This is a genomic window from Pseudomonas sp. LAIL14HWK12:I7 (assembly GCF_000483465.1).
Lineage (GTDB): Bacteria > Pseudomonadota > Gammaproteobacteria > Pseudomonadales > Pseudomonadaceae > Aquipseudomonas > Aquipseudomonas kermanshahensis.
On record NZ_AXYZ01000009.1, the window covers coordinates 56,086 to 169,429 of the forward strand.

Genomic DNA, 113,344 nt, shown 5'->3' on the forward strand with positions numbered 1-113,344 from the left:
TTGCAGCCCATTCGCAGCACAAGGCTGCTCCTACAGGTGCCACGCAGCCTTGTGTGAGCATTGGGGCTGCTTTGTAGCCCATTCGCAGCACAAGGCTGCTCCTACAGGTTGCTTTTTGTGGGAGCAGCCTTGTGCTGCGAATGGGCCGCGCAGCGGCCCCTCACTCAGGCGACACTGGCCTCTACAGCAGGCGCCTCAACCCGCCTGCGCCGGTACAGCACCAGGTAATACGACCCCAACCCGATCAACCAGCAGAACACCGCCGTCCACACGTTGTGCGACAAGAAGTGCGCCCCTTGCATCATCCGCCCGACCGACAGCACCGAACCGGCGACCAGCGCTACCCCCAACGCCACCCGTGCCAGGCGCGGGCGTCGGTCACGCAGCGCAAAGAACAACGCGAACAGGCAGAAGCCGGTCGCAGCATGCCCGCCCGGCCAGCACAGCCCCGGCTTGTCGGTGGCGGGGCGTGCCTCCAGCAGTTTGCTGTAGCTTTCCTTGCCGCCGAACTGGGTCAGGCTCCAGGGGCACTGCACCTGGGTGACCTTCTTCAGCGGTGTCACAAACGCCGTGGACAAGCCCAGCGCCAACACCAGGCAACCCAGCTCCCGGCGCCAACCGAACAAACGCTTCCAGAAGAAACTCACGGCAAAGGTCAGCAAGGCCAGCAGCCCCAGCAGGATCACCACCTGCTTGACCCCATCATGCAGTACGTTCTCCAGCAAATAGCTGTGCCGGCCGATGAATTGACCGGCAGCCGGGTCGAAGAACAGGTTGGCCACGTCCATGTCGACCGAGGTCAGCTCAAGCAGGATCAAGGCCACTGCCGTCACCAGAGGAATGCCCAGGTACAGCCAGAGATTGATCGGGCGAGGGCGGGTACGTTCGTGCATGACGACTCCAGGGCGCAAAAAAGATCGGGCATTATCGAGTGGGCGCTATCCTGTGTCCGTGAAGGATCGGTGAAAAAACTGTCAACTCCGGTGAATTTACCCCAGGGGTGGCACAGTGCAGGCATTGGCCTTAAGCTGCGCCTGCCGCGCACCACAGCGAAGCGCCGCACAGGAGAACCCGATGCGCATTCTATTGGTTGAAGACAACCGCGATATTCTTGCCAACCTGGCCGATTACCTCGGCATGAAAGGCTACACCGTCGATTGCGCCCAGGACGGCTTGTCGGGCTTGCACCTGGCGGCCACCGAGCACTACGACCTGATCGTCCTCGACATCATGCTGCCCGGCATCGATGGCTACACCCTGTGCAAACGCCTGCGCGAAGACGCCCGGCGTGACACCCCGGTGATCATGCTCACCGCCCGCGATCAGTTGGACGACCGCCTGCAAGGCTTCCGCTCGGGTGCCGACGATTACCTGCTCAAGCCGTTTGCGCTGTCGGAGCTGGCCGCGCGCATCGAAGCGGTGCTGCGCCGTGCCCAGGGGGGTGGGCGTCGCACCTTGCAGGTCGCCGACCTGAGCTACGACCTCGACACCTTGGAAGTCACGCGCCAAGGCCGCCTGCTCAAACTCAACCCGGTCGGCCTCAAGCTGCTTGCCGTGTTGATGCAGAAAAGCCCACACGTGCTGCGACGCGAAGTGCTGGAAGAAGCCCTGTGGGGCGACGACTGCCCTGACAGCGACAGCCTGCGCAGCCATGTGCACCAGTTGCGCCAGGTGATCGACAAACCGTTCGAAAAACCGCTGCTGCATACCGTCCATGGCGTCGGCTATCGCCTCGCCGAGGGCCGCGATGGAGTTTAAGCAAAGCCTTGCCCAGCGCATCATCATCGCCTTTGCGTTGATGAGCGCGTTGGTGGCCGGCGCCTTCGCCTTTGGCATCGTCGCCACGGTGCACCTGGTTGAAGAGCGGCTGATTTCCACCGTGCTGGGCGGCGACCTGCAACGCCTGTTGCGCATGGACAGCGTCAGTGACTGGAGCCATCGGCCGCGTCCGGACCAACTGTTCTACTTCAGTGGCGGGCGTGACGATTTCGAGTTGCCCAAAGATTTGCGCCACCTCAACAGCGGCTTCCACGAGGTGTTTCGCGACCAGCTGTCGTACCACGCGATGGTCGAGATCGTCGATGGCCGTCGCTACGTACTGCTGCAAGACCAGAGCGACTTCGAAGAGCGCGAGCGTGTGTTGTTCGCTGTTGTGGTCGTCGGCTTCGTGCTCAGCCTGGTGCTGGCGGTGATCCTGGGCTGGCTGGTGGCGCGCCGGGTGATGGCGCCGGTGATCCGCCTGGCGCGTCAAGTGCGCCACCGCGACCAGCTACTCGGCCTGGCACCGCCACTGGCACCCGATTACGCGGCCGACGAAGTGGGCCAATTGGCCGTGGCCTTCGACGACACGCTGGGCCGCTTGCGCGACGCCTTGACCCGCGAGCGGCTGTTCACCAGCGACGTCAGCCACGAGCTGCGAACCCCGCTGATGGTGCTGGCCACATCGTGTGAACTGCTGCTGGAAAACCAGGCACTGGACCCGCGTGCACGTAGCCAGGTCGAGCGGGTGGCGCGGGCGACCGAAGAAATGCGCGAACTGGTCAAGACCTTCCTGATGCTTGCCCGTGCCCAACGCGATGAGGGTGCCGTGGCCTCCCAAGCGACCTTGCGCGAGGTTGCGGATGAACTCACTGGGGTTTGGCGCGAAACGATCGAGCAGAAGGGGCTCACGCTGTATTTCGACGGCCGCGTCAGCGCAAGCCCGGTGCTGTACAACGCCACCTTCCTGCAATCGGTGATGGGCAACCTGCTGCGCAACGCCGCGCACTACACCGACAGCGGTTACATTCGCCTGAGCCTGGACGCGAACGGGTTCAGCGTCGAGGACAGTGGCGTGGGCATCCCCGAGGAGCAGCGCGAGGCGATGTTCAAACCCTTCGTGCGCGGCGCTGAGCGGCGTGGCGAAGGGCTGGGCTTGGGCCTGTCGCTGGTGCAGCGGATCTGTGACGACCAGGGGTGGCGCGTCACCCTGACCTCGACCTTGCCGCACGGCTGCCGTTTTCAGGTGGACCTGAGCCAAAGCGTGGAGAAGGGCAGCCCTTCGGGGTTGGTCGGGTAATTTTTGGTAATACCTCTCCAAAGAACTAACACTTTTTTCACATTGGCATAACCTGATTCCAACGCTTGCTTACCTAAGGTGAGCGCACTGGAGTCAGGAGATGCCCAATGCGTAGCCCCATCAAGCTTGAATTTTCCGAGAAATACGACAAAGACCACGCGCGCGAGTATTTCCTCAAGCATCAGGATGGTCTGGCCCGACGCCTTTCCCACAAGCGTGACGAGCAGTTGGCACGTCGCGCCTTGGCGTTGGCCGGTGAGCCGGGCCTGGTACTTGACCTGCCCTGCGGTGCCGGGCGTTTCTGGCCGTTGCTGGCGGAAAAACCCAACCGAGTCATCATCGGCGCCGACAACTCCGAGGCGATGATCGAGACAGCCTGTGCCGCGCAACCGCCAGAGGTGGTTGCCCGGGTACGCCCCTTGCAGACTTCTGCGTTCGCCATTGACCTTCCTGACAATTCGGTCGACAGCATTTTCTGCATGCGGCTGTTCCATCACATCGGCGAAGCGGCCCACAGAAAGACAATTCTTTCGGAATTTCAACGAGTTAGCCGTGATAGTGTGATTCTGTCGCTGTGGGTGGACGGCAACTTCAAAGCTTGGCGCCGGAAAAAGCTCGAGCAGCGTCGTAGCGCCAAAGCCGAGCAGGACAATTACCAGAATCGTTTCGTGTTACCAGCGGACACGGTCGAAGAAGAATTTGAGGCAGCCGGTTTCAGAATCCAGGAACGCTTGGACTTCCTGCCGTTCTATGCCATGTGGCGAGTCTATGTATTGCGTAAGGGGTAGTGTTTGATGGCTGTAGCCCAGAGTGGGGAGTCGCGGTTCGATTTTTACTGGCGCCAGCAGGGCGAATGGGTCGAGGAACCCAACCAGCGGCGTGGTGGCGAAAGTGGCGTGCAACGCCTCAACGATGCCAACGGCAAACTGCTGTATGCCAAGCGCCAGGTCGGGCACATCTACCGCAGCCTGTTGCACCCCTTTGGCCGGCCGACCGTTTTGCGTGAACTCGACGCCATCAACAGCTTCGAGCAATTGGGTGTACGTGTTCCGCACATCGTCTTTTGTGGTGCCGAGCGCGATGCCGATCATCAATGGCGCGCGCTGCTGGTCAGCGAAGCGCTGGATGGCTTTGTCGAGCTCGACACCTGGCATGCCGAAGGTGCCCGCGAGCGTTACCCTCAGGCGGTGCAAGAGCGCATGCTCAAGGACCTGGCGGATAACCTGGCGCGTATGCACCTGGGGCACTGGCAGCACGGCTGCCTGTACGGCAAGCATGTGTTCGTCAAGGTGATCGGCGAGGGCGAACAGGCCCGGGTCGAAGTCGCTTTGCTGGACCTTGAGAAGTGCCGGCGGCGCATCAGCTGCCAACGTGCGGCGGCGAATGACCTGCGTCAGCTGCGCCGCCACTCGTCGTTCACTGATGCGGAATGGCAGACATTGCTCTATTTTTACCAAATGGCGTTTGGCAGCGTTGTCAAAGGGTTAGGGCAATGAAACTAGAAATCGCTCGAGCTTTGTTCCTGGTGGCTGGATTGGCCGTGACCACTGTGGCGGTGGCTGCCTGGGAAGAGCCGAAGCCGACGGTGTTCAGCAAGGCCGAGATGGCTGACCAGTGCGCTTTGCCACGTGTGGCAAAGCCGCAGGAACAGGCCAAGCCGGACCAAGACCTGTTGCTGTTCCTGTTCGGTATGCGTCAGGGATTGCGGCCGTTCGGCTGAACCTGGGTGGTGCTTGAAAACCAGAGGCCCTGCATAGCGGGGCCTCTGGTTTTTTTGTTTGTGAGTGGCGTCGGCCAACTACGATTCCGGTAGGAGCATCCTTGTGCTGCGAAGAGGCCGGTGAAAGCACCCTGAATCTTCGCTGCTGCCACCGGCCTCTTCGCAGCACAAGGCTGCTCCTACCGGGCAATGTCAGCTGGCACAGGTGCCTTGGCCACCGTCTTGTGCGCCAGCAAGGTGTATATGCAAGGCAGCACAAACAAGGTAAACAACGTCCCGATCGACATCCCGGTCGCAATCACCGTGCCGATATCGAACCGGCTCACTGCCCCTGCGCCGGTCGCCAGAATCAACGGCACCATGCCAAACACCATCGCCGCCGTGGTCATCAGTACCGGCCGCAGGCGGATGGCGGCCGCTTCCTCGATTGCCTCACGCACGCTCAGGCCTTTTTCTTCGCGCAACTGGTTGGCAAATTCGACGATCAGAATACCGTGCTTGGTGATCAGCCCGATCAGTGTCACCAGCCCGACCTGGGTATAGATGTTCATGCTGGAAATACCCAGGAACAGCGGCAACAGCGCCCCGCAGATCGACAACGGTACGGTCACCAGAATCACCAGCGGATCGCGGAAGCTTTCGAACTGCGCCGCCAGCACCAGGAAGATGATCGCCAGCGCCAGGCCGAAGGTTACCCACAGCGCGCTGCCTTCCTGAACATACTGGCGCGCCACCCCGGCATAGTCGAAGGCGAAGCCTTCCGGGGCTTCTTCGCGGGCGATGGCCTGTACGGTCTGCAGCGCTTCGCCCAGGCTGACCATGGGCACGCCTTGGATGATGGCCGAGTTCAACTGCTGGAACTGGTTGAGCTGGCGCGGGCGGGCGCGGTCGCTGAGGGTGATGAGGGTCGACAGTGGCAGCAACTGGCCCTGGTCGTTCTTCACGTAGTAGTTGTTGAGCCAGCCGGGGTTGTTGCGGTATGGGCGCTCGACCTGGGCAATCACCTTGTAGCTGCGGCCCTCCAGGGTGAAACGGTTGATTTCCCCCTCGCCCAGCAGGGTGGCCAAGGTGCCGCCCAGGGCGTCCATCGAGACGCCCATCTGCGCCGCTTTGGCCCGGTCGATGTCGACCACCACTTCCGGTTTGTCGAAGGCCAGGTCGATGTCGAGGAAGGCGAACTTGCCCGATGCCTGGGCGCGTGCCTTGATGCGTTGGGCCACGTCCAGCAGGGCCGGGTAGTCCCCCGCGGTGTTGATCACGAACTGGAACGGCAGGCCCTCACCGGTACCGGGCAGCGACGGCAGGTTGAAGCCGAAGATCTGCAGGCCGCCGATTTCTTCAAGTTTGGCCTGCACCAGCGGCAGCAGCTCCATCTGTGTGCGCTCGCGCTCGTTCCAAGGCTTTAACAGGAAGCCGCCAATGCCGCTCTGCACACCGTTGAAACCGTTGATCTGAAACGACGAGTAATACTCGGGGAAGGCTTTGAACAGCGGCGTGAACTGGTCGGTGTAGGCGTTGAGGTAGTCGAGGTTGGCTGGCTGCGGCGAACTGCTGATCATGAAGATCACCCCTTGGTCCTCGTTGGGCGCCAGCTCGTTCTGGGTGAATTTGAGCAGTACCGGGATCAGGCACAGGACAATCACGGCGAACACCAGCACCACCGGCCGGCTGTCCAGGGTGGCGTGCAGCAGGCGCTGGTAGCGCACCTTGAGGCGCTCGAACAGCAGGTCAAGGCGATGGGCAAGGCCCGAGGGGTTCTGTTCCTGGCGCAGCAACAACGCACACATCATCGGTGACAGGGTCAGGGCGACGACGCCGGAGATGATCACTGCACCGGCCAAGGTCAGGGCGAACTCTTTGAATAACGCGCCTGTGAGCCCGGTCAGGAAGCCGATGGGGGCATACACCGCGGCCAGGGTGATGGTCATCGACACCACCGGCATGGCGATTTCCCGTGCACCTTCCAGCGCCGCGTCGAACGGCGTCTTGCCTTCTTCCATGTGCCGGTGGATGTTCTCCACCACGACAATGGCATCGTCCACCACCAGGCCGATGGCCAGCACCATCGCCAACAGGGTCAGCAGGTTGAGCGAGTAGCCCATCATCTGCATGAAGAACAGCACGCCGATCATCGACAGCGGGATGGTCACCACCGGGATCAGCACCGAGCGCAACGCGCCGAGGAACAGGAATACCACGACGATGACGATCAGCACCGCTTCGCCGAGGGTCTTGATCACCTCGTCGATGGAGGCCTGGATGAACAACGTGGCGTCGTAGGCAATCGACACCTTCAGCGCCGAGGGCAATTGGCTTTCGAGTTCCGGCATGATGCGTCGGACTTCCTTGATCACCTCCAGCGGGTTGGCGGCCGGTGTGGCCTTGATGCCGATGTAGACCGAAGGGATGCCGTCGAACGAACTGACCGTGTCGTAGTTTTCTGCACCCATTTCGACCCGTGCCACATCGCCCAGCAGCACCCGGCTGTCGCCGCTGGTCTTGACCGGCAGGGCAGCGAACGCTTCGGCAGACTTGAGCTCGGTGCTGGCATTGATGCTGGTGACCACGTACTCGCCTTTTACCTCACCGGCGGCCGAGAGGAAGTTGTAACGGCGCACGGCGTTGGTCACGTCGGTGGCCGAGAGGCCGTAGCCGGCCAGTTTCACCGGGTCGATCCAGATGCGCATGGCGAACACCTGGTTGCCGAGGATCTCCGCCTCGGCCATGCCCGGCAGGGTGGCCAGTTTGGGTTGGATCACTCGGGACAGGTAGTCGGTGATCTGTGGGTTGCTCATTTCCTTGCTGTAGAAGCTGATGTACATCAGCGCCGAGGCGTCGGCGGCCTCTTTGCTCAACACCGGGTCTTCGGCGTCTTGCGGCAGCTTGTTGCGCACCTCGTTGGCCTTGGCCAGCAGTTCGGTGAACAAACGGTCACTGTCGGCGCCGACGCGCGCATAGATGGAGATGATCGAGAAGTTCTGCCGACTCACCGAGGTCATGTAGTCGATACCTTCGGCGCTGGCCAGGCTCTGTTGCAGCGGCTGGGTGATGTAGCCCTGGATGGTCTCGGCGTTGGCGCCGGGGTACGCGGTGGTCACCGTGATCAGGGCGTTTTCCATCTGCGGGTACTGGCGAATCTGCAGTTTGCTCCAGGCCTGAAAGCCCAGCAGCAGAATCAGCAGGCTGACGACGCTGGCCAGGACCGGGCGACGGATGAACGGGTCGGTGAACGCCATGCCTGCCTCCTGTCAGTCGTTGTGCGGGGTGCCTGGATCAGCCTTGCCTGGGTCAGGAGCACCTTGCTCAGGTGTGAGCGCCTTGTCCTGGCCGATGCGGATCGCCGCGCCGGGTGTGAGCTTGAGTTGCCCAGCGGTGACCACCTGCTCGCCGGCCTGCAGGCCCTTGCTGACCACCACCACGCCGTCGCGGCGCTCGCCGGTCTGCACGGTGCGCTGCTCGGCGATGAGCGGGGGTTGGCCGTCGTCGGTTTTTTCCGGGTTGCCGTCCTTGTCCTTTTTCGGGGTGGCGACATACACCGAATTGCCATACAGGGTGTAGGTGATGGCGCTTTCCGGCACCACCACCCGCGGCTGTGGTGCGGGCAGCAAGATCAGCAGGTTGGCGAACATGCCAGGCAGCAGCTTGCCGTCAGAGTTGGCCAAGGTTGCGCGGACCAGCAGGTTGCGGGTGCTTTCCTCGACCTTGGGGTTGATGGCGCTGAGGCTGGCGGTGAAGGTCTGGCCCGGGTAGGCGGCGACCTGCACCAGCACCGCTTGGCCCAGGCTTAGGTGCGGCAGGGCCTGCTCGGGCACGTTGAAGTCGACGTAGAGGCTGGACAGGTCTTGCAGGGTGGCGATCACCGTGCCAGCGGCGAGGTAGTCGCCGACATCCACCTGGCGAATGCCGATGGTGCCGCTGAAGGGCGCACTGATGCTTTTTTTGGTCTTCGAGGCCTTGAGCTGATCGACCACGGCCTGGTTGCGCCGGTACTGGGCAGTGAGGCGATCGTACTCGCCCCGGGAGATGGCCGAGTCGCCGACCAGCTGGCTGCCGCGGCCGAAATCGACCTTGGCCAGCCCCAGGTCGGCCTGGGCGGTGCCGAGCAGGGCGGTTTCCTGTTCGTCATTGAGTTGCAGCAACAGTTGCCCGGCCTTGACCTTCTGCCCGGAGTCGAAGTGCAGGCTTTTGACGATGCCTTCCACCTCAAGGCTCAGCTCGACGCCTTGCAGGGCCTTGAGGCTGCCGACGGCGGGCAGGCGTTCTTGCCACTGGCGTTCTTCGGCCAGCGCTGCCGCCACGGTGATCGGCGGCTTGGGGGCTGTGAACACCTGGATCTGCTGGTAGATCGAGAAGGCCTTGTAGCCCCCCAGGGCCAACACGATCAGCAGAACGACGGCCAACATGATGAGCATGCGGCGGCGAAGCATAGGTCCGGTTCCTTGGAAGCGTGGTTGTTATTCGTTTTGACACGACAACGGGCGATCCTGCCCACGTGTGGATGGGGGAAGTATTGACTGTTTTTGGCAGGTGGGGAAGGGCGGGTGCAACGGGATTATTCAAACATTGGCGCGTGCACTGCCGTGTAGGAGCAGCCTTGCGCTGCGAAGAGGCCCGAGCAAACACTGGAGATTTACAGTGCGGGCTCGGGCCTCTTCGCAGCACGAGGCTGCTCCTACATGGGCCGCGATTTGCCTGGGGGCGGGGCAATCAGGCCAGGTGCAGGTGGTTGTCCCAGAACCCGGAAGGCAGGTCCATCGGTTGCCCGATCAGCTCAGCCTTGCGGCAATCGTAGAACCGGCAACGCCCCTGCCCGGAGGTGACGACAAAGCCATCCTTCACCGCGCCAACCCCGGCGCAATCTGGCATCGGCGCATCCAGCTTCACCGCGCCGCTGTCCAGGTCCCAGACAAACAACCGGTTGGCCCGCGGCGCCGTCAGCGCCACCAGCCGCAGGTCGCTGTGAATCGCCACGCTGGCGGTGTACTGGGCCATGGCCTGCAACTGCCGCTCCGGCACGGGGAAGGCCTTGAACGGCTCGCCCGGGCGCTTGATCGCCAGCAGCTCGGCGGTTTCGTCGGCGTCGCCCATGAATTGCTGGCAGGCGGCAATGGTGCCGTCGTCGCCAATTGCCAAGTGACGCACGCTGTTCATTTGCTGGGCGAGGGTTTCTTTGCTCAGCAGGGTGCCGTCGCGCTGCATCAGGACCAGGCTTGGTTGCATGGCGTCGAGGTTCATCTCTACGCGGCTTTCGGCCTCGGTGCGGATGCCGCCGTTGGCCACCACCAGGGTTTCCCCGTCCGGCAGCCAGGCCACTTCATGCGGGCCGATACCGTGGGTCGACAGCTCGCCGCTGTGCACCAGGCGTTCGCCTTCGAAACGGTACACACCGAGCACGCCGCGACCCGGGTCGGTAGTGTCGTTCTCTGTGGTGTACAGCCATTCCCCGCCCTTGTGGATGACCGCATGGCCGTAGAAGTGGCGGTTGGGCTGCGAGGCCACGGTTTGCAGCAGCCGCCCATCGCGCAGGTCGACCAGGTAGCTTTCGGTACCTGGGCGGCGGGCGACGAACAGGGCGATCGGCAGCGTGGGGTGGTTGATGATGGCATGGCAACGCTGGGCAACCTGGGTGCTGAACACCTGGGTGCCGTCCAGGCGGAACCCGACGGCGTAATGCTTGCCATCGCCGTCGTCGCGCGCCGAGAGCAGCAGGGGTTCGCTGCCTTTGTTGCGGAACAGGCTCCAGCCGCCCAGGGTGAGGGCGCTGAGCAGTACGCTACCGAGTTTGAGGGCCTGGCGTCGCAGCATGATCAGTCACCGTCGTTGGCATTGAAGCCCAGCTGGATGTTCAACGCCTTGGCCAGCTCGCCTTCGTGCAGGCGGTGGACAACGTTGAGGCTGTCGTAGATCTGGTTGAGGGTCTGCTTGCCAGCGTCGTCGGCCAGCAGCTCGCCGAGGGTTTTCTGATTGTCGGCCAGCTGTTTGAGCGCAGTCGCGTAGGCGTCGTCGATCTTGTCTGCCAAGGCTTTCTGGTCGCTGCCCAACAGGCCACGCAGGCCTTTGTTGTCGACCCCGACCCAGACCGCCTGGGCGGCCTTGAGGCTGGCCTCCAGGCTTTTGAGCGAAGCGTGGCTGCGCCAGGCTTCGGCCTGCAGCGGCTGGGCAATGCCCTTGCTCTGGCGGCCCATGGGGGCGCCAAGCTTCTTCTTCAGGGTGTCCAGGGCGGTGACCTGGGCGCGCAGCAGGTCGGCGATGGCCTCGTGGGAATCGGCGTAGCGCTGGTTGGGGAACTTGGTCATCTGCGAGAGCATGCCGTCGGTGCTGTTCCAGCCCTTGAGGATCTCTTCGGCCAAGGCCTTCTGGTGCTCGGCGATGGCCACCAGCAGTGGGCAGTAGCGGGCTTTCTGCTCTGCCGTGGCAACGTCTGGCTTGCTGTCGAAGAGGATGTACTCGTAAGCCGACAGGCCGCGCACCACGACGCTGGCCTTGCCCAGGGTAGCGGCGTCGACGGGTTTGTCACCGTTGACCAACTGCTCGACCTGGCGGCCGACCAGGTTCTTCTTGTCGGGCCAGAACTGCACTTGCCAGGCGCGGTTGCCTTCGGCCAACGGGCCGACCAGCAACGGTTGCAGCTCGGCCCAGGCTTTTTGCGCAGTGAGGAAGTCGGCGCGGGCGGTGTCCAGGTTCGCCTTGCCTTCGCAATAGGCCAGGGCGCTGACGGCCAGCTGGCGGTCGGCTTCGACCCAACGGCTGTAGGTCGGCAGGATCACCTGCTTGGCGATGGCGGCGGAGGTCACGGCTTGCGGGTCCTGCGGCGAGCAGGCACCGAGGGCGAGTGCGGCGAGGCTGGTGAACAACAGTTTGGGTCGGAACATGCCCGGCTCCTTGCGCGTTTTAAAGTGAGTTCAGGAAAGCCAGCAGCGCAGCACGCTGCTCGGCATTGAAGGTGAGGACGAAATTACGTGCCGCTTCGGCTTCGCCACCGTGCCAGAGCACGGCTTCGAGCAAGTTGCGAGCGCGGCCGTCGTGCAGGAACTGGCTGTGGCCACTGACCGTTTCACTCAGGCCGATGCCCCACAGCGGCGGGGTGCGCCAGTCCTGGCCATTGGCCGCGAATTCGGTGCGTTCATCGGCCAGGCCCGGCCCCATGTCATGCAACAGCAGGTCGCTGTAGGGGCGGATCACCTGGCCAGCCAGCTCAGGTTCGGCCGCGTTTGTGGCGGTGGTGAACTGCGGGGTGTGACAGCCCTGGCAACCGGCCTGGAAGAACAGGTTCTTGCCTGCCAGCACCTGCGGCGCACCCACGTCACGACGGGCAGGCACGCCCAGGTTGCGGGTATAGAAGGTGACCAGGCGCAGGATGTTGTCGCTGACTTCCTTTTCGCCCCCCATGCCATCGCCATTGGGCGCGGCCAGGCAGTCGACTTGCGCTGCGGTGCAGTCGTCCTTGGGCTGCAGGGTGGAGGTCAGGCCCATGTCGCCGGCAAACGCATGGACGTTCTGCTGGTTGACGTTGGGTTGCCCGGCTTTCCAGCCGAAGCGGCCCACCACGGTCTTGCCCTGGGCGTCATCCCAGACCCGGTTGGCTCGGCCGCGGATGCCGTCGCGGTTGCGGTCGTCCGGGTCTTCGTTGGCGAGGATGTCGGCTTCAGGGATGGCTTCGAGCAGGCCGAGGCCGATCATCGGCGGCGCAACGCGGGCCGAGAAACGGGTGTCAGGGTGCATTGCTCCGTAGCCCAGCTGGGTGATCTGCAAGCTGGGGCGACGCAGTTCGACCTGGTGGCCGTCCTTGAACGTGACGGCCTGGTTGGCGTAGGTCACGCGGACCTTGCCCTCCGGCGCCACGCCGGGGATTGCCATGTCCTGCAACTGGGTGCCGTACACGGGCTCGGGGACCACGCCCAGGCGCTCGACCACCTTGGCCAGGTAAGGCTGGTCGGGGATCGACAGGCGCACCAGCATCGACACCGCGTTGCTGTCATCGAGCTCGGGTGGGTGACCGCGGCCATCGCGCACGTGGCAGTTCTGGCAGGCATTGGTGTTGAACAGCGGGCCGAGGCCATCACGCGCGGTGGTGGTGGACGGGGCGATCACCCAGGGGTTGCGGAAAAAACTGTTGCCGACGGCGAAGTCCAGGCGCCGCTCGGGCGAAAGGTTGGCCGAGGGCAGGGAATAGGCATTGCGATCGCTGCGCTGCACCGTCGCCTTGCCACCCGACAGCGCTTCGCCGGGCTCTGCCTGGGTGAAACGCGGGGCGTCGTCACAGGCGGCGAGGGCAAAGGCCAGCAGCAGGGGAGAGAGTCTGAACAGCGACGAGGACATCAAGGATCCTGGGCGTGAGCGAAAAACCGGCGTGCAAGCTTAGCAAAGTGGGGATGTTTGAATAAGAGCAATTTGCAATTGCTGGATGAAATCAGTGTCAGCTACATCTGTTGCCTGTGCCGGCCTCTTCGCGGGTAAACCCGCTCCCACACAGATCTCAGGAATTACGCCGTCCTAGTGGGAGCGGGTTTACCCGCGAAAGGGCCAGAAGCAAAAAAGGCGACCCGAAGGTCGCCTTTATCAGAACCGCTACAGCCGAATCAGAACTCGTGATCCGCAGTGTCCGGGTTCAGGTTGGCAATGCCCAGCTTGCCTGCAGCCTGTTCGATCGCGCCGGTCTGCTTGACCAGCGAGGCGATGGCGTCACGCACGACTTGGTTGCCAGCGGCGTTGTCGGCAGCGATCAGTTGGTCGTAGTGCTCGCCTTTCAGGGCGTGGTCGACGATCACCTGGATCTTCGCTTCGGTGGCTTCCAGGTCGGCCTTCAGGGTGGCGTCGGTAGCCGGGTCAACCTTGGCCACCAGCGACGACAGGCTCGGGCCGGTCAGTTTGGTGCCATCCGGGCGGGTGTACTCGCCCAGGTAGACGTTGCGGATACCCTTGGCGTCGTAGAAGTGCGAGTAGTGGGTGTTGTCGCTGAAGCAGTCTTGCTCGTCTTCAGGCGAGTTGGCTTCCAGCGAGACCTTCATGCGCTCGCCCGCCAGTTCGCCCAGCGACAGGCTGCCCATGCCGAACAGCATCTTGCGCAGGCCGTCGTTGACCGGCTCGGCTTCCAGGGTGGCGCGGTAGTTGTCGGCAACGTTCGGTGCCCAGTTGCCGACCATCTCTTCGAGGTCCTTGACCAGCAGGTCGGTGGCCGCCTTCAGGTAGGCACGACGGCGGTCGTTGTGGCCGCCAGTGGCACCGTTGCCTTCCAGGTAGTCGGAAGCAGGGCGGTTGCCGGCACCTGGGCCGGTGCCGTTCAGGTCCTGGCCCCAGAGCAGGAATTCGATGGCGTGGTAGCCGGTGGCGACGTTGGCTTCGGAACCGCCCAGCTCGTTCAGGCTGGCCAGCTTCTCTGGGGTGATGTCCTTGACGTCGACCTTCTCTTCGCCGACCTGGATCTCGGTGTTGGCGATGATGTTGGCGCTGGCCGCCGGGTTGCCCAGGGCGTGCTCGTAGCTCTTGTCGACGTAGTCGATCAGGCCTTCGTCCAGGGGCCAGGCGTTAACTTGGCCTTCCCAGTCGTCGATGATGGTGTTGCCAAAGCGGAAGGCTTCGCTCTGCAGGTAAGGTACGCGCGAGGCGGCCCAGGCGTCCTTGGCGGCTTTCAGGGTTTCGTCGTTGGGCTTGGCCAGGAACGCGTCGACAGCCGTCTGCAGGGCCTTGGCGGTGCTCAGCGAGTCGCTGTACACGGCGAAGACCATGTCGGCGTAATGCTTGACCACGGCCTTGCCGGCCGCTTCATCGACAGCCCCAGGCGCGGCGGCGGTGGTGCTGGCGGCAGCAGGCGCTTGAGCTTGCGGAGCAGCGGCCTTGTCATCCTTTTCGCCACATCCGGCGAGCGCGATGGCGATGGCCAGCAGACTGGCGGAGGCCAGAGGCATTCGAATCATTGTTGGTTTCCCTGCGTCGTGTGGTTGGACCGTGCGCCATGGCACGCGAAACCGCAACATCATGCGAAAGATTTGCATTTGCTGTAAAGAGGCGAGCGCGCAATTCATGTAAATGCCCGTCACGGCCTGTAACCGGGGCCGCCAGGGCTACAGCATGGACACCTGATTGCGCTGTGCCTGCTTGAGGTAACTGGTCAGCTCGCGGGCCGACAGTGGCTTGCTGTAGTGGTAGCCCTGACCCTCGTGGCAACCCTGGGCGATGATGTAGGTCTCCTGCTCGGCGGTTTCCACGCCTTCAGCGATAACCTGCATGCCCAGGCTTTTGCCCAGCTGGATGATGGCGCGCACGATGGTGGCGTCGTCATCGTCGTCGAGCAGGTCCTGGACGAAGCTCTTGTCGATCTTGATCTTGTCCAGCGGCAACGACTTCAGGTAGCTGAGCGAAGAGTAGCCGGTACCGAAGTCGTCAATGGCGATCAGTGCCCCGGAGCGGCGCAGGCTGAGCAGGTGCTGGGCGGCGGTGCTGATGTCTTCCATCAGGCCGGTCTCGGTCACTTCCAGCTCCAGGCTGCGCGGCGGCAGGCGGTAGGCCTGCAGCAGGTTGTTGACCACGCGTGGCAGTTCGCTGTGGTGCAACTGCACGGTCGACAGGTTGACCGCCATGCGCAGGTCGCTGAAGCCCAGGTCGTGCCATTCGCGCAGCTGCCGGCAGGCCTGGTCGAGTACCCATTCGCCGATGGTGATGATGTTGCCGTTCTGCTCGGCCAGCGGGATGAACTGGTCGGGCGGGACCATGCCCAGCTCCGGGTGTTGCCAGCGCAGCAGGGCCTCGACGCCAACCACGCGGTGGTCGCGGTAGCTGATCTGCGGCTGATACACCAGGTACAGCTGATTGCGCGGCAGGGCTTCGCGCAGATCTTTTTCCAGCTCGCGGCGGCGGCGCATTTCACTGTCGACGCTGGCGATGTAGAACTGATAACGATTGCGTGAGCGGGCCTTGGCCAGGGTCATGGTCTGTTCGGCTTTTTGCAGCAGCTTCTCGGTGCTGTCGCCGTCTTCTGGGAACAGGGTGATGCCGATGGTGGCACGCAGGCGGATCTGCTGATGGTCGAGGTCGAAGGGCACCTCCAGGTCATCGAGGATGCTCTGGGCCAGCTCGGCAGCCTCATACGGCTGCTCGATGTTGGCCTGAACCAGGGCGAACTGGTCGCCACCCAACCGCGCCAGCGCCCCCAGGCGGCCACTGTGGGCGCGCAGGCGGTCGGCCAGGGCCAGCAGCAACTGGTCACCGACCTGGTAGCTGAACTGCTCGTTGATGCCCTTGAAATCGTCCAGGCCTACGCACAGCACTGCGACGCGATGCTGCAGGCGGCCGCCATCGACAAGGATCTTGTCCAGCTGTTGCTGCAGTTGCTGGCGGTTGGGCAGGCCGGTGAGGAAGTCGTATTGGGCCATGCGTTGCAGGCTGTTCTCGGCCTCGTGGCGCAGGTGGGTATTGCGCTCGATGGAGGCGAGCAGCTGGTTGGCCGTGTTCACCCACAGGCCCAGTTCGTTTTTCTCGTGGCCCTTGAGCAGCGGGATCTGGTGCTGGCTGGGGCGATCGGGGTTGATCTGGGTAAGGTGCTCGATGATTTTCGACAGTGGCTTGGTCAGCAGCCAGTGGTAGACCAGGTACAACACCAGGCCCATGGCCAGGGCGCGCAGCACGCCGGAGATGAAGATGATCACAGCGTTGATCAAAAAATCTTCGCCGTACGACGAGGTGTCGAGGGTGATGCTCAGGTCGCCGTAGTATTCGCTGTAGGGGCCGCGGCCGACCAGTTGGGTGGTGTAGGTGCGTTCCTGGCCGAGGATCAGGTCGGTCAGCCAGCGCATGGACATGTCCTGCAGCGGGCGGGACTTTTCGGCCAGCATGGTTTCATTGGGGTGGCCGATGGACGCCATGCGCACCGATTCGTCCTGGAACAGGCCTTCCATCACCTGCATGCCCATCTCCCGGTCAAGGCTGTACACCGCCTGGGTAGAGGGGTCACGGAACATGTCGAGGATGCGCTGGGCATCGTTGTCGACAGCCTGGCGGGTCTTGTAGGTGTCGTAGACGATTTGCGCACAACTGAGCACGACGCCCACTGCGAGCGCCGACAGCAGCACGACCCTGAGCAACTTGACCGACAAGCTGTTCCGCAATTCCAGCTTCAATGGGGTTTCCTTAATCATGCGCATGGCATCATTTTGCCATCAATGAAACCAATACACTATCGGCCGGTGTGCCACGGACACAGCGCGAGAAGCGGGGTTGTCCTGGGCAGTATATCGGTCGCCTGGCCCTGCAACTTGAGTGCGCTGTATCAAGTTTCCAGAGGTTTGATGTTAGCGTGCAATCCGTGCTGAGCAAGAGGCTGTTACAGGCCCATAAAAAAACCCGGCACCAAGGCCGGGTTCTTCGTTCAAGGCTGGATATGCATCAGGCCTTGAAGGTCTTGCCTTCGAACTGTTCGGCAACGAAAGCCCAGTTGACCAGGTTCCAGAACGCCTCGACATACTTCGGACGCACGTTGCGGTAGTCGATGTAGTAGGCGTGTTCCCAGACGTCGCAGGTCAGCAGCGGGGTGTCGCCATTGGTCAGCGGGTTGCCGGCGCCGATGGTGCTGGCCAGGGCCAGGGAACCGTCAGCTTTCTTCACCAGCCAGCCCCAGCCGGAGCCGAAGGTGCCGACGGAAGTCTTGGTGAACTCTTCCTTGAACTTGTCGAAGGAACCGAAAGCGGCGTTGATGGCTTCGGCCAGGGCACCGGTCGGTTGACCACCGGCGTTAGGCGCCAGGCAGTTCCAGTAGAAGGTGTGGTTCCAGACTTGAGCGGCGTTGTTGAAGATACCGCCCGAAGAGGTCTTGACGATCTCTTCCAGGGTCTTGCCTTCGAATTCGGTGCCTGGGACCAGGTTGTTCAGGTTCACGACATAGGTGTTGTGGTGCTTGTCGTGGTGATACTCCAGGGTTTCCTTGGAGATGTGCGGCTGCAGGGCATCGTGGGCGTACGGCAGCGGCGGCAATTCAAAAGCCATGGTGGATCTCCTGATTCAGGTCTATTTGCGGTTTGCGCAAGGCCGATCACGGGCGGCCCGATCAACGTCGGCGAGTTTGTACTCTTTGCGACGCGAGGGCTGGATCATAGCACCGGGCCCGGCGCATAACCACGCAACAAAGATAGGGAATAGAGGTTCCAGAGCGGTTGGCCGGTGCCGACCAGTGGTGTTTGCCGCGGCGTTTGTATCGCCTGTGAGATCGAGCGCCGCCCGCGCGGCGCTTCGCAGCACAAGGCTGCTCCCACATTTGTTTCGGTCCAGTGAGGCCTGTGGCATTTGCGCGCGTTAGCCCCAGGAATAATTGGCCCGAAAAAATGTAGGAGCAGCCTTGTGCTGCGAAGCGCCGCGCGGGCGGCGCTCGATCTCCCAGGCGCTGAAACTGCTGTGCCAAGCACTTGCGCATTCAGCTAAAAATCAGCTGCGCCGCCACCGCGAACATCATCACCGCCACCATCAGGTCGAGCATCCGCCAGGTCGCTGGCCGCGCCAGCCACGGTGCCAGCCAGGCCGCACCGATCGCCAAGGTCGAGAACCACAGCAGCGAAGCACTGGCCGCCCCCGCCACATAGGCCCCGGGCACTGTCTGCTGGGCACCGAGCGAGCCGATCAGCAGCACGGTGTCGAGGTACACATGGGGGTTGAGCAGGGTCACCGCCAGCGCACTGAGCAACACCGCGCGGCGCGAGCGCATGCCCTGGCCTTGCTGGTGCTGCAGGCTCTGCTTGGAGCAGGCGCTGCGCAGCGCCTTGGCGCCGTACCAGAGCAGGAACACCGCGCCGCCCCAACGGGCGATGGCCAGCAGGGTCGGGTTGTGCGCCAGTACCGTGGCCAGGCCGAACACCCCGGCAGCGACCAGCAGGGCGTCGCAGACGATGCACAGGGCCGCCACCGGCAGGTGGTGCTCGCGGCGCAGGCTTTGCGCGAGGACGAAGGCGTTCTGCGCGCCGATGGCCATGATCAGGCCGAAGGCCACCAGCATGCCGTTCAAATAGCTTTGCCACATGGCGGTGTACTCCAGAAAATGAGCCATAAACGATGCTGGCTATTGTGGTGATTGGCGCTGTATAAGAAAAACAAATAAAGCTGATCAGGCATTAGGAATATCGATGTTCGACTACAAGCTGCTGGCCGCCCTTGCGGCGGTGATCGAGCAAGGCGGCTTCGAGCGTGCGGCGCAGGTGCTGGGGCTCTCGCAATCGGCCATTTCCCAGCGCATCAAGCTGCTCGAAGCACGGGTTGGCCAGCCGGTGCTGGTGCGGGCCACGCCACCGAGCCCCACCGAGGTCGGGCGCCAGCTGCTCAACCATGTGCAGCAGGTGCGTCTGCTAGAGCGCGACCTGCAACGCCAGGTGCCTGCGCTGGACGAGGAGGGCATGCCGGAGCGTTTGCGGATTGCCCTTAACGCCGACAGCCTGGCCACCTGGTGGGCGGGCGCGGTCGGCCGGTTCTGTGCCGAACAGAACGTGCTCACCGATCTGGTGGTGGAGGATCAGGAAGTCGGCCTTAAGCGCATGCGTGCCGGTGAAGTGGCGGCCTGCCTGTGTGGCAGCGAGCGGCCAGTGGCTGGCGCGCGCAGCCTGCCGCTGGGCGCGATGCGCTACCGTGCACTGGCCAGCCCGGTGTTCATGGCGCGGCATTTCCCCCGTGGGTTCGAGGTCAAGCGCTTGGCACGCACGCCCGCGATCGTGTACGGCCCGGACGACTTCCTGCAACACCGCTACCTGGCATCGCTGGGCATCGAGGACGGCTTCCTGCACCACTTGTGCCCTTCGTCCGAAGGGTTCCTGCGCATGACCGAGGCGGGGTTGGGCTGGGGGCTGGTGCCTGAATTGCAGGCGCGCGAGCAGCTGTCCAGCGGGCAATTGGTGGAAATATGCGCCGATACTCCCATCGATGTGCCGCTGTACTGGCATCATTGGCGCAATGGCGGGCAACTGCTCGCGCAACTGACCGATCACCTGCGGCACACGGCACGGCAATGGCTGGTGCCCTTGTAGCCACGGCCGGCGTCAGTTGCATCTGAAATCTGGCAAGGCGGAGTCTTACATGCGAATTCTGGTCACCGGCGCGAGCGGCTTCATCGGCGGGCGCTTTGCGCGCGTTGCCCTGGAGCAGGGCTTGGACGTGCGGGTCAGCGGCCGACGTGCCGAAGGTGTCGAGCACCTGGTCAAGCGCGGCGCGCAGTTCATCCCCGGCGACCTGGGCGATGCCGAGCTGGCCCGGCGCCTGTGCCAGGGCGTTGAAGCGGTGGTGCACTGCGCAGGCGCGGTGGGCAACTGGGGGCGCTACCAGGATTTTTACCAGGGCAACGTGGTGGTCACCGAAAACGTGGTCGAGGGTTGCCTGAAGGAGCATGTGCGGCGCCTGGTGCATTTGTCGTCGCCGTCGATCTACTTCAATGGCCGTTCGCGCCTGGACATCCGTGAGGACCAGGTGCCGCGCCGCTTCCACGATCACTATGCGCTGACCAAGCACCTGGCCGAGCAGAAGGTGTTCGGTGCCCAGGAGTTCGGCCTGGAGGTGCTGGCGCTGCGTCCGCGCTTCGTCACTGGGGCTGGCGATGCCAGTATTTTCCCGCGGCTGATGCAGATGCAACGCAAGGGCCGCGTGGCGATCATCGGCAACGGCCTGAACAAGGTCGACTTCACCAGCGTGCACAACCTCAACGAGGCGTTGCTCAGTGCCCTGTTCGCCGACGACCGCGCCCTGGGCCAAGCCTACAACATCAGCAATGGCCACCCGTTGCCACTGTGGGATGTAGTCAACTACGTGATGCGCCAGATGCAATTGCCGCAAGTGACCCGGTACCGCTCCTACGGCCTGGCCTACAGCCTGGCGGCGCTCAACGAAGCGGCGTGCATGCTCTGGCCGGGGCGGCCGCAGCCCACCTTGTCGCGCATGGGCATGCAGGTGATGAGCCGCGATTTCACCTTGGACATCAGCCGCGCACGGCAGTACCTGGACTACCAGCCCAAGGTCAGCCTGTGGACGGCCCTGGATGAATTCTGCGGTTGGTGGAAGCATCAGCCACTTGGCCAGTGAACCTGGCGCAGGGATGATGGTCATCAGTGCGCCGCACGAGCGGCTTATACTCATGTCTCTTTGCTACTACCGCGGTTGAATTAATCCATGCGCAACGATGCCCACGACGATTTCGATGATGTGCCAGCCCTGCGTGCCGGTACCCCTGATGATGACGAGCTGTTGCCAGCGCGCGTTTCGCGCAGCCGCCAGAAGGCCGCAAGGCCGGCCAGCACAGGCCCGCTGTGGGCGCTGCTGGTGGCCTCGTTCATTGCCTTGGCCGGCCTTGGCTGGTGGAGCTTTCAGCAGATCTCGCTGATGGAGCAGCAACTGGTGGCCACCCAGGAAAGCTTTGCGCGCATCAGCGAAGAAGCGGCGGGGCGCCTGCAGGTCATCAGCGGCAAGGTCGATGCCAGCGAGTCGACGACCAGCACCGGCAGTGAGGCGCTGAAGCTGCAGATCCGCCAACTGCAGGCCAGCCTGGCCGAGCAGGGCAAGCAGCAGCAGGGTGTAGCGGGGCAGGCCGGTGACCTGGGCAAGCGCCTGGAGCAGGTGCTGGCCGATACCCGCGAACAGCAGAAAGCCGTGACCGAACTGCAGACCCAGTTGCAGGCGCAATTGAAGGCCGTGAATGGCGAGCTGGCGGCGCTGAAGTCAGGCCAGGTCGATGGCGGCAAGCTCGATGGGCAGCTCAAGAACCTGAGCGACGAGGTGGCGGCGCTGAAAAAGCAGGGTAACCCGAGTGCGGCGATCCAGAGCCTGGAGCAGGACATGCTGGTGTTGAAGAGCCAGGTCGACAATCGCCCGGCGGCGTCGTCGGGCGGTGCCTCGGTGCAGGAGTTCGATGCCTTCCGCGGGCAGACCACCCGCAGCATCAACACGCTGCAGAGCCAGATCCAGAACCTGCAGCAGCAGATCAAAGCGCGCCCCTGAAGACCCCGCGTGCCCTGTAGGAGCAGCCTTGTGCTGCGAAGAGGCCAGTGCAGGCATAACCGTTACGTGCAAGCCTGCACCGGCCTCTTTAAGCACAAGGCCGCGCCTACCCGATCACATCCGTGGGTAGTCGATATACCCCACCGGCCCCTTGCTATAGAAGGTTTCCGGGTGTGCCTGGTTCAAGGGCGCATCCGCTGCCAGGCGCGCTGGCAGGTCCGGGTTGGCAATGAACGGCACACCGAACGCCACGGCATCCGCCTTGCCAGTGGCCAGCGCGGCATTGGCAGTGGCCTTGGTGAAGCGCTCGTTGACGATGTACGGGCCACCAAAGGCCTCTTTGATCAGCGTGCCGATGCTGTCGTCCGCTTCCTTCTCCCGCGAGCAGATGAAGGCAATGCCGCGCTTGCCCAATTCGCGTGCCACGTAGGTAAAGGTTTCGGCACGGTCAGCGTCGCCCATGTCGTGTGAATCGGCACGCGGCGCCAGGTGCACACCTACGCGGTTGGCCCCCCACACTTCAATGGCGGCGTCAGTGACTTCCAGCAGCAAGCGTGCGCGGTTTTCCAGCGAGCCACCGTAGCGGTCGGTGCGCTGGTTGGTGCTGCTTTGCAGGAACTGATCAAGCAGGTAGCCATTGGCACCGTGGATCTCCACACCATCGAAACCTGCGGCCTTGGCGTTTTCGGCGCCGCTGCGGTAGGCCTCGACGATGTCGCCGATCTCTTCGGTTTCCAGCGCACGCGGGGTCGGGTAGTCGCTGAGCGGGCGCACCAGGCTGACATGGCCCTTGGGCTGGATCGCGCTGGGGGCCACCGGCAGTTCGCCGTTCAGGTAGCTGGGGTGAGAAATGCGGCCCACATGCCACAGTTGCAGGAAGATGCGCCCGCCGGCGCCATGCACGGCCTTGGTGACATTGTTCCAGCCACGCACCTGTTCGTCGTTCCAGATGCCTGGGGTGTCTGGGTAGCCGACCCCCATCGCCGAGACCGACGTCGCCTCACTGAGGATCAGCCCGGCGCTGGCCCGTTGCACGTAGTACTCGGCCATCAGTGCGTTGGGCACCCGGCCTTCATCGGCGCGGCAGCGGGTCAGCGGGGCCATGATGATGCGGTTGGGCAGTTGCAGGTCGCCCAGCGTGATCGGGTCGAAGAGCGTAGTCATGCGGTTTCCTTTTCAGAGCGCTTGGCTCAACTGTGCGAGGAAGGCCTGAATGGTCTCCTCATTGCGTTTGAAGAAGTGCCATTGGCCGATCTTCTGGCTGCTGATCAGGCCGGCGCGCTGCAAGATGGCCAGGTGAGCAGAGACGGTCGACTGCGACAGGCCGCAGCGTTGGTCGATCTGCCCGGCACAGACACCGTGTTCGGTGCTGTGGTGCTGGTCAGGAAACTGCGTTGCCGGGTCCTTCAGCCAGTCGAGGATTTCTCGCCGGACCGGGTGGGCCAGGGCTTTTATTATGTCGTCTAGATCGAGGGGCATGGGGTGTGGCTCATGGTGAAGCGGTCGATTGCGATAGGGGGACTGTAAATCGGTATTTCGCGATATACAAATATGAAGAGGTTCTGAGCTGAGCACCAATCGCTATATCGCGTTATGACGATATAGGCGTTGGCGGTGCTAGACTGACGCCATGAACTACCTCGCACACTTGCACCTCGGCGGCCCCGCGCCGCAGCAATTGCTCGGCAGCCTGTATGGCGATTTCGTCAAGGGCTCGCTGGAAGGGCGCTTTCCTCCGGCGCTGGAAGCCGCTATCCGGCTGCACCGGCATATTGACAGCTACACCGACCGTCATCCGCTGGTGCTGGCCGCGCTGGCGCGGTTCCCTGTTCAGCGGCGGCGGTTTGCCGGCATTGTCCTGGATGTGTTTTTCGATCATTGCCTGGCGCGGCATTGGGCTGACTATGCCCAGCAGCCGTTGGCGCAGTTCACCGGTGATTTCTATCGGGTGTTGCTGGCGGAGCCTGAGTTGCCCGGGCGCCTGGCGCGCATTGCACCGTTCATGGCGGCCGATGACTGGCTGGGGGCGTATGGCGATTTTGCGACGCTGGAGCAGGTGTTCAACGGCATTGCGCGGCGGTTGTCGCGGCCGGAGGGGATGGCTGGCGTGATGCCTGAGTTGGAGCGGTTGTATGAGCCGTTGATGGCTGACTTTCGCGAGTTTTATCCGCAGTTGCAGGCGTTTGCGCTGGCCGAGCGGGTGTCTGGCAGCTGATTCTATTCGCCTGTTCCGGCCCTATCGCCGGCAAGCCAGCTCCCACAGGTTGAGCAACAGCTTCAAGGCCTGTGGAGTGCCTGTGGGAGCTGGCTTGCCGGCGATAAGGCCAGTACTGACAGCACATAAAATCTAGGCAGCCCGCGCCTGCCGCCGTGGCACTGCTTCAACTTCTTCAACCCCGAACAGCGCCATGTGAATCGCCTGCTGCGCCTGCAATGCCAGCACCGCACGCTCCTTGCCAACACTGGCAATCGGCTGCAGCAGATGAATGCACACCTCGCCACGCGGCTGGGCAAACAGCCGCATCAGGTGCGACAGCAAATCATCATCGCCAATGAACGGCGCAATCGGGTCAGCCTCGCCATCACGCAAATACTGGATAGCCACCGGCTGCACCGGCACCGCCTGGTCGATGGCACCTGCCAGCAAACGACCGTGGAACGTGCGCACGTGGCGCCCATCGGTGGTGGTGCCTTCGGGGAAGATCAACAGCGGCCGGGCGTCGCTCAGTTGCGCACTGATTTGCTCCCGCAGCCGTTGGCTGTCGCCACCGCCGCGGCGGATGAACAGCGTGCCGGCCTTCTCTGCCAGCCACCCGGCCACAGGCCAGTGGCGCACCTCGGCTTTGGACAGGAACGACAGCGGAAGCAGCATGCCGAGCAGCGGGATGTCGGCCCAGGAGACGTGGTTGCTGACCCACAGCATCGGCTGTTTGGGCAGTTCGCCTAACACCCTGACCTCAAAGGGCAAGGCTGCGACCAGGCGTTTCATGAACCAGCAGCTCCAGCGTTGCCGGCGCTCGATCGAAGCCGTCAAGCCTACGCGTTCGCCAAGGGCGATCACGCTGGCCATCAGCAGGCCGAGCAGCAGCACCAGCATCAGCCGTGTGAGGCGGGCGAGTACCCGCAGCTTCGGCATCAGACCGCCGCCTTGAAGTGGCGGGCGTAACGTGGGCAGAGGTCGTCGCGCTTGAGCAGGATGAACACGTCGGCGACCTGGAAGTCCTCATCCCAGCAGGGTTCGCCGCAAATCTTCGCACCCAGGCGCATGTAGGCCTTGAGCAGCGGTGGCATTTCGGCGATGACATTGTTTGGCAGGGCCAGCTTCGGCAGCGGGTTTTTAGGCTCGGCGCGCAGGTGCTCGTTGCACAGGTAGCGTTCGCGCAGGCGCTGCATGACCGCATGGGCCTGCACGCCACCGTCCTGCATGGGGATGCTGGCGCACCCCATCAGGTAGCTGTAGCGCCCTTCGTTGAGCACTTCGGCCAACTCGCCCCAGAGCACGGCGATGGTGCCGCCGTTGCGGTATTCGGCGGCCACGCAGGTGCGGCCCAGTTCAAGAATCGGCCCTTGCAACTGCAACAGGCCGTGCAGGCTGAACTCTTCTTCGCTGTAGAAACGGCCAAGGCTGCTGGCAGCCTGGTGGTCGAGCAGCCGGGTGGTGGCGACCAGTTCGCCGGTGCTCAGGTCGCGCACGCCGATGTGGCGGCAGTGCGGGTCATAGTCATCCATGTCCAGACCGTGTTCGGCACCCTTGAGCTTGGCCTTGAATTCTGCGCTGAACACTTTGTAGCGCAAGGCCTGGGCTTCCTGCAGGGCCGTGGCGCCGACCAGGCGTTCGGCTTGCAGACGGCGTTCAGTGCTGTTGTCGCCGGTGTGAGCGATCCGAGTCATTACGAGTCTCCATAAGCCAGCCATGAAGGGTTGCGGCCGGTCGGCTTTGTTGTGCAAAGTCAGCCTAGGTAGACGGGGTGTCACCCCTGTGAATCTTTGGTGATGCTTGCGTGACACCCGCCCTCAACCCCTGCAAGGAGCTGCGTCCGATGGCCTGGCTACAACGACTCAACGACCCGCTGCGCCAACCTGTGGCCGGCACCCTGGGCGAAACCTACGCCGCGCTGCTTGAGCGCCTTGGCCAGGTTGCCCCGTTCGAACTGGCGGTGCTCGGCGGGCGCGCGATGGCCACGCCGGGCTTGGCCTTTCTCGTCGGTTACCAGGCCGCCTTGCGCGTGCTCTGGCCCAGCGCGCCGGCCAGCCTCGGCGCCCTGTGCGCCACCGAGCGGCGCAGCGTGCGGCCGGCGGACATGCGCATGCGTATCGACGGGTTGCGCCTGACCGGCAGCAAGGATTTCGTCACCGCCGGGCTTGAGGCGGAATGGTTGCTGGTGGCGGCGCGCAGTGAAGCGGCAGGCGAGGCACCACGCTTGAACCTGGCGGTGGTGTACCCGGGCGAACCGGGGGTGACGTTGGAGGCGTTGCCGACCTTGCCGCTGATGCCCGAAGTCGGCCATGGCCGGTTGCACCTGGAGCAGGCGGCGTGCGAATTGCTGGCCGGAGATGGCTGGGATGCCTACGTCAAACCGTTTCGTTCGCTCGAAGACCTGTACGTCCTTGCCGGTATGACGGCCTGGCTGTATGGCGTCGGCCAGGAGTGTGCGTGGCCGCAGGTGTTGCGCTTGCGCCTGCTGAGCGTGTTGGCCGGGTGTGCAGAAGGCAGCCGTCAGTGTGCGGACAGTGTGGGTTGCCATTTGTTGCTGGCGGGGTTGTTTGCGCAGTTTCAGGCGCTGCGCGCTGATATTGATGAGGCGTTGCTGGCTGGGCCCAAGCAGTGGGCGCAATTGTGGCAGCGTGATCAAGGGGTGATGGCGCTGGCTGCGGCCGCGCGGGAGAAGCGCCTGGCCAAGGCCTGGGCGGCTGCAGGATTGTCATGAAACGCCGGCAGACTCGGGTGAACATTTGAATGTTGGGGTTGCAGCGCAGCCCCCTACTGTGTGAGCTCAAGATGGAAAAGGTCCTGCTGGCCCTGCTGTGGCTTGTCATGTCCTCGGCCCGCGCCGAACACTGGCCAGCCCCCGACTGGCAAACCGACCCTGCCCCCCTCGACTGGCAAGCCGTCGACGCCTACGCCTTCCCCGCTGACCGCAGCATCCACACCAATGCCCTGCTGATCATCCGCGACGGCCGCATTCTCTATGAACGCTACACCCACCCCACAAACGCCCATACCGCGCACCTCACTTGGTCCGTGAGCAAGAGCGTGCTGGCCACGGTGTTGGGTGTTGCCCAAGGCGAAGGCCGCTTCCAACTGCAGGACCCGGTCGCCCGCTTCTATCCACCCATGCAAGCCCACCCGGACGTGCGCCTGGCCGACCTGCTGCACTGGGCCAGCGGCCTGGACTGGCAGGAAGACTACGAGTACGCCCCGTTAAACTCCTCCGTGGTGGCCATGCTCTACACCCGCGGCCGTGGGGACATGGCGGCCTACACAGCGGCGCGGCCAGCGGCCCGCACACCAGGGCAGCATTTTTTGTATTCCAGCGGTGACAGCAACCTGCTGGCTGCAGCCTTACGCGGCATGCTCGATGCCGGGCAGTACCCCGACTACCCCTGGCAGGCGCTGTTCACGCCGCTGGGCATCCACAGCGCGGTGTGGGAGCGCGATGCTGCCGATACCTATGTCGGCTCTTCGTACCTGTACCTCACTGCCCGCGACCTGGCGCGCATTGGCCTGCTGATGCAGCGCGAGGGGCGCTGGGGTGATCGGCAGCTGCTGCCTGAAACCTGGGTGGCCTTCAATCGCACACCCTTTGCACAGGCCGAGCCAGTGCCGGGTGAAGCCAACCCGGGTGGCCACTGGTGGCTCAACGATGCGCAGGCCTGGCCGGATGCCCCCGCGGACACCTACGCCGCGCTGGGCCATTGGGGCCAGGCGCTGTACGTGTTGCCTAAGCAAAAACTGGTGGTTGTCCGCTATGCCGATGACCGCGACGGCACCTACCAGCATGACCAACTGCTCAAGCGTGTGTTGGCGGCGCTGGCCGGGGAGGGCGCATGAGGCGTGCACTGCGGGTGCTTGTGGCGCTGCTTGCCGTGTCGCTGGGCTGGAGCGCGTGGCAGGCGCGCCAGGCGCTGGCGGATTTCCCGGGCATTCTTTCGGCCTATTCGGCCAAGGAGTATTGCTCGTGCCGCTTCGTCATGGGGTTCGACCCGGCCTACTGCCGCGCCTACGTGAAACAGTGGCTGCCGCTGAGCCTGCTTGAAGAAAGCAGCGAGCAACGGCGCGTTACCGCTGAAGGCCTGGGCCGGCGTAACCAGGCTGCATGGCAGGGCGTGCGCGAGGGCTGCCGCTTGCTGCCATGATGGCGGGCGGGTAAGGTTGCGGTCTTGTTTCACGAGATCTGTCATGTTCAAGTTGCCCCGTCTCCTGCCCGTATTATTGCTGGCCCTATGCCTTCCCGCCCATGCCAACTGGCACCTCGATGGCGAGTCATCACGCCTGTCGTTCATTACCGGCAAAAACGGTGATACGGCGGAAGTTCATCGCTTTCTGGTGCTGCATGGCACGGTGGACCGCAAGGGTGCGGCTGGCCTGCGTATCGAAATGGATTCGGTCAGCAGTGGCATCCCGCTGCGCGACGAGCGCATGCGCGACGGCCTGTTCGAGGTCGAGCGGTTCGCCGAGGCCACGGTGAAGGCACAGCTGGACCTGCGGCCGATCAACGACCTGGCCAACGGTGCGCAGATCGAACTGCGCCTACCACTGACAGTGACGCTGCATGGCCAGTCCCACAGCTACAACGCCTTGCTGCTGGCCACACGCCTGGACGAGCGGCGCTTCCAGGTGGTGACCCTGGAGCCCTTGGTACTGCGCGCCGAGGATTTTGGCCTGGTGCCGGGGCTGGAGAGCTTGCGCAAGTTCGCTGGGCTCAAGTCCATCAACCCATCGGTACCGGTTAATGCGGTGCTGATCTTTACCGCCCGCTGACATGCCGGGGCCGGTCTTCCCCTGGCGGGATGGCAACCAGTTCGAACTGCTGATCGACGGCCCCGAGTTCTTTCCACGCATGCTCCAGGCGATCACGCGTGCCGAGTTCCAGGTCGACCTCGAACTGTATCTGGTCGAAGCGGGCGCGTGCGCCGATGCGGTGGTCGACGCGCTGGCACACGCTGCCCGGCGCGGTGTGCGGGTGCGCTGCCTGTTCGATGACTATGGTTCGCTGGCCTTCAACAGCGCCTTGCGCCAACGGCTGCTTGAGGCCGGCGTGTACCTGCGCTGGTACAACCGCCTGCGCTGGAAGCGTGGCCTGCGTAACCTCTACCGCGATCACCGCAAGCTGCTGCTGGTGGACGAGCGCTGGGCGGCGGTGGGCGGCACGGGTGTCACCGATGAATTCTGGACGCCGGGCACCGCTACCAGCGAATGGCATGAGGTGATGGTGCAAATAGAAGGCCCTGTGGTCACCGACTGGCAACTGCTGTTCGACCGCCAATGGCACGCCAACAACCGCCGCACCGCCTGGCGGCCGGCTGAAGGCTTTGGCCTGCCACGCCTGCCCAAGGTGCCGGCACAAGGGCAGGGCATGGGCCGGGTAGCCTATGCCGACGCCCGTCAGCATCAGGACATCCTGCATGCGTTGGTGCGTGCGCTGAACAGCGGCAAGCAGCGGGTATGGCTGGCCACGCCGTATTTTCTGCCGACCTGGAGCGTGCGCCGCTCGTTGCGCCGCGCAGCCAGCAAGGGCCTGGACGTGCGCCTGTTGCTGACCGGGCCGCGTACCGACCACCCGTCGGTGCGCTATGCCGGGCATCGCTATTACCCCCGTCTGTTGCGCGCCGGGGTGAAGATATTCGAGTACCAGCCGTGTTTCCTGCACCTGAAAATGGCCGTGGTGGACGACTGGGTCAGCGTCGGCTCGTGCAACTTTGACCACTGGAACCTGCGCTTCAACCTCGAGGCCAACATCGAGGCCCTCGACCCGCCGCTGACCGCTGCCGTGGTGGCCAGTTTCGAGCGTGATTTCGCCTTGAGCGAAGAAGTCGACCTCGCTCACTGGCATGCCCGGCCACTGTGGCGGCGGGTGAAACAGCGGGTGTGGGGGTGGCTGGACCGGCTGGTGGTCAACGTACTCGACCGCCGTGACTAAGAGCGACTATCGTGCAGTGACTGTTCACAGGCAATGGAAGGAGTGGATGTGATGACGGCGAAGAAGATTCTCATGCTGGTGGGCGATTACGTCGAAGATTACGAGGCGATGGTGCCGTTCCAGGCCCTGAGCATGGTGGGCCATACGGTGCACGCCGTGTGCCCCGAGAAGCTCGCGGGCCAGACCGTGCGCACTGCCATCCATGACTTTGAGGGTGAGCAGACTTACAGCGAGAAGCCGGGGCATAACTTTGCCCTGAACTACGACTTTGTGCGCGTGCGTGCCGAAAGCTATGACGCCCTGCTGATCCCCGGTGGCCGTGCCCCCGAATACCTGCGCTTGGATGACAAAGTGCTGGAGTTGGTCAGGGCGTTCAACGGGGCGAGCAAGCCGATTGCCGCAGTGTGCCACGGGGCTCAGTTGCTGGCAGCGGCTGGCGTATTGGAAGGGCGCGAGTGCAGTGCCTACCCGGCGTGTGCACCCGAGGTACGCTTGGCGGGCGGTACGTTCATTGATATCGCGGTGGACCAGGCGCACGTGGATGGCAACCTGGTGACTGCGCCGGCATGGCCTGCGCACCCGGCCTGGCTGGCGGCATTTTTGAAGGTGCTGGGGACTCGCATTTCCTGAACCGGCCCCTTCGCGGGCAAGCCCGCTCCCACAGGGTAGCTGCTGCCCTTCAGTTCAGTAGAGCACCTGTGGGAGCGGGCTTGCCCGCGAAAGGGCCAGTACAGGGAGCACAGCTCGAACAGCCTTAACCAACCTGCTCAACCCAGTCATTGAGGTTGTAGTAGTTGGTCACCCGGGCAATCTTGCCGCAGTGAATATAGAAGAACGCCCCCGCTGACAGCACATACGTCTGCCCATTGGCCGCAGGTAGCCCTTCGTCATCGGCGAGGTATTCGCCATGCACCGTGAACTCCGCCGCCGCCCGGCTGCCGTCGGCATTCTGCATCACCACGATATCGGCCAGGCGCTCGCGGTAGCAGCGGTTCATCTTGTCCATGAACGCGGCAAACCTGGCCTTGCCCATCTGCCGCTCGCCCTGGTTGATATCGTGGATCACGTCCTCGCTGAGCAGGGCGAGAAAGCCTGGCATGTCACCGGCATTGAAGGCTGCGTAGTATGCATTTACCAGTTCGGTAGCGGTCATGGAACAATACCTGTCGTGTAGGGAAAAGGCGGAGCGTGGGTTCGGATGATAGGGTTTCCCCTCAAGCCCGGCTTAGCCGAGCGCGTCATCCACATCGACAAAACGACCGCCAAGCATGGAAATACGCCTGTTGCACGGCGCCGCTATCGCGCCTTACATCGATGACCTCGCTCGCCTGCGCCTGACCGTGTTCCGCGAGTTTCCCTACCTTTACGACGGCACGCCGGAGTATGAGGCCGACTACCTGTCTACTTACGCCCGCTCCGGGCGCAGCCTGGTGGTGCTGGCGCTGGACGCCGGCAGGGTGGTGGGTGCCGCCACCGGCCTGCCGCTGGTGGACGTTGCCGCCGAGTTCCAGCAACCGTTCCTGGCCCAAGGGCGTGACCCTGCCAGCGTGTACTACTTCGGTGAATCGGTCGTGTTGCCGGAGTACCGGGGCCAAGGCCTGGGCGTGCGCTTCTTTATCGAACGCGAGTCCTATGCCCACAAGCTCGCCGAGTTCGACTATTGCGCCTTCTGTGCTGTCGAGCGCCCAGGCGTGCACCCCCGGCGGCCGGCCGATTACAAACCCTTGCAAGGGTTTTGGCGCAATCGAGGCTTTTTGCACGACCCCTCTTTGCGCACCACCTATGGCTGGCGCGACCTGGATGAGCAGGAAACATCTGAAAAGATCATGTCGTTCTGGCTCAAGGAACTGCCGATATGATCCGTCTGGCAGCCTGCCAGTACGCCATCGAACTGCACAAGACCTGGGATGCTTACGTCGACCACCTGCAGCGCTTGTGCGCCGAAGCTGTGCAAGATGGCGCCCAGTTGCTGCTGTTGCCGGAGTACGCGGGCCTGGTGCTCAGCGGGCTGCTACGCGAGGAGCAGCGGGGTGACCTGAAGGGTTCCATCGCCGGTATCCAGCCGTTGATCGAACCCTGGAAGGCCTTGTGCGAGCGCATTGCCCGGCGCTGGGGTATCTATCTGCAACCCGGCAGCCTGCCAGTGCAGGACAGCGATGGCCGCTATCGCAACCGCGCCTGGCTGTTTGGCCCCGACGGTGTGCTGGGTTATCAGGACAAACTGATCATGACCCGCTTCGAGCGCGAGCAATGGGACATCGCGCCGGGCGAGGGGCTGAAGGTATTCGAGACCAAGCTTGGCAAGCTGGGCATTCTGATCTGCTACGACAACGAGTTTCCGATGCTGGCCCGGCAGTTGGCCGAAGCGGGTGCCGACCTGATTCTGGCCCCCAGTTGCACCGACACCGAAGCCGGTTACAACCGGGTGCGTATCGGCGCCCAGGCAAGGGCGCTGGAAAACCAGATTGCCGTGCTGCAGAGCCCGACGGTAGGGCTGGCGCCGTGGTCACCAGCGCTGGATGAGAACATTGGGCGTGCGGGGTTGTTCGTACCGCCGGACCATGGGATGCCCGCGGATGGCGTGGTGGCGCTAAGTGATCAGCTCAACCCGGTCGGCAGCCAGTGGCTGATGTGTGAGGTAGACCTTGAGGCCGTACGGCGGGTGAGGCAGGCGGGGCAGGTGTTTACCCGGCGCGACTGGCCAGAGCAGTTCGGGCGGATGCTGTAAATGAAAACGCCCGGCGGATGCCGGGCGTTTTCGATCAGGCCAGAGGTGAATTACTTCACTTCAACAGCCAGGCTTTCGGCAATCTTGCTCTGCCACAGCGCAGGGCCGGTGATGTGCACCGATTCACCGTTGCTGTCCACCGCGACGGTGACTGGCATGTCTTTCACGTCGAACTCGTAGATCGCTTCCATGCCCAGCTCGGCGAAGGCCAGGACCTTCGACTTGCGGATCGCCTGGGCGACCAGGTAAGCGGCGCCGCCAACGGCCATCAGGTACACGGCCTTGTTGTCCTTGATCGCTTCGATGGCGGTCGGGCCACGCTCGGACTTGCCGATCATGCCCAGCAGGCCCGTTTGCTCGAGGATCTGGCGGGTGAACTTGTCCATGCGGGTAGCGGTGGTCGGGCCGGCTGGGCCAACCACTTCGTCACCGACCGGGTCGACTGGGCCGACGTAGTAGATGAAGCGGCCTTTGAGGTCCACTGGCAGTTCTTCGCCACGGTTGAGCATCTCGACCATGCGCTTGTGCGCAGCGTCGCGGCCGGTGAGCATCTTGCCGTTGAGCAGGATGGTCTCGCCTGGCTTCCAGCTGGCGACTTCTTCCGGGGTGATGTCGTCGAGGTTGACGCGGCGGGCGCTTGGGCCGGCTTCCCAGACGATTTCTGGGTAGGCGTCCAGCGACGGCGCTTCCAGCTCGGCTGGGCCGGAGCCATCGAGCACGAAGTGCGCGTGACGGGTGGCAGCGCAGTTCGGGATCATGCACACCGGCAGCGAGGCCGCGTGGGTCGGGTAGTCCATGATCTTGACGTCGAGCACAGTGGTCAGGCCGCCCAGGCCCTGGGCACCGATGCCCAGCTGGTTGACCTTCTCGAACAGCTCCAGGCGGATCTCTTCGATGCGGTTTTGCGGGCCGCGGGCTTTCAGTTCATGGATGTCGATGGACTCCATCAACACTTCCTTGGCCATGACCGCAGCTTTTTCGGCGGTACCGCCGATGCCGATGCCGAGCATGCCAGGTGGGCACCAGCCAGCGCCCATGGTCGGAACGGTCTTCAGCACCCAGTCGACGATCGAGTCGGACGGGTTGAGCATGGCCATCTTCGACTTGTTTTCCGAGCCGCCGCCTTTGGCTGCGACATCGACTTCGACCTTGTCGCCAGGGACGATCGAGTAGTGGATGACGGCCGGGGTGTTGTCCTTGGTGTTCTTGCGGGCACCGGCCGGGTCGGCCAGGATCGAGGCGCGCAGGACGTTCTCAGGCAGGTTGTAGGCGCGACGCACACCTTCGTTGATCATGTCGTCGACGCTCAGGGTGGCGCCGTCCCAGCGCACGTCCATACCGACGCGCACGAACACGGTGACGATACCGGTGTCCTGGCAGATCGGGCGGTGGCCGGTGGCGCACATGCGCGAGTTGATCAGGATCTGGGCGATGGAGTCGCGCGCGGCAGGCGACTCTTCACGCAGGTAGGCCTCGTGCATCGCCTGGATGAAATCGACGGGGTGGTAGTACGAGATGAATTGCAGGGCGTCGGCAACGCTCTGAATCAGGTCGTCTTGCTTGATCACGGTCATGCAGCGCGCTCCTCTTAAAGACGGGAACATTCGTAAAGGCCCTTCGACACTGCACACCTGTGTGTCGAAACGCCTGGCAAGGCGTCGGCAGGTCAGGCCGACGTAAAAAGGCGCGGCAGTATAGCGCGCCTCACCGTGCGAAACACCTGCGTGTGGTCTGGACCATGGTCGGCAGGGTGGCGGGCATCCTTTTTGCTGCCAATAGCGGCTTGCCTTAGAGTGACGATGTGTACCCGGAGAATGATGACCATGCCTGAACTCTGTGTGGGCGAGCGCCGCTGGACGGTGCCCACCGGCAGCAACCTGCTCGATGCCTTGAACGCGGCGGGCTTGAATGTGCCCTACAGTTGCCGCGCAGGCAGTTGCCACGCCTGCCTGGTGCATTGCCTGGACGGGCAACCGGCGGATGCCTTGCCCGAGGCCTTGGCGCTGGACAAGCACGCACAGGGCTGGCGCCTGGCGTGCCAGTGCCGGGTGGTGGATGACCTGCGCGTGGCGGTGTTCGACCCGCTGCTCGAAGGCATGCCCGCGACGGTGTGTGCACTGGACTGGTTTGGCGATGTGTTGCGCTTGCGCCTGCGGCCCGAGCGGGCCCTGCGCTACCAGGCCGGCCAGCATCTGGTGCTGTGGAACGGTGCGGTTGCGCGGCCATATTCGTTGGCAAGCCTGCCGGGTGAGGATGATTTTCTCGAGTTTCATATCGACTGCCGGCGGCCAGGGGCGTTTTGTGACAGCATTCGCGGCTTGCGGGTTGGTGATGAGCTGCGCCTGGGCGAGCTCAGGGGCGGGGCGTTGCACTACGACCCGGACTGGCAGGAGCGGCCGCTGTGGATGTTGGCGGCGGGTACCGGGCTTGCGCCATTGTGGGGCATCTTGCGTGAGGCTGTGCGGCAGGGGCATCGCGGCGAGATTCGGGTGCTGCATGTGGCGCGGGACAGTGCCGGGCATTACCTGGCTGAAGCGTTGCAGGGCAGGGTAGGTGTCACCGTCGAGCTGGTGCTTGCGGAGCAGATGGAGGAAGCGCTGGCGGGGTTGCGGATGGTGTCACGACAGACGGTGGCACTCGTATGCGGGGCGCCCGCGAGTGTCGAGCGTTTCGCCCGGCGCCTGTTCATTGCTGGGGTGCCGAGAGGCCAGGTGTATGCCGATGCCTTTGTTGAACACGTTTAAACCTTGAACAAAGCACCTTGGTCAATCGCGGGCAGTTCGCGATTGACCGTTTGCCATGTGCCGGTGCTGATTGTCAGGGCGCTGTGAGGCAACGCAGCAGGAAACCTTTGCGGATCCAGCCTTGCTCCTCTTCCTTTTTCTCATTGTCCTTGCCGGTCACCAATGTGCGGCCGTCTGGTTGCAGTTCGCTGCTTAAAACCCTATCCATGCTCTTACCTAGAGAAAACGACAGCCAGCCATTTTCCTGAAAACCACTGTCCGGTAGGCCGTCGGCCGAGAACCTGCCGACTAAAAGATCAGCTTGACTCCCGCTGGTGTCGCCTACAGTGATGATGGCCTTGTCTTGGAAGACGGCGACCGTTTTCCAGTAACCTCCGGTGCCCAGAGAGGTAGTGATGAAGCCCGCCAACGGTTGGCCCTGATGATCGAAAGCGGCGATCACACTTTTCTGAGGTACTTCGCCGCCGGCACAGACAATGGCGTTAGACGCGAGTTTGGCAATCGAGAAAAAGTTGGCATGAGACGTCAGCTCGGCGAAGGCAAAGCCTTCGTGACCGAATGTCGAGTCATAGTCACCGCTACTGTGCAGGCGGATGACACAGGCTAAGTCGCGATCAGCAGTCATGACCGACCCGCCCAGCAGAATGAATTCACCGTCCAGAAGCATTGCGGTCGTGTAAGTAAGGTATCCCCTGGGCGGTGTAAGCTGCTTGTAACCGGTGCCGTTGAAGCTCGTATCCAAAGCGCCGTCGGCGTTGAACCGCATGATCGTGGAGTGGCTATTGTTGAACTGAAATGTGAGGTAAACCTTGTCGTTCGCCGCGAGTGTCTGCACCTGCGGTGGTCCCTCAGCGACTTCAATAACGCGAGGTGTGGATGAGACGTGTTTTTGCTCCTGCACCATAAGGTCTGTGGGCGTTTTGATCACAATATGGCCACCGTCGCCGAATGACGTGTCTAGCAAGCCGCCGCTGCTGAATCGAGCCAGAGCGGGTTGTAGTCCATTATGCAAACCGCTCATGAGGATTTTGCCGTCTGAGAGCAGGTGAACGCTGCTGCCAGCGGCGGATGACGGGGGAGCGAATTTGCCTTCGGTCAGCCCATTGTTTTTACCAAAGTGTTGATCGAGCTTGCCTGTGTCATCCACCCTAAAAATGACGTAATTGCCGCCCACACTCGTGCCAACGCAAATTCTGCCGTTCCTGTTATCTGGGATTGAAGACGCGATTTTCTCAATCGACCGGTGTGGGCGAGCGACGCCGTAGGCGCCGTAGTCAGGGTCCAGCACGTTCTGTATGCGGGTTGTGCTCATTGCTTTTCACCTTTCGTGTTGAACAGTGTGAAGCCGTTGCGTCACTCAACGATCGCAGGCTGGGCGCCAAGACGAAACTGGCAAAAATGCTAGGTAGCGGACATGAAAAAGCCCCGTGAGTAGGGCTCACGGGGCTTCTTGACTACGGGCGTGTAAGGCAATCAGACCAGCGGATCACCGACATGCAGGATCTTCATGCCGTTGGTGCCACCGATGGTGTGGTAGCTGTCGCCCTTGGTCAGGATCACCCAGTCACCTTGTTGCACCAAACCACGCTTGAGCAGTTCGTCGACCGCCGCCTGGCTCACCTTGTCGGCCGGCAGCGAAGCCGGGTCGAAGGCGATCGGGTAGACACCGCGGAACATCGAGACGCGAGCCTGGGTAGCGCGGTGCGGCGACAGGGCGAAGATCGGCACGTGCGAACGCAGGCGCGACATGATCAGCGGGGTGTAGCCACTCTCGGTGAGGGCGATGATCGCCTTGACGCCCGGGAAGTGGTTGGCGGTGTACATGGCCGCCAGGGCGATGCTTTCGTCGCAACGCTCGAAGGTGGTGTGCAGGCGGTGGCTGGACTTCTGGTTGGTCGGGTGCTTCTCGGCACCCTGGCAGATGCGCGCCATGGCCTGGACGGCTTCGATCGGGTAGGCGCCGGCGGCACTTTCGGCCGACAGCATCACCGCATCGGTGTTGTCCAGCACGGCGTTGGCCACGTCGGACACTTCGGCGCGGGTCGGCATCGGGTTCTGGATCATCGACTCCATCATCTGGGTCGCCACGATCACCGCTTTGTTGTTGCGGCGGGCGTGCTGGATGATCTTCTTCTGGATGCCGATCAGCTCGGCGTCGCCGATTTCCACGCCCAGGTCGCCACGGGCAACCATGACGGCGTCGGAGGCGGCGATCAGCTTGTCGAGGGTTTCGTCGTCGGCAACGGCTTCGGCACGCTCGATCTTGGCCACCAGCCAGGCGCTGCCGCCGGCCTCGTCACGCAGCTTGCGGGCGTATTCCATGTCGCTGGCGTCACGTGGGAACGATACGGCCAGGTAGTCCAGGTCCATTTCCGCGGCCAGCTTGATGTCGGCCTTGTCTTTTTCGGTCAGGGCCGGTGCGGTCAGGCCGCCACCTTTGCGGTTGATGCCTTTGTGGTCCGACAGCGGGCCACCGATGATCACTACGCAGTGCAGTGCATCAGCAGTGGCGGTCTCGACGCGCATGACCACACGGCCGTCGTCGAGCAGCAGTTCGTCACCGACGCCGCAGTCCTTGACCAGGTCGGGATAGTCGATACCGACGATGTCCTGGTTGCCTTCGGTCAGCGGGTGGGCGGTGGAGAAGGTGAACTTGTCACCGATCTTCAGTTCGATGCGCTTGTTGCTGAACTTGGCGATGCGGATCTTCGGACCTTGCAGGTCGCCCAGCAATGCGACGTGGCGGCCGTTCTTGGCCGCGATTTCACGGATCAGGCGAGCGCGCGCCTTGTGCTCGTCCGGCGTGCCGTGGGAGAAGTTCAGACGTGCCACGTCCAGGCCGGCAAGGATCAGTTGTTCGATCACTTCCGGCGAGTTGCTGGCGGGGCCAAGGGTGGCGACGATTTTGGTACGGCGGATGGTCATGCACAGACTCCTATAGTGAAGCGCAGCGAAAGGCTACTCCTGAATCTCGCTGTAGTCATTGTTCCGTTGCACTACCTGCGACCAAGGCAGGGTAGCGTTTGAACGGTCAGGCCATCCTCGCAAAAGGGTGTGAAGATTTATGGGCAAAGGCCGATACACTGGCATCAAAGGAGACCCCTCATGCGAGCCCTGATCGTTTTAGCCTTGGCGGCCAGCGCCGTCGGCTGCACCCGCTGGTCGATGGACCACCACTTGAACAATGCCTACCGTGCCTACGACCGCGGTGATTGCCAGCGGGTGATGCTGGAGCTTTCGCAGGTCGACCGCACCAGCCGCGCGCGACCGTTCGTCCACCCCGAGGTCTCGCTGCTGCGTGGCCAGTGCCTGGAACGCCAGAAGCTGTTCGTGGACGCTGCGCAGACCTACGAGTACATGATCCGGGCCTACCCGGGCAACGAATACGCCTACCGCGCCCAGGCCCGGCTGCAGACCCTCGAGAAGCTTGGCCATTACCGTGGCGCTGAGGCTGCCGTGGCCAACCCGGTGCAGACCCCCCCTTGGCGTTAACACCAAGGTGTGATTTATTTCACGGGATTAACCGCGCGCGCTGCGCTAATCTGTAACTCAGTTGTTACAACAACCGCCAGTACCGCGCATTCCTGGCACCGGGTACGGACTGCACTTGTGATCATCTTCAACAAGCGGCATATCGAACGCCATCAGTTGCCCTGCGTTCTCAAGGTCTTCAACCGTTTTACCGATCAGCCGATCGGCCAGCTGGGTAATGCCTCAGTAGACGGTTTGATGCTCATCAGCCAACTGCCGGTGCTGGTCGGGCCGGATTACGAGCTGCAATTGCGTTTGCCGTTGGCCGGTGGCGGGTATCAGTTCATCAACCTCACCGCCAGTTGCCTGTGGTGCCGCGAAGACCAGACGCCCGGCCATTACGACTCTGGCTTCATGTTGCTGCAGGCGCCCCGCGAGTACGACGAGTTCGTTCGCTCTCTGCACGACTATTTCAGTTTCCGCCCCGCCAACGCTTCCGCTAGAGCCGAGTAGGCTAGAATCGGGTCGACCTCGATACAGGACGACCCCGTGAGCTCCAGCATTTTCTGGCACGACTACGAAACCACTGGTATCAACCCGCGCTGCGACCGGCCGCTGCAGGTGGCCGGTGTGCGCACCGACTTCGACCTCAACGAAATCGAAGAACCGATCAGCCTCTATTGCCGCCCCTCGGACGACATCCTGCCGCACCCGGCTGCTTGCCTGGTCACCGGCATCACCCCGCAACAGCTGGAAACCCAAGGGCTGTGCGAAGCCGAATTCATGACCCGGGTGCACGCGCAACTGGCGCGCCCAGGCACCTGTGGCGCTGGCTACAACACCCTGCGCTTTGACGATGAAGTGACGCGCTATAGCCTTTACCGCAACTTTTTCGACCCTTATGCCCGTGAGTGGCAGGGCGGCAACAGCCGCTGGGACCTGATCGACATCGTGCGCACGGCCTACGCCTTGCGCCCTGAAGGCATCGAGTGGCCGCAGCAGGATGGCCGTACCAGCCTGCGTCTGGAGCTGCTCAGCAAAGCCAATGGCATCGACCATGGCCACGCCCACGAGGCACTTTCCGACGTGCGGGCCACGATTGCCCTGGCGCGCTTGATCCGGCAGAAACAGCCGAAATTGTATGAGTGGCTGTTTCAGCTACGCAGTAAACAAAAAGTGATGGAACAGGTCCGTTTGTTGCAGCCGCTGGTACATATTTCGGGGCGTTTTTCGGCGGCCCGTAATTACCTGGGTGTGGTGCTGCCGCTGGCGTGGCACCCGCGCAATCGCAATGCCCTGATTGTCTGCGACCTGCATCAGGAAACCCTACCGTTATTGCGGGAAAGTCCTGAAGTTCTTCGTCAGCGCTTGTATACCCGCCACGAAGAATTGGCCGAGGGCGAATTACCCGTTCCGCTTAAATTGGTGCAGATCAACCGTTGCCCAGTGCTGGCGCCACTCTCGGTATTGCGCCCGGCCGATCAACAACGGTTGGGCATCGACTTGACGTTGTTACAATCGCGTGGCGAACAGCTGGCCAATCAACAAGCACACTGGCAAGACAAGCTGGAACACATCTACGGCAAGGATGATTTCACGCCGAGTGAAGATCCTGAACAACAGTTGTATGACGGTTTTCTGGGCGACCGTGATCGGCGTTTGTGTGAGCAAGTTCGCACGCTGGAACCCGCGCAATTGGGCCAGGGGCACTGGATGTTCGATGACCCGCGCATGCCTGAACTGTTGTTCCGTTATCGGGCTCGCAACTTCCCTGAGACCTTGAACAGTGAAGAGCGTCAGCGTTGGTATGGCTTCTGTCAGCAACGCCTGAGCGACCCGCAGTGGGGCGCGCCGAATACCCTGGGTGATTTCGAGCAGGCGCGGCAGCGTGCCTGGGAAGGCGCCGACGAGGCGGGCCGGCGGGTACTGGATGCGTGGCAGGAACACGCCCGAAAACTGCAGGCACAATTTGCAATTGCGCAGTGAATGGAAAAACAAAAACGCCGGCATTGAGCCGGCGTTTTTTTTGTTGCGCTAAGCAACGTTGAGCGTGCGGACAATCAGTCCAGCAGGGTCGCCCAGCTTTCAACCACGTCACCACCCCACTTGGCTTTCCATTCTTTCAGGGTTTTGTGGTTGCCGCCTTTGGTTTCGATCACTTCACCATTGTGCGGGTTCTTGTATTGCTTGACCTTGCGCGCACGCTTAGTGGCGGTAGGCTTGACCGCGCCGCGAGGCGCTTTGCTCAGTTTCGACTCTGGGTCGAGCAGGGCAATCACATCACGCAGCGACTTGGAGTACTCGCCCATCAGCGTGCGCAGTTTGCCTTCGAACTCCAGCTCTTGCTTCAGCTTGTCGTCTTGCGAGAGGTTGGCCAGACGGGCTTGAAGTTCCTTGATGGCTTCTTCGGTGGCGCGGTACTCGTTAATCAGGGACATGGAGAGTTCCTTTAATGCGTGTTCAGAAATGTGTGGGCCAATAATAGACAGGCGATACTCGCAAGTAAACATACAAATGGGCCATTAACTGTTAATTAAGCTGTCACAACATTTCTCTGCGTGAACAAAAATTTACATTAGCCCTGCGTTTTGTCATGCCGCTGAACAGGGCCACGTCTTGTGTGCCTGGCGGTGTGCACAACGCACGCGGTGCGATCCATACTGCGTTTTTCCTGGCGGGCCGCTAGAATGAGCGCCTTTGCGAAGTTCTGGAGTCTCATTCATGCGCACCTATCGTCTGGTGATCGCCTGCCCCGACCGTGTTGGCATCGTGGCGAAAGTCAGTAATTTCCTGGCCTTGTACAATGGCTGGATCAACGAAGCTAGCCACCACTCCGATGAACAGAGTGGTTGGTTCTTCATGCGTCATGAAATCCGTGCCGAATCCCTGCCATTCGGTATCGAGGCATTCCGCGAGGCGTTCGCGCCCATCGCCGAAGAGTTCTCCATGACCTGGCGTGTGACCGACTCGGCGCAAAAGAAGCGCGTGGTGTTGATGGCCAGCCGCGAATCCCACTGCCTGGCCGACCTGCTGCACCGCTGGCACACCGATGAGCTGGATTGCGATATCCCCTGCGTTATCTCCAACCACAACGACCTGCGCAGCATGGTCGAGTGGCACGGCATTCCGTTCTTCCATGTACCGGTCGACCCCAAGGACAAGGCGCCAGCCTTCGCCGAAGTGTCGCGCCTGGTCCAGGAACACGCGGCCGACGTGGTAGTGCTGGCTCGCTACATGCAAATCCTGCCGCCGCAGCTGTGCCAGGACTACGCTGAAAAAGTGATCAACATCCACCACAGCTTCCTGCCGTCGTTCGTCGGCGCCAAGCCGTACCATCAAGCGGCCCTGCGCGGCGTGAAGCTGATCGGTGCGACGTGCCACTACGTGACCGAAGAGCTGGATGCCGGCCCGATCATCGAGCAGGACGTGGTACGTGTCAGCCATGCCGACAGTATCGAAGACATGGTCCGCTTCGGCCGTGATGTCGAGAAGATGGTGCTGGCCCGCGGCCTGCGTTATCACCTCGAAGACCGCGTGCTGGTGCACGGCAACAAGACCGTGGTGTTCGACTGATACCGAGCCGGTCTGCTTCGCAGCCCATCGCCGGCAAGCCAGCTCCCACAGGTGTGGCGCTAGCCTTGGAGGCTACACCGTTCGGGTGGGAGCCGGCTTGCCGGCGATGGGGCGCAAAGCGCCCCCTCAATCGCGAGGAAACGCTCATGCCAGACCCACGTGACAAAGCTGGCGCCTCACCACCGCCAACCCTCGGCGAGGGCTGCCTGGCCCGCTATGACCCCGAGGCCCTGAGTGACGCCGACGGCACCGACTTCCCCGGTGCAGCCGAACTCTGGCAGCAACTCAACCCGCCTGACGCCGCCAGCGCTCCAGCAGCGGGCGTGCCAGCAAACAAGCGAACACCGGCCCACCCGCCAGCAGATAAAAGTAGTACGTGACCGCGCGCCAGATAACGATCGCTGCCGCCGCTGTCGAACTGCCCACCAAGGGTGTGAGCAGGCTTGCCGAGGTCAATTCGGCGGCACCTGCGCCACCCGGCAACAGGCTGAACTGGCCGGCGCTGAGCGAGAGCATCTGCACCAGGAAGCTGGGGATCCACGACAGCTCCACACCCAACCCCTTCAGCACTAGGTACAGCACGCTGTAACGCAGGCCCCAATGCGCGCAGGTCAGGGTGAAGACCAGTGCCAGCGTGCGCTTGGGCAGGCGCCAGGTTTGTGCCAGGGCGTCGATGAAGTGCAGCAGCTTGCGCGCCCAGCGGCGTTTACGCCCCGCAGACATCCCCAGGCGCTGTAACAGGCGACCGTTCAAGCGCATCAGCCCACGCCGGTAGCGCAGCAACCCCAGCACTACGACCAATGCCGCACACAGCAACAGTGCGCTGCCCAGCAACATGCTTTGCTGGCTGTGCCCCAGGCGGTGGAACAACGCATAGCCGGCGATCGCCAGCATCGCGCAGAAGAAAAACAGCAAGTCGTTCAACTGGTCCATGGCGAATACCGCGCCGCTGCGCGCCGGGCCAATGCGGTCGCGCGCCAGCAGGGCCATGAGGGTCAGCGGGCCGCCGCTGCCGCCAGGGGTGGTACAGATGGCGAACTCGGTGGCCATGACCACGCCGAGGCTGCGCAGGTAACGCAGTTGTGCGCCTTGCTGGCCGAGTAGCAGGCGCAGGCGAATGGCGTTGATCACCCAGCACAGCACGATCATGCCCAGTAGCATCAGCAACAGGCCGGGGTCGAAGCGTTGCAGCCTGGGCAGCAGTTCGCTGCCGCCCAGCAGCGTCGGTACCAACACCGCGCCCAGCAGGGCCAGGCCTAGCCAGCCCAGGCGATTCATGCGCTGGCCTGGCGGTCCAGCCAGGCGGACTTGGTCAACGGCTCGCGGCCCTCTGCCAGCAGCGTCTGCAGGGTGTGTAGCCAGTAGTCGCGTGATACGCGGTGGCGCATGTCCACCGGGTGCAGGCCGAGGCGCAGGGTCTGCGCGCCACGCCAGCGTTGGCATTGCCAGTCGCAAAGCACCTTCGACACCCTTCGGCGCCAGGCGCTGCGTGCGCTCCACACCAGGCCGGGGGCCTCGATGGCGGTAAACTCAGGCAGGCGGTACAGGTGCTGCGGTGTGCTGGTGTAGCGCAGCGGCAATTGGCGCAGGGCTTGGCGCGTGCCTTCGCTCATCAGCCAGGCGGGGGCGACGAAGCCGGCAACCGGCCAGGCTTGCCGCTCGAACACCGCCAGGCCTTGTTCCAGGCGTGCTAGCGCCTGACGTTGATCCAGCCCGTAGAATTCGCCTTCATGGGTATAGATGCGGCGCATGAAGAATGCGCCGGGGCTGCGCGGTGGCGCGCCGTCGTCGGCGTGGTAGTAGCCATGCAGCGCCAGCTCATCACCCAGTGCCAGGCGCCGGTCGAGTAGGCGGCAGAACGTGGGCGAGCGGTGCAGGGGGTTGCGGTGGTGAAAGTCTGGCACCACCAGCCAGGTCATGGGTACACCGCCAATCTTGTCGACGGCTTCGACGAAGGGTTGGTAGTCGGGCCAGGTCTCGGGCGCGATATCGTGCAGCACCAGCATCAGGCTGCGTGCTGCGCTGCCGGTTTCAGCCATGGGCCCGCGCCCGCGGTTGGTGGCCGAGCACGGCCTGGTAATGCTGCAGCAGGCCGGCGACCACGTTGTCCCATGAGTAGTGTTGCTCGACATGGCGGCGGGCCTGGGTGCCGAGGGTGCGCACACCCTCTTCGAACACCTGGCGCACCGCCTGCGCCATCGCCGCCCCGTCATTGGCCTGGCACAGCCGCCCGCATTGTTCGTTGACGATTTCACCAAAGGCACCGGCACGCACCGCGACCACTGGCGTCGCGCTGGCCATGGCTTCGAGAATGACCAGGCCAAAGGTTTCCTGGTCGCCGGCATGCACCAGCAGGTCGGCACTGGCCATCATCCTGGCGACCTCTTGTGGCGGGCAGAAGTGGTCGATCACGCTGACGTTCTGCGGCACATTCACAGGCATGTTGGAGCCCACCAGCAACAGGTGGTAGGGCCGCCCCAGGCGCTGCATGCAGTCGAGCAGAACCGGCAGGTTCTTTTCCCGCGAGCCACGGCCGGCGTAGATCAACAGGCGGCTGGTGTCGGCAATCCCAAGTTCCGCGCGCAGGTGCGGGTCGCGGTGGTCGGGGTTGAAGGTGGCCAGGTCTACACCCAGGCGCTGCACATGCACATCGCGTATGCCCAGCCGGCGCAGTTTATCGGCCATCACCTGGCTGGGGGCCAGCACCCGGTCGAAGTTGCCGTACAGCTTGCTGACGTAGGCTTCGACATTGGGCGTGAACCAATTGCCCATGCGGTTGCTGACCAGCAGCGGCAGGTCGGAATGGTAGAAGCCAATCACCGGCACATCGAGCTGGCGGCGTGCCTCCAGGGCAGCCCAAGCGGTCAGGTACGGGTCGCCGACTTCGATCAGGTCGGGTTTGAGGCTGCGCAGTACATTGCACCAAGGCGCCAGGCGCACCGGGAAGCGGTAGCCATTGCCAAAGGGCAGGGGAGGGGCCGGCACCTGGTAGATGCCATCGGTGTGTTGCGCGCTGGCGCCGGGAATCAACAAGCTGTGGCGCACGCCTTGGATGGCATCGAGGCGGCGGTGTTTGGCATCAAGATAGGTACGTACGCCACCACTGGCGGGGGCGTAGAACATGGTGATGTCGGCAATGTGCACGATCAGCATCCCTCCGGGATCGTCTTCGGGTCTGTCATCCGGCCGTAATGGGCCGGCGATGACGCGCCTAAAGGTTGACCTACCAGAAGGATAGTTTGTTCGATCGAGGTTGGGCTGGTTGCTGCGGGCTTGTAGGCGCAGCCTTGTGCTGCGAAGAGGTCGGCACGGACGCTACAGCTTTGTGGGCTGAGCTGGCCTCTTCGCAGCGCAAGGCTGCGCCTACAGGGGGCTATTGAACCGTCATTAGATGCGGAAGCTGCCCACCAGGTGTTTCAGGCGCGAAGCCTGTTGCTCCAGGTCCGAACACGCGCGCAGGGTGGCCTGCAGGTTTTCGACACCTTCCTGGTTGAGCATGTTGATCTCGTTGATGTCCATGTTGATCGCCTCGACCACGGCTGTCTGCTCTTCGGTGGCGGTGGCCACCGACTGGTTCATGCCGTCGATCTCGCCGATACGCACCGTCACGCTGTCCAGCCGCTCGCCGGCCTGGTTGGCGATCTGCACGCTGTCCTGGCTGTGGCGCTGGCTCTGGCCCATGGTATCGACCGACTCGCGGGCACCGACCTGCAGCTCTTCGATCATGGTCTGCACCTGTTGTGCCGACTCTTGGGTGCGGTGTGCCAGGTTGCGCACCTCGTCGGCGACCACGGCAAAGCCACGCCCGGCTTCACCGGCGCGGGCGGCTTCGATCGCCGCGTTCAAGGCCAGCAGGTTGGTCTGCTGGGAGATGCTGGTGATGACTTCGAGAATCTGGCCGATGTTGACGGTCTTGCTGTTGAGCGTCTCGATGTGCGCACTGGAGGTGACGATCAAGTCGGACAGGCGGTTCATCGCGGCGATATTGCGCTCGACCACCTGCTGGCCCTCTTCGGCCAGCAGCCGTGCGGAGCTGGCGTGTTGCGAAGCCTGGGCAGCATTGCCGGCGATTTCCTGTGCGGCGGCGCCCAGTTCGTTGATGGCGGCGGCGACGCTGTTGGTGCGGTTGGATTGCTCGTCCGAGTTGGTCATCGACGAGTTCGAGGCGCTGATCACGCGCAGGGCCACTTCATTGACCTGCTCGGTGGCCGAGGACACTTCGCGGATGGAGCCGTGGATACGCTCGACGAAGCGGTTGAAGGCGCTGCCGAGCAGGCCGAATTCGTCGTGGTTGTGGATGCGCAGACGCTTGGTCAGGTCGCCTTCGCCTTCGGCGATGTCTTCCATGGCGCGGGTCATGGTCAGCAACGGTTGCATCAGCACGCGAATCAGCAGGCCGAGCAGGCCGATGATGATGACCACCGCGACCAGCGTGGCGATCACCGCCGAGGTGCGGAAGGTGCTGAGCATGGAGAAGGCTTTGTCCTTGTCCACCGACAGGCCGATGTACCAGTTGGCCGAAGGCAGGCCTTTGATCGGGGTGAAGGTGAGCAGGCGGGTCTCGCCCTGGGCCTGGACTTCCGTCAGCTCACCGGACAGTTTCGGCGTGTGCTGAGGGAACAGGTCTGACAGCGATTTCATCACCAGGCTCTGGTCCGGGTGTACCAGGATTTTGCCTTGGTCGTTGACCAGGAAGGCGTAGCCCATGCCGCCGAAGTTCAGCGAGTTGATGATCTGCACCAAGCCGTCGAGGGCCAGGTCGCCGCCGACCACGCCCACGCTGTTGGAGACCTTGCTGAGAATGCCGATGACCATCTTGTTGGTGGTCATGTCGATGTACGGTTCGGTCAACGTTGCGCCAGAGGCGTTCATGCCGTCCTTGTACCAGGGGCGGGTGCGTGGGTCATAACCCTCGGGCATCTTGGCGTCCGGGCGCACGCTGAAACCGCCATCGACCTTGCCCAGGTACACGGTGAGGAAGCTTGTGATCAGGGCATTCTGCCCCATCAGGGTTTCAGCGTCGTTGGGGGCCTGGGCAATGTTCTGTGCCAGGTTCTCCACCAGCTTTATACGGCCTTCGAACAGGTTGCGGATATTGGTCGAAGTCGACTCGCCCATTTCAGTCAGATAATTCTCCAGATCCTCTCTGATGGCATTACGCTGGAGATAATCGTTATAGAGGGTGAACAGGCTGAAGGCGAGTATCACGATCAGTGAGGCCGCCAAGAGAATCTTGTGGCTGAAACGAAGGCTTTTGCTCATGGAGTAATCGGTTCCGCTAAGGTTTTATCGGGCGTTCGCACGAATACATCTGCAAGACAGTGCAACATCCCGGGAAGTCCTAGTTGGGTTGTTACTGTGTTCTAGGCGAATATCACCCCGAGGTATCGGCCGATACGCGGCAAAGCTTGAGAAGAGGATGAAAGAAGATGTCGGATTCTTCGCAAATAGTTGTAGGGGCGGGCCTTGATGGTCAGCCTGTCAATCAAGCCATGCGCCTCGCCAACCGTCACGGCCTGGTCGCCGGCGCCACGGGCACCGGCAAGACGGTCACCTTGCAGCACCTGGCCGAGGTGTTCAGTGATGCCGGCGTGGCAGTGTTCGCGGCCGATGTAAAAGGCGACCTGTGCGGCCTGGGTGCGGCGGGCGCACCGCAGGGCAAGGTGGCCGAACGCATTGCCGGCATGCCGTGGTTGGGGCATACGCCGCAGGCTTATCCGGTAAGCCTGTGGGATATCGCCGGGCAGTCCGGCCACCCCTTGCGCACGACCCTCAGCGAAATGGGGCCGCTGCTGCTGGGTAACCTGCTGGAACTGACCGACAGCCAGCAGGCAGCCTTGTATGCGGCATTCAAGGTGGCCGACCGTGAAGGCCTGCTGTTGCTCGACCTCAAGGACCTCAAGGCGCTGCTGGCGCACCTGAAGGACAACCCGCAGATGCTGGGTGAAGACAGCGCGCTGATGACCAGTGCCTCCACCCAGGCCTTGCTGCGTCGCCTGGCGACACTGGAGCAGCAAGGTGCCGAGGCGCTGTTCGGTGAGCCCGCGTTGCAACTCGAAGACTTGCTGCGGCCTGGCAGTGACGGCCGTGGGCGCATCCACCTGCTCGATGCCAGCCGGCTGGTGCATGAAGCGCCGAAGGTGTATGCAACCTTCCTGCTGTGGCTGTTGGCGGAGTTGTTCGAACAGTTGCCTGAGCGCGGCGATGCCGACAAGCCAGTACTGGCGCTGTTCTTCGATGAAGCGCACTTGCTGTTCAATGGCACGCCCAAGGCGTTGCAGGACCGCCTGGAGCAGGTGGTTCGGCTGATTCGCTCCAAGGGCGTGGGGGTCTACTTCGTGACCCAGTCGCCAGGTGATCTACCCGATGCGGTGCTGGCCCAATTGGGTTTGCGCATCCAGCATGGTTTGCGTGCGTTTACCGCAAAAGAGCAGAAGTCGCTGCGGGCCGTGGCCGATGGTTTCCGCCCCAACCCCGCATTCGACAGCCTGGCGGTGCTGACCGAGCTGGGTATTGGTGAAGCGTTGGTCGGTACGCTGGAAGAGAAGGGCACCCCCGCCATGGTGCAGCGGGTGCTGATCGCGCCGCCGCAGTCGCGTATCGGGCCATTGAGTGCGGCTGAGCGCACTGCATTGATTACCTCGTCACCGCTGGCCGGGCGTTATGACAAGCCGGTGGACCGTGAATCGGCTTATGAAATGCTCACTCAGCGCAAAGGTGAGCCTGTCGAGCCAGCGCCAGTGCCGAAGGCCGATGAAGAGAGCTTTGCCGACAAGGCTGGCGATTTTTTGCAGAGTGCAGCGGGGCAGGCGATCAAGTCCGCCGTGCGGCAGGCGGCCAATCAGTTGGGGCGGCAATTGGTGCGCGGGCTGATGGGGTCGTTATTGGGGGGCAAGAAGCGCTAGCAGCGCCACGCACTGCAGGAGCAGCCTTGTGCTGCGAAGAGGCCGGTACAGCCTATGAAGCTGTAGTGCCTTTGCCGACGTTTTCGCAGCGCAAGGCTGCTCCTACAGGGGCGCGGTAATATGAAAAAGGCGCCCGAAGGCGCCTTTTTCTACAGCGGTGTCGCTCAGCCAATCGCCTTGGACGCCAGCCAGAACAGGCCAGCTGCCAAGCCCATCGAGGCAGGCAGGGTCAGGATCCAGGCCAGCAGGATGGTCTTCACGGTGCCGCCTTGCAGGCCACTCTTGTTGGCGACCATGGTACCGGCCACGCCGGACGACAACACGTGGGTGGTCGATACCGGCAGGCTGAACACGTTGGCCATGCCGATGGCACAGGCCGCTGTGATCTGCGCCGACATGCCCTGGGCGTAGGTCATGCCCTGCTTGCCGATCTTCTCGCCAACGGTCAGGACCACGCGCTTCCAGCCGACCATGGTACCCAGGCCCAAGGCCAGGGCAACGGCCACGATCACCCAGAACGGTGCGTATTCGGTGGTGGCGGTGAGGTCTTTGCGCAGCTTCTCAAGGTCTGCCTTTTCACGGGCATCCAGGCCTGGCAGCTTGCCGACCTTTTTCGCCGTGTCATCCAGGCAGAGCAGGTAGCGGCGAACTTCCACGCGCTTCTCGGCATCCAGGGTGTGGTAGTCGGTCACGCCCTTGAGCGAGGCCTGCAGTGCGGCGATGGTCGGCTCGGTCTGCTGCGGGTTGCAGCTGAACTGCTCCGGCAGGTCGCTCGCCTTGGCCTTGCCCAATGCCAGGAACTCACCCAGGGTGGCGGCATTGCGCTCGTAGAACTGGCTCATGTGCAGGGTGGCGTCGCGGGTGCGTTCGATCTGATAGGTGGTGCTGTTCAGGTCGAGCACGAACTTGGCCGGTACGATACCGATCAGCACCAGCATGATCAGGCCAATGCCTTTCTGGCCATCGTTGGAGCCGTGCACGAAGCTTACGCCCATGGCCGAAATCACCAGTACCAGGCGGTTCCAGAACGGCGGGTGCTTCTTGTCGTCGAGCTTGCGGCGCTGTTCAGGCGTCTTGTGCATCTTCGACAGCGGGCGCCACCATTTAAGGCCGATCAGCACCAGCGCAGCGACCGCGAAACCGGCCATGGGCGAGACCACCAGCGACATGGCGATGTCGATCGCCTTCTGCCAGTTGACGCCATCGCCCAGCGGGATGTCGTTGATCAGGGCGTTGGCCAGGCCAACACCGAGGATCGAGCCGATCAGCGTGTGCGAGCTGGAAGCCGGGATACCGAAGTACCAGGTGCCCAGGTTCCAGGTGATGGCCGCAGCCAACAGCGAGAAGACCATGGCCAGGCCGTGTCCGGTGTTCACATTGATCAGCAGCTCTACCGGCAGCAGGTGAACGATGGCATAGGCCACCCCGACACCACCGAGCAGAACGCCGAGGAAGTTGAACACGCCGGAGAAGAACACGGCGAGGTGCGGCGGCATGGCTTTGGTATAGATGACGGTAGCTACCGCGTTGGCGGTGTCATGAAAGCCATTGATGAACTCGAAGGCGAGTACGAAGGTCAAGGCGAGCAGGAGGCTCACCAACACCCAGGCATCCAGTCCGCTGAATAAATCGATCATGAAGGTTGTCTGGCGGTCTTAGGGGGGCGGGATTATGCCAGAAAATATTGGCAATCGATGCACCTGCTACAGACCAATAGCACGCACTGTGACGCAGCCTTCACGCGCTTGCCAACGCTTGCATGAACAGTAGTGTCCGCAAAAAAGCGTGAAATATTCAAAAAATCGGCAAATGTCTGGGAAATAATCGACGCTTGACTGATTCAAACGGCCGTATGAAATTTGTGTAATTCCATTTCATCATCGACCTCTGAGTAAAGATCGACCGCGCCCGGGCAGGCCGGGCGACGACGCGGAAGGCGGAACGTTGCGCTTACGGCTTGTCGCTGCGCAGTTCCTTTTCCATTTTTTCCAGTTCCTGGTTGAACGCCTGGTCACGCACGCTGGCGCGCTTGCGCCACGGTTTGCGTTCGGGGTCCGGTTGAGCGGCGTAAGTGGTCACTTCACCACCGTAAACATCCTTGTAACGTTCAGCCTGGCGCTCGAGTTCTGCGCGCAGTTCATCTTTCGTCACAGTAGTACCTGAGTAAGTTGAATTAAGACTGTTGTTTTAGCTGTACAGCATGCCCCTGCGCATACAAAGGATGCCACAGGGAAAGCAGAGGGGGTGCCATACAGAACCTGCACATGCGTGGGTTGCCCGTAAGTGCTGGAGACAGCGGTGTGTTCCATTACCACAGCAACAAGGCGTACAACCCAATCGATTATAGCAACCGATAATTCTTCGAACAGGGATATTTACCAAAGCCTGACATGCCCGTCGAAGTAGTTGGGCTCAATGGGTAACGCGTCACACCGTGCGTATAACTTTGAAAGGAGCGAGCGGCAAAAGTTCGTCGGCCAGCCGTGGCGAACGCAGAAAGTAAAACGGCCTCGCACAAGGCGAGGCCGTTGCCTGGGACTTCTACGGTGGGTACCTGACCAGTCTCTCCAAAGAAGCCACAAAGTGGCATGAGAAAGGTATAAGCAAAAGTGTCAGCGGTCAATTGCGATTATCGGCCGTTCGTTCGATAATCGCACGACCCAGCGTTTTTTTTGAGGTGAGCGATGAGCGACGAAACAGCGGCCAACGAATCTGCCAACCCAGAGTCGGCACGCCCTGCCGCACCCGCCCTGGCGCCGCCGATCGTGGCGTCGCCGGCCAAGCGTATTCAGGCGTTTACTGGCGACCCGGATTTCATGACCTCCCTCGCGCGTGGGCTGGCGGTTATCCAGGCGTTTCAGGAGCGCAAGCGCCACCTGACCATCGCCCAGATCAGCCACCGCACCGAAATCCCTCGCGCAGCCGTGCGCCGTTGCCTGCATACCTTGATCAAGCTGGGCTATGCGACGACTGACGGGCGCACGTATTCACTGTTGCCCAAGGTGCTGACCCTGGGCCATGCCTACCTGTCGTCGACGCCATTGGCGATTTCTGCGCAGCCGTACCTGGACCGCATCAGTGACCAACTGCACGAGGCGGCCAACATGGCCACCCTCGAAGGCGACGACATCCTTTATATAGCCCGATCGGCGACTGTGGAGCGGTTGATCTCGGTCGACCTGTCGGTAGGCGGGCGCTTGCCGGCCTACTGCACGTCGATGGGGCGCATTCTGCTGGCGGCGATGGACGACACCAGCCTGCGCGAGTACCTCGACCGGGCTGACCTCAAGCCGCGCACCAGCCGCACCTTGCACGATGCCGAATCGTTGTTTGCCTGCATTCAGCAGGTGCGTGCCCAGGGCTGGTGCGTGGTGGACCAGGAACTGGAACAAGGGCTGCGTTCGATCGCCGTGCCGATCTATGACGCTTCGGGGCAGGTGTTGGCTGCATTGAACGTCAGCACCCACGTTGGGCGTGTGACGCGCAGCGAACTGGAGCAGCGCTTCTTGCCGATCCTGCTGGCAGCCAGTCGAGACCTTTGCCATCAATTGTTCGGGTGATGCCGCGCAAGGGAGGGCCGCTGAGCGCCCTTCCTGCCCCATTATCGAGCACGGACGCCTTTCCTGTTCGATAAACGCACAATGTCGTGCTCAGTGAATTGCGTCGTCCCGGTAGGCTGATTAATGTCTCTCGCAACGGTCGGCTTTGCCGACCGAACAAGAAAAACATGTGAGGCACATACCATGACTACTGTCCCATCGCTGCCGCGGCCGCACCCGCTCGCAGCACTGTTGTATCCAGGCTGACGCAGGCCGCCATCCTCCTACTATCGAACCCTGTACTTGCGCGCTGAGTGCAGTGGCATGGCTGTGCCCTAATTCTGGATAACAACTATGAACCAACCGCAAACCAACGTCGGCAAATGCCTCGACGTCCAGTCGTTCATCAACGACCAGCCGCTGTCCCGCTATCAATGGCGCGTCGTGCTGCTGTGTTTTCTGATCGTTTTCCTCGATGGCCTGGACACTGCCGCCATGGGCTTCATCGCCCCGGCTTTGTCGCAGGAGTGGGGCATCGACCGCGCCAGCCTCGGCCCGGTCATGAGTGCCGCGTTGATCGGCATGGTGTTCGGCGCACTGGGCTCAGGCCCGCTGGCCGACCGTTTTGGGCGTAAAGGCGTGCTGGTGGCTGCCGTGCTGGTGTTCGGCGGCTTCAGCCTGGCCTCGGCCTACGCGACCAATGTCGATCAGTTGCTGGTTCTGCGCTTCCTCACCGGGCTTGGCCTGGGTGCAGGTATGCCCAATGCGACGACGCTGCTGTCCGAATACACCCCTGAGCGGCTCAAATCGCTGCTGGTGACCAGCATGTTCTGCGGCTTCAACCTGGGCATGGCGGGCGGTGGGTTTATCTCCGCGAAGATGATCCCGGCGTATGGCTGGCATAGCCTGCTGGTGATCGGTGGCGTGCTGCCGCTGCTGCTGGCGGTGGTGTTGCTCATCTGGTTGCCGGAGTCGGCACGCTTCCTGGTAGTGCGTAATCGCGGTACGGATAAAGTCCGCAAAACCCTGGCGCCGATTGCGCCGCAGGTAGTGGCCCAGGCGGCCAGCTTCAGCGTGCCGGAGCAGAAGGCGGTGGCGGCGCGCAACGTATTCGCGGTCATCTTCTCCGGCACCTACGGCCTGGGCACGATGTTGCTGTGGCTGACTTACTTCATGGGCTTGGTGATTGTCTACCTGTTGACCAGCTGGCTGCCGACCCTGATGCGTGACAGCGGGGCCAGCATGGAGCAGGCGGCGTTCATTGGCGCACTGTTCCAGTTTGGCGGCGTGCTGAGCGCAGTCGGGGTGGGCTGGGCCATGGATCGCTTCAACCCGCACAAGGTCATCGGCATTTTCTACCTGCTGGCCGGGGTGTTTGCCTACGCGGTGGGGCAGAGCCTGGGCAACATCACCCTGCTCGCCACCCTGGTACTGGTCGCTGGTATGTGCGTCAACGGGGCGCAGTCGGCCATGCCGTCGCTGGCTGCCCGCTTCTACCCAACCCAAGGGCGTGCCACGGGCGTTTCGTGGATGCTGGGCATCGGCCGCTTTGGTGCGATTCTCGGCGCCTGGAGTGGTGCGACGCTGCTGGGCCTGGGCTGGAATTTCGAACAGGTGCTGACAGCGCTGCTGGTGCCGGCGGCATTGGCGACGGTGGGTGTGGTCGTGAAAGGGCTGGTCAGCCACGCGGACGCGACCTGAGTGCCGAAGGGGGCCGCTTTGCGGCCCATTCGCAGCACAAGGCTGCTCCTACAGTAGAAATACATAAATGGTTCGATAATCGCACATAAGGTCGATTATCGGATTGTAAGGGACCTACCAGTCTCCTTAATCTGAACGCACTGATGAACCCTGACCGGGAGTCTCCAAAGCAAGCCGGCACCCCATGAATTCGCTGTCGCTGCGGTTCATTCGGGGGCCAATCTGCGAGCAGATCGTTGCGGCCATCCGCTGGGCGATCCGCTTTGCCGGCGACGTGCAGACCACCACCGAATCCACCCGAATCGAGATGTCCGCCTTACGCGACCTCGAAGCCCATACCGCCGCGGCCCATGGCCAGATGGCAGGAGAAGCCAAATGCGCGACGTATTCATCTGTGACGCCATCCGCACCCCGATCGGCCGCTTCGGCGGCGCCCTGGCCGGCGTGCGCGCCGATGACCTGGCGGCAGTGCCGCTGAAGGCGCTGATCGAGCGTAACCCTTCGGTGCAGTGGGATCAGGTCGACGAAGTGTTCTTCGGCTGTGCCAACCAGGCCGGTGAAGACAACCGCAACGTAGCGCGCATGGCGCTGCTGCTGGCGGGCCTGCCTGAGAGCATTCCTGGCGTGACCCTGAACCGCCTGTGCGCATCGGGCATGGATGCCATCGGCACGGCGTTCCGCGCGATCGCCAGTGGCGAAATGGAATTGGCCATCGCCGGTGGCGTCGAGTCGATGTCGCGTGCACCCTTCGTCATGGGCAAGGCCGAAAGCGGCTACTCGCGCAACATGAAGCTTGAAGACACCACCATCGGCTGGCGTTTCATCAACCCGCTGATGAAGAGCCAGTACGGCGTCGATTCGATGCCGGAAACCGCTGATAACGTCGCTGACGATTACCAGGTGTCCCGCGCCGATCAAGATGCATTCGCCCTGCGCAGCCAGCAAAAGGCCGCCGCGGCCCAGGCTGCCGGCTTCTTCGCCGAAGAGATCGTGCCAGTGCGCATTGCCCACAAGAAGGGCGAAACTATCGTCGAGCGTGATGAACACCTGCGCCCGGAAACCACCCTGGAAGCATTGACCAAGCTCAAGCCGGTCAATGGCCCGGGCAAGACGGTCACCGCAGGCAACGCATCGGGTGTCAACGACGGTGCTGCGGCACTGATCCTGGCCTCGGCGGAAGCGGTGAAGAAACACGGCCTGACTCCACGTGCTCGGGTACTGGGCATGGCCAGCGGCGGCGTGGCTCCTCGGGTCATGGGCATTGGCCCGGTGCCTGCGGTGCGCAAGCTGACCGAGCGCCTGGGTGTGGCGATGAGCGACTTCGACGTGATCGAGCTGAACGAAGCGTTCGCCAGCCAAGGCCTGGCCGTGCTGCGTGAGCTGGGTGTGGCCGATGATGCGCCGCAGGTGAACCCCAATGGTGGCGCGATTGCCCTGGGCCACCCGTTGGGCATGAGTGGCGCGCGCCTGGTGCTGACCGCGTTGCATCAGTTGGAGAAGAGTGGCGGGCGTAAAGGCCTGGCGACCATGTGTGTGGGGGTAGGCCAAGGTTTGGCGTTGGCCATCGAGCGGGTTTGATCAGGCTCGGCCTCTTCGCGGGTAAACCCGCTCCCACAGGGATCCACGCAATCCTCTGTGGGAGCGGGTTTACCCGCGAAGAGGCCGGATCTATGAGACACAAGGCTAATGGCCAGCCGCGCAGCGGAACGAGTGTGTTACTAGGTATGTCTAGACTTACCTAGGACCCTCCAGGAGTAAAACCTCATGACCTCAACCTATTACACCGGCGAAGAACGCAGCAAGCGTATCTTCGCGATCGTCGGTGCCTCTTCAGGCAACCTGGTGGAATGGTTCGACTTCTACGTCTACGCCTTCTGCGCGATCTACTTCGCCCCGGCCTTCTTCCCCTCCGACGACCCCACTGTGCAGTTGCTCAACACCGCCGGTGTGTTCGCAGCGGGCTTCCTGATGCGCCCCATTGGTGGCTGGATCTTTGGCCGTCTGGCCGACCGCCATGGCCGCAAGAATTCCCTGATGATCTCGGTGCTGATGATGTGCGCCGGGTCCTTGATGATTGCCTGCCTGCCGACCTACGGCAGCATTGGTACCTGGGCGCCGGCGCTGCTATTGCTCGCCCGCTTGATCCAAGGCCTGTCGGTAGGTGGCGAGTACGGCACCACGGCGACCTACATGAGTGAAGTGGCACTGCGCGGCCAGCGCGGTTTCTTCGCCTCGTTTCAATACGTGACCCTGATCGGCGGCCAGTTACTGGCGGTGCTGGTGGTGGTCATCCTGCAGCAGTTGCTGACCGAGGACGAGCTGCGCGCCTGGGGCTGGCGTATTCCGTTCGTGGTCGGTGCCGTGGCCGCGCTGATCTCGCTGATGCTGCGTCGCTCGCTGCACGAAACCAGCAACGCCGAAACCCGCAATGACAAAGACGCCGGCTCGATCAGCGGCTTGTTCCGCAATCACGCCGCGGCGTTCATCACCGTGCTGGGGTACACCGCCGGCGGTTCGCTGATTTTCTACACCTTCACCACCTACATGCAGAAGTACCTGGTCAACACGGCCGGGATGAACGCCAAGAGCGCCAGCTATGTGATGACGGGGGCGCTGTTCCTGTTCATGATCCTGCAGCCGTTCTTCGGCATGCTGTCCGACCGTATCGGCCGGCGTAACTCGATGCTGCTGTTCGGCGCCTTGGGCACGCTGTTCACCGTGCCCCTGTTGATGGCGCTGAAGACCGTGACCAGCCCGTTCCTGGCGTTCGTGCTGATCAGCCTGGCCTTGTGTATCGTCAGTTTCTACACCTCGATCAGCGGCCTGGTAAAAGCGGAGATGTTCCCGCCGCAGGTGCGCGCACTGGGTGTGGGCCTTGCGTATGCGGTGGCCAACGCCATGTTCGGCGGGTCTGCTGAATACGTGGCCTTGGGCCTGAAGACCCTGGGCATGGAAAACACCTTCTACTGGTACGTGACGGCCATGATGGCGGTGGCTTTCTTGTTCAGCCTGCGCCTGCCGAAGCAGGCGGCGTACCTGCACCATGACGATTAAGGACCTGCAATGACGTACCGTGCGGACAACCAGCTGTTCGATGCCTACTTCACCGCGCCGGCCATGCGCGAGATTTTCTCCGACCGTGGCCGCCTGCAGGGCATGCTCGATTTCGAAGCCGCCCTGGCCCGCGCCGAAGCGGCCGCCGGGCTGGTGCCGCACAGTGCGGTGGCGGCCATCGAGGCGGCCTGTAAGGCAGAGCGTTACGACGCTGGCGCCCTGGCCGATGCCATTGCCAGTGCCGGCAACTCGGCGATCCCGTTGGTGAAGGCGCTGGGCAAAGTGATCGCCAGCGGCGTGCCCGAGGCCGAGCGCTACGTGCACCTGGGCGCCACCAGCCAGGACGCCATGGACACCGGGCTGGTACTGCAACTGCGCGATGCCCTCGACCTGATCGAGGCAGACCTCGCTCAACTGGCCGATACCCTGGCGCGCCAGGCCTTGCACCATGCCGACACCCCGATGGTGGGGCGTACCTGGCTGCAACACGCCACGCCGGTCACCTTGGGCATGAAGCTGGCCGGTGTGCTGGGCGCGCTGACCCGTCATCGCCAGCGGCTTCAGGAGCTGCGCCCGCGCCTGCTGTGCCTGCAGTTCGGTGGTGCGTCCGGCAGCCTGGCAGCGTTGGGCAGCAAAGCCATGCCGGTGGCCGAGGGCCTGGCCGAGCAGCTCAAGCTGCACTTGCCCGAGCAACCCTGGCACACCCAGCGCGACCGGCTGGTGGAGTTTGCCTCGGTGCTGGGCCTGATCGCCGGTAGCCTCGGCAAGTTTGGCCGCGATGTCAGCCTGCTGATGCAGACCGAGGCGGGGGAGGTGTTCGAGCCTTCCGCGCCAGGCAAGGGTGGTTCGTCGACCATGCCGCACAAACGCAACCCGGTGGGTGCCGCCGTGCTGATCGGTGCCGCTACCCGCGTGCCGGGCCTGTTGTCGACCTTGTTCGCCGCCATGCCTCAAGAACATGAACGCAGCCTTGGCCTGTGGCATGCCGAGTGGGAAACCCTGCCGGATATCTGCTGCCTGGTTTCCGGCGCCCTGCGCCAGGCCCAGGTGATTGCCGAAGGCATGCAGGTCGATGCCGAACGTATGCGCCGCAACCTCGACCTGACCCAGGGGCTGGTGCTGGCCGAGGCGGTCAGCATTGTCCTGGCTCAGCGCCTGGGCCGTGACCGTGCTCATCATTTGCTCGAGCAGTGCTGCCAGCGCGCCGTCGCCGAACAGCGCCACCTGCGTGCCGTGCTGGGTGACGAGCCGCAGGTCAGTGCCGAGTTGTCGGCAGAAGAACTCGATCGCTTGCTCGACCCTGCCCATTACCTTGGCCAGGCCCGCGTCTGGGTGGCGCGCGCCGTGGCTGAACATCAACGTTTCACTGCCTGAAGGAGACTGCTGTGGCGCATTTGCAACTGGCCGATGGCGTACTGAACTATCAAATCGATGGCCCGGCGGATGCTCCGGTGCTGGTCTTGTCCAACTCCCTCGGCACCGACCTGGGCATGTGGGACACGCAGATCCCCGTGTGGAGCGAGCACTTCCGTGTGCTGCGCTATGACACCCGCGGCCACGGCGATTCGCTGGTGACCGCCGGCCCTTACAGCATCGAGCAACTGGGCCGCGACGTCGTGGCCTTGCTCGACGCCCTGGACATCAACAAGGCGCACTTCGTCGGCCTGTCGATGGGCGGCCTGATCGGCCAGTGGCTGGGCATCAACGCCGGCGAACGCCTGGCCAGCCTGACCCTGTGCAACACCGCCGCCAAGATTGGCAGCGATGAGGTCTGGAACCCGCGTATCGACACCGTGCTCAAAGGCGGCCAACAGGCCATGGTCGAGCTGCGCGACGCGTCCATCGCCCGCTGGTTCACCCCAGCCTTCGCCCAGGCGCAGCCCGAACAGGCCCAGCGTATCTGCCAGATGCTCGCGCAGACCCAGCCTGAGGGCTATGCGGCCAACTGCGCTGCGGTACGCGACGCCGACTACCGCGAGCAGGTTCAGCGTATCCAAGTGCCGACGCTGATCGTTGCCGGTACTGAAGACGTGGTGACCACGCCGGAACATGGCCGCTTCATGCAGGCGGCTATCAAGGGTGCCGAGTATGTCGATTTCCCGGCGGCGCACCTGTCCAACGTCGAGATTGGCGAGCGCTTCAGCCGCCGTGTACTCGACTTCCTGCTGGCCCACTGAGGACAACGCCATGGATGAGAAACAACGCTACGACGCGGGCATGCAAGTGCGCCGCGCGGTGCTGGGCGATGCCCACGTGGACCGCAGCCTGGAGAAGCTCAACGACTTCAATGGCGAGTTCCAGGAAATGATCACTCGCCATGCCTGGGGTGATATCTGGACCCGCCCCGGGCTGCCGCGCCATACCCGCAGCCTGATCACCATCGCCATGCTGATCGGCATGAACCGCAACGACGAGCTCAAACTGCACCTGCGCGCCGCTGCCAACAATGGCGTGACCCGTGACGAGATCAAGGAAGTGCTGATGCAGAGCGCGATCTATTGCGGTATTCCGGCAGCCAATGCCACCTTCCACCTGGCGGAGTCGGTGTGGGATGAGCTGGGGGTTGAGTCGCGCGCTTGATCCTTGCGGCCTTTGTAGGAGCGGCCTAGCGTCGCGATCGGGCCGCAAAGCGGCCCCAACAGTATTTGCGGTATCACTGAAACCTGGGGCCGCTACGCGGCCCGATCGCGACGCAAGGCCGCTCCTACATCGACCTCAGTGTTACCGGCCCGGCGTTGGCTTCCACGGCCCGCTTCAGCGCTGGGCACAACCCCAGCATGAATGCAGCTTCGGCCACCACGAACAGCGGCCCGATGATCAGCCCGCTGATGTCGTCGACGAACGCCGGCTTGCGGCCCTCGTAGTAGTGGCCGACGAACTGGATGATCCAGCCCAGCACAAATGCCCCCAGCCCAGCCCCCAGCCACAGCCCGGTGCTTTGCACTGCCAGTACCTGGCCAAGCCATAGGCACAGCCCCAGCAGCAGGCCCATGACCAGCCCGAAGCGCAGGTCCAGGCGCAGGTAGAACCACACCGAGGCGGCGGCCGCCAGCAGGGCAGGTGACAGCCAGATGCCTGCAATGTCCCAGCCTGGGCGCGACAGCAGGATGGTCACGGCCAGCACGATCAGTGGAATGCCGACGAAATGGGTGGCGATGTTGCGCGGGTCGCGGTGGTAATGGGCGTACTGGCTCAGGTGCTCTTCAAGGTTTTTCATTGTTGTGCCTCCCTGGTTTGCCTGATCGGGTTTACTGCCTGTGCCGGCCTCTTCGCGGGCAACCTATATTGCTCAGGATAGCCTGCAGCCCACCAGCATCATCACTTCAGCGAATGGCAGCACTCCGCAGGGGCGCATCCAGCCCTACCAGCGTCTCGATCATCGCCCGCGCCGCCGGCGACAACCGGTAACCGCTGCGGCTGACCACGCCGCAGCGCACGCTGAGCACCTCCAGTGCGGGCGGCAGGTTGCGCCAGTGCAGGCGCACCAGGCTGCCGGCCGCCAGGTCTTCGGCAACGGCTTCTTCGCTGGCAGTACCGATTGCATTACTGGCCTGCACGACACTGCGCAGCACCGGCAGGTGCTCGGTCTGCAGGTGCGGGGTGAAGTCGTTGCGCCCGCTCAGGTTGGCCAGCCGCTTGCGCACACCGGGCGCGAGCAGGGCGCTGGCCAGCGGGTAGGTGAACAGGTCGTTGGTCGACAAGCTGTCCTTGGCCAGCAGCGGGTGGCCGGGGCGGCAAAAGAACAGGCCGGGGCGTGGCGTAAGCGGTTCGGTATGGAAGTTGGGGTCAGCCTCGAACGGGCGGATGTCGTCGACGAAGAATTCAATCTGCTCACGGCGCAGTGCCTGGCCGAGGCGCTCGGCATTGTCCACCAGCAGCGAAGTACGAATACCCGGGTGGCTGTCGATGAAGTGGCGCAAGGCATCGGGGACCAGGCGAACAGCCAGGGCCGGGCCGCTGCCGAAGTGCAACTCGCCAGCGTCGAGCTTGGTCATCTGCAGCACTTCGTTGCTCAACTGCGCGGCACCTTGCACGAGGCGGCGTGCGTGCTGCAGCACCACCAAGCCTTCGGGGGTGGGTGGCAGTGCCTTGCTGGCGCGGTCTACCAGGGCGCAGCCGAATGTCTGCTCCAGGCCCTGGATGGCCCGGCTGAATGCAGGCTGGGTGATACCCATGGCTTCAGCGGCGCGGACAAAACTGCGGTATTCGTTGAGGGCGATGAAGTAGCGCAGTTGACGGAGGTCCATGTCGCGGCTCTGGGGCGGGGATCAGGGCTCGATTTAAGCTGTTACAGCTTATGTCGTCAACGAAGGTTTGTTTAGGTTGTTATGCGATAAAGTTATTTATGCATCAACTCATCCGGCCTCTTCGCGGGTAAACCCGCTCCCACCCTTTAGGAGCGGGTTTACCCGCGAAGAGGCCTGTGAAATTACAGAAGGTTCAGCGGATAGCTCACGATCAAGCGGTTCTCATCGAACGCATTGGTGCTGAAGTCCCGGCGCATGGTCGAGTTGCGCCACTTCAACGAAAGGTCCTTGAAGCTGCCCGACTGCACCACATAAGCCAGTTCCGTTTCTCGCGCCCACTCCTTGCCGTCGTCAACGCCACCTGCAGTCACGTTGTCACCCTTGATATAGCGGTTCATCAGGGTAAGCCCCGGTACCCCGACAGTGGCGAAGTTGAAGTCATGGCGCACCTGCCACGAGCGTTCCTTGGCGTTGTCGAAGCTTGAGTTGTAGCTGTCGTTGGCCAAGGTGCCGCCGCTGGTGCCGTTGACGCGCATCCAGGCGTCATCGCCGCTGACCTTCTGCAGGCCGACGTAGAAGGTATGGCCCTGGTAGCGAGCCGAGAGCAGCGCCGAGGCGGTGCGGTTGTCCAGGTCGCCGGCGCGCTCGGCACCGTCTTCCTTGCCGGTGAAGTAACCGAGGTTGGCGCCCAGGGTCCAGTCGCCCAGTGGCTGGCTGTGGACCAGGTTGAGGTACTGCTGGCGGTAGATGTCCTTGAGCTGGGCATCCCACAGGGCAATCGTCGTGCGCTTGTCGTTGAAGGTGTACTCACCGCCGCCGAAATTGAAGCGGTCGGACGTGAAAGCACCGCGGCCATTGAGCGACATGTCTTCCATGCTGGCGTCGTTGCGCGGGCTGTTGGCGCGGAACTGGCCGGCGTACAGGGTCAGGCCGTCGATCTCCTTGGAGGTCAGCTGGCCGCCGCGGAAGGTTTGTGGCAGCGAGCGACCATCGTCGGAGCGCAGGATCGGCAGCACCGGCATCCATTCGCCGACCTTCAATTCGGTCTGCGAGAGCTTGGCTTTCAAGGCCACGCCCAGGCGGCCGAAATCATCGGCGGGGCGGCCATCGTCGTGCACCGGCAGCAGGTGCGTGTTGGTGGTGCCTTTACCGCCATCGAGCTTGACCGAGTACAGGCCCAGTACGTCCATGCCGAAACCGACGGTGCCCTGGGTAAAACCGGAGCGGGCGTCGAGGATGAAGCTTTGGGTCCATTCTTCGGCCTTGGCCTGCGGGTGAGCTGGGTCGACGAAATTGCGGTTGATGTAGAAGTTGCGCAGGTTGAGGGTGGCCTTGCCGTCCTCGATGAAACCACCGTCGGCGGCGAACACGGGGAGGGTGCAGGACATGGCCAACAGGCCTGGCAGCAGCTGGCGTGCGGGGTACGAAATGCTCATCTGTCGTGGATCTCTTGTTTTTATTGGCGAACCGTTGCATTGCAGGATGCGGCCTGCAAGCACGGGTCTTTTGATGAACGTGGGCAACGTTGCGTGAGCGGATGGTGCGGGGTAGGGAAGGGGCGAGGCAATTCGTCGCAGACGGTATGGGGCGATTATCGAACGGAATGTTCCAGTTGGTTAATTGTTTTCATGTGCCGGCCTCTTCGCGGGCAACCGAAAACAAAAAGCCCACCGCGAAGGTGGGCTTGATGCTGCTAGCGGATCATTCAGCTTTTCGGTGTTTCCACCGAAGCTTGCTGATTGGCCTGACCGGTCTTCTCGTACCAGCCACCGCCGAGCGCCTTGTACAGGTTGACCTCGCTGGTCAGCTGCGACAGGCGATCACCGATCAGTGCCTGCTGGGCGCTGAATAGGTTGCGTTGGGCGTCGAGGAAGGTCAGGTTGCTGTCGATACCGATACGGTAGCGACGCTCCGCCAGGCGGTAGTAATCCTGGTTGGCCTGCACCAGGTCACGTTGTGCCTGCAACTGCTCTTCGAAGGTCTTGCGCGCCGCCAGGCCATCGGAGACTTCCTGGAAGGCGGTCTGGATGGTCTTTTCGTACTTGGCGACGTTGATGTCCTTCTGGATCTTCGAGTAGTCCAGGCTCGCCTTCAGGCTACCGGCGTTGAAGATCGGCAGGTTGATCTGCGGCTGGAACAGCCAGGTGCCCGACCCCCCCTTGAACAGGCCGCCCATGTCCGGGCTCAGGGTACCGGCATTGGCGGTCAGGCTGATGCTCGGGAAGAACGCTGCGCGGGCCGCGCCGATGTTGGCGTTGGCGGCCTTGAGCAGGTGCTCGGCTTCCTGGATGTCTGGGCGACGCTGGAGGATGTCCGACGGCAGGCCGGCCGGTACTTCGGCCAACTGGTCGGCATTGAGCTCCAGTGGCGCAGGCAGGTCGGCCGGTACGCCGGTACCCAGCAGCACGGTCAGGCTGTTGAGGTCCTGTGCCACCAGGCGCTGGTACTGCGAGTACTTGACCCGCGCGCCTTCCACGGCGGTGCGTGCCTGGCTGAGGTCGAGGGCGGAGGCCACCCCGACTTCATTGCTGCGACGGGTCAGGTTGTAGCTTTCCTGGTAGGTCTTCAGCGTTTCTTCGGTCAGCTTGAACAGCGCCTGATCCGCCTGCCAGGTGTAGTAGGCGTTGGCCACGCTGGCCACCAGGGCGATCTGCGTGGAGCGCCGCGCCTGCTCGCTGGACAGGTAGGTTTCCAGGGCCTGCTCGCTCAGGCTGCGCACCCGGCCGAACAGGTCCAGCTCATAGGCGCTGACGCCAAGGGTGGCCGAGTACTGGCTGGTGATGTCGGCTTGGCCAGTTTGCGACATGTCTGCCGGTACCCGCTGGCGGCTGCCGCTGCCGGTGGCCGAAACGGCCGGGAACAGGTCGGCCCGCTGGATGCGGTACTGCGCACGGTAGGCGTCGATGTTCAACGCCGCGACACGCAGGTCGCGGTTGTTGACCAGCGAGGTCTGGATCAGCTGCTGCAGGGCCGGGTCGTGGAAGAACTGGCGCCAGCCCTGTTCGGCGGCGGCAACGTCTGCCGCTTCGGTCGGCGAGTACGCAGGGCCTTGCGGCCACTGCGCTGCCACCGGCGCTTCCGGGGTCTGGTAGTCAGGGATCAGCGAGCAGCCGCCAAGAATCAAAGCGGTTACCGCCAGGGACAACAAAGACTTGGTCATTGCCCAGCCTCATAACGTGGAGTTTCAGGGGTGACGTCTTTTTCCGGCTGTTTGCTGCCGAACAGCGACGACACTGCGACGAAGAATAGCGGTACCCAGAAGATTGCCAACACGGTGGCGCTGATCATGCCGCCGATCACGCCGGTGCCGATGGCGTGCTGGCTGCCGGCGCCCGCACCGCTGGCGATGGTCAACGGTACCACGCCAAGGATGAACGCCAGCGAGGTCATGATGATCGGGCGCAGACGCATGCGGCACGCCTCGATCGCGGCGTCGTACAGGCTGCGGCCCTGCTCGTGCAGTTCTTTGGCGAACTCGACGATCAGGATCGCGTTCTTCGCCGCCAAGCCGATGGTGGTCAACAGGCCGACCAGGAAGTACACGTCGTTGGACAACCCGCGCAGGCTAGTGGCGATCAGTGCACCGATGATCCCCAGCGGTACGACCAGCACAACGGCGATCGGGATCGACCAGCTTTCGTACAGGGCTGCCAGGCACAGGAACACGAACAGGACCGAGAGGGCGAACAGTGCCGGCATCTGCGAGCCGGAGAGTTTTTCCTCGTAGGACATGCCGGTCCAGGAGAAGCCGATACCGCTTGGCAGTTCGCCAGCGATACGCTCAACCTCGGCCATGGCCTCACCGGTACTGTAGCCAGGCGCTGGCGCACCGAGGATTTCCATCGCCTCGACGCCGTTGTAGCGGGACAGCTTCGGCGAACCGTAGGTCCATTCACCTTTGGCGAAGGAGGAGAACGGCACCATCTCGCCTTTGCCGTTGCGCACGTACCACTTCTGCAGGTCTTCCGGGCTCATCCGGGCGTTCGGTTCGCCTTGGATGTACACCTTCTTGACCCGGCCACGGTCAATGAAGTCGTTGACGTAGCTGGCACCCAGGGCAATCGACAGGGTGTTGTTGATGTCGGCAATGGTCACGCCCAAGGCGCTGGCACGTTCGTCATCGATGGTCAGCTGGTACTGCGGCTCATCGTTCAGGCCGTTCGGGCGCACGGCACTGAGCACCTTGCTCTGCGCGGCTTTTGCCAGGAACTGGTTGCGTGCTTCCATGAGCTTGGCATGGCCGACACCGCCGCGGTCCTGAAGGAACACGTCGAAGCCGGTGGCGTTACCCAGTTCGAGTACGGCAGGCGGGGCGAAGGCGAACACCATCGCATCGCGGAAGGTGAAGAAGTGCTGCTGGGCACGCTGGGCCAGGGCGAACACGCTGTTCTCCTTGGAGCGCTCATCCCACGGCTTGAGCATGATGAAGGCCATGCCCGAGCTTTGACCGCGGCCGGCGAAGTTGAAGCCGTTGACGGTGAACACCGACGACACGGTATCGGCTTCGTCCTTGAGCAGGTACTCACGCATCTGGTCGACCACCGCCTGGGTGCGTTCAGCACTGGAGCCTGCCGGGGTCTGCACCTGGGCAAACAGCACGCCCTGGTCTTCTTCAGGCAGGAATGCCGTCGGGATGCGTGCGAACAGCCAGATCATGCCAACCACGATCAGCGCGTAGGCCAGCAGGAACGGCACCTTGTTGCGCAGGATGGTACCGACGCTGCGCTCGTAGCCGTTTACGCTGCGGTCGAAGTTACGGTTGAACCAGCCGAAGAACCCACCTTTGGCCACATGGTGCTCGCCCTTTTTCAGCGGCTTGAGCATGGTGGCGCACAGTGCCGGGGTGAAGATCAGCGCCACCAGCACCGAAAGGCCCATGGCCGAGACGATGGTGATGGAGAACTGCCGATAGATCACACCGGTGGAGCCGCCGAAGAAGGCCATTGGCAGCAGTACCGCCGACAGCACCAGGGCGATACCCACCAGGGCTCCCTGGATCTGCTCCATGGAGCGCTTGGTCGCTTCCTTGGGTGGCAACCCCTCTTCGGACATTACCCGCTCGACGTTTTCCACCACGACGATGGCGTCGTCCACCAGCAAGCCGATGGCCAGGACCATGGCGAACATGGTCAGGGTGTTGATGCTGAAGCCCGCAGCGGCAAGGATGCCGAAAGTACCCAGCAATACCACCGGTACGGTCATGGTGGTGATGATGGTGGCGCGGAAGTTTTGCAGGAACAGGTACATCACCAGGAACACCAGGACCACGGCTTCGATCAGGGTGTGGATTACCCCGCTGATCGATTCGGTGACCACCGGCGTGGTGTCATACGGGAACACGGCCTTCACGCCAGGCGGGAAGAACGGCTCGAGGTCGCTGATGGTCTGGCGCAGGGCCTTGGCGGTGTCCAGGGCGTTGGCACCGGTGGCCAGCTTGACCGCCAGGCCCGACGCCGGCTTGCCGTTGAACTGGGCGCTGACGGCGTAGTTCTCGCCGCCCAGGCCTACTTCGGCGACATCGCCCAGGCGTACTTGGGAACCGTCGCTGTTGACCTTGAGCAGAATTTTCTCGAACTGCTCGGCGGTTTGCAGGCGGGTCTTGCCGATGATGGTGGCGTTAAGCTGGGTACCCGGCAAGGCCGGCAGGCCGCCGAGTTGGCCGGAGGACACCTGCACGTTCTGCGCGGCAACTGCAGTCTTGACGTCGACTGGGGTCAGCTGGAACTTGTTCAGCTTGGCCGGATCGAGCCAGATACGCATGGCGTACTGTGCACCGAACACCTGGAAGTCACCCACGCCGGCAGTCCGCGAAATCGGGTCCTGCATGTTCGAGACGATGTAGTTGGCCAAGTCGTCCTTGGTCATGCTGCCATCTTCGGACACCAGGCCGATCACCAGCAGGAAGTTTTTAACCGCCTTGGTGACGCGGATACCTTGTTGCTGCACTTCTTGCGGCAACAGCGGCGTAGCCAGGTTCAGCTTGTTCTGAACCTGAACCTGCGCGGTGTCGGCGTTGGTGCCTTGCTCGAAGGTAGCGGTGATGGTCATGCTGCCGTCGGAGTTACTTTCCGAAGACACATAACGCAGGTTGTCGATACCGTTGAGCTGCTGCTCGATGACCTGCACCACGGTGTCCTGCACCGTCTGCGCCGAGGCGCCCGGGTAGGTCACGGCGATGGCGATGGCCGGTGGCGCGATGCTCGGGTACTGGTTGATCGGCAACTTCAGGATCGACAGTGCCCCGACCAGCATGATCACCAAGGCGATCACCCAGGCGAAGATCGGGCGATCGATAAAGAACTTCGACATGGTTTACTCCGCTTTGGCGTCTGCTTTCGCCGCGTTGGCCTGATCAGGGCTGGCCGGCTTGTTGACGTTGGTGGCTTCGCTGACCTTGACCTCGACGCCTGGGCGCACGTATTGCAGGCCTTCGGTGATCAGGCGGTCGCCTGGGTTCAAGCCTTCCTCAATCAGCCAGTCGCTGCCCAGGGTGCGGCTGGCCTTGAGCTGACGCAGTTCGACCTTGTTTTCCTGGTTGACCACCAGTGCGGTCGGCGCGCCCTTGAGGTCGCGGGTCACGCCCTGCTGTGGGGCCAGGATGGCGTTGGCGTTGACCCCGGCGCGCAGGCGGGCATGCACGAACATGCCAGGCAGCAGGGTGTGGTCGGGGTTCGGGAAGATCGCGCGCAGGGTCACCGAGCCGGTGGTCTCGTCGACCGCGACTTCGGAGAATTCCAGGCGCCCCTGCTGCTTGAACAGGCTGCCGTCTTCGAGCACCAGTTGCACTGAGGCGGCGTTGTCGCCGGCCTTTTGCAGCTGGCCGCTTTCCAGGTCACGGCGCAGCTTGAGCAGCTCGGCGGTGGACTGGGTGACGTCGACGTAGACCGGGTCGAGTTGCTGGATGGTCGCCATGGCGTTGGTCTGGCCATTGCTCACCAGTGCACCTTCGGTGAACGTGGAACGGCCGATGCGGCCGCTGATCGGTGCCAGGACCTTGGTGTAGCGCAGGTCGATCTGGGCGCTCTTCAGTGCTGCCTCGGCCTGCAATCGTTTGGCATTGGCGTCGTCGTATTCCTGTTTGGAGACGGCTTGTTCATCGATCAGCTGCTTGTAACGCTCGGCCAGCGAGCGGGTCGCCTGCAGGTTGGCCTGGGCATTGGCCAGGTTGGCTTCATAGACGGCAGGGTCGATCTGGTAGAGCTGCTGGCCTTCCTTGACGTCGCTGCCTTCTTTGAAGAGGCGCTTGAGGATGATGCCATTGACCTGTGGGCGCACTTCGGCGACGCGATAGGACGTGGTACGCCCCGGCAATTCCGAGGTCAGGGTGAAGGCTTGTGGTTGGAGGGTCACGACGCCGACCTGAGGAGCCTGCGCGGCAGGCGCTGCTTCTTCTTTCTTGCAGCCACTGAGCAGTGTTGCCAGGGCGACGGCGGAAACCAGAGCGGTAACGGCTGGCTTGAATTGCATGAGGATCCTCGGGGCGCTGGAGCAGGAGACGCTCAAGAGTAATGGAAGAGTCTTGTCAGAAAAATGCTATCGGGTGGATAAATAGCTTGCTAAGGAATATACTTACATTCATGGTTGTTTGTAAATACCGCTGGGTAGTACTTGGCTACTGCCGCAGCCCTTGATTAGCCCATCCGGGAGACGCCCTGCAGAGGCGACCCCGGCGGTTTCCCCGTGTGCGCCGCGCGCTCGGGCCCAGATGAGGTTGTACTGCCATGGTCCGTAGAACCAAAGAAGAAGCCCAGGAAACCCGCGCCCAGATTATCGAGGCGGCGGAAAAGGCCTTCTACAAGCGCGGGGTTGCGCGAACCACCTTGGCTGACATCGCCGAATTGGCGGGCGTGACCCGAGGTGCGATCTACTGGCACTTCAATAACAAAGCCGAACTGGTACAGGCGTTGCTCGACAGCCTGCACGAAACCCATGACCACCTTGCGCGTGCGAGCGAAAGCGAGGATGAGCTGGACCCGCTTGGTTGCATGCGCAAGCTGCTGTTGCAGGTGTTCAACGAGCTGGTGCTCGATGCCCGAACCCGGCGTATCAATGAGATTCTGCATCACAAGTGCGAGTTCACCGATGACATGTGTGAAATTCGCCAGCAGCGCCAGAGCACGGTGCTGGATTGCCACAAGGGCATTACCCTGGCGCTTGCCAATGCAGTGCGCCGGGGCCAGTTGCCTGCCGAGCTGGATGCCGAGCGCGCGGCGGTGGCCATGTTTGCCTATGTCGATGGCCTGATCGGGCGCTGGTTATTGCTGCCAGACAGTTTCGATCTGCTGCGTGACGTCGAAAAATGGGTCGACACTGGGCTGGATATGCTGCGCTTGAGCCCGGCTCTGCGCAAATGACTCTTTGTTAAGGATTGTGAGGGAGTGTTTCCTCATTGTATTAACGGGGCATTAAAAGCGGGGGCCGCGCTGCGGCCCATCGCAGGCAAGCCAGCTCCCACCCGAATTGTGTAGCCTCCAAGTCTAGCGCCACACCTGTGGGAGCGGGCTTGCCCGCGAAGAGGCCGGAACAAGCACCACAAGACAGTTGCTCCCACACGCGTGGCGCTGTACTTGTAGGAGCGGCCTTGTGTCGCGAAAGGGCCGCAACGCGGCCCCAGCAGGCTCAACGCCCACGCAATTGCCGGTCCGGCAACGCCAACGCCACCACCAGCCCCAGCAGTGCGATCACGCCACTGCCCATCAGCAAATGCCTGAACGTCTCCAGCAACCGCGCTTGCGTCTGCGGGTCTGCCTCGCCAGCCTTCAGGCTCCCCAGCAATGGATTGCCCAGCAACTCGAACCCACCTTGGTGCAGCAACGCCAGCAGCAGGCTGGACATGCACGCCACACCCATGGCTCCCCCGAGTGAGCGGAACAGGTTGGTGGTACTGGTAGCCACGCCGATGTCCTTGATGTCCACGGCGCTCTGCGTGCCCACCAGCGAAGTCGGAAACTGCAGCCCGCAGGCTATGCCGGTCAGCAGCATGAACACGGCACTGAGCAGGGCCGACTGCGGCGGTGTGATCGCCATGGCGAAGATGGCCACCGGCATCAACAGTGCACCGGTGAGAATTTGCGGCTTGTAGCGCCCGGTGAGGCTGGTCATGCGGCCCCCGGTAAAGGCGCCCATCGGCAGGCCCATCGCCAGGGGCAGTAGGTGCAATGCCGCGCTGTCGGCGCCCGCCCCGGTGATGCCTTGGTAGCGCAAGGGCATCAGCATGGTCAGGGAAATCGACTGGAAACTGGCGAAAAAGATCACGCCCCAGCACAGCACCGCGACGCGGTTGCCGAACAGGCCGAGGGGTAGCAGGGGCTCCTGGCAGCGCCGCTCGTGGGCGATGAACAGCATCAGGCCAAGCACCGCGCAGGCGAACAGCGCCAGCACCGGCGGCGCTGTCCAGGCGTGCCCTTGGCCGACCAGGGTAATGCCCAGCAGCAGGCTGCCCAGGCCAAGAATCAGTAGCACCGCGCCCAGGTAGTCCACCTGGGCCTCGCGACGCTTCACCGGCATGTCGCCGAGCGCCCGGTGGATCGCCCACAACGCGACCAGCCCCAACGGCAGGTTGATCCAGAACACCCAGCGCCACGACAGGTACTCGGTCAGCCAGCCACCGAGCACCGGCCCGGCGACGCTGGCCACGGCGTACATACTGCTGAAGTAGCCCTGGTAACGCCCGCGTTCGCGGGGCGGCACGAAGTCACCGATGATCGCCTGGCTGACCGACACCATGCCGCCCGCGCCAACCCCTTGCAGCACGCGCGCCAGCACCAGTTGCTGCATGTCCTGGGCCAGGGCGCAGGCAATCGACGCCAGGGTGAACAGCGAGATGCCGGTCAGGATCATCCGCCGCCGGCCGTACAGGTCGCCCAGCTTGCCGTAGATCGGCACCGCCACGGTCATCGCCACCATGTAGCCAGAGATCACCCAGGCAAGCAGGCCGACATCGTTGAACTGGGCCGAGATGGCCGGCAACGAGACGGCGACAATGGTTTGGTCCAGCGCACCGAGGAAGATGGCCAGCATCAGGGCGGTGAGCACGTTGCGCAGCACGGTCGGGGGCAGGGCGGCAGTCACGGGGTTACCTTGGCAATGGGCTTGAGGCCGATGAATTGTAACCTGACTTAGGTAGCTTCCTATGTACTATCTGCATCCCCTATGCAAGATCGGCATTGGCGCATTCATCCAGTGAGGCATGGCTGCGTGATATCGTGGCTAGACCGCAGGGGCTGTAATCCGTGGCCTGCACCAGCTTGGTGCAGCTATTTGCCGCAGGGTTTTCGTGCCGCTGTATCCCACACCTTTTATTCCTCTGCCTGCATGTCGAGCATGACCGCCCAGATGGCGACGGTTGGAACAGGTCAGGTAGACCCGATTCAGGGGTCGGTAGCAACCGTTCAATTTCACGTTATTGCGGAGTGATCATGCCCAGGGCTTCCCACCAAGATTTGCGTTTTGCCTTCCGCGAGCTGCTCGCTTCAGGTTCCTGCTACCACACAGCGTCGGTGTTCGACCCGATGTCGGCGCGCATTGCCGCCGACCTGGGCTTTGAAGTCGGCATTCTTGGCGGTTCGGTGGCTTCGCTGCAGGTACTGGCTGCGCCGGATTTTGCCCTGATCACCTTGAGCGAGTTCGTCGAGCAGGCCACGCGCATTGGCCGTGTGGCGCAACTGCCGGTGCTCGCCGATGCCGACCACGGCTACGGTAACGCGTTGAATGTCATGCGCACGGTCATTGAACTGGAGCGTGCCGGTGTGGCGGCGCTGACCATCGAAGATACCCTGCTGCCGGCCCAGTTCGGGCGCAAGTCCACCGACTTGATTCCGGTTGAGGAAGGCGTCGGCAAGATTCGCGCTGCGCTTGAAGCACGGGTCGATTCGTCGCTGTCTATCATCGCCCGCACCAACGCCGGTGTACTGACCACCGAAGAAATCATCGTGCGTACCCAGAGCTACCAGAAGGCCGGGGCCGACGGTATCTGCATGGTGGGGGTGAAGGATTTCGAGCAGCTCGAGCAGATCGCCGAGCACTTGACCGTGCCGTTGATGCTGGTGACCTACGCCAACCCCAACCTGCGCGATGACGAGCGCCTGGCGCGCCTGGGCGTGCGCATCGTGGTCGATGGCCACGCCGCGTACTTCGCAGCCATAAAGGCCACTTACGACTGCCTGCGCCTGCAGCGCGGCCAGCAGAACAAGTCCGAGAACCTCAGCGCCACCGAACTCTCGCACACCTACACCCAACCCGAGGATTACATCCGCTGGGCCAAGGAGTACATGAGCGTCGAGGAGTGACCGGCAAGGCGCCGTCAGCTCAACGCACGGCGCTCAAGGTGGCGCTTTGTGGCACGCAGTGTTCGTGCTGACAATGGGCGGCCGAGCTGGGTTGGTTGCGTAGCAGCTCGACCCGCCAGCAGGCCGACCCGTACAGCCCGGCGATGGCAAACAGTGCCATGACCAGCGCGAACCTTCTTGTTTTGATGCCCATGGTGCTCACCTCCTGTTACAACGCCAGGTGATACCTCTAAGCGTAGGCCAATCCCCGGCGCTGTGGGGTTACACCAGGTCCTGATCCCATTCCGGCTCGTCCTTGAACCGCTGCGCGAGAAAATCCAGCATGCTGCGCAAGGTCGCCGGCATGTGCTTGCGCGAGGTATAGACCGCATTCAGGTTGAGTTCGCGTGGCCGTGCTTCGGGCAGCAGGCGCACCAGTTCGCCCGTGCGCAGGGCGGCGGCAGCCTGGTAGGTCGGCAACATGGCGATGCCGGCACCGGCCAGTGCCGCCTTTTGCAGGGTCATCGCCTCATTCGCACTGATGTTGCCCTCGACCGGGACGGCAACGGCTTGGCCCTGCACCTCGAAATGCCAGAGGTGATGGCCGAAGTAGGCATGGGTCAGGCAGTTGTGCCCGCTTAATTCCTCGATCCGCTGCGGCGTGCCGTGCTCACGCAGGTAGGCCGGTGCCGCGCACACCACCGAACGGCACACGGTCAGACGCCGGGCGATCAGGTTCGGGTCCAGGTCGTTGCTGGTGCGGATGGCCAGGTCGATGCGCTCGTCCACCAGGTTGACCGTGCGATCGAGCATCTGCAACTCGACCTTCACCCCGGGGTAGCGCCGTACATACGCGGCCACGGCATCCACCAGTTGAGCCTGCCCGAATGACGTACTGACGCTGATGCGCAGCGCGCCGCGAGGGGCGTCGTCTGGTTGGCGCACGGCCACCTGCAGGTCACCGGCGAGTTCCAGCAGTTGGCGGCAGCGTGGCAGTGTTTCCTGGCCGGCGGCGGTCAGGCTCAACTTGCGCGTGGTGCGCTGCATCAGCCGCGCACCAACCCAATCCTCCAGTTCCGCCAGGTAGCGTGAAACCACTGGCCTGGACAGTTGCAGGTGGTCCGCTGCCGCCGATTGGCTGCCCAGGTCGATGACAGTGACAAAAACGCGCATCGCGTTGAGACGGTCCATGATTTGCCCGATTTTAGAAACAAACTATGTTTGAGCATCGCATTTTTTGTCATGGATCGGGCAACTAAGCTGTTGAGCATTCTTCTTCAAGACGGACCGTTGCGATGTCGCTATTCACTCCCTTGCGTGGCCTGATGCTGGCCTGTGTTGCTCTGACCGGCCAGGCGCTGGCTGCCGAACCTTTGCAGTTGGACGTCTACAACCCTGGCCACGAGGCGATTTTCCCGGTCAGTTCGGTGATTGTCAGTGGCGAAAAGGACGCCGTGCTGGTCGATGCCCAGTTCGGCAAGGCCCAGGCCGAACAGGTGGTCGAGCGCCTGCGCGCCGGTGGCAAGCGGCTGACAACCATCTACATCAGCCATGGCGACCCGGACTACTACTTTGGCCTCGACACACTGACCCAAGCTTTCCCAAAGGCCAAGGTCGTCGCCTCTGCAGCTACCGTCGCGCATATTCGCCAGACCATGGACGCGAAGCTGGCCTACTGGGGCCCGCAAATGGGCGCGGACAAACCGGCTCGCCTGGTCGTGCCTGAGGTGCTCGAAGGCCATCGCCTGACCCTGGAGGGCCAGGCGCTCGACGTGGTCGGCCTGGACGGCCCACAGCCTGATCGCAGCTTTGTCTGGATTCCGTCGATCAAGGCGGTGGTCGGTGGGGTGGTGGTTTCGGAACACATCCATGTGTGGATGGCCGATACCCAGTCGGCCAAGTCGCATGCCGACTGGCTGGGCACGCTCAAACGGATCGAGCAGCTGGCACCGCGCACCGTGATCCCCGGCCATTATCTCGGCCAAAGCAGCCGTTCGCTCGCCGCCGTGCGCTTCACGGCAGACTACATTCAGGCATTCGATGCCGAAACCGCCAAGGCAAAAGACGCCGCTGCGTTGGTGGCTGCGATGAAAAAACGCTACCCGGACCTGGCCGACGAGAGCTCGCTGGAGCTCGGCGCCAAGGTCGCCAAGGGTGAGATGAAGTGGTAATTCCGTTCAACTGATGGAGTGTTTCCCATGAGCAAGATCGCAATCATTGGCGCCACCGGCCGTGCCGGCAGCCAGTTGCTGGAAGAAGCCCTGCGCCGTGGCCACAGTGTGGTGGCCATTGCCCGCGACCCGTCGCAGCTGCAGGGACGTGAGGGGGTGACCGTCAAGGCACTCGATGCCAAGGACAGCGCAGCGCTGCAAGCGGCTGTCGCCGGTGTGGACGCGGTGTTGAGCGCTGCGCATTTCTCGACGATCGAAGCGCACGCGATCATCGAGCCGGTCAAGCGTGCCGGGGTCAAGCGACTGCTGGTGGTGGGCGGGGCGGGTAGCCTGCTGTTGCCTTCGGGGCACCGGGTGATCGACAGCCCGGACTTTCCCGAGGCCTACAAGGCCGAAGCGAGCGCGGGTGTGCGTTTTCTTGAGGTATTGCGCCAAGAGCCGAACCTGGACTGGACCTTCCTGTCGCCGTCGGCGGAGTTCGTCGAAGGCGAACGCAGCGGGCACTACACGCTAGGCAAGGATCATCTGCTGATCGGTGCCGATGGCAAAAGCTGGATCACCTTTGCCGACTACGCGATTGCCATGCTCGATGAGCTGGAGAAACCCGCGCATTCGCGGGCGCGGTTCACCGTCGGTTATTGAGCCACTGCCTGCAGCCAGTCCAGCAACTCGACCAGCCCGGCTGGCTGTTGCCTGGCCTGGCTGACCAGGTAATAGCCTTTTCCGGTCGTCACCTTCAGGGCAAACGGCATGCACAGCCGCTTGCTGCGCAGGTCATCGCCGATCAGCGACCAATCGCCGATGGCCACTCCAGTGCCCTGGGATGCCATGGCCATCGCCATGTCCAGCGTTTCGAAATGCTGCTTTGGCCCCTGTACATCGAACGTGGCACCGGCCGCCTGCAGCCATAAACGCCAGTCATGCTCGTCACGCGAGGGGTGCAGGAGCATATGGCGCATCAGGTCGTCGATGTTGGCCAACGGCAACGGGCCTTGCAGCAGCGAAGGGGCGCACACTGGCGTCAGTTGCTCGTCGAACAGTTTGCGCACCTGCAAGCCCTGGTTCGGCGCGCTGCCATACACCACCGCCGCATCAAAGCCTTCGCGAGCAAAATCCACCCCATGCTGCACCGTGGTGGTCAGCTCTACCGGCACGTCCGGGCGCAGCGCCTGCCATTCCATCAGGCGCGGCAGCAGCCAGCGCATCACGCAGGTTGGCGCCTTGAGTTGCAATGTGGCGCTATGCCCGCCGACTTCACGCACGCCTTGTTCGATCAGGGAAAACACCTGTTGCACTCTGGGCAGCCAGTCCTGGCCTTCACGGGTCAGGCTCAGGCCACGGGCCTGGCGCTGGAACAGGGCGTAACCGAGGTGCGCTTCAAGCGCGGCGATCTGCCGGCTCACGGCACCTTGGGTGATGTGCAACTGCTGCCCCGCACGGGTGAAATTGCAGTGCTGGGCGGTCACCAGGAAGGTGTGCAAGGCGGGCAGGGGAGGAAGGCGTTTCATTGCACTGAGCCATGATTTGAAGACATGGCTAGTATGTGTTTTTTTGCATTGTGGCGATAGCGCTGCCTTGGGTCCAATAAGCGCAGTTTTCAACAAGACTCAAGGTAAACACACATGGCAACCTGCGGCGAAGTACTGGTCAAACTCCTTGAAGGCTATGGTGTGGACCATGTCTTCGGCATTCCAGGCGTGCATACCGTTGAGCTCTATCGCGGCCTGGCAACGTCCTCCATTCGTCATATCACCCCGCGCCACGAGCAAGGTGCCGGCTTCATGGCCGACGGCTACGCACGCACACGTGGCAAACCCGGTGTGTGCTTCATCATCACCGGCCCAGGGATGACCAATATCACCACCGCCATGGGCCAAGCCTATGCCGATTCGATCCCGATGCTGGTGATTTCCAGCGTGCAATCGCGCGATCAGCTGGGCGGCGGCCGCGGCAAGCTGCACGAACTGCCCAACCAATCTGCACTGGTGTCGGGTGTGGCAGCCTTCTCCCAAACCCTGATGAGCGCAGACGACCTGCCCCAGGTACTGGCCCGGGCCTTTGCCGTGTTCGACGGTGCTCGACCGCGCCCGGTGCATATCGAGATTCCGCTGGACGTACTGGTCGAGCCGGCCGATCACCTGTTGCCGGCCCGCCCGGTCCGCAGCAGCCGGGCAGGTGCCGCGCCGCAGGCCGTGGCGCAGATGGCCGAGCGCCTGGCCCAGGCGAAGCGCCCGTTGATCCTGGCCGGCGGCGGTGCATTGAACGCTGGCGCTTCGCTGGCACGCTTGGCAGAGCAGCTTCAGGCACCGGTGGCATTGACCATCAACGCCAAGGGCCTGCTGGCTTCCAATCATCCTTTGCAAATCGGCTCGACTCAGTCGCTGCCGGCTACCCGTGCGCTGGTGGCCGAAGCGGATGTGGTGTTGGCCATCGGTACCGAGCTGGCCGAAACCGACTATGACGTGACCTTCAAGGGCGGCTTCGAGATCCCGGGCAGCTTGCTGCGGATCGACATCGACCCGGACCAGACGGTGCGCAACTATCTGCCTGAGCTGGCGCTGGTCGCTGACGCCGACCTGGCCGCCGAGGCACTGTGCGTTGCCTTGCAACAGCAGCCGCTGCCGGCGCGTGACAGTACCTGGGGGCCAGCACGCGTCACGCAGCTGCGCCAATCGCTGGCGGGCGGCTGGGACCAGCCGACCCTGAGCCAGACCCGCCTGCTGACCAGTATCCTCCAGACACTGCCCAACGCCATTCTGGTCGGGGATTCGACCCAGCCGGTGTACTCCGGCAACCTCACGCTGGACATGGATGAGCCTCGCCGCTGGTTCAATGCCTCGACCGGCTACGGCACCTTGGGTTATGCACTGCCGGCGGCGATGGGCGCCTGGCTGGGCAGCGCCGCGCAGATCGCCGAGCGCGCGCCGTCGGTTTGCCTGATTGGCGATGGTGGCATGCAGTTCACCCTGCCGGAGCTGGCCAGTGCAGTCGAGGCGCAGGTGCCGCTGATCGTGCTGCTGTGGAACAACCAGGGTTACGAAGAAATCAAGAAGTACATGGTCAACCGCGCCATCGAGCCGGTCGGGGTGGATATCCATACCCCTGACTTCATCGGCGTGGCTCGGGCGTTGGGCGCTGACGCGGAGCATGTGAGTGATGTCGCGCAGTTGCAGGCGGCACTGGGGCGTGCGGTGGAGCGCAAAGGGCCGACGTTGATTCAGGTTGATCAGAATCAGTGGCAGGCGGCCGTTGCAGGTTAACTGAAACGGCCGGTAACCCTTACCCCGCTGTGGCGCGCAACCGCGCCACATCGCGGATCGGTGGTGCGCCATACAGCCGGCTGTACTCGCGGCTGAATTGCGAAGGGCTTTCATACCCCACGCGATAGCCCGCCACCGCTGCCTCAAGCCCGTCATTGAGCATCAGCCGCCGGGCCTCCTGCAGGCGCAATTGCTTCTGGTACTGCAGCGGGCTCATCGACGTCACGGCCTTGAACCGATGGTGCAAGGTCGAGGTGCTAAGGTTGACCTCACGGGCCAGGTCCTCGATGCGCAACGGCTGCTGGAAGTTCTGGTTGAGCCAGGTGATGGCCTGGCATACCCGATGGGTCTGGCTGTTGGCCAAGGCGATTTCATACAGCCGATAACCCTGCGGCCCACGCAGCAGGCGGTAAAGGATTTCGCGGCGGATCAGCGGCGCCAGCATGGCAATGTCCCGCGGCGAATCCAGCAGGCGGATCAGGCGCAGCAGCGCATCCAGCAGCGCTGCATCGGTCTTCTCCACATACAAGCCACGGCCGGAAGGCAGGCTGGGCACCAACATCGGCCCGCTTTCGGCAATCAGCTGGCTGATCTCGGCCGGGTCCAGGTCCAGCCGCAGGCCCAGGCTTGGGTTTTCCGGGCTGGCATCAAGCTTCACGCCGCTCAGTGGCAAGGTCACCGACACCACCATGTAGTGCAGCGGGTCGTAGACGTACTGTTCGTCACCCAGAAACAGGCTCTTGCTGCCATGGGCAAGGACGCACAAGGCCGGCTGCGCCAAGGTGGGCACCGAGCGGACACTCTCCCGATAGCTGACCAGGTACAGGTCGTCGATGGCCGAGGCGCTGCCGGGTGGGTCGCCGGCATGCCGGCGGATCAGCTCGGCCAGCTCCTGGCGTTGCACTTCCAGGGTCGGTTCGATGGACGTGGGGGTGGTCATGGTGGCTTCCTCTACTGACTGACGCAGCATAGGTTTGGGCAATGGCGGGCGCTAGTCGAAAGCTGCACGGCGATTGCCTGATCCTGCCGCGGTGCAGGATCAGGCAATCGCCCGGCAGTAATAGCCTAACGCGTCGCGCGGGCCAGCCTCTAACCTTGGCAGCCTGGTTTTTCGTCCGCCTGCTCAAGGAGATCGTGCAATGACCCTACGACAACCGGTCACCCACTTGGCTTTCATCCGTGCCAGCAGCGGTCGTTCGGCGGAGCTAGGCGCGCGCCTGCGCGATCTGCTCGAACCCTCGTTGCGTACACCGGGGTGCCTGAGCTTCACTGTCCAGCGCTCGCAGGCCGACGCCGACCTTTGGCTGCTCAGCGGCAGTTGGCGTGATCAGCAGGCGATGAGCGGCTACTTCGCTTCGCCAACCCTGGAGGTATTCGGTGAGCTGGTGCAGGCGCAAGTGGTCAGCAGCCTGGACCTGCATACCTTCGATTGATTGCTGATGGGCACAGGTTAAAATGTCGCCCTTCGATCAACTACCCAGAGCGCAGCATGGCACGTAGAGAATTCCCGCAGTTCGAAGCCGTTTCGGCGATGGTCCCGGTGGAAGGTGGTGGCTACAACGCCGCCATCGCGGTGAAGGCGCTGGGCATGGGCGGGGCGCCGCGCTTTCACAAGGTACTGGACGGCCAGGTGTTCAAGGGCGCCATGGCGGCCGATGAGGCCGCCTGCGCCGAGCTGGAACGCCTGCAGGGCGTCACTGAAGAGGGCGAGCTGATCTGGTGATCAGTTGCCCACTTGCGGCCTGGCCATCTTGAACAGGTTGCCCAGTTCGAAATAGTCCGCCGGGCCGCCGCCACGCAGGATCGGTTCGGCGGCGGCGGTGTCGTAGATACCGTTTTTCAGCAGGTGCTCGGCAATGTGCACCGCCACCACTTCGCCGAGGATCAGCCAGCTGGGCACCGACTCCTGGTCTGCCCGTTTCAGCTGGACGATCTGGCTCACCTTGCACTCGAACGCCACCGGGGTTTCGCCCACCCGTGGCACCTTGACGACGCGTGACGGCGCTGCTGTCAAACCGCTGAGTTCGAATTCATTGACGTCTGCCGCTACCGCCGCGCAGCTCTGGTTCATCGCCTCGGCCAACGGCCGGGTCGCCAGGTTCCAGACGAACTCGCCGGTCTGCTCGATGTTGTTCAGGCTGTCTTTGCGCCCGACGCTGCAGAAACCGATGATCGGTGGGATGTAGTTGAAGGCGTTGAAGAAGCTGTAGGGCGCCAGGTTCAGGCGGCCTTCGCGGTCGTGGGACGAGATCCAGCCGATTGGGCGGGGGCCGACGATGGCGTTGAAGGGGTCGTGGGGCAGGCCGTGGCCTTTGGCGGGTTCGTAGTAATACATCGGTGCTGGGCTTGCTGGCCCTACCTCTTGGGGGACGAGGCGCTAGTGTGCCAAGCCTTTGCCCGGCTGGAAATGATCAAGCCCGGCCGAAGCCGGGCTGGTTGCACGCATCAGGGGTTAGCTGATGCGGTGGGCGTTGGTGCGGTCAAAGCCGTCTTCTGCAAAACGCTGGCCGCCGGTGCGGTCGAAGCCATCTTCTGCAAAACGTTGAGCGCCAGTGCGGTCGTAGCCGTCTTCGGCGAAGCGCTGTGCACCGGTGCGGTCGTAACCATCTTCAGCGAAGCGTTGGCCGCCTGTGCGGTCGAAACCGTCTTCAGCGTACGCGGCGGTTTGGCTCTGCACCGCTGCGAAAGTGTGGGCGCTGGTGCGGTCAAAGCCGTCTTCGGCGAAGGCGCCAGTGGCGATTACCGAGAGGGCCAGGGTGAGGATCAGTTTGTTTTTCATGGTCGTTGCTCCAGGGGGGGGCGAGTGGTTGTTTGTTTCTATGGGTTTAATCCTACGCCGATAAAATTGATAAAAAAGCGCAAAAAATAGCGTCTAGTTATCGATTGTATCGATGTGTATGTCCGTGTCAGCGATGAGCCCTCCAGTGGGCTGAGGGGAACGTTGCAGGGTATGGATCAGCGTTTCGCCAGCCATTGCAGGATGACGACGTCGAATTAATGCGGCGTTAAGGACGAAAATAAGCCTGCAGGCGGTAATGAACGCTTTTTTCATACGCCATAAACCGATTTTTCAGGCTTTGCTCAGCACCATCGCCGCACTTAAAACCGGAGCGGCAAACAATGAATAAACTCCCGCAAATCACCTTGGCCTTCTGGGTCATGAAGATCTGCGCAACGACCCTGGGCGAGACGGCGGGCGATTTGCTGTCGATGACTCTGAATATCGGCTACGCGCTGAGCTCGCTGATGTTGATCAGCGTGTTTCTGCTGACCCTGCTCGGCCAGCTCTACTCACGGCGCTACCACCCGATGCTCTATTGGCTGGTGATTCTTTCCACCAGTACGGCCGGCACCACCATGTCCGACTTCATGGACCGCACGCTTGGCTTGGGCTACGCCGCAGGCTCGTCGATTCTGATCGGCATCTTGCTGCTGACCTTCCTGGTGTGGCGCCTGAGTGGTAACCCCTTGGACGTCACCCGTATCAAGAACCGCGCGGGCGAGTTGTTCTATTGGGTGGCGATTCTGTTCTCGAACACCTTGGGCACCGCCTTGGGCGATTACCTGGCAGATGATTCGGGGCTTGGTTTTGCCGGTGGTGCCTTGCTGGTGGGCAGTGCCATCGCGCTGGTGGTTGTGGCGCGTTACTGGACACGCATCCCTGGCGTGGTGCTGTTCTGGGTCGCGTTCGTCCTGACCCGCCCGTTCGGCGCCACCCTGGGCGACGTCCTGACCAAGCCACACGAGAAGGGTGGGCTGGACTTCGGCACGGTCGGCTCATCGGCAGTGCTGGCCGGTGTGCTGCTGGTACTGGTGCTGATGGCGACCTATTACCAACGGCGCGAGCCGCGTCAGGTGCTGGAGATGTCCTGAGTATTGATGCGATAACGGGTACTGCGGCCCCCGTCGAGCAGCCGGTTGAGCACCTTGACCTGTTCGGTTAAAAAGGCCGTTCGCCCCAACTTATCAAAGCGCCGAATAATACTGCTAATCGGCTCACGCCATAAAAAGGTTCTTCAGGTAATGTTGGGGAAGTGTGGTTGCGATTTGCTTGCTGAGAGATAGGGTGAAAGCTGCCAAGTGCTTGTCTTGGGTTTTGAGGTGGTGCGCAAATCGAGCGCCGCCCGCGCGGCGCTTCGCAGCACAAGGCTGCTCCTACATCTGTTTCGGGCCAGTTACGCCTGTACCTGCGCGCGCGACCGCCTTGTTTGTTCCGCACGATATCGAGGTGGCCGCCAAAGGGCCGCGCGCCTTTGTCTCAGGGCTCATTGGCCCGAACCGATGTAGGAGCAGCCTTGTGCTGCGAAGCGCCGCGCGGGCGGCGCTCGATCTCAAAGGCGCATAAGATCCAGCGACAAGCACCCCCAAAAAAAAGGGCGCCCCGTGCAACGAAGCGCCCCTTTTTCATATCTGCGGGATCAGTATCAGTCGGTGGTGATGCGCGAATGATGCTTGGTGTCTTTCATGGTCGCGTACACCAGCAGCGAGCAGGCGATGCAGCCGGTGACGTACCAGTAGAAGCCGGTTTCCATGCCATTGCTCTTGAACCACAGGGCGACGTACTCGGCGGTGCCGCCGAAGATGGACACGGTCAGGGCGTATGGCAGGCCAACGCCCAGGGCGCGGATTTCAGTCGGGAACAGTTCGGCTTTGACCACTGCGTTGATCGAGGTGTAGCCACTGACGATGATCAGCGCCGCCATGATCAGGAAGAACGCGCCCCACCAGGTTTGCACGGTGTGCAAGGTGCTCAGGATCGGCACAGTGAACAGCGTGCCGAGTACACCGAAGGCGATCAGAATCGGGCGCCGGCCGATCTTGTCGGACAGGCCGCCGATCACCGGCTGCAGGCACATGAACAGGAACAGCGTGGCGGCCGAGATGGTGGTCGAGTCGCTGATGCTCATGCCCACGGTGTTGACCAGGTACTTTTGCATGTAGGTGGTGTAGGTGTAGAAGGCCAGGGTGCCGCCCATGGTCAGGCCGACTACGGTCATCAGCTCTTTGGGATGACGCATCAGGGTGCGCATCAGGCTTTCTTTGGACTTTTCCTTCTTGGTGAAGGAAGCGGTCTCTTCCATGCCGCGACGCAGGTACAGCGCAACCACCGCGCACAGCGCGCCGATCACGAAGGGAACACGCCAGCCCCAGGCATACAGCTGCTCGGTGGTGAGCGTCTGTTGCAGGATGATCAGCACCGCCAAGGCGATGAGCTGGCCAGAAATCAGGGTCACGTACTGGAAGCTGGAGAAGAACCCACGGCGCTCCTTGCTGGCCATCTCGCTGAGGTAGGTGGCCGAGGTGCCGTATTCACCGCCCACCGACAGGCCCTGCAGCAAGCGTGCGAAGACCAGCAGGATCGGCGCGGCAACACCGATGGTTTCATAGCCGGGCGTCAGGGCGATGAGCAGCGAGCCCCCGCACATCAGCAGGACCGAGGCCATCAACGCGGCCTTGCGGCCTTTGCGGTCGGCATACAGGCCCATCAGCCAGCCACCGATCGGGCGCATGAGGAAGCCCACGGCGAAGATCGCGGCGGTGTTGAGCAGTTGTGCAGTGGTGTCGCCAGCGGGGAAGAAGGCTTTGGCGAAGTACAGCGAGAATGCGGCGTAGACGTACCAGTCGTACCATTCGACCATGTTGCCGATGGACCCGCTGAAGATCGACTTCAGGCGGCTGGCGGTGGTTTTTTCTGCGGCCGGCGCGATGGCCGCCCCGGTTGGCAGGGAGGTGGCGTTATCCATCAGGGATACCTTCTCGTTGTTTTTGTGGAGCGCGCCGGAGCGCTGCTTACCACGGTGATTGCAGAAGGTGTGCCAAATGGGTGCGAGGTGATTCATTTGAGGGCGCTGCACCCCGTTCGCAGGCAAGCCCGCCTGCACCAAGCCCAGTGCGCATGCGGGCTTGGTGGGCGCGGGCTTGCCCGCGAAAGGCTGCAAGGCAACCCCTTGCAGGTAAAGCGTTGGCATCACGGATGAGCGGATTTCCGCTCATCTAGTGCGGGTGGTAAGCAGAAATTCGCCTATTACAGGAAGTCTTCGCGCACCAACCCGTGCCGCTGCATTTTCTCGTTCAGCGTACGCCGCGGCAGCTGCAAGGCCTCCATCACCCCCTTGATCTCCCCTTTGCTCTGACGCAACGCCGCCCGCAAGCACTGCGCTTCAAACGCCTCCATCTGCTCGCCCAGCGACTGCCCGGCCGGTGCCACTTCTATGTTCGGCGAACCCAGCCCCAGCGCATGCCGCTCCGCCGCGTTGGCCAACTCGCGCACGTTGCCCGGCCAGTCGTGGGAGAGCAGCTGCGCCAACTGGCTACCGCTGAGCGGCGGCGCTGTTCTGCCCAGTTTTTCAGCGCCAGCACGGGCAAAGTGTTCGAACAGCAACGGAATGTCCTCACGTCGCTCTCGCAAGGGGGCCAAGCGCAGCTCGGCAACGTTCAAGCGATAGGCGAGGTCTTCGCGAAAGCGCCCGGCGCGGGCTTCTTCCAGCAGGTCCGGTTTGGTCGCGGCGATGATGCGCAAGTCGACGCTGATGCTCTGGTTGGCGCCCAGGCGTTCGAGCTTCTGTTCCTGGATCACCCGCAGCAGTTTTGCCTGCTGGGCCAGGGGCATGCTCTCGATCTCGTCAAGAAACACCGTGCCCCCGTTGGCATACTCAAGCTTGCCGATCCGCTTGCCCTGGGCGCCGGTGAAGGCACCGCTCTCATGGCCAAACAGCTCGGCTTCGAACAGTGTTTCAGGGATTGCAGCGCAGTTGAGGGCCACGAAGGGTTTGCCCGCACGCGGGCCGAAGTCGTGCAGGCAGCGGGCCACGCGCTCCTTGCCACTGCCGGTTTCGCCGCGGATCAGCACATTGACCGGCAGGCCGGCCAGCTCCAGCACCTGCCGGCGCAGCTGTTGCAGGCCCTGGGACATGCCCAGCAGGGTGTTTTCGAGGCGTGACTTGAGGTCGGCCTGCTCGTGCAGCCGGCGGTTCTCCAGCACCAGTTGGCGCTTTTCCAGGGCGCGTCGCAGGCTGCCCAGCAGGTGCTGCGGGGTGAAGGGTTTTTCGAGGAAGTCGTAGGCCCCCTTGCGCATGGCGTCCACCGCCATCGGTACATCGCCATGGCCAGTCAGCAGGATTACCGGCAGGTCGGGGTCCTCTGCCTGCAAGCGCTCGAGCAGTTGCAGGCCATCCATGCCCGGCATGCGTACATCGCTGATGATCACGCCGGCAAAGTGCTGTGGCAATTGCGCCAGGCAATCCTCGGCGCGGGCGAACAGTTGCACGCTGAAGCCGGACAGGCTCAGCCATTGCTCGACCGCCGTGCGGATACTGGCTTCATCATCGACGACGATCACTGAATTCAACATACAGGCTCCAGGTCGCGGGGCAGGGTGAGGCTCAGGCGGGCGCCGCCCGGCAGGTTCTCGGCCTGCAGTTGGCCGCCGGCTTCGTGGACGATGCCATAGGAAATGGCCAAACCAAGGCCCAGCCCTTCGCCCACGGGTTTAGTGGTGAAGAAGGGGTCGAAGACCTTGGCCAGGTGTTCATCGGCAATACCGCCCCCCGAATCGAGCACGCTCAGCCGCCATTGGTCGTGATCCAGCTCGATGCGAATCTCCAGGCGTTTGTAGCGCTTGTCGGCCATGGCGTCGAGGGCATTGCGCAGCAGGTTGATCAGCACTTGCTCCAGGCGGATGGCGTCCCCGCGCACCCAGGCTGGGCGTGCCAGGTACAGCGCGACCTCGACGCCCTCGCTGCGAATACGGGTATCCAGCAGGTGCAGGGCCTGGTCGACCACGCCGGCCAGGTCCAGGCGCTCGCGCAGCCCGACCGGGCTGTTGCGGGCAAAGGTCTTCAGGTGGCTGGTGAGCGCGGCCATGCGCGTGAGCATCTGTTCCAGGGGTTCAAGGGCCTTGCGCGCTTCGTCGTAGCGGCCATGGTCGAGCAGCAGGCGCAGGGTTTCCAACTGCATGCGCTGGGTGGTCAGCGGCTGGTTGATCTCGTGGGCCATGGCCGCCGACATCTGCCCGAGGGCGGCCAGCTTGGCCGATTGCACCAGGCCTTCTTGCGCTGTGCGCAGTTCACGGGTGCGTTCTTCGACCTGGCGCTTGAGTGCTTCGCGGCTGCGCTGGCGCAAGCGTGCCAGGCGCAGGCGCTGGCTGACGAACAGCGCCGCGAAGACCAGGCTCAGCCACACGGCCGCAGCGCCAAGGGCGGCGTTGCGGCCGTCGGCGGCGACCTGCGGTTTGCGCAACAGGTGCAAGGTCCAGTCTTCACCTTGCAGCGGCAGGCGTTCCCACAGGTATTCGGCGACGCCCTCCGGGCCTTGCACGCGGGCCAGGTGGCTATTGTCGGCAAAACGGGTCAGTACCTGATGCTGCAGGGGCACCAGGGGTTGTTTGTCGTACTGGCGGGTTTCAGCCAGTTCTGCACGGTCAGCGCCGCTCAGCGGCTGCAGCTCGCGGTAGCGCCAGCCGTCCTGGTTGGCGATGAAGGTGATGCCACGCGCATCGCTGACCAGCAGGATATCGTTGCCTTGGCGCCATTCACGTTCCAGCTCGGGGAATTCGAGCTTGACCACCATGGCACCGAGGAAGCGGCCATGCTCATCATTCACCGCGCTGGCCAGGAAGTAGCCTGGCACGCCACTGGTCACACCCACCGCGTAGAAGCGGCCGCTGCCTTGGCTGCGGGTCTGTTTGAAATAGGGGCGAAAGCCGTAATTGGAGCCCACGTAGCTACTCGGCAGCCGCCAGTTACTGGCCGCGATGGCCAGCCCGGTGCGGTCGAGCAGTTCGAGGGTAGACGAGTTGGCGGCACCGTTGATGCGTTCGAGCTTGCGGTTCAGGGCGTCTTGTACCGGCTCGCTGACCGGGCCGCGCAGGGCTGCGATCAGTTCCGGGTCGAGTGCCAGCACGGCGGGCAGGGCGCGGTAGCGTTCGATCAGGGTATGCAGGGCGTTGGCGTACAGGCCCAGTTGCTGGCTGGCGCGCTGGGCGTCGTCTGCCATGGCCTGGCGCTTAGCCTGGTGCATGGCCCAGCCGGCGCTGAGCGCGGTGCCGAGCAGGATGAACAGGACGATCAGCCCCAGACGCAGGGCGCGAAAGGAAAACGGCATGGGGCGGATCCGAAAGATAAGGGGGATCAGGGCCGGCCCATTCGCGGGTAAACCCGCTCCCACAGCGATGGCATGTAGCCTGGGGAGCGGGTTTATCCAGCAAAAGGCGGGTACTGCTACAACAACTCGAAACTTTTCTGCTGCACCGCCTCGGAATCCAGCCCTACCTGGACATTGAACTCCCCAGGCTCTGCAACCCGCTGCAGTTGGCCATTGTAGAACTTCAGGTCTTCCTCACTGATGCTGAAGGTCAAGGTTCGCGACTCGCCAGCCTTGAGCATCAGTTTCTGGAAATTCTTCAGCTCTTTGACCGGGCGGCTCATGGAGGCCGAGACATCCTGCAGATACAGCTGCACCACGGTCTCGCCGTCTCGCTTGCCGGTGTTCTTCACTGTTACCTTGGCTTCCAGCGTAGCGCCACGCTTGAGGTCCTTGCTCGACAGGGCCAGGCCCGACAATTCGAAGCTGCTGTAGCTCAAGCCATAACCAAACGGATACAGCGGCCCGTTGGGCTCTTCGAAGTACTGCGAGGTGTAGTTGCCGGGCTTGCCGGGTGTGAACGGCCGGCCAATACGCGTGTGGTTGTAGTACATCGGAATCTGCCCGACCGAACGCGGGAAGGTGATGGCCAGCTTGCCGGACGGGTTGTAGTCGCCGAACAGCACGTCAGCGATGGCATTGCCGCCTTCGGTGCCGCTGAACCAGGTTTCCAGCAGGGCGTCGGCCTGCTCGCGTTCCCAGGCGATCGACAGCGGGCGGCCATTCATCAGCACCAGTACCAGCGGCTTGCCGGTGGCTTTCAGGGCCTTGATCAGTTCGCGCTGGCTGGCCGGAATTTCCAGGGTGGTACGGCTCGACGACTCGTGAGACATGCCACGCGACTCGCCGACCACCGCGACCACCACGTCGGACTGCTGCGCGGCCTTGACCGCTTCATCGATCAATACCGCGGCAGGGCGCAGGTCGTTGACGATTTCCGGGGCGTCGAAGTTGAGGAAGTTCAGGTAGTCGAACATCGCCTTGTCGCCGGTGACGTTGGAACCCTTGGCGTAGACCAGCTTGGCCTTGCCTTCCACGGCGCGGCGCAGGCCTTCGCGAACGGTCACCGAATGCACCGGTTTGCCGTCGGCCGCCCAGCTGCCCATCATGTCGATGGGCGCATCGGCCAATGGGCCGACCAGGGCAATGGTGCCGGCCTTCTTCAGTGGCAGGGTCTGGTTGCGGTTTTCCAGCAGGACCAGGCTGCGGCGTGCCACGTCACGCGCGGCATCGCGGTGCAGGCGGTCGTTGCCGTAGTAGTCCTTGAGGTCGGTTTCGGCTTTGCCGATCCGCACGTACGGGTCTTTGAACAGGCCCATGTCGTACTTGGCGCCAAGCACTTCGCGCACCGCCTGGTCCAGTTCGCCCTGGGTCACTTCACCGTCCTTGAGCAGCCCTGGCAGCTCTTCGCCATACAGGGTGTCGTTCATGCTCATGTCGATACCGGCCTTGATCGCCAGTTTGGCCGCTTCACGGCCGTCACGGGCAACTCCGTGGCGGATCAGTTCCTGGATGGCGCCGTGGTCACTGATGGTCACACCTTTGAAGCCCCACTCCTTGCGCAGCAGGTCGTTCATCAACCAGGTGTTGGAGGTGGCCGGCACGCCGTTGATCGAGTTCAACGCCACCATGACCCCGCCAGCACCGGCATCGAGCGCGGCGCGGTAGGGCGGCAGGTAGTCGTTGTACATTTTCGTCAGGCTCATATCGACCGTGTTGTAGTCGCGGCCGCCCTCCACCGCGCCATACAGGGCAAAGTGCTTGACGATGGCCATGATGCTGTCGGGGTTGGCCGGGCTGCTGCCCTGGAACGAGCGGACCATCACCTGGCCGATTCGCGAGGTCAGGTAGGTGTCTTCACCAAAGCCTTCACTGGTGCGGCCCCAGCGCGGGTCGCGGGCGATGTCGACCATCGGCGCGAAGGTCATGTCCAGGGCGTCGGCAGCGGCCTCGATGGCGGCAGTGCGGCCGACCTTGGCAATCGCGTCCATGTCCCAGGTCGCGGCCATGCCCAGGCCGATCGGGAAAATGGTGCGCTCGCCGTGAATGGTGTCGTAGGCGAAGAACATCGGAATCTTCAGGCGGCTGCGCATGGCGGCGTCCTGCATCGGCCGGTTCTCGGGCGCGGTGCGCGAGTTGAAAGTGCCACCGATGCGGCCGGCGGCGATTTCTTCGCGGATTTGCTCGTGGGTCATCTCCGGGCCGATGCTGATCAGGCGCAGCTGGCCGATTTTTTCGGCCTCGGTCATCTGGCTGATCAGGTGATCGATGAACGCCTGCTTGTCCTGCAGGGGCGGAGCGGTAGGGGCGGCGAGGGCCGCCTGACTGACAAGGCCCATGGCCAGGCCCAGCAAAGACAGTTTCATCATCAATTCCGTTGTGGGGCCTTTGCCGTATCCACCGTGATACGCGCGCGGCCGAAGTTTTCAGGCGGCTATTGTTGTACAGTTCGGGGGCGATTCTTCCAGCGGCGGATTATGCCTGAATATGTCGGCGGCCGATGGCACCCTGAATGCCTGGACAACAACAATAAGAACGATCGAGAGACCGCTGGCATGACCCCCCTCAACGAATACGATCAACGTCAGATCGCCGAAGCCATTGCCCGTGCCGAACGGCGTACCGATGCCGAACTGGTAACGGTGCTGGCCCGCCGTGCCGACGATTATGCCTACCTGCCACTGTTCTGGGCCGCGGTGCTGGCGCTGGCCGTGCCGGGCTTGCTGCAGATGCTGCTGGGCTGGCCCGGTATCCGTGGCTTGCTGGTGGCCAACGTCGTGCTGTTCATCGGCTTGTGCCTGCTGCTGCGCCACCCGCGCCTGGCCGGCTGGCTGATCCCGCGTGCCTGGCGCCGCTGGCGGGCGTCGAGCCTGGCCCGCCAGCAGTTTCGCGAGCAGAACCTGCAGCGCACCCGCGGTGCCACGGGGGTGCTGATTTTCGTCAGCGAAGCGGAGCGGCATGTGGAAATCCTGGTCGACCAAGGGGTCGAGCAATACCTCGATGCTAGCGCCCGCTCGGCCATCGTAGGGCGCTTTGCCGAACAGGTGCGTCAGGGCCGGACCTTGCAAGGCTTTGTCGATTGCATCGACGCCTGCGGTGAGTTGCTCAGTGAGCACGTGCCGCGCACCCATGCCCGCAACGAACTGCCCAACCGTTTGGTGATTCTGGACTGACAAAAGCGGGCGTATGGATTGGGGGGCCAGCCTCACACCTGTAGAATGCGTGGCATTGCGCAACGCGCTCCCCGCAACTCGAGGCACCGTTTTTCATGTCCGCCAGTCCTTCCGCTTCCACCGCGCCAGAGGCGCGCGCCCAGTTCCTTGAGCTGCTGAGCGCTGCCCTGCACGGCAATACCTTGGTCAAACTGGTGCTGGCGCGCCATGTGGGTGCCGATCAGACCCTGCAGCGGATCATCGCCAAGCCACTGCAGGTCAAGGGCCAGCCCTGCCTGTCACTGGTGTATCGCCACCAGACCCGTGACATCACCCGCAACCTGCCACTGGAGCAGGCCGAAGCGCTGGTTGCCGAGCTGCTGCCTGACAGCTTTCGCAATGCTCACCTGTTCGATGCGGACGGCGAAGTGCAGCTGACCTTCAGCAAGAAAGGCAAGCCCATGCTCCAGCGCCACGGCGCTCAGGCGCCGCGTGATGCGGCTGCGAGCAGTGGCCATGACCGGGAGAAAAAGCGTTACCTGGAGCTGTCGCGGCCCTTTTTGCGTGACCTGGGCGTGACCGATGCGCAAGGTGCGCTGATCCCGTCGATGTCGCGCAAGTGGAAGCAGATCAACAAGTTCATCGAGGTGTTCGAGCACGCCCTGGCCAGCGCGCCGCTGCCGGCCGAACAGGCCCTGCGCGTAGCCGACTTTGGCTCGGGCAAGGGTTACCTGACCTTCGCCATGCACGACTACCTGCGCAACACGCTGGGCCGCGACGCCCAGGTGACCGGCGTGGAGCTGCGCCAGGAAATGGTCGACCTGTGCAACGCCGCGGCCTCGCGCCTGGACCACCCGGGCCTAGAATTCCAGTGCGGCGATGTACGCAGCGTGGTGCCCGAAGCCATCGAGGTGATGATCGCCCTGCACGCGTGCGACATCGCCACCGACTACGCCATCCACACCGGCATCCGCTGCAACGCCGCGATCATCATGTGCTCGCCGTGCTGCCACAAACAGATCCGCCCGCAACTGCACAGCCCAGGCTTGCTACAGCCGATGCTGCAGTATGGGTTGCACCTGGGGCAGCAGGCCGAGATGCTCACTGACAGCCTGCGCGCGCTGTACCTGGAAGCCTGTGGTTATGAAACCAAGGTGTTCGAGTTCATTTCGTTGGAACACACCAACAAGAACAAGATGATTCTTGCGGTGAAGCGCAAACAGCCGGTGGATAACGCGGCGCTGCTGGAGAAGATTGCGCAACTCAAGGGGTTTTATGGGGTGCAGGAGCATTGCCTGGAGACGTTGTTGCGGGGGGATGGGTTGATCTGAATGCTCGTTGAGCGCTGATCCTGAACGTGGGTAGGAAATTTCTCCAGAGCACCTCGCGACGGTGTTTGACGTGAAGAAGTCTGTAGTGTGGCGTGCACCTGCAAGGTATTCATGGTTGTCGTTTGACAACCTTGTCATTGCGAGCCCACACTGGAGACAAGCTGATGTCACGCCCCAGTCATGCCAAGAAGGAGGTCCAAAGAGCCCAGGCAACTTTGCACGCCAGCTACGGCGTGTGGTGGAAAACTGTTCTGGCGGCAGGATGACGAAGGGCGCAGCACATGCTGCCGAGGAGCAGTAGCGATGGAATATGAGTTCACCCTGAAGTATCAACTGAACGAAAACGAAGATACCGATGCGCTGTTGGAGCGTCTGGCCAAGGCGGGTTGTGACGACGCTTTGGTTGGGGTAGGGCAGCCCGGTCGTTTGGCGCTGGCGTTTGTGCGCGAGGCTTCAACGGCCAGAGAAGCCATACATAGCGCCCTTGACGGTGTTCGTGAAGCAGTGCCTGCCGCGCGCCTGATCGAGGCAACCCCAGACCTCGTCGGGCTTACCGATGTAGCCGAAATGGTAGGCGTATCGCGCCAGAACATGCGTAAATTAATGCTCGCGCACAGCCATAGTTTTCCGGCACCTATTCACGAGGGCAGTACTTCGCTTTGGCACCTGGCTGAGGTTCTGGTCTGGTTACAGGCACGCGGAAGCTATGCTATCGGCCAGCAAACCCTTGAGCTGGCTCGCGTAGCGATGACGATCAATGTATCGAGTGCCTATGAGCGGGTTTTTGGCCATTCAACGAACTTGGCCTGTTGAACCTAAGCCCGAGCTCACCTCAACGCCGAGCAGCCGGCACGTCGATCGCCAAGTCAGCCAACCCCAGCGGGTGCGTACTCGCATCGAAAAAGTGCAGCGCAGTCGCCGGTAAATCCCCGAACCGGTCGATGAAGTGCTGCTTCTGATTGATCACCGACGCCTCCCCCAACGGCCGAATGGCAATCGACAAATGGCGAGGTTGTGCCTGTCGAACCGCCTCGACCAGGTGCTGGTCACTGCTGTCCAGATGCTGCCCGAACAGGCATAGCCCCTGGCGTTCCTGGGCCAATTGCGCCAAGCACCAGCTGAGGTAGTCCGAGTGACGAATGGCGCGCAGCTTTTCGTCGCTGCGGTCTTCATTGATGAACAAGGGCACTTCACCCGGAATGTTCACGGCAAAGCCATCGAGCAACTCGGCGCTCTCTGCGCTGCGTTGGCGGGTGGTGCCATCCGGCAGTTTCAACAGGTGCAGGCCGCCATGCAGGTGCAGCACGCGGGTGCCTTCACTGCGGGTGCGGCGTACGTCGAAAAAGCCTTGCTCGTCGAACAACTCGGCAAAACCTTGGGGGGCGTGCTGCACGGCCCAAGGCACGATCAGGTCGTAGTTGCTGGTGTAGACGTTGCGATAGCCGCGCAAGGCCTGGTTCAACATGGCCAGCGTGGCGGCTGGCATCAAAGGCCATGGCAGGTGCACCGTGCGCACGGCATGAATCAGCGCTTCCTTGATCGAGTAGTAGCGGTTCAGCGGTGCCGTGGAGTTGATGGCCAGGGCCGCGTTGACCCGCACCGTGCTGTTGAGGACGCTGAGCACGGGCTCGAACAATTCGGTGGCGAGTGACTTGAACAAGGCTTGGTCGCTGATCGCCAGGCCTTTTTTGCGGCCCGCGCGCTGCGCTTCCTCGAACAGCGAGAAATAGCCAAACGGCTTCCACAGTGCACGGCTGGCGCCGTTGCCCAGCAGCAGGGCGTCGCAAGGGTGGCGTTGGTCGAGTTCTGGCCAGGGGGTGAGGTAAGCGTCAAGTGCGGGCATGCGGGGTCCGTTGGGCGGAGCGGAAAACGGGGCGACTGTAGCATGTCATTCAAGCGCTAGGTGATTGAGGCTGGCGAGGACAAGAAGTCATGTGTGAGAATGATACGGATTCCTATTAGCGACGCTCACCTTCAATGACATCCTTTTCCACACCCTGGAGCGGCCCTGCGCCGGCCTTGCAGGCGGTCGTCGATGATCTGCTGGCCAACTACAGTGACCTGCGTCGCTACCTCAGCGGGCGCCTGCGCAACCCCGACGACGCCGCTGACATCGCTCAGTCCAGCTTTGCCCAGGCCTATGCCCACGCGCTGAATGCGCCGGTGCTCAATGCGCGCGCGTTGTTGTTCCAGGCGGCGCGTAACTTGTGCATCGATCAGTACCGGCGGCGCAGCACCGAGTTGGCGGCGCTGGAGGATTGGCTGGTGCGCGTCGACGGCTTGAGCCCCAGCGTCGAGGACATCCTGATCGCGCGCGAGCAGTTGCAGCAACTGATTGCACTGATCGAGCGCATGCCGCGCCTGCGCCGCGAAGTGTTCGTGCGGGTGCGGCTGTATGGCCAGCGCCATCGCGAGGTGTGTGAGGCGCTGGCGCTGTCGGCCAAGTCGGTGGAACTGCACATCGCCCGCGCGGTATTCGACCTCTCCGAACTGCGCCTGGCCAGCCGCCATGGCTGACCCGGTTGCCGCACGCAAGGTGCAACAGGCCTTGGTCTACCTCGCGGCGATGCATGGCGACGACCCCACGCGTGTGCGCGAAGCCAGCGGCCAGGCGCTGCGCTGGCGGCGTAAGAGCGACGAACATGAGCGCGCCTGGCATGAGGCCGAGCAGCGCTGGCAACTGGTGCATCGCCTGGCGCCGCAATTGCGCGGCGCCCTGCAGCCGCAGCCGCATGACCCGGGCCGTCGGCGCCTGTTGCGCCAGGGCGGCGCGTTGGCGGTACTGCTGGCGGCAGGTGGCTGGCTGGGCTGGATGTGGCAGCGCACCGCTGCATTACACCAAGACCTGCAGACCGCGCACGGCGAACAGCCCCGCAGCCTGGCCTTGCCCGATGGCAGCCAACTGCTGGTGGCGGCCGAGAGCAACCTGCGTATCCGCTTCGACCATGGCCAGCGCCAGGTGATGCTGTTGCACGGCAATGTCTTCTTCGACGTCGCCCATGAGCACTGGCGGCCCTTCCATATCAGCACCCGTGTGGGCAGTGTGCAGGTGCTGGGCACCGCCTTCACGGTCAGCGACCGGGGTGACCGGGTGTTCGTGGCGGTGGCCCGCGGCCGTGTGCAGGTGCGTGACCTGCACGGTGGCGAGCGCACCCTTGGCGCTGGCGAACGCGTCTGCATTGATGGTCAGGGGCGCCTGAGCAGCCTGCATGCGCAGGGGCAGCTCGGCCCGGACGTCGACCATTGGCAACGCGGTTGGTGGTCTTACACCGACCAGTCGCTGCGTGAAGTGATCGGCGAGCTCAATGCCTATCTGCCGCGGCCCGTGCTGCTGGCGCCGGAAGTCGCCGAACTGAAGCTGACCGGCAGCTTCCCCATCGACCAGCCGCAGAAACTGCTGGATGCGTTGCCACGCATTCTGCCGGTGCGCCTGAGCGAACGGCAGGGCAGGGTGGAACTGTTGGCGCGCTGAAAAAAGTTTTGAGGGGTAAGCCGCAGGAGCGGCGTCATCAACGGTGAACCCCTCCAAGAGCAAGGACCCTTCATGTCGTTCGCCTCCACCCGTTTATCCGTGCCACTGCGCCACCTGGCCCTGGCCTGTGCCTTGGGCAGCCTGTTGTCGCCGGGCATGGCCCTGGCTGACAGCCAGCCACTGGCCCTGGATTTTCCGAGCCAATCGCTGGAAACCACGGTGCACGCGCTTGCCCGCCAGTCCGGTGTGGCCATTGCCGCTGACAGCCGGGTACTCGCGGGCCGCAATGCGCCTGCCCTGCACGGGCGCTTCAGCGTGCTGCAAGCCTTGCAGCAGTTGCTGATCGGCACCGACCTGGTGGCCGAGGAGCACAACGGCGTGGTGACCCTGCGCAGCACCGCCGAGGACGGCGCCTTGACCCTCGGCGCCACCAACGTCAACGCCGCCGGTTTCAACAGTGAACTGCCCGAGGCCTACAGCGGCGGCCAGGTGGCGCGCGGTGCACGGCTTGGCATGCTGGGCAATCGCGACATCATGGACACGCCATTCAACATCACCGCCTACACCGCCAAGACCATCGCCGACCAGCAGAGCGGCACGGTTGGCGCCGTGTTGCGCAATGACCCGTCGATCCGCTTCAGCACCGGCGAAGGCCATGCCTACGAGAACTTCATGATCCGTGGCTATGGCCTGGAATCCTCGGAGCTGGCGGTAAATGGCCTGTACGGCCTGGCGCCGGATGGCCATGTGCCGACCGAATTCCTCGAACGGGTCGAAGTGCTTAAAGGCCCAAGCGCATTGCTCAGCGGCATGGCGCCCAATGGCGGGGTGGGCGGCAATGTCAACCTGGTACCCAAGCGTGCCGGCGATGCTCCACTGACCCGGCTGACCACAAGCTACGTTTCCGACGGCTACTTTGCCCAGCACATCGACGTGGCCCGACGCTTTGCGGATGGGCGCTTTGGTGTCCGCTTCAATGGGGTGTATGGCAGTGGCGACATGGGCGTCGACGAACAATCCAAGGACCGCACGCTGGCCGCCCTGGCGCTGGATTACCGAGGTGACGACTTCAAGCTCGAATTGGATGCCTACGAGACCCATGAGAAACTCGACAACGGCAGCCCGATGATGGCGGGCTTCAGCGAGTTGGGCTACGTGACCAAGGCGCCCAAGCCCGATACCAACGTGCTGGAAGGCATCTATGCCAAACAAGTCAGCAAGGCAGTGGTGCTGCGTGGCGAGTACCAGCTCAACGACGACTGGACGGCATTTGCCAGTGTGGGTGGGGCGCGCACGTACTACGACGGCTTCCTGAACGGCACCCGCATCCGAGTACAGGCGGCCGATGGCAGCGCCAAGGGGCAGACATACAACCAGGCCGGCTACACCCACAGCCTGGCCAGCGAGGCCGGCCTGCGTGGCAACTTCATGACGGGGCCGGTCACCCACCAGCTGGTGTTGACGACGTCGCTGCTGCACCAGGACATCGGCCGAGCGCCCACGGTCACCGGCGCCACCTACGACACCAACCTCTATCGCCCGGTCAAAGGGGTGATTGCCGGTGATCACGGCTCGAACGACAAGACCGGCGACAATACCTTGTCCAGCTTCGCCCTGGCCGACACCCTCGGTTTCTTCGACGAGCGTGTGTTGCTGACCCTGGGTGCGCGTGCCCAGCGGGTTCGGCAGAAGATGAGCAAACCAACGGCCTATGACGAACGCAAACTGACCCCGGCCTTTGGCATCGTGGTCAAGCCTTGGGATGCGCCGGTGTCGCTGTACGCCAACTACATCGAAGGCCTGACCCAAGGTGGCACGGTGACCGAGGTAGGGGCCCTGAACAAGGACGAGCAATTTGCGCCGTACGTGGCCAAGCAGATGGAAGCGGGCGTGAAGTGGGACCTGGGCACGTTCAGCCATACCCTGGCAGTGTTCCAGATCGAGAAACCCAGCATGGTCAAGAACACCCGCGGCGACACCTTCTGGTACACCGATGATGGCGAGCAGCGCAACCGTGGCGTGGAATGGAACATGTTCGGTGAAGCCGCCCCTGGCGTACGCCTGCTGGGCGGGGTGACCTACACCCGCGCCGAACTGAGCAAGACGGCCAACGGTACCCTGGATGGCAACACCGCCCGCGGTGTACCGGCCTGGTCGGCCAACCTCGGCGCCGAGTGGGACCTGCCCTGGGTCGATGGCCTGACCCTGACGGCACTGGGCATTCACAGCAGCTCGCAGTACCTGGACGACGAGAACACGCTGAAAATCCCACAATGGACGCGCTACGACCTGGGCGCGCGCTACGCCACCCGCGTGCTGAGCAAGGACGTGACCCTGCGCGCCAGCCTGGAGAACGTCGAGAATCGTGCCTACTGGGCGGGGGTGTTCAACCCGGGGTATGCCACCGTCAGCGAACCGCGCACCTTGAAGCTGTCCGCCAGCATCGACTTCTGAGGTGCGCATGAACCGCATTCCTCTCATCCGTTGCGCCTTGCTGCTGGCGTTGACCAGCGCCGTGGCGCAGGCTGCAAGCGAAGCCACGCTGCAGCCCGGTCAGGCTGTCAACGGCCAGGCCGTGGCGGCAGGCAGCACGGTCTGGCACGTTGGGCTCAAGGCGGGCGACCTGGTGCGCGGCCGGGTCGACGGCGACGTCAGCCTGCGCCTGCTGGACCCGCAGGGCAGGCCCTTGCGCCTGTTGATCGACGGCCAGGACCAGCCGCGCGCGTTCATCTTTGTCGCCGACAGCCCGGGTGCATATGGCTTGCGTGCAGAGCCACTGGACGGGCGCCCGGGCGCCCCTTTCAGCCTGCGCCTGGAGCAGGTACTGGCGCGTGCCGAGCAGCAGCAGAGCCCACCACGGTTGGCCAGCCCGGCCCTGGCCGAGTTGGCCGGGCAGCTTGCCCAGGGCGGTGATACCGAGGCGTTCTGGAACGCGCGAAAGGCCCAGGGCACGCCACTGGTCGAGCGGCTACCGGGCCAGCCGCAGCAGCGCCTGGTAACGTTTCTGTGGCGCGGCGCCCAGCACAATGTGCGGATGTTCGGCGCGCCTTCGGGCCGTCACGAAGCGCTGCAACGGCTTGGCACCAGCGATGTCTGGTACGCCAGTTTCGAGGTCCCGGCCAGCACCCGGCTCAGCTACCAAATGGCGCCTGATGTGCCACCGTCGGATGACCGCCGGGTGATTCTTGCCACCACGCGCCGCGACCCGCTCAACCCTGCCACCTTCGCCGACAGCAGCGGTGATGCCTGGCTGTCGCGTTCACGCCTGGAATTGCCGGATGCGCCGCCGCAACCCTGGGTAGCCGAGCGGCCGGGTATCGCCCGTGGCACGCTCGAACGCAAGCGCCTGGCCAGCGACGTGCTGGGCAACACGCGCGATGTCTACCTGTACCGACCGGCTGGCTGGCGCCAGGGTGCTGCAGGCCAGGCCTTGCTGGTGCTGTTCGACGCCCACGCCTATACCCGCCAAGTGCCTACGCCGACCCTTCTCGACAACCTGATCGCCGATGGCCTGATCCCACCTACGGCAGCCATCATCATCGCCAACCCCAGCGACCTCAGCCGCCAACAGGAACTGCCCCCCAACCCACGGTTCGCCCGTTTCATGGCCGAACAACTAATGCCCTGGGCGCGACAACACGGCTTGAGTGCACCCGCGGCCCGTACGGTCATCGCCGGCTCCAGCTACGGGGGGCTGGCCGCGTCCTACCTGGGCCTGATGCACCCTGAGCTGTTCGGCAATGTGCTGAGCCTGTCGGGGTCGTACTGGTGGGCCAAGGACGGGGAAGAGCCAGGCTGGCTGACCCGTGAGTACGTCAAGGCAACCCCCAAGCCGCTGCGTTTTTACCTGCAATCGGGGCTGTTCGAAGGCCCGACGATTCTGGATACCAACCGCCACCTGCGCGATGTGTTGCGTGCCAAGGGCTATGCAGTGGAAGCGGTGGAGTACCCCGCGGGGCATGATTACCTGCAATGGCGCGGGTCACTGCCGTGTGGCCTGGTGAGCCTGATCGGCAGGCCGGGTGAGGCCAGTTCCCAGGCGTGCGCTGAATACCGTTGATGCCCTGCATCCCCTGTAGGAGCAGCCTTGTGCTGCGATGAGGCCAGCGCTAACAGCGAAGGGTATGTGTTGTCACTGGCCTCTTCGCAGCACAAGGCTGCTCCTACAGTAGAGGGTGATTGGCCTGGATTCAGCGTAAGCACGTTGACGCGTTTTACTCCGGCGTTGACACGTGGCGACTCCTGTTCCGCCACACCCGATAGGCGCGGATCCCGGCGCGTACCGAGCCGAACAGCAGTTTGTCCTCCATCTCCCGTGCCATCCCTGAGCGCACCAGCATGCGCAGGAAGGTGCCGCGGGCGCGGGCGATGGCGAAGAAGATGCCTTGGGCCGCCAGGGTGTCGCGGACTTCGCGCAGCGCGGCAATGCCGCTGACGTCGATGCTGGTCACCGCTTCGGCATCGAACAGCACGACTTTGGGCTGGGCCTGGCTCTGCACGGCTTCCAGCAGGCGCATCTTGAAGTAGTCGGCGTTGAAGAACAGGATCGCGTCGTCGAAGCGGTACACCACCAACCCCGGCACGGTGCGGGCGTCCTTGAACTTGCGGATGTCGACTTGGCCCTCGGTGCCCGGCAGCCAGCCCAGCACTGCGTCGGTGGGCTGGTAGATGCTGTACAGCAGGCGCAGGATCGCCAGGGTCACGGCAAACACGATACCCGGCAGCACGCCCAGGCCCAGCACGCCGACCGTGGTCAGCAGGCAGAGCCAGAACTCGAAGCGGCTCAGGCGCCGGATGCTCTTCAGCGACTTGATGTCGATCAGCCCCCAGCCCGCCATCAGCAACACGGCCCCCAGCGCCGCCTGGGGGATCCAAGCCATGGGGGCGGTGAAGAACAGCAGGATCAGGGCGATCACCAGCGCAGCGATGATGCCGACCAGCTGGCTCTTGCCGCCGACCATGTCGTTGACTGCGGTACGCGAGTCGGCGCCGCTGATGGCAAAGCCTTGCGACATCCCGGCTGCCAGGTTGCTCACCCCGAGTGCCACGAATTCATGGTTGGCGTTGATGGCGTAGCCATGGCGTGCGGCAAAACTGCGTGCTGTGAGCATGGCGCTGCAGAAACTGACGGTGGCAATACCCAGGGCGTCGCGCAGCAGGCTTTTCATTTCTGCCAGGTTGCTTTGCGGCCAAGCCAGCTGCGGCATGCCGGCCGGTACCGGGCCGAGGATGGCGACACCGAAGCGGTCCAGGCCGAACAGGCCTACCACAACCGTGAACAGCGCCACCGCCACCAGCGCCGCCGGTAGCCGTGGGTAGCGCTGCGGTAGCCAGATCAGCAGCGCCAGCGCGGACAGGCCGATGGCCAGGGTCACCCCATGAATCTCGCCCAGGCGCTGGAGGAAGTTGACCAAGCTGAGGATGAACCCGTCGCCCTCGATCTTGAACCCGACCACCTTGGACAACTGCCCGGCGATCAGGCTCAGGCCAATGCCATTGAGGTAGCCGATCAGGATCGGCCGTGAGAAGAAGCTGGCGATGAACCCGGCCCTGGCCAGGCCCGCCCCGATCAGCATCACGCCCACCAGCACGGTGACAATTACCGACAGCTCGGCAATACGCTGCGGGTCGCCCAGCGCCAACGGTGCCACGGCCCCGGCGATCATCGCGCAGGTGGCGGCGTCCGGGCCGACCATCAGCTGACGCGAGCTGCCGATCAGCGCATACACCATCATCGGCAGCACACAGGCATACAGGCCATATTGCGGCGGCAGGCCGACGATTTGTGCGTAAGCGATGGCGATGGGGATCTGGATAGCCGCCACCGAAAGCCCAGCCTGCAGGTCGGCATGAAACCACTCACGGCGGTAGTGCAACAGGTTGGCGAGGCCAGGTAGCCAGCGGGACAGAAACATGCGCGGTCCTTTCGAAATGTTTCACGAATCCATCAAGCATATGCGCTTCAAGCCGTTTCGCTTGCAAGCGGATTCACCGGCCGCGCATTCAAGCGCAACGGCTGGGAAGTGGCCATGGGCCAGATCAACAAAAGGGGCATGAAAACGAATAGGCAGAAACGAAAAAAGGAGCCGAGGCCCCTTTTGACAGCGATGACGTTGCTGGAACGCCATGCGGGAATGCGAGGTGGAGCGGGTAGAGGGAATCGAACCCTCAACTAAAGCTTGGGAAGCTTTCGTTTTGCCACTAAACTATACCCGCGTCTGCGTTCGACTTTTTACCAGAACCCTCATCGAATTAGAAGCCCAAGTTATAAAAAAGGGTTATAAAAAGCTTGTCGGCGACCCATAGCCTGCGGGTAAAGGGCTACAGGACGCCGAGGCGCTCAGATGGCCAGTGCATGCTGCCCCTGTACGTGCTGGTAGCGTTGACGTGGCTCACGCACGGTCGGCTTGAGGAAGTCGAGCAGCGCACTGCGGGTGTCTTCGCAGGCTGCCTTGGTCTCCATGTCGAGGAAGTGCCCAGCATCGCGAATCACGCTGAAGTGGCTCTTGCCCACATGGCGACCAAACTCGCGCGCATCTTCAGCCGTGGTGTACTCATCGCGGTCGCCGTTGATGAACAGCACCGGGATATCGATGTTGCGCGCACCACTCAATGCCCGTTCCAAGTCATGTTGCAGCACTTCGTTGATGTGGAAGTGCATCTGCGCGTACTCGTGGCTGTCCAGGCTGCTCACGTGGCGATAGTTGAAGCGCTTGAACAGCGACGGCAGGTGCTTGCCGATGGTGTCGTTGACCAGGTTGCCGACCTGGTAGCGATCACAGGCGGCCAGGTACTGGCAGCCACGGTCCAGGTAGTCGCGCATCGGTTCGTTGATCACCGGCGAGAACGAGCTGACCACGGCCTTCTTCACTCGCCGCGGCTGGTGCGCCAGCGCCAGCAGCGTGCTCGCACCGCCCCACGAAAACGACATCACGTGATCGGCCTGGAAGTGCTCGATCAGCTCAAGGAGGATATGCGCCTCGGTCTCCTTGGTGATCAGCCGTTCCTGGCGGTTGTGCGGTTTGGATTTGCCGGCGTACGGCTGGTCGAACAGCACGACGTTGAATTGTGGGTGCAGGTTCCGCACTGTCTGGGCGAACGAGGCCGTGGTGGCCAGCGAACCGTTGATCAAAATGATCGTCTTCTCGGCTGCATCCGCGCGATGGAACTCCGTGTAAACCCGATACTGACCTTGGATATCAAGTACAGCGATTTCTGGCCTCATGTCATCGACTCCTGGCGCAAAAAGGGTATTCGCGTCACCTAGGGTGCACGTTCTTTATGACAGGTAGGCATTTGCCTTGAAGAGTAACCGGGGGCCCTGTGTCGATCCTTGGCACACATGTCGACGGTATTGTTTTTGGCGGGCAATTTGCCGTGCCCCAAGGCATCTAGGCGTTGGGTGGCCGGCAAAAAGGTGTCTTCGACTGCGGGCGTGACTCATGAGTCACATGCAGACTGACGATTTGGATTCAAGCAGTGGGCTGGGGATCCTGCAAGTGCCGTTCGGGGAAAAATGTGACTTGGGCCGCCGGGCGGTCGTGTGACACTGCCAGTGTTGCCTTTTCTGGCCTCTTCGCGGGCAAGCCCGCACAGGTACTGCACAAGCCTCCAACGCTGTGGCAATCCTGTGGGAGCGGGCTTGCCCGCGAAGAGGCCGGTGCAAACAACCTAGACCGAGGCGATTTCCTCAGTCGTCAACGCCCTGAATGCCCCCGGTGCCAACGCCGGATCCAGGCGAATTGCGCCCATGCTCTCGCGGTGCAGCCCCACCACCTTGTTGTCGAAGTGGCCAAACATGCGTTTGACCTGGTGGTACCGCCCCTCGACGATTGCCAGCCGAGCCTGGCGGGGGCCCAGAATGTCGAGTTGGGCGGGCAGGGTGGTAAGGTTTTCGAAGGCGAAATACAGGCCTTCGTGGAACTTGGCAGCATAATGCTCGCCAATCTCGTCCTCGGTCTCGACCAGGTAATGTTTGGGCAGTTTGGTCGTTGGTTGGGTCAGGCGACGCGACCATTGGCCGTCGTTGGTCAGGATCAGCAGGCCGGTGGTGTTGAAGTCCAGGCGCCCGGCGATGTGCAGGTCGTCGCGCAGTTCGGCGGGCAGCAACTCGAGGACCGTGGGGTGTTGTGGGTCCTGGGTGGCGCTGACGCACCCGGTCGGCTTGTTGAGCATCAGGTAGCGCGCCGGCCGCCCGGCCTGCAGCAGTTGCTCATCCACTTCGACGCGGCTGAACTCACGCACGTCCGTCAACGGGTCGACCGCCACTTGGCCATCGACCCGCACGCGGCGCTGCACCAGCAGCAGGCGAACGTGCTGTCGGTTGTAGCAGGGCAAGTTGGCAAGAAAACGGTCGAGGCGCATGGCGAAGGGGGCTGAAGTTAAAAGCCGCGCAGTCTAGCGCTTTGTGCCGGGCGGCGCTGCCTGCAGTTGCGCTTCGACCGCTGCGCAGCGCGGGCACAGGCAGGCCTTGTCACGCAACTCGGCGGGCAGGGCCTGGAGCACGGCGGGGTCGATGGTCACGCTGTAGCACCAACAGGCCTGCGTGGCGCTGCGGGGGTCGGCCAGGCTGCACTGGTTGAGGGCACCGCAGGCGGGGCAGTGCTGGCTGTCATTCATGGTCGGGTCCGGAAACTTCACTGCAGACGCGGTTGCGGCCGGCCTGCTTGGCACGATAGAGCGCACGGTCGGCGCGGGTCAGCAGGGCATGCAAGGTATCGCCCGGTTGCAGGCTGCTCAGGCCGATGCTGGTGGTCAGGCGCAACGGTCGGTCGTCGTAGCTGAAGGTCAGCTGTTCGGTGCGGCGGCGGATTTTTTCCGCCACTTCCACCGCTTGCCGGCCTTCTGCCTCTCGCAGCAGCACGATGAATTCCTCACCGCCCCAGCGGCAGAGTATATCCGACTGGCGCAGGCTGCCCTGCAGCACATTGGCGAACTGGCGCAGCACTTCGTCGCCGGCCAGGTGGCCATGGGTGTCATTGAGCACCTTGAAGTGGTCAAGGTCGATCAACAGGGCCACCAGCGGGCCGCTGTCGCGCTGGGCCTCATGCAGGGCCTGGGCGGCCAGCAGGTCGAAGCTGCGCCGGTTGGGCAGGCCGGTGAGGCTGTCGAGGGTGGCCAGCGCCTCGGTGCTGGCCTGGTGACGCTTGACCATCGCATGCACCAGTAACAGCACCACCAGGGTGATCATCGCGCAGATTGCCAGGTTCAGGTACAGCGAGTGGCGGATGCGGTCCAGGGTACCGGTTTCGCGCTTGTCGACCAGCAGGTACCAGTCCAGCTCGGGCAGGTGCCGCACATTGAGAAAGTGGCTGTGGTTGTCGCTGTCGCGGTATTCGTGGCTGCCTTCGCCAGGTACCGGTTGCTGTGCCAGCAGGTCGCTCAGCTCGGGGTTGTCGCTAAGCGGCTGGCCGACGCGCAAGCCGTGGGGGCCACCTTCGGAGCCGGTCAGCAGGACCTTGCCCTTGGCATCGGTGAACAGCACCGAGCGTTGGTAGCGGCGCTGGTACTCGTCGATCAGCTTGACCACCGACGACACACTCAAGCCCACCCCGGCCGCGCCGATGAAGCGGTGTTGGTAGTCCAGCACCTGGTAGTTGATGAACACTGTCAGGCTGTCCTGGTTGGCCATGTCCAGGTCGACGTTGATCTCATAGGGCGCCTTGAGGTCGCGCAGGCGAAAGTACCAGGCATCGCGCCAGCTGCCGGGCTTGATCTGCTTGAGTACGCCCTTGGCCTGGTAGTAGGTGAGGCTGCGGTCGGAGACGAAGAACGAGGTGAAGATGTCCTGCTTGCCCATGATCTCGCCCAGGTAGCGGGTGATGCGCTGGGTGTCCTGCTCACCGGACAGTACCCAGTCCCGCAAGAAGGTGTCCTGGGCCATCATCGAGGCGATCAGCACAGGGCGGATCAGGTCTTTCTGGATTTCCGAATAGACCGTGTCGGAGGTCAGTGGCAATTCGGTATTCACGATGCCATCGCGAATGGCACTGCGTGAGGCGAAGTAGCTGAGCAGGGAAGTGGCGAGAAAGCCGCTGGCCAGCAGCATCAGCAGGGTGACGATCAGCGAACGCTGCGAAAACAGAGCGGAACGTGCAGGCATGATCTTCCCGTGATGTGTGCCAAGGCGGTCATTCTAGTGAGATGACCGGTAAATGACTGCAAGTTTTTCAGGGTTATCGCACCTGTTTCAAATTATTGCAAAAATGGCACTGCACCTCGGTATGGCGGTCTTATTCAGTGTCGATGAACGCGTTTTGCATCGACGCTCGCCAGCGCCGCTGTTCGGGCACTCCAGCGGTCCAGGAGGCCGCCATGTCCTATCGAATACTGTTGATCGCCCTGTTGGGTCTGATGACGTCTGCCTGCGCCCCTTACTATGGCGGCGGGGGCTATTACCGATCGGATTACTACTCCACCGACCGTTATGTGTCGCCGGGGTATTACCGATACGACCGCTACTATGTAACGCCGCAGCCGCGTTACTACTACCAGCCCGCCCCACGTTATTACCGCCCGGCGCCGGTGCCGCAGTACAGGCCCCACCCGGAGCCAGGCATGAACCAGTGGCATGGCAACCCGCGGTATGACTACGGCAATCGCCAGCGCTATGACTATAGGCGTGACCGTGATCGCCATGACTATCGCGATGGCAGCCAGCGGTATCAGAATGATCGTTGGCATTCCAATGGGCGAGGGGACCGTGACCGCAGGCCAGATGGCGGCCGGGGGCAGGGCCGCAACTGGCAGCGGTGATGAATTGGGGCCGCTGTGCGGCCCAATCGCCGGCAAGCCGACTCCCACCCGTACTGTATAGCCTCCAAGGCTAGCGCCGCACCTGTGGGAGCCGGCTTGCCGGCGATTGGGGTGCGCAGCGGCCCGGTTGCAGATAATCAATCCAAATCCGCCAGGGGATGGCGCCCCTCCCAGACCTTGGCAAAATGCGCCTCGACCACCGCCGCTGGTACCTGTGCCACATCCGGCCAGTGCCAGCGCGGTTGATTGTCTTTGTCCAGCAGGCGCGCGCGCACCCCTTCGCTGAATTCCGGATGACGGCAGCAATTCAGGCTCATGCCGTACTCCATCTGGAATACCTGCGCCAATGACAGGTGCCGGGCCCGGCGGAGCTGTTCCCACACCAAGTGCGCGGTCAACGGGCAGCCCTCATGCAGGCGTCCACCCGCTTCGGCCAGCAGAGGGTCGTTGTGATATTTCAGGCCTTGCAGCGCATGCCACGCGCCGGCGGGGTCGGCGACATCCAGCAGCTCATCGATCACTTGGCGCCGGGGCAGCCATTGTGCCTCGGGTAGCTCCTCGCAGGCGCGATGCTGCTCAGCCTTGAGCAGGCTGTTGAGCTGCAACTCGGTCTGCTCCTGCCAGTTCAGCTGCAACAACTCTTCGATCAGCTCCTCCTGCTGGTGCTCGCCGAAGCAACGATCGGCGAGCCCCAGGTCGAGGGCATCGCGGGCATTGATCGGGGCACCGGTCAGCCCCAGAAACAGCCCCAGCTTGCCCGGCAGGCGGGCGAGGAACCAGCTGGCACCGACGTCGGGGTAGAGGCCGATGCTGATCTCTGGCATCGCCAGCCGGCTGCTGGGCGTGACGATGCGCACATTGGCGCCTTGCAGCAGCCCCATGCCGCCACCCAGCACATGCCCGTGCCCCCAGCACAGCAGCGGCTTGGGGTAGGTGTGCAGCAGGTAATCGAGGCGATACTCGGCCGCGAAGAAGGTGGCGGCCAGCGGCGGCACGCTGCCCGGGTGATCGCGGCAAGCCTGGGCCAGCGCCCTGACGTCGCCCCCGGCACAGAACGCCTTGGCGCCATTGCCTCGCAGCAGCACGCAGACCACGCCAGGGTCGCGGGCCCAGGCGTGCAACTGCTCGCCGAGCACTTCGATCATCCGCAGGTTCAGCGCATTGAGCGCCTTGGGTGCATCCAGGGTGGCGATGCCGATACAGGCGCCATCGGCACCGGTGAGTACCTCGCAATGAATAGACATGGACTACCTCTCGCAGGTCATCGCACAAGTATGGCCTGCCTGCGGGATCATGCCGGTCGTCGGTCGGATCGTTTGACAAGCGGAGGAGGCTTACCTAGTGTCGCGCCATTGTTTACGGATGGCCCCATGACTGACGACGATCGCATCAAACTCGAACCCAGCTGGAAAGCCGCATTGCGCGACGAATTCGACCAGCCCTACATGCATCAGCTGCGCGAATTCCTGCGCCAGGAGCACGCGGCCGGCAAAGAGATCTACCCCCCGGGCCCGCTGATCTTCAATGCCCTTAACTCGACGCCGTTGCAGCAGGTCAAGGTGGTGATCCTCGGCCAGGACCCGTATCACGGCCCAGGCCAGGCCCATGGCCTGTGCTTCTCGGTGCAGCCGGGCATTGCCACGCCGCCGTCGCTGGTCAATATCTACAAAGAGCTGCAGCGCGACCTGAACATCCCGATCGCCAGCCACGGCTACCTGCAGAGCTGGGCCGAGCAAGGCGTGCTGCTGCTCAACACGACCATGACCGTGGAGCGCGCCAATGCGGCTTCACATGCCAAGAAGGGCTGGGAGTTCTTTACCGACCGGGTCATCCAGGTGGTCAGCGAGCAGTGCCCGAACGTGGTGTTTCTGCTGTGGGGCGCGCATGCCCAGGGCAAGCAGAAGCTGATCGATGGCACCAAGCACCTGGTGCTGAAGTCGGTGCATCCGTCGCCCTTGTCGGCGTATCGGGGCTTCCTCGGTTGCGGGCACTTCAGCCGGGCCAACAGCTTCCTCGAGCAGCGTGGGTTGGCACCGATCAACTGGGCCTTGCCGCCGCTTTGATGGCATGAAACACCGCGAAGCAGGCGACGCGGTGTTTCAGGCTTTTTCTGCGTTCCAGAGCCGGAACAGCGGCTCTGCCAAAAACAACACGAACAACAAGCGCATCACTTGCAGCGCTGTCACCAACGGCACCGACAGCTGCAGGGTTTCCGCCGTCAGGCTCATCTCCGCAATCCCGCCGGGCATCATCCCCAGGGTCAGCGAACGCAGGTCTAGCGCCGTCATCACGCTCAGCCCCCACGCTGCGCTGCCGGCAATCAACATGCACAGCGCCGTGGCCAGCAACGTACGGCCCAGAAACGAAGGTGCGCGGCGGAAAAACGCGCGGTTGAAGTGGCAGGCCAGGCCGCTGCCAATCAGCCACTGGCCGATTTGGCTCGCGCCATCAGGCAGGCCGATCTGCAGGTTGCCCGCCAGGCTAACCGTCGCCGCCACCAGCAGCGGCCCGAACAGCCAGGGGTTGGGCTGGCGCAACCGCTGCCAGATAAAGCCCGCGGCTATACCCAGCGGGGCGATCAACGCTAGCCAGCCCCAGCTCACACTGCCGGCATGATTGAGCGGTACACCGTCACCCATCAAGAACTTGAACAGCGCCGGCACGCACAGCACCACCGCCAACACACGCAGGCTTTGCGCCGCCGCCACCTGGCTGAGCACCGCACCATTGCGCGCGCCCAGGTTGACCATCTCTCCCGAACCGCCCGGCATGCTGGCAAAGAAGGCGGTTGCGCGGTCTTCGCCGGTACGTCGCAGCAACCACACGCTGATCACGCTGGACAGGGTAGTGAACAGCGCGCCAAAGAAGATCAGCAGAAAGTGGCTGCCCACCTGTTCGATCACGGCGGGGGTGAAGTGCAGGCCGATGCCCAGGCCGATGATGCATTGCCCGCATTTGCGCCCATTGGGGATTTCCGACAGCTGCCAGGGGGTCAGGCAGCGCACCAGGATGATCGCCAACAACGCGCCGACCATCCAGGGCAAAGGCCAGCCGACCGTGCTGGCGAGATACCCACCAGCAAGGCCGACCAGCCCGGTAGCCCAATACAGGGGCAACGACCGATCAGGCATCAGCCATGGCCCGGCGCTGCAGGCTGCGCTTGCGCCAGATACGCAGCAGCGGCAGGCACAGCATGCACACCACCAGTACCCACACGCCCATGCTGATTGGGCTGGACCAGAGGATGCCCAGCTCACCGTTGGAGATCGACAGCGCACGGCGCAGGTTCTGCTCCATCAGCCCGCCGAGGATGAAGCCGAGCAGTATCGGCGACAGCGGGAAGTCCAGCTTGCGCAGGATGTAGCCCATGATGCCGATGCCGACCATCAGGAACAGGTCGAAGGTGGTGGCGTGCACGGCATACACGCCGATCCCGGTGATGATCGCTATCACCGGCACCAGCGCCCAGTTCGGCACGGCGAGGATGCGGGTGAAGATGCGGATCATCGGGATGTTGAGGATCACCAGCATGATGTTGGCGATGAACAACGAGGCGATCAGGCCCCAGACGATGTCTGGCTGCTGTTCGAACAACAGCGGGCCGGGGGTGATGTTGTACAGGGTCAGTGCGCCGATCATCACCGCGGTGGTGCCCGAACCAGGCACGCCGAGGGTCAGCATGGGGACCAAGGCGCCGCAGCAGGAGGCGCCGATGGCGGTTTCTGGCGCGGCCAAGCCACGGGCATCACCCTTGCCGAACTTGCCGCTTTCGCCAGCGATACGCTTCTCGGTCATGTAGGCCACGGCGCTGGCCAGGGTCGCGCCGGCACCTGGCAGCACGCCCATGATGAAGCCAAGCAGGCCGCAGCGGATGTTCACCGCGAACACCGAAGCTGCTTCCTTGACGTTGAACAGCATGCGCCCAGTGGCCTTGACCGCCTGGTGGCCATGGTGGGTCTTTTCCAGCAGCAGGAGGATTTCGCTGATCGAGAACAGCCCCAGCACCAGCACCACGAACTGGATGCCGTCGGCCAGGTGCACGCTGTCACCGGTGAAGCGGTAGACGCCGCTGTTGGCGTCGATGCCGACCGCCGACAGGAACAGGCCGATCAGCGCAGCGATGAAGGTCTTCAACGGTTTGTCGCCGGCCATGCCGCCCAAGGCGACTATGGCGAACACCATCAGCACGAAGTATTCCGCCGGGCCGAAGGCGATCGCCCATTTCGCCAGCAGCGGGGCGAACAGCACCATGCCGCAGGTGGCGATGAAGGCGCCGATGAACGAACTCCAGGCAGACAGCGACAAGGCAACGCCTGCCAGGCCCTGGCGGGCCATCGGGTAGCCGTCGAGGGTGGTCATCACGGTCGAAGCTTCGCCCGGGATGTTCAGCAGGATCGAACTGATGCGCCCGCCGTATTCGCAGCCCAGGTACACCGCAGCCAGCAGAATCAGCGCCGACTCAGGCGGCAGGCCCAGGGCAAAGGCGATGGGGATCAGCAAGGCCACGCCGTTGATCGGGCCCAGGCCCGGCAACAAGCCGACCACGGTGCCGATCAGGGTGCCACTGAGGGCGGTGACCAGGTTGTACGGGCTCAGGGCGACGCCGAAGCCCTGGCCCAGGTAGCTCAAGGTATCCATGTGTCAGTTCTCCAGTACGCTCAGCAGGCCAAGGGGCAGGGGCACGTCCATCACGCGGTCGAACAGCCAGTAGAGGAACAGGCTCATGCCGACCACGACGATGGCGCTGTGCAGCCAGCGGCCGCCGTACAGCCGAGCCATGGGCAGGCCGACCAGGATGGCGCTGAGGATGAAGCCCAGCGGTTCGAAGGTGGCAGCGAAGACGATCAGCAGGCCGACGCAGGCGGCGATCTTGATCAGGGTTTCGCGGTCCAGTTCTGGCTCGTCATCCTTGCGCACGATGGGCGTTGGGCGGATGGCCAGGTAAAGCAGGCCCAGGCCCATCAGGCCGAGCATCAGCAGCGGATAGGCCCGTGGGCCAACCGGTTCGTAGGAAAACGCAGCCTGGTACGGCCAGGCCATCACGGCCAGGGCGGCGCATACCGCCAGCAGGACCAGGGCGAAGAGGCGTTGCAGGATCATCGGGGAATCCTCGTTGGACGCGGACTCTGTGGGAGCGGGCTTGCCCCGCGAACACCGGCAAAACCGGTGCCATGCACCGAGGTGCCAGCTTCGCGGGACAAGCCCGCTCCCACAGGGATCTGTTCAGGTAGTCGGCGAGTTACTGAATCAGGCCGAATTCCCTGGCCAGTGCCTTGTAGTCAGCCACCTGCTTCTTCACATAGCCGTCCAGCTCTTCGCCGGTCATGGCGAACGGGAACAGCTCGCGCTGGTCACGCAGCTTGGCGAAGTCTTCCGAGGCCAGCATCTTGTCGAACGAGGCCTTCCACCAGGCGTAGTCCTCGTCGCTCACCTTCGGCCCCAGGTAGAAGCCGCGTACCACCGGCCAGACGATGTCGTAGCCCTGCTCCTTGGCGGTAGGGATGTCTTTCATCTCTGGCTCGTCCAGGCGGTTTTCGGAGAACACCGCGAGGATGCGCATGTTGCCGCTCTGGATGTGCGGCATGGAGTCGGAGATGTCGGTGGAGCCGACCTGGATGTGCCCGCCCAGCAATGCAGTGGCAATTTCACCGCCGCCTTCCAGGGCCACGTAACGCAGGTCACGCGGGTTGATGCCGGCGGCCTTGGCGATCAGTGCGGTTTGCATCCAGTCTTGGCTGCCGACCGTGCCACCGGAGCCGATCACGACCTTGCTCGGGTCTTTCTTCAGGGCAGCAACCAGGTCGTCGAGGGTTTTGTAGGGCGAATCGCTCTTCACGGCGATGGCACCGTAGCTGGTGCCGACGGCTGCCAACCACTTGACCGCGTTCTCGTCGAAGCGGCCGAACTTGCCTTGGGCCAGGTTCAGCAGCGAGCCACTGGACCACGCCACCAGAGTGCCGGCATCCCCTGGGCGCTGGGCCACCACGGCGTTGTAGGCCACCGCGCCGACGCCGCCGGGCATGTAGGTGACACGCATGGGCTTGCTGAGGATTTTCTCCTGCACCAGGGCGCTCTGCACCAGTTTGCAGGTCAGGTCGAAGCCACCGCCAGGCGAGGCAGGGGCGATGCATTCGGGGCGTTTCGGTTCGGCAGCGAGGGCGTTGCCGGCCAGCAGCAGGCAGCCGGTAGCGAGGACGAGGCGGCGCAGTGAAAAGGTCATCGTCAATCTCCGTGAGCGTTGTTGTTATTGGGTTACCACAGGGCCACGCTGTAGCTCACCAGCAGCCGCACTTCGTCGGCGTCGCGGGCAAAATTCGAGCGGAAGGTGGCGTTGCGCAAGCGCACGGCGACGTTTTTCAACGGGCCGCTTTGTACCACGTACTTGAACTCGGTGTTGCGTTCCCACTCCTTGCCCTCGCTGCCATCTGCGCGGCTGACGTTGTCGCCGCTGATGTAACGGGTCATGAAGGTCAGGCCGGGGATGCCCAGGGCCGCGAAGTTGTAGTCGTAGCGCATCTGCCAGGAGTGCTCGTCGGCACCGGCGAAGTCGTTGATCTGCACGAAGTTGACCAGGTACGGGTCGGCGCCATCGATGTAGGGGAAGGCGCTGTCGCCGGACAGGTGCTGGTAGGCGGCACTGACCTTGTGCCCGCCCAGGGCGTAGCTGAGCATGCCATTGACGGTGGTGTTGTCGATGTTGCCGGCCTTGGCGGCGCCGGCATCGTCACTCACGGCAAGGCGCAGGTCAGCGCCCAAGGTGCCCGGCCCCCACGGCTGGGTGGCGACCATGCCGAGGAAGTGCTGGCGGTAGATGTCGTCGAGTTGGGCGAAGTGGTAGCTGCCGGTGATGCGATCGGTGAACTGGTAGTCCAGGCCCGCGAGGTCGAGGTTATCGGCCGTGAAGGTGCCACCGAAGCGGCCGTTCTTGTTGTTGAGGGCCAGGTCTTCCCAGTTGGTGTCGTTG

Annotated in this window: 102 protein-coding genes, 1 tRNA gene and 2 pseudogenes (1 of these 105 cut by a window edge); 49 read left to right on the forward strand and 56 right to left on the reverse strand. The window is 63.1% G+C overall.

Features of this window, described 5'->3' with window-relative positions; all coding sequences use genetic code 11:
- Positions 1–164: 164 nt before the first annotated feature.
- On the reverse strand, positions 165–893 hold the full coding sequence (locus D886_RS0111330) for a phosphatase PAP2 family protein (protein WP_027594039.1): 729 nt from the start codon (positions 891–893) through the stop codon (positions 165–167).
- A gap of 181 nt (positions 894–1,074) precedes the next feature.
- On the opposite strand from D886_RS0111330, the gene colR reads away from it, so the two are divergent.
- From colR to D886_RS0111355, 5 genes are all read left to right on the forward strand, one after another.
- The gene (gene colR / locus D886_RS0111335; RefSeq protein ID WP_003255215.1) at positions 1,075–1,758 is read left to right on the forward strand and encodes a two-component system response regulator ColR; all 684 of its coding nucleotides are present in this window, start codon (positions 1,075–1,077) and stop codon (positions 1,756–1,758) included.
- Complete coding sequence (locus D886_RS0111340) at positions 1,748–3,058, forward strand: HAMP domain-containing sensor histidine kinase (protein WP_027594040.1); 1,311 nt, start codon at positions 1,748–1,750, stop codon at positions 3,056–3,058. Before colR ends, D886_RS0111340 begins: the two co-directional genes overlap by 11 nt.
- A gap of 107 nt (positions 3,059–3,165) precedes the next feature.
- Entirely contained in the window at positions 3,166–3,846 is a 681-nt protein-coding gene (locus tag D886_RS0111345) for a class I SAM-dependent methyltransferase (RefSeq protein ID WP_027594041.1), read from the forward strand.
- A 6-nt stretch (positions 3,847–3,852) separates the two neighbouring features.
- Positions 3,853–4,554 (forward strand): lipopolysaccharide kinase InaA family protein, encoded by a 702-nt coding sequence (locus D886_RS0111350; RefSeq protein ID WP_027594042.1) that lies wholly within the window; start codon positions 3,853–3,855, stop codon positions 4,552–4,554.
- Entirely contained in the window at positions 4,551–4,778 is a 228-nt protein-coding gene (locus tag D886_RS0111355; RefSeq protein ID WP_027594043.1) for a hypothetical protein, read from the forward strand. The genes D886_RS0111350 and D886_RS0111355 overlap by 4 nt, the downstream gene beginning before the upstream one ends.
- Before the next feature lie 179 nt (positions 4,779–4,957).
- On the opposite strand, the gene D886_RS0111360 is transcribed toward D886_RS0111355, so the two are convergent.
- From D886_RS0111360 to D886_RS0111400, 9 genes are all read right to left on the reverse strand, one after another.
- On the reverse strand, positions 4,958–8,014 hold the full coding sequence (locus tag D886_RS0111360; RefSeq protein WP_027594044.1) for a multidrug efflux RND transporter permease subunit: 3,057 nt from the start codon (positions 8,012–8,014) through the stop codon (positions 4,958–4,960).
- A gap of 12 nt (positions 8,015–8,026) precedes the next feature.
- The gene (locus D886_RS0111365) at positions 8,027–9,205 is read right to left on the reverse strand and encodes an efflux RND transporter periplasmic adaptor subunit (RefSeq protein WP_027594045.1); all 1,179 of its coding nucleotides are present in this window, start codon (positions 9,203–9,205) and stop codon (positions 8,027–8,029) included.
- 280 nt (positions 9,206–9,485) lie between these two features.
- The gene (locus D886_RS0111370; RefSeq protein ID WP_027594046.1) at positions 9,486–10,583 is read right to left on the reverse strand and encodes a DUF1513 domain-containing protein; all 1,098 of its coding nucleotides are present in this window, start codon (positions 10,581–10,583) and stop codon (positions 9,486–9,488) included.
- A gap of 2 nt (positions 10,584–10,585) precedes the next feature.
- Positions 10,586–11,650, reverse strand: a complete 1,065-nt coding sequence (locus D886_RS0111375; protein ID WP_027594047.1) for an imelysin family protein — start codon at positions 11,648–11,650, stop codon at positions 10,586–10,588.
- 19 nt (positions 11,651–11,669) lie between these two features.
- On the reverse strand, positions 11,670–13,097 hold the full coding sequence (locus D886_RS0111380; RefSeq protein ID WP_027594048.1) for a di-heme oxidoredictase family protein: 1,428 nt from the start codon (positions 13,095–13,097) through the stop codon (positions 11,670–11,672).
- A gap of 260 nt (positions 13,098–13,357) precedes the next feature.
- A complete protein-coding gene (locus tag D886_RS0111385; RefSeq protein ID WP_027594049.1) occupies positions 13,358–14,692 on the reverse strand; it encodes an imelysin family protein in 1,335 nt (444 codons plus the stop codon).
- A 147-nt stretch (positions 14,693–14,839) separates the two neighbouring features.
- The gene (locus D886_RS0111390) at positions 14,840–16,891 is read right to left on the reverse strand and encodes a bifunctional diguanylate cyclase/phosphodiesterase (protein WP_027594050.1); all 2,052 of its coding nucleotides are present in this window, start codon (positions 16,889–16,891) and stop codon (positions 14,840–14,842) included.
- A 265-nt stretch (positions 16,892–17,156) separates the two neighbouring features.
- A complete protein-coding gene (locus D886_RS0111395; RefSeq protein WP_027594051.1) occupies positions 17,157–17,753 on the reverse strand; it encodes a superoxide dismutase in 597 nt (198 codons plus the stop codon).
- A gap of 424 nt (positions 17,754–18,177) precedes the next feature.
- Positions 18,178–18,777 (reverse strand): LysE/ArgO family amino acid transporter, encoded by a 600-nt coding sequence (locus tag D886_RS0111400; RefSeq protein WP_027594052.1) that lies wholly within the window; start codon positions 18,775–18,777, stop codon positions 18,178–18,180.
- 97 nt (positions 18,778–18,874) lie between these two features.
- Here D886_RS0111400 and D886_RS0111405 point away from each other — a divergent pair, with 97 nt between their 5' ends.
- From D886_RS0111405 to D886_RS0111415, 3 genes are all read left to right on the forward strand, one after another.
- Positions 18,875–19,771, forward strand: a complete 897-nt coding sequence (locus D886_RS0111405) for a LysR family transcriptional regulator ArgP (protein WP_172960427.1) — start codon at positions 18,875–18,877, stop codon at positions 19,769–19,771.
- A gap of 49 nt (positions 19,772–19,820) precedes the next feature.
- Positions 19,821–20,816 (forward strand): NAD(P)-dependent oxidoreductase, encoded by a 996-nt coding sequence (locus D886_RS0111410; protein ID WP_027594054.1) that lies wholly within the window; start codon positions 19,821–19,823, stop codon positions 20,814–20,816.
- Between the two features lie 87 nt (positions 20,817–20,903).
- A complete protein-coding gene (locus D886_RS0111415; RefSeq protein WP_027594055.1) occupies positions 20,904–21,728 on the forward strand; it encodes an ATPase in 825 nt (274 codons plus the stop codon).
- Between the two features lie 114 nt (positions 21,729–21,842).
- On the opposite strand, the gene D886_RS0111420 is transcribed toward D886_RS0111415, so the two are convergent.
- Positions 21,843–22,892 carry an alkene reductase gene (locus tag D886_RS0111420; protein ID WP_027594056.1) on the reverse strand — a complete coding sequence of 350 codons (1,050 nt, stop codon included), beginning with the start codon at positions 22,890–22,892 and terminating at the stop codon, positions 21,843–21,845.
- Between the two features lie 12 nt (positions 22,893–22,904).
- Positions 22,905–23,207, reverse strand: a complete 303-nt coding sequence (locus D886_RS0111425) for a helix-turn-helix transcriptional regulator (protein ID WP_027594057.1) — start codon at positions 23,205–23,207, stop codon at positions 22,905–22,907.
- A 151-nt stretch (positions 23,208–23,358) separates the two neighbouring features.
- Here D886_RS0111425 and D886_RS0111430 point away from each other — a divergent pair, with 151 nt between their 5' ends.
- Entirely contained in the window at positions 23,359–23,943 is a 585-nt protein-coding gene (locus D886_RS0111430) for an ACP phosphodiesterase (protein WP_027594058.1), read from the forward strand.
- A 132-nt stretch (positions 23,944–24,075) separates the two neighbouring features.
- Here the strand turns inward: D886_RS0111430 and D886_RS0111435 are convergent, their stop codons facing one another.
- Together D886_RS0111435 and olsB are read right to left on the reverse strand one after the other, a co-directional pair.
- Positions 24,076–24,864, reverse strand: coding sequence for a lysophospholipid acyltransferase family protein (locus tag D886_RS0111435; protein ID WP_027594059.1), 789 nt, complete (start codon positions 24,862–24,864; stop codon positions 24,076–24,078).
- Entirely contained in the window at positions 24,864–25,619 is a 756-nt protein-coding gene (gene olsB / locus D886_RS0111440; protein WP_027594060.1) for an L-ornithine N(alpha)-acyltransferase, read from the reverse strand. Before olsB ends, D886_RS0111435 begins: the two co-directional genes overlap by 1 nt.
- A gap of 149 nt (positions 25,620–25,768) precedes the next feature.
- Here olsB and D886_RS0111445 point away from each other — a divergent pair, with 149 nt between their 5' ends.
- The 6 genes from D886_RS0111445 (at position 25,769) to D886_RS0111470 (ending at position 30,499) form a co-directional block, all read left to right on the forward strand.
- Complete coding sequence (locus D886_RS0111445) at positions 25,769–26,656, forward strand: acyl-CoA dehydrogenase (RefSeq protein ID WP_027594061.1); 888 nt, start codon at positions 25,769–25,771, stop codon at positions 26,654–26,656.
- Between the two features lie 71 nt (positions 26,657–26,727).
- Positions 26,728–27,780, forward strand: coding sequence for a serine hydrolase (locus D886_RS0111450; protein WP_027594062.1), 1,053 nt, complete (start codon positions 26,728–26,730; stop codon positions 27,778–27,780).
- On the forward strand, positions 27,777–28,085 hold the full coding sequence (locus D886_RS0111455) for a hypothetical protein (protein WP_027594063.1): 309 nt from the start codon (positions 27,777–27,779) through the stop codon (positions 28,083–28,085). Before D886_RS0111450 ends, D886_RS0111455 begins: the two co-directional genes overlap by 4 nt.
- A 43-nt stretch (positions 28,086–28,128) precedes the next feature.
- Positions 28,129–28,710, forward strand: coding sequence for a YceI family protein (locus D886_RS0111460; protein WP_027594064.1), 582 nt, complete (start codon positions 28,129–28,131; stop codon positions 28,708–28,710).
- Between the two features lies 1 nt (position 28,711).
- Entirely contained in the window at positions 28,712–29,869 is a 1,158-nt protein-coding gene (locus tag D886_RS0111465; protein WP_027594065.1) for a phosphatidylserine/phosphatidylglycerophosphate/cardiolipin synthase family protein, read from the forward strand.
- A 48-nt stretch (positions 29,870–29,917) separates the two neighbouring features.
- Positions 29,918–30,499, forward strand: a complete 582-nt coding sequence (locus tag D886_RS0111470; RefSeq protein WP_177323891.1) for a DJ-1/PfpI family protein — start codon at positions 29,918–29,920, stop codon at positions 30,497–30,499.
- 124 nt (positions 30,500–30,623) lie between these two features.
- Here the strand turns inward: D886_RS0111470 and D886_RS0111475 are convergent, their stop codons facing one another.
- On the reverse strand, positions 30,624–31,022 hold the full coding sequence (locus D886_RS0111475; RefSeq protein WP_027594067.1) for a nuclear transport factor 2 family protein: 399 nt from the start codon (positions 31,020–31,022) through the stop codon (positions 30,624–30,626).
- Positions 31,023–31,137: 115 nt separating this feature from the next.
- On the opposite strand from D886_RS0111475, the gene D886_RS0111480 reads away from it, so the two are divergent.
- Complete coding sequence (locus D886_RS0111480; protein WP_027594068.1) at positions 31,138–31,728, forward strand: GNAT family N-acetyltransferase; 591 nt, start codon at positions 31,138–31,140, stop codon at positions 31,726–31,728.
- Positions 31,725–32,597 carry a carbon-nitrogen hydrolase family protein gene (locus D886_RS0111485; protein ID WP_027594069.1) on the forward strand — a complete coding sequence of 291 codons (873 nt, stop codon included), beginning with the start codon at positions 31,725–31,727 and terminating at the stop codon, positions 32,595–32,597. Before D886_RS0111480 ends, D886_RS0111485 begins: the two co-directional genes overlap by 4 nt.
- Positions 32,598–32,647: 50 nt before the next feature.
- On the opposite strand, the gene D886_RS0111490 is transcribed toward D886_RS0111485, so the two are convergent.
- Positions 32,648–34,171 (reverse strand): fumarate hydratase, encoded by a 1,524-nt coding sequence (locus D886_RS0111490; protein ID WP_027594070.1) that lies wholly within the window; start codon positions 34,169–34,171, stop codon positions 32,648–32,650.
- 249 nt (positions 34,172–34,420) lie between these two features.
- On the opposite strand from D886_RS0111490, the gene D886_RS0111495 reads away from it, so the two are divergent.
- On the forward strand, positions 34,421–35,341 hold the full coding sequence (locus tag D886_RS0111495; protein WP_027594071.1) for an iron-sulfur-binding ferredoxin reductase: 921 nt from the start codon (positions 34,421–34,423) through the stop codon (positions 35,339–35,341).
- Between the two features lie 73 nt (positions 35,342–35,414).
- On the opposite strand, the gene D886_RS27445 is transcribed toward D886_RS0111495, so the two are convergent.
- Positions 35,415–36,653 carry a delta-60 repeat domain-containing protein gene (locus tag D886_RS27445; protein WP_027594072.1) on the reverse strand — a complete coding sequence of 413 codons (1,239 nt, stop codon included), beginning with the start codon at positions 36,651–36,653 and terminating at the stop codon, positions 35,415–35,417.
- 161 nt (positions 36,654–36,814) lie between these two features.
- On the reverse strand, positions 36,815–38,266 hold the full coding sequence (gene pyk, locus D886_RS0111505) for a pyruvate kinase (protein ID WP_027594073.1): 1,452 nt from the start codon (positions 38,264–38,266) through the stop codon (positions 36,815–36,817).
- 180 nt (positions 38,267–38,446) lie between these two features.
- On the opposite strand from pyk, the gene D886_RS0111510 reads away from it, so the two are divergent.
- The 3 genes from D886_RS0111510 to sbcB all read left to right on the forward strand — a co-directional run bounded on the left by D886_RS0111510 (position 38,447) and on the right by sbcB (position 40,798).
- Positions 38,447–38,833, forward strand: a complete 387-nt coding sequence (locus D886_RS0111510) for a tol-pal system YbgF family protein (protein ID WP_027594074.1) — start codon at positions 38,447–38,449, stop codon at positions 38,831–38,833.
- Between the two features lie 123 nt (positions 38,834–38,956).
- Positions 38,957–39,325, forward strand: coding sequence for a PilZ domain-containing protein (locus D886_RS0111515; protein ID WP_027594075.1), 369 nt, complete (start codon positions 38,957–38,959; stop codon positions 39,323–39,325).
- A gap of 36 nt (positions 39,326–39,361) precedes the next feature.
- Positions 39,362–40,798, forward strand: a complete 1,437-nt coding sequence (gene sbcB, locus D886_RS0111520; RefSeq protein WP_027594076.1) for an exodeoxyribonuclease I — start codon at positions 39,362–39,364, stop codon at positions 40,796–40,798.
- 74 nt (positions 40,799–40,872) lie between these two features.
- On the opposite strand, the gene mvaT is transcribed toward sbcB, so the two are convergent.
- A complete protein-coding gene (gene mvaT / locus D886_RS0111525; RefSeq protein ID WP_027594077.1) occupies positions 40,873–41,250 on the reverse strand; it encodes a histone-like nucleoid-structuring protein MvaT in 378 nt (125 codons plus the stop codon).
- A gap of 283 nt (positions 41,251–41,533) precedes the next feature.
- On the opposite strand from mvaT, the gene purU reads away from it, so the two are divergent.
- On the forward strand, positions 41,534–42,385 hold the full coding sequence (purU, locus tag D886_RS0111530) for a formyltetrahydrofolate deformylase (RefSeq protein ID WP_027594078.1): 852 nt from the start codon (positions 41,534–41,536) through the stop codon (positions 42,383–42,385).
- Between the two features lie 146 nt (positions 42,386–42,531).
- Positions 42,532–42,765 (forward strand): hypothetical protein, encoded by a 234-nt coding sequence (locus D886_RS28570; protein WP_081717485.1) that lies wholly within the window; start codon positions 42,532–42,534, stop codon positions 42,763–42,765.
- Here the strand turns inward: D886_RS28570 and D886_RS0111535 are convergent.
- The 5 genes and pseudogenes from D886_RS0111535 to D886_RS28800 all read right to left on the reverse strand — a co-directional run.
- Positions 42,671–43,663, reverse strand: coding sequence for a lysylphosphatidylglycerol synthase transmembrane domain-containing protein (locus D886_RS0111535; protein ID WP_027594079.1), 993 nt, complete (start codon positions 43,661–43,663; stop codon positions 42,671–42,673). The genes D886_RS28570 and D886_RS0111535 overlap by 95 nt on opposite strands.
- Positions 43,660–44,424, reverse strand: a complete 765-nt coding sequence (locus D886_RS0111540) for a DUF2334 domain-containing protein (protein WP_027594080.1) — start codon at positions 44,422–44,424, stop codon at positions 43,660–43,662. The genes D886_RS0111535 and D886_RS0111540 overlap by 4 nt, the downstream gene beginning before the upstream one ends.
- Positions 44,417–45,538 (reverse strand): glycosyltransferase family 1 protein, encoded by a 1,122-nt coding sequence (locus D886_RS0111545; RefSeq protein WP_027594081.1) that lies wholly within the window; start codon positions 45,536–45,538, stop codon positions 44,417–44,419. Before D886_RS0111545 ends, D886_RS0111540 begins: the two co-directional genes overlap by 8 nt.
- Before the next feature lie 234 nt (positions 45,539–45,772).
- On the reverse strand, positions 45,773–46,537 hold the full coding sequence (locus tag D886_RS28795; protein WP_371097681.1) for a methyl-accepting chemotaxis protein: 765 nt from the start codon (positions 46,535–46,537) through the stop codon (positions 45,773–45,775).
- 93 nt (positions 46,538–46,630) lie between these two features.
- Positions 46,631–47,647 (reverse strand): annotated as a pseudogene (locus tag D886_RS28800) (cache domain-containing protein); the annotation flags it as partial.
- Positions 47,648–47,814: 167 nt separating this feature from the next.
- Between D886_RS28800 and D886_RS0111555 the strand changes: the two are divergent.
- Positions 47,815–49,290, forward strand: a complete 1,476-nt coding sequence (locus D886_RS0111555; protein WP_027594083.1) for a helicase HerA-like domain-containing protein — start codon at positions 47,815–47,817, stop codon at positions 49,288–49,290.
- Between the two features lie 164 nt (positions 49,291–49,454).
- Here D886_RS0111555 and D886_RS0111560 read toward each other — a convergent pair whose 3' ends face one another.
- Both D886_RS0111560 and D886_RS0111565 read right to left on the reverse strand, forming a co-directional pair.
- Positions 49,455–50,927 carry an inorganic phosphate transporter gene (locus D886_RS0111560; RefSeq protein WP_027594084.1) on the reverse strand — a complete coding sequence of 491 codons (1,473 nt, stop codon included), beginning with the start codon at positions 50,925–50,927 and terminating at the stop codon, positions 49,455–49,457.
- A gap of 313 nt (positions 50,928–51,240) precedes the next feature.
- The gene (locus D886_RS0111565; protein WP_027594085.1) at positions 51,241–51,441 is read right to left on the reverse strand and encodes a hypothetical protein; all 201 of its coding nucleotides are present in this window, start codon (positions 51,439–51,441) and stop codon (positions 51,241–51,243) included.
- A gap of 533 nt (positions 51,442–51,974) precedes the next feature.
- On the opposite strand from D886_RS0111565, the gene pcaR reads away from it, so the two are divergent.
- The 8 genes and pseudogenes from pcaR (at position 51,975) to pcaC (ending at position 60,164) form a co-directional block, all read left to right on the forward strand.
- Complete coding sequence (gene pcaR, locus D886_RS0111570; protein WP_050580745.1) at positions 51,975–52,850, forward strand: pca regulon transcriptional regulator PcaR; 876 nt, start codon at positions 51,975–51,977, stop codon at positions 52,848–52,850.
- Positions 52,851–53,183: 333 nt separating this feature from the next.
- Positions 53,184–54,530, forward strand: a complete 1,347-nt coding sequence (locus D886_RS0111575; protein ID WP_027594087.1) for an MFS transporter — start codon at positions 53,184–53,186, stop codon at positions 54,528–54,530.
- Between the two features lie 183 nt (positions 54,531–54,713).
- Positions 54,714–54,903 (forward strand): annotated as a pseudogene (locus D886_RS28575) (CoA-transferase subunit beta); the annotation flags it as partial.
- Between the two features lie 2 nt (positions 54,904–54,905).
- A complete protein-coding gene (pcaF, locus tag D886_RS0111580; RefSeq protein WP_027594088.1) occupies positions 54,906–56,108 on the forward strand; it encodes a 3-oxoadipyl-CoA thiolase in 1,203 nt (400 codons plus the stop codon).
- A gap of 186 nt (positions 56,109–56,294) precedes the next feature.
- Positions 56,295–57,584 carry an MFS family transporter gene (locus D886_RS0111585; RefSeq protein ID WP_027594089.1) on the forward strand — a complete coding sequence of 430 codons (1,290 nt, stop codon included), beginning with the start codon at positions 56,295–56,297 and terminating at the stop codon, positions 57,582–57,584.
- A gap of 9 nt (positions 57,585–57,593) precedes the next feature.
- Entirely contained in the window at positions 57,594–58,958 is a 1,365-nt protein-coding gene (locus tag D886_RS0111590) for a 3-carboxy-cis,cis-muconate cycloisomerase (RefSeq protein WP_027594090.1), read from the forward strand.
- 11 nt (positions 58,959–58,969) lie between these two features.
- Positions 58,970–59,761, forward strand: coding sequence for a 3-oxoadipate enol-lactonase (gene pcaD, locus D886_RS0111595; RefSeq protein WP_027594091.1), 792 nt, complete (start codon positions 58,970–58,972; stop codon positions 59,759–59,761).
- A gap of 10 nt (positions 59,762–59,771) precedes the next feature.
- Entirely contained in the window at positions 59,772–60,164 is a 393-nt protein-coding gene (pcaC, locus tag D886_RS0111600; protein ID WP_027594092.1) for a 4-carboxymuconolactone decarboxylase, read from the forward strand.
- A gap of 124 nt (positions 60,165–60,288) precedes the next feature.
- Here pcaC and D886_RS0111605 read toward each other — a convergent pair whose 3' ends face one another.
- The 6 genes from D886_RS0111605 to ttgA all read right to left on the reverse strand — a co-directional run bounded on the left by D886_RS0111605 (position 60,289) and on the right by ttgA (position 69,298).
- Complete coding sequence (locus D886_RS0111605) at positions 60,289–60,801, reverse strand: DUF962 domain-containing protein (protein ID WP_027594093.1); 513 nt, start codon at positions 60,799–60,801, stop codon at positions 60,289–60,291.
- Positions 60,802–60,907: 106 nt separating this feature from the next.
- Positions 60,908–61,831 carry a LysR family transcriptional regulator gene (locus D886_RS0111610; RefSeq protein ID WP_027594094.1) on the reverse strand — a complete coding sequence of 308 codons (924 nt, stop codon included), beginning with the start codon at positions 61,829–61,831 and terminating at the stop codon, positions 60,908–60,910.
- A gap of 182 nt (positions 61,832–62,013) precedes the next feature.
- Positions 62,014–63,267, reverse strand: a complete 1,254-nt coding sequence (locus D886_RS0111615; protein WP_027594095.1) for an OprD family porin — start codon at positions 63,265–63,267, stop codon at positions 62,014–62,016.
- Positions 63,268–63,536: 269 nt separating this feature from the next.
- Positions 63,537–64,991 carry an AdeC/AdeK/OprM family multidrug efflux complex outer membrane factor gene (locus D886_RS0111620; protein ID WP_027594096.1) on the reverse strand — a complete coding sequence of 485 codons (1,455 nt, stop codon included), beginning with the start codon at positions 64,989–64,991 and terminating at the stop codon, positions 63,537–63,539.
- Entirely contained in the window at positions 64,988–68,140 is a 3,153-nt protein-coding gene (gene ttgB, locus D886_RS0111625; RefSeq protein WP_027594097.1) for a multidrug efflux RND transporter permease subunit TtgB, read from the reverse strand. Before ttgB ends, D886_RS0111620 begins: the two co-directional genes overlap by 4 nt.
- Positions 68,141–68,143: 3 nt before the next feature.
- The gene (ttgA, locus tag D886_RS0111630) at positions 68,144–69,298 is read right to left on the reverse strand and encodes a toluene efflux RND transporter periplasmic adaptor subunit TtgA (protein WP_027594098.1); all 1,155 of its coding nucleotides are present in this window, start codon (positions 69,296–69,298) and stop codon (positions 68,144–68,146) included.
- Between the two features lie 254 nt (positions 69,299–69,552).
- Between ttgA and ttgR the strand changes: the two genes are divergently transcribed.
- A complete protein-coding gene (gene ttgR / locus D886_RS0111635) occupies positions 69,553–70,185 on the forward strand; it encodes an efflux transport transcriptional regulator TtgR (RefSeq protein ID WP_027594099.1) in 633 nt (210 codons plus the stop codon).
- A gap of 265 nt (positions 70,186–70,450) precedes the next feature.
- Here ttgR and D886_RS0111640 read toward each other — a convergent pair whose 3' ends face one another.
- Entirely contained in the window at positions 70,451–71,902 is a 1,452-nt protein-coding gene (locus D886_RS0111640; protein WP_027594100.1) for an MDR family MFS transporter, read from the reverse strand.
- Between the two features lie 347 nt (positions 71,903–72,249).
- On the opposite strand from D886_RS0111640, the gene D886_RS0111645 reads away from it, so the two are divergent.
- Positions 72,250–73,119 (forward strand): oxaloacetate decarboxylase, encoded by an 870-nt coding sequence (locus D886_RS0111645; RefSeq protein WP_027594101.1) that lies wholly within the window; start codon positions 72,250–72,252, stop codon positions 73,117–73,119.
- A 19-nt stretch (positions 73,120–73,138) separates the two neighbouring features.
- On the opposite strand, the gene D886_RS28355 is transcribed toward D886_RS0111645, so the two are convergent.
- Both D886_RS28355 and D886_RS0111655 read right to left on the reverse strand, forming a co-directional pair.
- Positions 73,139–73,312 (reverse strand): hypothetical protein, encoded by a 174-nt coding sequence (locus tag D886_RS28355; RefSeq protein WP_172960383.1) that lies wholly within the window; start codon positions 73,310–73,312, stop codon positions 73,139–73,141.
- A gap of 68 nt (positions 73,313–73,380) precedes the next feature.
- On the reverse strand, positions 73,381–74,289 hold the full coding sequence (locus tag D886_RS0111655) for a LysR family transcriptional regulator (RefSeq protein WP_027594102.1): 909 nt from the start codon (positions 74,287–74,289) through the stop codon (positions 73,381–73,383).
- 104 nt (positions 74,290–74,393) lie between these two features.
- Here D886_RS0111655 and D886_RS0111660 point away from each other — a divergent pair, with 104 nt between their 5' ends.
- Complete coding sequence (locus D886_RS0111660; RefSeq protein ID WP_027594103.1) at positions 74,394–75,269, forward strand: MBL fold metallo-hydrolase; 876 nt, start codon at positions 74,394–74,396, stop codon at positions 75,267–75,269.
- Positions 75,270–75,296: 27 nt separating this feature from the next.
- Complete coding sequence (locus D886_RS0111665) at positions 75,297–75,911, forward strand: NAD(P)-dependent oxidoreductase (RefSeq protein WP_027594104.1); 615 nt, start codon at positions 75,297–75,299, stop codon at positions 75,909–75,911.
- Here D886_RS0111665 and D886_RS0111670 read toward each other — a convergent pair.
- On the reverse strand, positions 75,905–76,777 hold the full coding sequence (locus tag D886_RS0111670) for a LysR substrate-binding domain-containing protein (protein WP_027594105.1): 873 nt from the start codon (positions 76,775–76,777) through the stop codon (positions 75,905–75,907). The genes D886_RS0111665 and D886_RS0111670 overlap by 7 nt on opposite strands.
- A gap of 114 nt (positions 76,778–76,891) precedes the next feature.
- Here D886_RS0111670 and D886_RS0111675 point away from each other — a divergent pair, with 114 nt between their 5' ends.
- Complete coding sequence (locus D886_RS0111675; protein ID WP_027594106.1) at positions 76,892–78,529, forward strand: 5-guanidino-2-oxopentanoate decarboxylase; 1,638 nt, start codon at positions 76,892–76,894, stop codon at positions 78,527–78,529.
- Positions 78,530–78,548: 19 nt separating this feature from the next.
- Here D886_RS0111675 and D886_RS0111680 read toward each other — a convergent pair whose 3' ends face one another.
- On the reverse strand, positions 78,549–79,469 hold the full coding sequence (locus tag D886_RS0111680; RefSeq protein ID WP_027594107.1) for an AraC family transcriptional regulator: 921 nt from the start codon (positions 79,467–79,469) through the stop codon (positions 78,549–78,551).
- 199 nt (positions 79,470–79,668) lie between these two features.
- On the opposite strand from D886_RS0111680, the gene D886_RS0111685 reads away from it, so the two are divergent.
- Positions 79,669–79,962 (forward strand): putative quinol monooxygenase, encoded by a 294-nt coding sequence (locus tag D886_RS0111685; protein ID WP_027594108.1) that lies wholly within the window; start codon positions 79,669–79,671, stop codon positions 79,960–79,962.
- 56 nt (positions 79,963–80,018) lie between these two features.
- Positions 80,019–80,252 carry a hypothetical protein gene (locus D886_RS0111690; protein ID WP_027594109.1) on the forward strand — a complete coding sequence of 78 codons (234 nt, stop codon included), beginning with the start codon at positions 80,019–80,021 and terminating at the stop codon, positions 80,250–80,252.
- Here D886_RS0111690 and D886_RS0111695 read toward each other — a convergent pair whose 3' ends face one another.
- Both D886_RS0111695 and D886_RS0111700 read right to left on the reverse strand, forming a co-directional pair.
- Positions 80,253–80,864 carry a flavin reductase family protein gene (locus D886_RS0111695; RefSeq protein WP_027594110.1) on the reverse strand — a complete coding sequence of 204 codons (612 nt, stop codon included), beginning with the start codon at positions 80,862–80,864 and terminating at the stop codon, positions 80,253–80,255.
- A gap of 117 nt (positions 80,865–80,981) precedes the next feature.
- Positions 80,982–81,308 (reverse strand): hypothetical protein, encoded by a 327-nt coding sequence (locus D886_RS0111700; protein WP_027594111.1) that lies wholly within the window; start codon positions 81,306–81,308, stop codon positions 80,982–80,984.
- Between the two features lie 341 nt (positions 81,309–81,649).
- Here D886_RS0111700 and D886_RS0111705 point away from each other — a divergent pair, with 341 nt between their 5' ends.
- On the forward strand, positions 81,650–82,402 hold the full coding sequence (locus D886_RS0111705; protein WP_027594112.1) for a membrane protein: 753 nt from the start codon (positions 81,650–81,652) through the stop codon (positions 82,400–82,402).
- A 551-nt stretch (positions 82,403–82,953) separates the two neighbouring features.
- On the opposite strand, the gene D886_RS0111710 is transcribed toward D886_RS0111705, so the two are convergent.
- From D886_RS0111710 to bglX, 4 genes are all read right to left on the reverse strand, one after another.
- Positions 82,954–84,273 carry an MFS transporter gene (locus D886_RS0111710; protein WP_027594113.1) on the reverse strand — a complete coding sequence of 440 codons (1,320 nt, stop codon included), beginning with the start codon at positions 84,271–84,273 and terminating at the stop codon, positions 82,954–82,956.
- A 281-nt stretch (positions 84,274–84,554) separates the two neighbouring features.
- Complete coding sequence (locus D886_RS0111715) at positions 84,555–85,880, reverse strand: sigma-54 dependent transcriptional regulator (RefSeq protein WP_027594114.1); 1,326 nt, start codon at positions 85,878–85,880, stop codon at positions 84,555–84,557.
- Positions 85,874–87,631 carry an ATP-binding protein gene (locus tag D886_RS0111720; protein WP_027594115.1) on the reverse strand — a complete coding sequence of 586 codons (1,758 nt, stop codon included), beginning with the start codon at positions 87,629–87,631 and terminating at the stop codon, positions 85,874–85,876. Before D886_RS0111720 ends, D886_RS0111715 begins: the two co-directional genes overlap by 7 nt.
- Before the next feature lie 116 nt (positions 87,632–87,747).
- A complete protein-coding gene (bglX, locus tag D886_RS0111725) occupies positions 87,748–90,039 on the reverse strand; it encodes a beta-glucosidase BglX (RefSeq protein ID WP_027594116.1) in 2,292 nt (763 codons plus the stop codon).
- A gap of 186 nt (positions 90,040–90,225) precedes the next feature.
- Between bglX and D886_RS0111730 the strand changes: the two genes are divergently transcribed.
- From D886_RS0111730 to D886_RS0111740, 3 genes are all read left to right on the forward strand, one after another.
- Complete coding sequence (locus D886_RS0111730) at positions 90,226–90,843, forward strand: TPM domain-containing protein (RefSeq protein WP_027594117.1); 618 nt, start codon at positions 90,226–90,228, stop codon at positions 90,841–90,843.
- A 95-nt stretch (positions 90,844–90,938) separates the two neighbouring features.
- On the forward strand, positions 90,939–92,153 hold the full coding sequence (locus D886_RS0111735) for an SAM-dependent methyltransferase (RefSeq protein ID WP_027594118.1): 1,215 nt from the start codon (positions 90,939–90,941) through the stop codon (positions 92,151–92,153).
- Positions 92,154–92,456: 303 nt separating this feature from the next.
- Positions 92,457–92,966: an AlpA family transcriptional regulator gene (locus D886_RS0111740; protein WP_027594119.1), complete on the forward strand. Its 510-nt coding sequence runs from the start codon at positions 92,457–92,459 to the stop codon at positions 92,964–92,966.
- A gap of 19 nt (positions 92,967–92,985) precedes the next feature.
- On the opposite strand, the gene D886_RS0111745 is transcribed toward D886_RS0111740, so the two are convergent.
- Entirely contained in the window at positions 92,986–93,996 is a 1,011-nt protein-coding gene (locus tag D886_RS0111745; protein ID WP_027594120.1) for a DUF4917 family protein, read from the reverse strand.
- A gap of 134 nt (positions 93,997–94,130) precedes the next feature.
- Between D886_RS0111745 and D886_RS0111750 the strand changes: the two genes are divergently transcribed.
- From D886_RS0111750 to D886_RS26920, 4 genes are all read left to right on the forward strand, one after another.
- The gene (locus tag D886_RS0111750; RefSeq protein ID WP_027594121.1) at positions 94,131–94,670 is read left to right on the forward strand and encodes an RNA polymerase sigma factor; all 540 of its coding nucleotides are present in this window, start codon (positions 94,131–94,133) and stop codon (positions 94,668–94,670) included.
- Positions 94,663–95,625: a FecR family protein gene (locus D886_RS0111755; protein ID WP_027594122.1), complete on the forward strand. Its 963-nt coding sequence runs from the start codon at positions 94,663–94,665 to the stop codon at positions 95,623–95,625. The genes D886_RS0111750 and D886_RS0111755 overlap by 8 nt, the downstream gene beginning before the upstream one ends.
- A gap of 72 nt (positions 95,626–95,697) precedes the next feature.
- Positions 95,698–98,079: a TonB-dependent receptor gene (locus tag D886_RS0111760; RefSeq protein WP_027594123.1), complete on the forward strand. Its 2,382-nt coding sequence runs from the start codon at positions 95,698–95,700 to the stop codon at positions 98,077–98,079.
- A gap of 7 nt (positions 98,080–98,086) precedes the next feature.
- On the forward strand, positions 98,087–99,685 hold the full coding sequence (locus D886_RS26920) for an alpha/beta hydrolase-fold protein (protein WP_081717486.1): 1,599 nt from the start codon (positions 98,087–98,089) through the stop codon (positions 99,683–99,685).
- 154 nt (positions 99,686–99,839) lie between these two features.
- Here D886_RS26920 and D886_RS0111770 read toward each other — a convergent pair whose 3' ends face one another.
- The 6 genes from D886_RS0111770 to D886_RS0111795 form a co-directional block, all read right to left on the reverse strand.
- Positions 99,840–101,540: a SulP family inorganic anion transporter gene (locus tag D886_RS0111770; protein WP_027594124.1), complete on the reverse strand. Its 1,701-nt coding sequence runs from the start codon at positions 101,538–101,540 to the stop codon at positions 99,840–99,842.
- A 227-nt stretch (positions 101,541–101,767) separates the two neighbouring features.
- A tRNA-Gly gene (locus D886_RS0111775) sits at positions 101,768–101,841 on the reverse strand.
- A 124-nt stretch (positions 101,842–101,965) separates the two neighbouring features.
- Positions 101,966–102,850: an alpha/beta fold hydrolase gene (locus D886_RS0111780; protein WP_027594125.1), complete on the reverse strand. Its 885-nt coding sequence runs from the start codon at positions 102,848–102,850 to the stop codon at positions 101,966–101,968.
- A 446-nt stretch (positions 102,851–103,296) separates the two neighbouring features.
- Positions 103,297–103,989 carry a pseudouridine synthase gene (locus D886_RS0111785; RefSeq protein ID WP_027594126.1) on the reverse strand — a complete coding sequence of 231 codons (693 nt, stop codon included), beginning with the start codon at positions 103,987–103,989 and terminating at the stop codon, positions 103,297–103,299.
- A 33-nt stretch (positions 103,990–104,022) separates the two neighbouring features.
- Entirely contained in the window at positions 104,023–104,244 is a 222-nt protein-coding gene (locus D886_RS0111790; RefSeq protein ID WP_027594127.1) for a cysteine-rich CWC family protein, read from the reverse strand.
- A complete protein-coding gene (locus D886_RS0111795; RefSeq protein ID WP_027594128.1) occupies positions 104,237–105,727 on the reverse strand; it encodes a sensor domain-containing diguanylate cyclase in 1,491 nt (496 codons plus the stop codon). Before D886_RS0111795 ends, D886_RS0111790 begins: the two co-directional genes overlap by 8 nt.
- Positions 105,728–105,939: 212 nt before the next feature.
- Here D886_RS0111795 and D886_RS0111800 point away from each other — a divergent pair, with 212 nt between their 5' ends.
- The gene (locus D886_RS0111800; RefSeq protein WP_027594129.1) at positions 105,940–106,380 is read left to right on the forward strand and encodes a hypothetical protein; all 441 of its coding nucleotides are present in this window, start codon (positions 105,940–105,942) and stop codon (positions 106,378–106,380) included.
- A gap of 137 nt (positions 106,381–106,517) precedes the next feature.
- Here the strand turns inward: D886_RS0111800 and D886_RS0111805 are convergent, their stop codons facing one another.
- Positions 106,518–107,624, reverse strand: coding sequence for an enoyl-CoA hydratase/isomerase family protein (locus D886_RS0111805; protein WP_027594130.1), 1,107 nt, complete (start codon positions 107,622–107,624; stop codon positions 106,518–106,520).
- A 126-nt stretch (positions 107,625–107,750) separates the two neighbouring features.
- Between D886_RS0111805 and ung the strand changes: the two genes are divergently transcribed.
- Positions 107,751–108,443, forward strand: a complete 693-nt coding sequence (gene ung / locus D886_RS0111810; protein ID WP_027594131.1) for a uracil-DNA glycosylase — start codon at positions 107,751–107,753, stop codon at positions 108,441–108,443.
- 36 nt (positions 108,444–108,479) lie between these two features.
- Here ung and D886_RS0111815 read toward each other — a convergent pair whose 3' ends face one another.
- The 5 genes from D886_RS0111815 to D886_RS0111835 form a co-directional block, all read right to left on the reverse strand.
- The gene (locus D886_RS0111815) at positions 108,480–109,511 is read right to left on the reverse strand and encodes an AbrB family transcriptional regulator (protein WP_027594132.1); all 1,032 of its coding nucleotides are present in this window, start codon (positions 109,509–109,511) and stop codon (positions 108,480–108,482) included.
- Positions 109,504–111,018, reverse strand: coding sequence for a tripartite tricarboxylate transporter permease (locus tag D886_RS0111820; protein ID WP_027594133.1), 1,515 nt, complete (start codon positions 111,016–111,018; stop codon positions 109,504–109,506). The genes D886_RS0111815 and D886_RS0111820 overlap by 8 nt, the downstream gene beginning before the upstream one ends.
- 3 nt (positions 111,019–111,021) lie before the next feature.
- Positions 111,022–111,480, reverse strand: a complete 459-nt coding sequence (locus D886_RS0111825) for a tripartite tricarboxylate transporter TctB family protein (RefSeq protein ID WP_027594134.1) — start codon at positions 111,478–111,480, stop codon at positions 111,022–111,024.
- Positions 111,481–111,619: 139 nt separating this feature from the next.
- Positions 111,620–112,600 carry a tripartite tricarboxylate transporter substrate binding protein gene (locus D886_RS0111830; RefSeq protein ID WP_027594135.1) on the reverse strand — a complete coding sequence of 327 codons (981 nt, stop codon included), beginning with the start codon at positions 112,598–112,600 and terminating at the stop codon, positions 111,620–111,622.
- Positions 112,601–112,632: 32 nt separating this feature from the next.
- Positions 112,633–113,344 carry the 3' portion of an OprD family porin gene (locus D886_RS0111835; RefSeq protein ID WP_027594136.1) on the reverse strand. Its footprint extends 578 nt past the window's final position, so the window shows 712 of its 1,290 coding nt (coding positions 579–1,290); the start codon falls outside the window, past its right edge; it ends in the stop codon at positions 112,633–112,635.

Coding starts and splice junctions, on each gene's coding strand:
- D886_RS0111330 (WP_027594039.1), bottom strand. CDS start 893: ATGCACGAACGTACCCGCCCTCGCCCGATCAATCTCTGGCTGTACCTG.
- colR (WP_003255215.1), top strand. CDS start 1,075: ATGCGCATTCTATTGGTTGAAGACAACCGCGATATTCTTGCCAACCTG.
- D886_RS0111340 (WP_027594040.1), top strand. CDS start 1,748: ATGGAGTTTAAGCAAAGCCTTGCCCAGCGCATCATCATCGCCTTTGCG.
- D886_RS0111345 (WP_027594041.1), top strand. CDS start 3,166: ATGCGTAGCCCCATCAAGCTTGAATTTTCCGAGAAATACGACAAAGAC.
- D886_RS0111350 (WP_027594042.1), top strand. CDS start 3,853: ATGGCTGTAGCCCAGAGTGGGGAGTCGCGGTTCGATTTTTACTGGCGC.
- D886_RS0111355 (WP_027594043.1), top strand. CDS start 4,551: ATGAAACTAGAAATCGCTCGAGCTTTGTTCCTGGTGGCTGGATTGGCC.
- D886_RS0111360 (WP_027594044.1), bottom strand. CDS start 8,014: ATGGCGTTCACCGACCCGTTCATCCGTCGCCCGGTCCTGGCCAGCGTC.
- D886_RS0111365 (WP_027594045.1), bottom strand. CDS start 9,205: ATGCTTCGCCGCCGCATGCTCATCATGTTGGCCGTCGTTCTGCTGATC.
- D886_RS0111370 (WP_027594046.1), bottom strand. CDS start 10,583: ATGCTGCGACGCCAGGCCCTCAAACTCGGTAGCGTACTGCTCAGCGCC.
- D886_RS0111375 (WP_027594047.1), bottom strand. CDS start 11,650: ATGTTCCGACCCAAACTGTTGTTCACCAGCCTCGCCGCACTCGCCCTC.
- D886_RS0111380 (WP_027594048.1), bottom strand. CDS start 13,097: ATGTCCTCGTCGCTGTTCAGACTCTCTCCCCTGCTGCTGGCCTTTGCC.
- D886_RS0111385 (WP_027594049.1), bottom strand. CDS start 14,692: ATGATTCGAATGCCTCTGGCCTCCGCCAGTCTGCTGGCCATCGCCATC.
- D886_RS0111395 (WP_027594051.1), bottom strand. CDS start 17,753: ATGGCTTTTGAATTGCCGCCGCTGCCGTACGCCCACGATGCCCTGCAG.
- D886_RS0111400 (WP_027594052.1), bottom strand. CDS start 18,777: ATGTGGCAAAGCTATTTGAACGGCATGCTGGTGGCCTTCGGCCTGATC.
- D886_RS0111410 (WP_027594054.1), top strand. CDS start 19,821: ATGCGAATTCTGGTCACCGGCGCGAGCGGCTTCATCGGCGGGCGCTTT.
- D886_RS0111415 (WP_027594055.1), top strand. CDS start 20,904: ATGCGCAACGATGCCCACGACGATTTCGATGATGTGCCAGCCCTGCGT.
- D886_RS0111420 (WP_027594056.1), bottom strand. CDS start 22,892: ATGACTACGCTCTTCGACCCGATCACGCTGGGCGACCTGCAACTGCCC.
- D886_RS0111425 (WP_027594057.1), bottom strand. CDS start 23,207: ATGCCCCTCGATCTAGACGACATAATAAAAGCCCTGGCCCACCCGGTC.
- D886_RS0111430 (WP_027594058.1), top strand. CDS start 23,359: ATGAACTACCTCGCACACTTGCACCTCGGCGGCCCCGCGCCGCAGCAA.
- D886_RS0111435 (WP_027594059.1), bottom strand. CDS start 24,864: ATGCCGAAGCTGCGGGTACTCGCCCGCCTCACACGGCTGATGCTGGTG.
- olsB (WP_027594060.1), bottom strand. CDS start 25,619: ATGACTCGGATCGCTCACACCGGCGACAACAGCACTGAACGCCGTCTG.
- D886_RS0111445 (WP_027594061.1), top strand. CDS start 25,769: ATGGCCTGGCTACAACGACTCAACGACCCGCTGCGCCAACCTGTGGCC.
- D886_RS0111450 (WP_027594062.1), top strand. CDS start 26,728: ATGGAAAAGGTCCTGCTGGCCCTGCTGTGGCTTGTCATGTCCTCGGCC.
- D886_RS0111455 (WP_027594063.1), top strand. CDS start 27,777: ATGAGGCGTGCACTGCGGGTGCTTGTGGCGCTGCTTGCCGTGTCGCTG.
- D886_RS0111460 (WP_027594064.1), top strand. CDS start 28,129: ATGTTCAAGTTGCCCCGTCTCCTGCCCGTATTATTGCTGGCCCTATGC.
- D886_RS0111465 (WP_027594065.1), top strand. CDS start 28,712: ATGCCGGGGCCGGTCTTCCCCTGGCGGGATGGCAACCAGTTCGAACTG.
- D886_RS0111475 (WP_027594067.1), bottom strand. CDS start 31,022: ATGACCGCTACCGAACTGGTAAATGCATACTACGCAGCCTTCAATGCC.
- D886_RS0111480 (WP_027594068.1), top strand. CDS start 31,138: ATGGAAATACGCCTGTTGCACGGCGCCGCTATCGCGCCTTACATCGAT.
- D886_RS0111485 (WP_027594069.1), top strand. CDS start 31,725: ATGATCCGTCTGGCAGCCTGCCAGTACGCCATCGAACTGCACAAGACC.
- D886_RS0111490 (WP_027594070.1), bottom strand. CDS start 34,171: ATGACCGTGATCAAGCAAGACGACCTGATTCAGAGCGTTGCCGACGCC.
- D886_RS0111495 (WP_027594071.1), top strand. CDS start 34,421: ATGCCTGAACTCTGTGTGGGCGAGCGCCGCTGGACGGTGCCCACCGGC.
- D886_RS27445 (WP_027594072.1), bottom strand. CDS start 36,653: ATGAGCACAACCCGCATACAGAACGTGCTGGACCCTGACTACGGCGCC.
- pyk (WP_027594073.1), bottom strand. CDS start 38,266: ATGACCATCCGCCGTACCAAAATCGTCGCCACCCTTGGCCCCGCCAGC.
- D886_RS0111510 (WP_027594074.1), top strand. CDS start 38,447: ATGCGAGCCCTGATCGTTTTAGCCTTGGCGGCCAGCGCCGTCGGCTGC.
- mvaT (WP_027594077.1), bottom strand. CDS start 41,250: ATGTCCCTGATTAACGAGTACCGCGCCACCGAAGAAGCCATCAAGGAA.
- purU (WP_027594078.1), top strand. CDS start 41,534: ATGCGCACCTATCGTCTGGTGATCGCCTGCCCCGACCGTGTTGGCATC.
- D886_RS28570 (WP_081717485.1), top strand. CDS start 42,532: ATGCCAGACCCACGTGACAAAGCTGGCGCCTCACCACCGCCAACCCTC.
- D886_RS0111535 (WP_027594079.1), bottom strand. CDS start 43,663: ATGAATCGCCTGGGCTGGCTAGGCCTGGCCCTGCTGGGCGCGGTGTTG.
- D886_RS0111540 (WP_027594080.1), bottom strand. CDS start 44,424: ATGGCTGAAACCGGCAGCGCAGCACGCAGCCTGATGCTGGTGCTGCAC.
- D886_RS0111545 (WP_027594081.1), bottom strand. CDS start 45,538: ATGCTGATCGTGCACATTGCCGACATCACCATGTTCTACGCCCCCGCC.
- D886_RS28795 (WP_371097681.1), bottom strand. CDS start 46,537: ATGACCAACTCGGACGAGCAATCCAACCGCACCAACAGCGTCGCCGCC.
- D886_RS0111555 (WP_027594083.1), top strand. CDS start 47,815: ATGTCGGATTCTTCGCAAATAGTTGTAGGGGCGGGCCTTGATGGTCAG.
- D886_RS0111560 (WP_027594084.1), bottom strand. CDS start 50,927: ATGATCGATTTATTCAGCGGACTGGATGCCTGGGTGTTGGTGAGCCTC.
- pcaR (WP_050580745.1), top strand. CDS start 51,975: ATGAGCGACGAAACAGCGGCCAACGAATCTGCCAACCCAGAGTCGGCA.
- D886_RS0111575 (WP_027594087.1), top strand. CDS start 53,184: ATGAACCAACCGCAAACCAACGTCGGCAAATGCCTCGACGTCCAGTCG.
- pcaF (WP_027594088.1), top strand. CDS start 54,906: ATGCGCGACGTATTCATCTGTGACGCCATCCGCACCCCGATCGGCCGC.
- D886_RS0111585 (WP_027594089.1), top strand. CDS start 56,295: ATGACCTCAACCTATTACACCGGCGAAGAACGCAGCAAGCGTATCTTC.
- D886_RS0111590 (WP_027594090.1), top strand. CDS start 57,594: ATGACGTACCGTGCGGACAACCAGCTGTTCGATGCCTACTTCACCGCG.
- pcaC (WP_027594092.1), top strand. CDS start 59,772: ATGGATGAGAAACAACGCTACGACGCGGGCATGCAAGTGCGCCGCGCG.
- D886_RS0111605 (WP_027594093.1), bottom strand. CDS start 60,801: ATGAAAAACCTTGAAGAGCACCTGAGCCAGTACGCCCATTACCACCGC.
- D886_RS0111610 (WP_027594094.1), bottom strand. CDS start 61,831: ATGGACCTCCGTCAACTGCGCTACTTCATCGCCCTCAACGAATACCGC.
- D886_RS0111615 (WP_027594095.1), bottom strand. CDS start 63,267: ATGAGCATTTCGTACCCCGCACGCCAGCTGCTGCCAGGCCTGTTGGCC.
- D886_RS0111620 (WP_027594096.1), bottom strand. CDS start 64,991: ATGACCAAGTCTTTGTTGTCCCTGGCGGTAACCGCTTTGATTCTTGGC.
- ttgB (WP_027594097.1), bottom strand. CDS start 68,140: ATGTCGAAGTTCTTTATCGATCGCCCGATCTTCGCCTGGGTGATCGCC.
- ttgA (WP_027594098.1), bottom strand. CDS start 69,298: ATGCAATTCAAGCCAGCCGTTACCGCTCTGGTTTCCGCCGTCGCCCTG.
- ttgR (WP_027594099.1), top strand. CDS start 69,553: ATGGTCCGTAGAACCAAAGAAGAAGCCCAGGAAACCCGCGCCCAGATT.
- D886_RS0111645 (WP_027594101.1), top strand. CDS start 72,250: ATGCCCAGGGCTTCCCACCAAGATTTGCGTTTTGCCTTCCGCGAGCTG.
- D886_RS28355 (WP_172960383.1), bottom strand. CDS start 73,312: ATGGGCATCAAAACAAGAAGGTTCGCGCTGGTCATGGCACTGTTTGCC.
- D886_RS0111655 (WP_027594102.1), bottom strand. CDS start 74,289: ATGGACCGTCTCAACGCGATGCGCGTTTTTGTCACTGTCATCGACCTG.
- D886_RS0111660 (WP_027594103.1), top strand. CDS start 74,394: ATGTCGCTATTCACTCCCTTGCGTGGCCTGATGCTGGCCTGTGTTGCT.
- D886_RS0111665 (WP_027594104.1), top strand. CDS start 75,297: ATGAGCAAGATCGCAATCATTGGCGCCACCGGCCGTGCCGGCAGCCAG.
- D886_RS0111670 (WP_027594105.1), bottom strand. CDS start 76,777: ATGAAACGCCTTCCTCCCCTGCCCGCCTTGCACACCTTCCTGGTGACC.
- D886_RS0111675 (WP_027594106.1), top strand. CDS start 76,892: ATGGCAACCTGCGGCGAAGTACTGGTCAAACTCCTTGAAGGCTATGGT.
- D886_RS0111680 (WP_027594107.1), bottom strand. CDS start 79,469: ATGACCACCCCCACGTCCATCGAACCGACCCTGGAAGTGCAACGCCAG.
- D886_RS0111685 (WP_027594108.1), top strand. CDS start 79,669: ATGACCCTACGACAACCGGTCACCCACTTGGCTTTCATCCGTGCCAGC.
- D886_RS0111690 (WP_027594109.1), top strand. CDS start 80,019: ATGGCACGTAGAGAATTCCCGCAGTTCGAAGCCGTTTCGGCGATGGTC.
- D886_RS0111695 (WP_027594110.1), bottom strand. CDS start 80,864: ATGTATTACTACGAACCCGCCAAAGGCCACGGCCTGCCCCACGACCCC.
- D886_RS0111700 (WP_027594111.1), bottom strand. CDS start 81,308: ATGAAAAACAAACTGATCCTCACCCTGGCCCTCTCGGTAATCGCCACT.
- D886_RS0111705 (WP_027594112.1), top strand. CDS start 81,650: ATGAATAAACTCCCGCAAATCACCTTGGCCTTCTGGGTCATGAAGATC.
- D886_RS0111710 (WP_027594113.1), bottom strand. CDS start 84,273: ATGGATAACGCCACCTCCCTGCCAACCGGGGCGGCCATCGCGCCGGCC.
- D886_RS0111715 (WP_027594114.1), bottom strand. CDS start 85,880: ATGTTGAATTCAGTGATCGTCGTCGATGATGAAGCCAGTATCCGCACG.
- D886_RS0111720 (WP_027594115.1), bottom strand. CDS start 87,631: ATGCCGTTTTCCTTTCGCGCCCTGCGTCTGGGGCTGATCGTCCTGTTC.
- bglX (WP_027594116.1), bottom strand. CDS start 90,039: ATGATGAAACTGTCTTTGCTGGGCCTGGCCATGGGCCTTGTCAGTCAG.
- D886_RS0111730 (WP_027594117.1), top strand. CDS start 90,226: ATGACCCCCCTCAACGAATACGATCAACGTCAGATCGCCGAAGCCATT.
- D886_RS0111735 (WP_027594118.1), top strand. CDS start 90,939: ATGTCCGCCAGTCCTTCCGCTTCCACCGCGCCAGAGGCGCGCGCCCAG.
- D886_RS0111740 (WP_027594119.1), top strand. CDS start 92,457: ATGGAATATGAGTTCACCCTGAAGTATCAACTGAACGAAAACGAAGAT.
- D886_RS0111745 (WP_027594120.1), bottom strand. CDS start 93,996: ATGCCCGCACTTGACGCTTACCTCACCCCCTGGCCAGAACTCGACCAA.
- D886_RS0111750 (WP_027594121.1), top strand. CDS start 94,131: ATGACATCCTTTTCCACACCCTGGAGCGGCCCTGCGCCGGCCTTGCAG.
- D886_RS0111755 (WP_027594122.1), top strand. CDS start 94,663: ATGGCTGACCCGGTTGCCGCACGCAAGGTGCAACAGGCCTTGGTCTAC.
- D886_RS0111760 (WP_027594123.1), top strand. CDS start 95,698: ATGTCGTTCGCCTCCACCCGTTTATCCGTGCCACTGCGCCACCTGGCC.
- D886_RS26920 (WP_081717486.1), top strand. CDS start 98,087: ATGAACCGCATTCCTCTCATCCGTTGCGCCTTGCTGCTGGCGTTGACC.
- D886_RS0111770 (WP_027594124.1), bottom strand. CDS start 101,540: ATGTTTCTGTCCCGCTGGCTACCTGGCCTCGCCAACCTGTTGCACTAC.
- D886_RS0111780 (WP_027594125.1), bottom strand. CDS start 102,850: ATGAGGCCAGAAATCGCTGTACTTGATATCCAAGGTCAGTATCGGGTT.
- D886_RS0111785 (WP_027594126.1), bottom strand. CDS start 103,989: ATGCGCCTCGACCGTTTTCTTGCCAACTTGCCCTGCTACAACCGACAG.
- D886_RS0111790 (WP_027594127.1), bottom strand. CDS start 104,244: ATGAATGACAGCCAGCACTGCCCCGCCTGCGGTGCCCTCAACCAGTGC.
- D886_RS0111795 (WP_027594128.1), bottom strand. CDS start 105,727: ATGCCTGCACGTTCCGCTCTGTTTTCGCAGCGTTCGCTGATCGTCACC.
- D886_RS0111800 (WP_027594129.1), top strand. CDS start 105,940: ATGTCCTATCGAATACTGTTGATCGCCCTGTTGGGTCTGATGACGTCT.
- D886_RS0111805 (WP_027594130.1), bottom strand. CDS start 107,624: ATGTCTATTCATTGCGAGGTACTCACCGGTGCCGATGGCGCCTGTATC.
- ung (WP_027594131.1), top strand. CDS start 107,751: ATGACTGACGACGATCGCATCAAACTCGAACCCAGCTGGAAAGCCGCA.
- D886_RS0111815 (WP_027594132.1), bottom strand. CDS start 109,511: ATGCCTGATCGGTCGTTGCCCCTGTATTGGGCTACCGGGCTGGTCGGC.
- D886_RS0111820 (WP_027594133.1), bottom strand. CDS start 111,018: ATGGATACCTTGAGCTACCTGGGCCAGGGCTTCGGCGTCGCCCTGAGC.
- D886_RS0111825 (WP_027594134.1), bottom strand. CDS start 111,480: ATGATCCTGCAACGCCTCTTCGCCCTGGTCCTGCTGGCGGTATGCGCC.
- D886_RS0111830 (WP_027594135.1), bottom strand. CDS start 112,600: ATGACCTTTTCACTGCGCCGCCTCGTCCTCGCTACCGGCTGCCTGCTG.